The organism is Streptomyces sp. NPDC096323, assembly GCF_040302845.1.
Classification (GTDB): domain Bacteria; phylum Actinomycetota; class Actinomycetes; order Streptomycetales; family Streptomycetaceae; genus Streptomyces.
On the sequence record NZ_JBEOSI010000002.1, the window covers coordinates 397,469 to 490,879 of the forward strand.

General features: G+C 70.6%; 73 protein-coding genes, 3 tRNA genes and 1 pseudogene. 43 read left to right on the forward strand and 34 right to left on the reverse strand.

Translation table 11 applies throughout. The features are described from left to right. The first annotated feature begins 71 nt into the window (after positions 1-71). From ABTX18_RS05755 to ABTX18_RS05770, 4 genes are read left to right on the forward strand one after another with little or no spacing between them, the layout of a single operon-like run. A complete protein-coding gene (locus ABTX18_RS05755) occupies positions 72-1,130 on the forward strand; it encodes a PhoH family protein (RefSeq protein ID WP_352121469.1) in 1,059 nt (352 codons plus the stop codon). Between the two features lie 9 nt (positions 1,131-1,139). Continuing rightward, a complete protein-coding gene (gene ybeY, locus ABTX18_RS05760) occupies positions 1,140-1,637 on the forward strand; it encodes an rRNA maturation RNase YbeY (RefSeq protein ID WP_352121470.1) in 498 nt (165 codons plus the stop codon). After that, positions 1,634-2,926 (forward strand): hemolysin family protein, encoded by a 1,293-nt coding sequence (locus tag ABTX18_RS05765; RefSeq protein WP_352121471.1) that lies wholly within the window; start codon positions 1,634-1,636, stop codon positions 2,924-2,926. The genes ybeY and ABTX18_RS05765 overlap by 4 nt, the downstream gene beginning before the upstream one ends. Further along, positions 2,923-3,276, forward strand: a complete 354-nt coding sequence (locus ABTX18_RS05770) for an MmcQ/YjbR family DNA-binding protein (protein ID WP_352121472.1) — start codon at positions 2,923-2,925, stop codon at positions 3,274-3,276. Before ABTX18_RS05765 ends, ABTX18_RS05770 begins: the two co-directional genes overlap by 4 nt. A gap of 22 nt (positions 3,277-3,298) precedes the next feature. Here ABTX18_RS05770 and ABTX18_RS05775 read toward each other — a convergent pair whose 3' ends face one another. Continuing rightward, positions 3,299-3,949: a dihydrofolate reductase family protein gene (locus tag ABTX18_RS05775; protein ID WP_352121473.1), complete on the reverse strand. Its 651-nt coding sequence runs from the start codon at positions 3,947-3,949 to the stop codon at positions 3,299-3,301. Positions 3,950-4,006: 57 nt separating this feature from the next. Here ABTX18_RS05775 and ABTX18_RS05780 point away from each other — a divergent pair, with 57 nt between their 5' ends. Continuing rightward, positions 4,007-4,540, forward strand: coding sequence for a winged helix-turn-helix transcriptional regulator (locus tag ABTX18_RS05780; RefSeq protein WP_352121474.1), 534 nt, complete (start codon positions 4,007-4,009; stop codon positions 4,538-4,540). Here ABTX18_RS05780 and ABTX18_RS05785 read toward each other — a convergent pair. After that, on the reverse strand, positions 4,537-5,949 hold the full coding sequence (locus ABTX18_RS05785; protein WP_352121475.1) for an MFS transporter: 1,413 nt from the start codon (positions 5,947-5,949) through the stop codon (positions 4,537-4,539). The two genes, ABTX18_RS05780 and ABTX18_RS05785, sit on opposite strands and share 4 nt — an antisense overlap. Positions 5,950-6,046: 97 nt before the next feature. On the opposite strand from ABTX18_RS05785, the gene ABTX18_RS05790 reads away from it, so the two are divergent. The 5 genes from ABTX18_RS05790 to era all read left to right on the forward strand — a co-directional run bounded on the left by ABTX18_RS05790 (position 6,047) and on the right by era (position 11,107). Next, positions 6,047-6,940 (forward strand): helix-turn-helix transcriptional regulator, encoded by an 894-nt coding sequence (locus ABTX18_RS05790; RefSeq protein ID WP_352121476.1) that lies wholly within the window; start codon positions 6,047-6,049, stop codon positions 6,938-6,940. A 54-nt stretch (positions 6,941-6,994) separates the two neighbouring features. Then, positions 6,995-7,348 (forward strand): cytidine deaminase-like protein, encoded by a 354-nt coding sequence (locus ABTX18_RS05795; RefSeq protein ID WP_352121477.1) that lies wholly within the window; start codon positions 6,995-6,997, stop codon positions 7,346-7,348. Between the two features lie 215 nt (positions 7,349-7,563). Beyond that, positions 7,564-8,946, forward strand: coding sequence for a WxL domain-containing protein (locus ABTX18_RS05800; protein ID WP_352121478.1), 1,383 nt, complete (start codon positions 7,564-7,566; stop codon positions 8,944-8,946). Between the two features lie 172 nt (positions 8,947-9,118). Next, positions 9,119-10,081, forward strand: a complete 963-nt coding sequence (locus tag ABTX18_RS05805; RefSeq protein WP_352121479.1) for a WxL protein peptidoglycan domain-containing protein — start codon at positions 9,119-9,121, stop codon at positions 10,079-10,081. 51 nt (positions 10,082-10,132) lie between these two features. Then, positions 10,133-11,107, forward strand: coding sequence for a GTPase Era (gene era / locus ABTX18_RS05810; RefSeq protein ID WP_352121480.1), 975 nt, complete (start codon positions 10,133-10,135; stop codon positions 11,105-11,107). 31 nt (positions 11,108-11,138) lie between these two features. Here the strand turns inward: era and ABTX18_RS05815 are convergent, their stop codons facing one another. Next, entirely contained in the window at positions 11,139-11,405 is a 267-nt protein-coding gene (locus tag ABTX18_RS05815) for a protealysin inhibitor emfourin (protein ID WP_352121481.1), read from the reverse strand. A gap of 47 nt (positions 11,406-11,452) precedes the next feature. Beyond that, complete coding sequence (locus tag ABTX18_RS05820) at positions 11,453-12,529, reverse strand: M4 family metallopeptidase (RefSeq protein WP_352121482.1); 1,077 nt, start codon at positions 12,527-12,529, stop codon at positions 11,453-11,455. A gap of 295 nt (positions 12,530-12,824) precedes the next feature. On the opposite strand from ABTX18_RS05820, the gene leuA reads away from it, so the two are divergent. From leuA to ABTX18_RS05860, 8 genes are all read left to right on the forward strand, one after another. Beyond that, entirely contained in the window at positions 12,825-14,612 is a 1,788-nt protein-coding gene (gene leuA / locus ABTX18_RS05825; protein ID WP_352121483.1) for a 2-isopropylmalate synthase, read from the forward strand. Between the two features lie 213 nt (positions 14,613-14,825). Further along, a complete protein-coding gene (locus tag ABTX18_RS05830; protein ID WP_352121484.1) occupies positions 14,826-15,530 on the forward strand; it encodes a TerB family tellurite resistance protein in 705 nt (234 codons plus the stop codon). Between the two features lie 157 nt (positions 15,531-15,687). Then, positions 15,688-17,787: an MMPL family transporter gene (locus ABTX18_RS05835; protein ID WP_352121485.1), complete on the forward strand. Its 2,100-nt coding sequence runs from the start codon at positions 15,688-15,690 to the stop codon at positions 17,785-17,787. Positions 17,788-17,876: 89 nt separating this feature from the next. After that, a complete protein-coding gene (locus tag ABTX18_RS05840) occupies positions 17,877-19,136 on the forward strand; it encodes a sensor histidine kinase (RefSeq protein WP_352121853.1) in 1,260 nt (419 codons plus the stop codon). After that, entirely contained in the window at positions 19,133-19,816 is a 684-nt protein-coding gene (locus ABTX18_RS05845; protein ID WP_352121486.1) for a response regulator transcription factor, read from the forward strand. Before ABTX18_RS05840 ends, ABTX18_RS05845 begins: the two co-directional genes overlap by 4 nt. Before the next feature lie 125 nt (positions 19,817-19,941). Further along, positions 19,942-20,688: a DNA repair protein RecO gene (gene recO, locus ABTX18_RS05850; protein WP_352121487.1), complete on the forward strand. Its 747-nt coding sequence runs from the start codon at positions 19,942-19,944 to the stop codon at positions 20,686-20,688. Between the two features lie 21 nt (positions 20,689-20,709). Further along, positions 20,710-21,537, forward strand: coding sequence for an isoprenyl transferase (locus tag ABTX18_RS05855; protein WP_352121488.1), 828 nt, complete (start codon positions 20,710-20,712; stop codon positions 21,535-21,537). Positions 21,538-21,582: 45 nt separating this feature from the next. Then, entirely contained in the window at positions 21,583-22,113 is a 531-nt protein-coding gene (locus tag ABTX18_RS05860; protein ID WP_352121489.1) for a hypothetical protein, read from the forward strand. A 60-nt stretch (positions 22,114-22,173) separates the two neighbouring features. On the opposite strand, the gene ABTX18_RS05865 is transcribed toward ABTX18_RS05860, so the two are convergent. From ABTX18_RS05865 to ABTX18_RS05880, 4 genes are all read right to left on the reverse strand, one after another. Beyond that, positions 22,174-22,608, reverse strand: coding sequence for a Fur family transcriptional regulator (locus ABTX18_RS05865; RefSeq protein WP_352121490.1), 435 nt, complete (start codon positions 22,606-22,608; stop codon positions 22,174-22,176). Between the two features lie 65 nt (positions 22,609-22,673). Further along, complete coding sequence (locus ABTX18_RS05870) at positions 22,674-23,576, reverse strand: metal ABC transporter permease (RefSeq protein WP_352121491.1); 903 nt, start codon at positions 23,574-23,576, stop codon at positions 22,674-22,676. A gap of 2 nt (positions 23,577-23,578) precedes the next feature. Further along, positions 23,579-24,361: a metal ABC transporter ATP-binding protein gene (locus tag ABTX18_RS05875; protein ID WP_352121492.1), complete on the reverse strand. Its 783-nt coding sequence runs from the start codon at positions 24,359-24,361 to the stop codon at positions 23,579-23,581. A 98-nt stretch (positions 24,362-24,459) separates the two neighbouring features. Continuing rightward, a complete protein-coding gene (locus ABTX18_RS05880; protein ID WP_352121493.1) occupies positions 24,460-25,413 on the reverse strand; it encodes a metal ABC transporter substrate-binding protein in 954 nt (317 codons plus the stop codon). Positions 25,414-25,620: 207 nt separating this feature from the next. Here ABTX18_RS05880 and ABTX18_RS05885 point away from each other — a divergent pair, with 207 nt between their 5' ends. Beyond that, a complete protein-coding gene (locus tag ABTX18_RS05885) occupies positions 25,621-27,003 on the forward strand; it encodes a glycine--tRNA ligase (protein ID WP_352121494.1) in 1,383 nt (460 codons plus the stop codon). A 100-nt stretch (positions 27,004-27,103) separates the two neighbouring features. Next, positions 27,104-27,310: a hypothetical protein gene (locus ABTX18_RS05890; protein WP_219571183.1), complete on the forward strand. Its 207-nt coding sequence runs from the start codon at positions 27,104-27,106 to the stop codon at positions 27,308-27,310. Between the two features lie 56 nt (positions 27,311-27,366). Here ABTX18_RS05890 and ABTX18_RS05895 read toward each other — a convergent pair whose 3' ends face one another. Together ABTX18_RS05895 and ABTX18_RS05900 are read right to left on the reverse strand one after the other, a co-directional pair. Continuing rightward, the gene (locus ABTX18_RS05895; protein ID WP_352121495.1) at positions 27,367-27,954 is read right to left on the reverse strand and encodes a TetR/AcrR family transcriptional regulator; all 588 of its coding nucleotides are present in this window, start codon (positions 27,952-27,954) and stop codon (positions 27,367-27,369) included. Positions 27,955-28,037: 83 nt separating this feature from the next. Then, positions 28,038-29,060, reverse strand: coding sequence for an aldo/keto reductase (locus ABTX18_RS05900; RefSeq protein ID WP_352121496.1), 1,023 nt, complete (start codon positions 29,058-29,060; stop codon positions 28,038-28,040). 323 nt (positions 29,061-29,383) lie between these two features. Between ABTX18_RS05900 and ABTX18_RS05905 the strand changes: the two genes are divergently transcribed. After that, positions 29,384-29,623: a DUF6243 family protein gene (locus tag ABTX18_RS05905; RefSeq protein WP_352121497.1), complete on the forward strand. Its 240-nt coding sequence runs from the start codon at positions 29,384-29,386 to the stop codon at positions 29,621-29,623. Positions 29,624-29,772: 149 nt separating this feature from the next. On the opposite strand, the gene ABTX18_RS05910 is transcribed toward ABTX18_RS05905, so the two are convergent. After that, a complete protein-coding gene (locus ABTX18_RS05910; protein ID WP_352121498.1) occupies positions 29,773-31,233 on the reverse strand; it encodes an MFS transporter in 1,461 nt (486 codons plus the stop codon). A 116-nt stretch (positions 31,234-31,349) separates the two neighbouring features. Between ABTX18_RS05910 and ABTX18_RS05915 the strand changes: the two genes are divergently transcribed. After that, positions 31,350-32,270 carry an MmyB family transcriptional regulator gene (locus ABTX18_RS05915; protein ID WP_352121499.1) on the forward strand — a complete coding sequence of 307 codons (921 nt, stop codon included), beginning with the start codon at positions 31,350-31,352 and terminating at the stop codon, positions 32,268-32,270. A gap of 21 nt (positions 32,271-32,291) precedes the next feature. On the opposite strand, the gene ABTX18_RS05920 is transcribed toward ABTX18_RS05915, so the two are convergent. Then, on the reverse strand, positions 32,292-33,812 hold the full coding sequence (locus ABTX18_RS05920) for an MFS transporter (protein WP_352121500.1): 1,521 nt from the start codon (positions 33,810-33,812) through the stop codon (positions 32,292-32,294). 124 nt (positions 33,813-33,936) lie between these two features. Between ABTX18_RS05920 and dusB the strand changes: the two genes are divergently transcribed. From dusB to ABTX18_RS05940, 4 genes are all read left to right on the forward strand, one after another. Next, complete coding sequence (dusB, locus tag ABTX18_RS05925) at positions 33,937-35,085, forward strand: tRNA dihydrouridine synthase DusB (RefSeq protein ID WP_352121501.1); 1,149 nt, start codon at positions 33,937-33,939, stop codon at positions 35,083-35,085. A 584-nt stretch (positions 35,086-35,669) separates the two neighbouring features. Further along, a complete protein-coding gene (gene ppdK / locus ABTX18_RS05930) occupies positions 35,670-38,381 on the forward strand; it encodes a pyruvate, phosphate dikinase (RefSeq protein ID WP_352121502.1) in 2,712 nt (903 codons plus the stop codon). A gap of 566 nt (positions 38,382-38,947) precedes the next feature. Next, positions 38,948-39,964 (forward strand): ArsR/SmtB family transcription factor, encoded by a 1,017-nt coding sequence (locus ABTX18_RS05935; protein ID WP_352121503.1) that lies wholly within the window; start codon positions 38,948-38,950, stop codon positions 39,962-39,964. A 138-nt stretch (positions 39,965-40,102) separates the two neighbouring features. Continuing rightward, positions 40,103-40,522 carry a VOC family protein gene (locus ABTX18_RS05940; protein ID WP_352121504.1) on the forward strand — a complete coding sequence of 140 codons (420 nt, stop codon included), beginning with the start codon at positions 40,103-40,105 and terminating at the stop codon, positions 40,520-40,522. 58 nt (positions 40,523-40,580) lie between these two features. Here ABTX18_RS05940 and ABTX18_RS05945 read toward each other — a convergent pair whose 3' ends face one another. The 4 genes from ABTX18_RS05945 to ABTX18_RS05960 all read right to left on the reverse strand — a co-directional run bounded on the left by ABTX18_RS05945 (position 40,581) and on the right by ABTX18_RS05960 (position 46,157). Continuing rightward, positions 40,581-41,747 carry an alkaline phosphatase PhoX gene (locus tag ABTX18_RS05945; protein ID WP_352121505.1) on the reverse strand — a complete coding sequence of 389 codons (1,167 nt, stop codon included), beginning with the start codon at positions 41,745-41,747 and terminating at the stop codon, positions 40,581-40,583. Between the two features lie 228 nt (positions 41,748-41,975). Further along, entirely contained in the window at positions 41,976-42,347 is a 372-nt protein-coding gene (nirD, locus tag ABTX18_RS05950; protein WP_352121506.1) for a nitrite reductase small subunit NirD, read from the reverse strand. After that, positions 42,347-44,941, reverse strand: a complete 2,595-nt coding sequence (gene nirB, locus ABTX18_RS05955; RefSeq protein WP_352121507.1) for a nitrite reductase large subunit NirB — start codon at positions 44,939-44,941, stop codon at positions 42,347-42,349. Before nirB ends, nirD begins: the two co-directional genes overlap by 1 nt. 1 nt (position 44,942) lies before the next feature. Next, positions 44,943-46,157 carry an NAD(P)/FAD-dependent oxidoreductase gene (locus ABTX18_RS05960; RefSeq protein WP_352121508.1) on the reverse strand — a complete coding sequence of 405 codons (1,215 nt, stop codon included), beginning with the start codon at positions 46,155-46,157 and terminating at the stop codon, positions 44,943-44,945. A 182-nt stretch (positions 46,158-46,339) separates the two neighbouring features. On the opposite strand from ABTX18_RS05960, the gene ABTX18_RS05965 reads away from it, so the two are divergent. Beyond that, complete coding sequence (locus ABTX18_RS05965; RefSeq protein WP_352121509.1) at positions 46,340-47,128, forward strand: sulfite exporter TauE/SafE family protein; 789 nt, start codon at positions 46,340-46,342, stop codon at positions 47,126-47,128. Between the two features lie 13 nt (positions 47,129-47,141). Here the strand turns inward: ABTX18_RS05965 and ABTX18_RS05970 are convergent, their stop codons facing one another. From ABTX18_RS05970 to ABTX18_RS05985, 4 genes and pseudogenes are all read right to left on the reverse strand, one after another. Beyond that, a complete protein-coding gene (locus tag ABTX18_RS05970; protein WP_352121510.1) occupies positions 47,142-47,765 on the reverse strand; it encodes a class F sortase in 624 nt (207 codons plus the stop codon). Positions 47,766-47,864: 99 nt separating this feature from the next. Then, a pseudogene (locus ABTX18_RS35825) lies at positions 47,865-48,014 on the reverse strand (GVDTG sorting domain-containing protein); the annotation flags it as partial. A 1,128-nt stretch (positions 48,015-49,142) separates the two neighbouring features. Next, positions 49,143-49,637, reverse strand: coding sequence for a DUF5990 family protein (locus tag ABTX18_RS05980; protein ID WP_352121511.1), 495 nt, complete (start codon positions 49,635-49,637; stop codon positions 49,143-49,145). A gap of 77 nt (positions 49,638-49,714) precedes the next feature. Then, on the reverse strand, positions 49,715-50,515 hold the full coding sequence (locus ABTX18_RS05985) for an aminotransferase class IV family protein (protein ID WP_352121512.1): 801 nt from the start codon (positions 50,513-50,515) through the stop codon (positions 49,715-49,717). Positions 50,516-50,602: 87 nt separating this feature from the next. Here ABTX18_RS05985 and ABTX18_RS05990 point away from each other — a divergent pair, with 87 nt between their 5' ends. Beyond that, a complete protein-coding gene (locus tag ABTX18_RS05990) occupies positions 50,603-51,226 on the forward strand; it encodes an NADPH-dependent FMN reductase (RefSeq protein WP_352121513.1) in 624 nt (207 codons plus the stop codon). Between the two features lie 67 nt (positions 51,227-51,293). Further along, positions 51,294-51,632: a divalent-cation tolerance protein CutA gene (gene cutA / locus ABTX18_RS05995; protein ID WP_352121514.1), complete on the forward strand. Its 339-nt coding sequence runs from the start codon at positions 51,294-51,296 to the stop codon at positions 51,630-51,632. On the opposite strand, the gene ABTX18_RS06000 is transcribed toward cutA, so the two are convergent. Both ABTX18_RS06000 and ABTX18_RS06005 read right to left on the reverse strand, forming a co-directional pair. Then, a complete protein-coding gene (locus ABTX18_RS06000) occupies positions 51,584-53,722 on the reverse strand; it encodes a molybdopterin oxidoreductase family protein (protein ID WP_352121515.1) in 2,139 nt (712 codons plus the stop codon). The genes cutA and ABTX18_RS06000 overlap by 49 nt on opposite strands. A 106-nt stretch (positions 53,723-53,828) precedes the next feature. Beyond that, on the reverse strand, positions 53,829-54,548 hold the full coding sequence (locus ABTX18_RS06005; RefSeq protein ID WP_352121516.1) for a SanA/YdcF family protein: 720 nt from the start codon (positions 54,546-54,548) through the stop codon (positions 53,829-53,831). Positions 54,549-54,666: 118 nt separating this feature from the next. Here ABTX18_RS06005 and ABTX18_RS06010 point away from each other — a divergent pair, with 118 nt between their 5' ends. From ABTX18_RS06010 to ABTX18_RS06035, 6 genes are all read left to right on the forward strand, one after another. Continuing rightward, complete coding sequence (locus ABTX18_RS06010) at positions 54,667-55,509, forward strand: Cof-type HAD-IIB family hydrolase (protein WP_352121854.1); 843 nt, start codon at positions 54,667-54,669, stop codon at positions 55,507-55,509. Positions 55,510-55,598: 89 nt separating this feature from the next. Continuing rightward, on the forward strand, positions 55,599-56,540 hold the full coding sequence (locus ABTX18_RS06015) for a sirohydrochlorin chelatase (protein WP_352121517.1): 942 nt from the start codon (positions 55,599-55,601) through the stop codon (positions 56,538-56,540). Positions 56,541-56,576: 36 nt separating this feature from the next. Continuing rightward, positions 56,577-57,905 (forward strand): deoxyguanosinetriphosphate triphosphohydrolase, encoded by a 1,329-nt coding sequence (locus ABTX18_RS06020; RefSeq protein WP_352121518.1) that lies wholly within the window; start codon positions 56,577-56,579, stop codon positions 57,903-57,905. 168 nt (positions 57,906-58,073) lie between these two features. Continuing rightward, positions 58,074-59,333, forward strand: a complete 1,260-nt coding sequence (locus ABTX18_RS06025) for an NAD(P)/FAD-dependent oxidoreductase (protein ID WP_352121519.1) — start codon at positions 58,074-58,076, stop codon at positions 59,331-59,333. Positions 59,334-59,658: 325 nt separating this feature from the next. Next, entirely contained in the window at positions 59,659-61,560 is a 1,902-nt protein-coding gene (gene dnaG, locus ABTX18_RS06030) for a DNA primase (protein WP_352121520.1), read from the forward strand. 223 nt (positions 61,561-61,783) lie between these two features. After that, the gene (locus ABTX18_RS06035; protein ID WP_352121521.1) at positions 61,784-62,908 is read left to right on the forward strand and encodes an RNA polymerase sigma factor; all 1,125 of its coding nucleotides are present in this window, start codon (positions 61,784-61,786) and stop codon (positions 62,906-62,908) included. Positions 62,909-62,940: 32 nt separating this feature from the next. Here ABTX18_RS06035 and ABTX18_RS06040 read toward each other — a convergent pair whose 3' ends face one another. The 4 genes from ABTX18_RS06040 to ABTX18_RS06055 form a co-directional block, all read right to left on the reverse strand. Beyond that, positions 62,941-64,872 carry an ABC transporter ATP-binding protein gene (locus ABTX18_RS06040; RefSeq protein WP_352121522.1) on the reverse strand — a complete coding sequence of 644 codons (1,932 nt, stop codon included), beginning with the start codon at positions 64,870-64,872 and terminating at the stop codon, positions 62,941-62,943. After that, on the reverse strand, positions 64,872-66,605 hold the full coding sequence (locus ABTX18_RS06045) for an ABC transporter ATP-binding protein (RefSeq protein ID WP_352121523.1): 1,734 nt from the start codon (positions 66,603-66,605) through the stop codon (positions 64,872-64,874). Before ABTX18_RS06045 ends, ABTX18_RS06040 begins: the two co-directional genes overlap by 1 nt. Before the next feature lie 157 nt (positions 66,606-66,762). Continuing rightward, complete coding sequence (locus ABTX18_RS06050; RefSeq protein ID WP_352121524.1) at positions 66,763-68,208, reverse strand: FGGY family carbohydrate kinase; 1,446 nt, start codon at positions 68,206-68,208, stop codon at positions 66,763-66,765. A gap of 69 nt (positions 68,209-68,277) precedes the next feature. Continuing rightward, positions 68,278-68,577: a YtxH domain-containing protein gene (locus ABTX18_RS06055; RefSeq protein ID WP_352121855.1), complete on the reverse strand. Its 300-nt coding sequence runs from the start codon at positions 68,575-68,577 to the stop codon at positions 68,278-68,280. A gap of 180 nt (positions 68,578-68,757) precedes the next feature. Here ABTX18_RS06055 and ABTX18_RS06060 point away from each other — a divergent pair. The 3 genes from ABTX18_RS06060 to ABTX18_RS06070 all read left to right on the forward strand — a co-directional run bounded on the left by ABTX18_RS06060 (position 68,758) and on the right by ABTX18_RS06070 (position 69,230). After that, positions 68,758-68,830 (forward strand) — tRNA-Asn (locus ABTX18_RS06060). Positions 68,831-68,835: 5 nt separating this feature from the next. Beyond that, positions 68,836-68,908 (forward strand) — tRNA-Asn (locus ABTX18_RS06065). Positions 68,909-69,153: 245 nt separating this feature from the next. After that, positions 69,154-69,230 (forward strand) — tRNA-Ile (locus ABTX18_RS06070). A 253-nt stretch (positions 69,231-69,483) separates the two neighbouring features. On the opposite strand, the gene ABTX18_RS06075 is transcribed toward ABTX18_RS06070, so the two are convergent. The 3 genes from ABTX18_RS06075 to ABTX18_RS06085 all read right to left on the reverse strand — a co-directional run bounded on the left by ABTX18_RS06075 (position 69,484) and on the right by ABTX18_RS06085 (position 73,332). Continuing rightward, on the reverse strand, positions 69,484-70,050 hold the full coding sequence (locus tag ABTX18_RS06075) for a DUF305 domain-containing protein (protein WP_352121856.1): 567 nt from the start codon (positions 70,048-70,050) through the stop codon (positions 69,484-69,486). Between the two features lie 20 nt (positions 70,051-70,070). Further along, entirely contained in the window at positions 70,071-71,441 is a 1,371-nt protein-coding gene (locus ABTX18_RS06080; RefSeq protein WP_352121525.1) for a DUF1996 domain-containing protein, read from the reverse strand. A gap of 175 nt (positions 71,442-71,616) precedes the next feature. Continuing rightward, positions 71,617-73,332, reverse strand: coding sequence for a discoidin domain-containing protein (locus ABTX18_RS06085; RefSeq protein WP_352121526.1), 1,716 nt, complete (start codon positions 73,330-73,332; stop codon positions 71,617-71,619). Positions 73,333-73,661: 329 nt separating this feature from the next. Between ABTX18_RS06085 and ABTX18_RS06090 the strand changes: the two genes are divergently transcribed. Further along, complete coding sequence (locus tag ABTX18_RS06090) at positions 73,662-74,654, forward strand: LacI family DNA-binding transcriptional regulator (protein ID WP_352121527.1); 993 nt, start codon at positions 73,662-73,664, stop codon at positions 74,652-74,654. A 312-nt stretch (positions 74,655-74,966) separates the two neighbouring features. On the opposite strand, the gene ABTX18_RS06095 is transcribed toward ABTX18_RS06090, so the two are convergent. From ABTX18_RS06095 to ABTX18_RS06110, 4 genes are all read right to left on the reverse strand, one after another. After that, positions 74,967-75,563, reverse strand: coding sequence for a sugar O-acetyltransferase (locus tag ABTX18_RS06095; protein ID WP_352121528.1), 597 nt, complete (start codon positions 75,561-75,563; stop codon positions 74,967-74,969). 139 nt (positions 75,564-75,702) lie between these two features. After that, complete coding sequence (locus ABTX18_RS06100) at positions 75,703-76,956, reverse strand: RNA polymerase sigma factor (RefSeq protein ID WP_352121529.1); 1,254 nt, start codon at positions 76,954-76,956, stop codon at positions 75,703-75,705. After that, positions 76,953-77,654: a YciI family protein gene (locus ABTX18_RS06105; protein WP_352121530.1), complete on the reverse strand. Its 702-nt coding sequence runs from the start codon at positions 77,652-77,654 to the stop codon at positions 76,953-76,955. The genes ABTX18_RS06100 and ABTX18_RS06105 overlap by 4 nt, the downstream gene beginning before the upstream one ends. Before the next feature lie 442 nt (positions 77,655-78,096). Then, the gene (locus ABTX18_RS06110) at positions 78,097-81,285 is read right to left on the reverse strand and encodes a DNRLRE domain-containing protein (protein ID WP_352121531.1); all 3,189 of its coding nucleotides are present in this window, start codon (positions 81,283-81,285) and stop codon (positions 78,097-78,099) included. A 614-nt stretch (positions 81,286-81,899) separates the two neighbouring features. Between ABTX18_RS06110 and ABTX18_RS06115 the strand changes: the two genes are divergently transcribed. Then, positions 81,900-89,819 (forward strand): ricin-type beta-trefoil lectin domain protein, encoded by a 7,920-nt coding sequence (locus ABTX18_RS06115; RefSeq protein WP_352121857.1) that lies wholly within the window; start codon positions 81,900-81,902, stop codon positions 89,817-89,819. A gap of 75 nt (positions 89,820-89,894) precedes the next feature. Continuing rightward, complete coding sequence (locus ABTX18_RS06120) at positions 89,895-90,644, forward strand: hypothetical protein (RefSeq protein WP_352121532.1); 750 nt, start codon at positions 89,895-89,897, stop codon at positions 90,642-90,644. Positions 90,645-90,668: 24 nt separating this feature from the next. Here ABTX18_RS06120 and ABTX18_RS06125 read toward each other — a convergent pair whose 3' ends face one another. Next, positions 90,669-90,791 carry a hypothetical protein gene (locus tag ABTX18_RS06125; protein WP_352121533.1) on the reverse strand — a complete coding sequence of 41 codons (123 nt, stop codon included), beginning with the start codon at positions 90,789-90,791 and terminating at the stop codon, positions 90,669-90,671. A gap of 231 nt (positions 90,792-91,022) precedes the next feature. Between ABTX18_RS06125 and ABTX18_RS06130 the strand changes: the two genes are divergently transcribed. Together ABTX18_RS06130 and ABTX18_RS06135 are read left to right on the forward strand one after the other, a co-directional pair. Further along, a complete protein-coding gene (locus ABTX18_RS06130; RefSeq protein ID WP_352121534.1) occupies positions 91,023-91,493 on the forward strand; it encodes a MarR family winged helix-turn-helix transcriptional regulator in 471 nt (156 codons plus the stop codon). Between the two features lie 205 nt (positions 91,494-91,698). Beyond that, complete coding sequence (locus ABTX18_RS06135) at positions 91,699-93,294, forward strand: MFS transporter (protein ID WP_352121535.1); 1,596 nt, start codon at positions 91,699-91,701, stop codon at positions 93,292-93,294. Positions 93,295-93,411: the final 117 nt, after the last annotated feature.

A 93,411-nucleotide genomic window follows, 5' to 3' on the forward strand; every position in this document is an offset into this window, starting at 1 on the left:
TGGTGCACACGAGGTTTTCGAGCCGCGAGAACCCTGCAACGGGAGGTATGTGCAGGCCCGAGGGCCGGCCCATGACTCAGACACCTACACAGCCGCAGGCGCGCGCCCACATCAGCATCCCGGCCGCACACCCGATGGTGATGCTGCTGGGAGCGGGCGACTCGCTGCTGCGCGTGATCGAAGCGGCGTTCCCGGCGGCCGACATCCACGTCCGGGGCAATGACATAAGCGCGACGGGCACCACGGCGGACATCGCCCTGATCCAGCGCCTGTTCGACGAGATGGTGCTGGTGCTCCGCACCGGTCTGCCGATGACGGAGGACGCTGTGGAACGTTCGATCGCGATGCTCAAGGCCACCGACAACGGCCAGGCGGACGGCACGGAGACCCCGGCCGAGGTGCTCACGCAGAACATCCTGTCCAGCCGGGGGCGCACGATCCGCCCCAAGACGCTCAACCAGAAGCGGTACGTCGACGCGATCGACCAGCACACGATCGTCTTCGGCATCGGCCCCGCCGGTACGGGCAAGACCTACCTCGCCATGGCCAAGGCGGTCCAGGCCCTGCAGTCCAAGCAGGTCAGCCGGATCATCCTGACCCGCCCGGCGGTCGAGGCCGGTGAGCGGCTCGGCTTCCTGCCCGGCACGCTCTTCGACAAGATCGACCCGTACCTTCGCCCGCTCTACGACGCCCTGCACGACATGCTGGACCCCGACTCGATCCCGCGGCTGATGGCGGCGGGCACGATCGAGGTGGCGCCGCTGGCGTACATGCGGGGTAGAACCCTTAATGATGCATTTATCATCCTGGACGAGGCCCAGAACACCAGCGCCGAGCAGATGAAGATGTTCCTGACCCGGCTCGGCTTCGACTCGAAGATCGTCGTCACCGGTGACGTCACCCAGGTCGACCTGCCGAACGGCACCAAGAGCGGTCTGCGGCAGGTGCAGGACATCCTCGAAGGCATCGACGACGTGCACTTCTCCCGGCTCACGTCCCAGGATGTCGTCCGGCACAAGCTGGTCGGCCGTATCGTCGACGCGTACGAGAAGTACGACAGCCGGGACAACGGGGACAGCCAGGAGGGCCGGGCCGGCAACGGCCGGGGCCGACGCAACGGGAAGCAGTAGCAGCGCACCATGTCGATCGACGTCAACAACGAGTCCGGAACCGAGGTCGACGAGCAGGCGATCCTCGACATCGCCCGCTATGCGCTCGCGCGCATGAGGATCCACCCGCTCTCCGAGCTCTCGGTGATCGTGGTGGACACCGCCGCCATGGAACAGCTCCACATCCAGTGGATGGACCTGCCGGGCCCGACGGACGTCATGTCCTTCCCGATGGACGAGCTGCGCCCGCCGTCCAAGGACGAGGAGGAGCCCCCGCAGGGGCTCCTCGGCGACATCGTGCTCTGCCCCGAGGTCGCGAAGAAGCAGGGCGAGGACGCCGAGACGCAGCACTCCATGGACGAGGAGCTCCAGCTCCTCACCGTCCACGGGGTGCTGCATCTGCTCGGCTACGACCACGAGGAGCCCGACGAGAAGGCCGAGATGTTCGGTCTCCAGGCGGCGATCGTGGACGGCTGGCGCGGCGAGCACGGACTGACCGGTCCGTCCCCCGCACCCACCGTCTCGTGAGCCTGCCTCTCGTCTTCGGGGTCGTCCTGCTGGTCGTCGTCGGCTGGCTCGCGGCCTGCGCCGAGGCCGGTATCGCGCGGACCTCGAGTTTCCGGGCGGCGGAGGCGGTCCGTTCGGGGCGGCGCGGCAGCGACAAGCTGGAACAGGTCGCGGCCGATCCGACGCGCTATCTCAACGTCGCCCTGCTGGTGCGGGTCGCCTGCGAGATGGCGGCCGGGGTGCTCGTCACGTACTCCTGTCTGAAGGAGTTCCCGGAGACCTGGGAGGCGCTCGCCGTCGCCATGGGCGTGATGGTCCTCGTCTCGTACGTCGCCATCGGCGTCTCGCCGCGCACGATCGGCCGCCAGCACCCTCTGAACACGGCCACCGCGGCGGCGTACGTGCTGCTGCCGCTCGCCAGGGTGATGGGACCGATTCCGCAGCTGCTGATCCTCCTCGGCAACGCGCTGACGCCCGGCAAGGGTTTCCGCAAGGGACCGTTCGCCAGCGAGGCCGAGCTGCGGGCGATGGTCGACCTCGCCGAGCAGGAGTCGCTCATCGAGGACGACGAGCGCCGAATGGTGCACTCCGTCTTCGAGCTCGGGGACACCCTCGTGCGTGAGGTGATGGTGCCGCGCACCGACCTGGTCTGCATCGAGCGCTACAAGACGATCCGGCAGGCGCTGACGCTGGCGCTGCGTTCGGGCTTCTCGCGGATCCCCGTCACCGGGGAGAACGAGGACGACATCGTCGGCGTCGTCTACCTCAAGGACCTGGTCCGCAAGACGCACATCAACCGCGACTCCGAGGCCGACCTGGTCTCCACGGCGATGCGCCCGGCGGCGTTCGTGCCCGACACGAAGAACGCCGGTGACCTGCTGCGGGAGATGCAGCAGGAGCGCAGCCACGTCGCCGTCGTCATCGACGAGTACGGCGGCACGGCGGGCATCGTCACCATCGAGGACATCCTGGAGGAGATCGTCGGCGAGATCACCGACGAGTACGACCGCGAGCTGCCGCCGGTCGAGGAGCTGGAGAACGGCTGCTTCCGGGTGACGGCCCGGCTGGACATCGGCGACCTCGGCGAGCTGTTCGGCCTCGACGAGTACGACGACGAGGACGTGGAGACCGTCGGCGGGCTGCTCGCGAAGGCGCTGGGCCGGGTCCCGATCGCGGGCGCCTCGTCCCAGGTCCGGCTCCCCGACGGACGTCGGCTGCGGCTGACCGCGGAGTCCCCGGCGGGCCGGCGGAACAAGATCGTCACGGTGCTGGTGGAGCCGGTGGCTCCCGAGGAGGAGGCGACAGCATGACACCGAAGCAGCTCAGGGAGTTCTGCCTGGGGTTCAACGAAAGCGTCGAGGAGTTCCCGTTCGGGCCGGAGGCGTCCGTCTTCAAGGTGCTCGGCAAGATGTTCGCGCTGAGCGCGCTGGACGCACGGCCCCTGACGGTGAACCTCAAGTGCGACCCCGACGACGCGGTGCGGCTCCGGGAGGAGTACGAGGCCGTGGCGCCGGGGTGGCACATGAACAAGCGGCACTGGAACACCGTGACGGTGTCCGGTCTGCCGGACGCGAAGCTGCGTGAGCTGATCGAGGACAGTTACGACCTCGTGGTGGCGAAGCTGCCGCGGGCGGAGCGGCTGCGGCTCGACCGGGCGTAGGGCCTTTCGTTCGGACGGACGGTCACTTGCGCCAGAGCAGGTGGTGCACGATCTCGCTGCCAGGGCTCGGCACCCGTTCCAGGTGGAAGCGGTCGGTCAGCTCATCGGGGCTCTCCCACAGTCGTTCACCGGCGCCTGCTTCGACGGGCGCGACGGCGACGTGCAGCGAGTCGATGAGATCGGCCTCCAGGAATTGCCGGACGGTGGCGACTCCTCCGCCGATGCGCACGTCCTTGCCCCCGGCGGCATCGAAGGCGCGGTCGAGTGCTTCCTGGGGGGATGCGTCGAGGAAGTGGAACGTGGTCTCGCCCTTGGTGAGCGACGGCCGTTCGTGGTGGGTGAGGACGAACACCGGGGTGTGGAACGGGGGTTCCTCGCCCCACCAGCCCTCCCAGTCGAGGTTCTCCCACGGGCCGCGCTGCGGGCCGAACTTGTTGCGGCCCATGATCTCCGCGCCGATGTTGTTCGTGAAGTCGCGGGTGAAGTAGTCGTCCAGGCCGAGGGTGCCGCCCGGATCGGTCCGGTTCGGCCAGTGGGCGGTGGCCCCCGCCCAGGACATGAGGGTGCCGGGGTCGACGTTGTTGCCGAACGGGCGCTCGAGCGTCTGTCCCTCCCCGGCGCCGTAGCCGTCCCGGGAGACACAGAAGTTCTGGACGCGGACCAGCTGTTTCATCGGAGCCCTTTCCGGTTGCGATCTGCAACCGGTTGTCAAGCTATCTAGACTGCTCCCATGTTGCAACCAGTTCCCGTCGAGAAGCTGCCCGTGTCGCGGGGCCGGTCCGGCTGCCCGATCAACATGACGGTCGAGCTCCTCGGAGACCGCTGGAGCCTGATCGTGCTGCGCGACATCATGTTCGGCGGCCTCACCCACTTCCGTGAGCTGCTCAACGCCTCCATGGAAGGCATCGCGTCGAACATCCTGGCCAACCGGCTCGCGAAACTCGTCGCGGCGGGGCTGCTCACCCGTGACGACGATCCCAGCCACCGCCAGAAGGTCGCCTACCACCTCACCGAGGCCGCCGTTCAACTCGTTCCGGTCATGGCCCAGCTGGGCGCATGGGGCGCCCGCTGGCTGGACACGGCGCCCGAGCTGACGGTGCGGGCCGAGCTGCTGGCCGCCGGCGGCCCTGTGATGTGGGACCGCTTCATGGCGGAACTGCGCGCCACCCATCTGACCGGGGCGCCGGCCCCCACGGACGGCGTGCTGGCGGAACTGACCGCCGCCTACGAGGAGGCCGCGGCCCGCGAGGACCTCATCCTCTAGCCCCGGCGCAGCCCCGCGCCCACCACGGCCGCCGCCACGACCAGCAGCCCCGCAGCCACCGCGACCACCGTCCGCACCCCGTCGAACAGTGAGCCCTGGGTCGTCGCCATCACGCCGAGCAGCGGGATCCCGATCGTGAGACCGACCTGCTGCGTCGTGGTGACCAGACCCGTCGCGAGACCCTGCTCCGCGTTCGGCACCCCCGACGTGACGGTGAGGCCGTACGCGATGATCGCGCCGAGGTGGCACATGCTGGCGAGCGAGACCGCGGCCGTGGCCAGCCAGACGCCCGAACCCGTACCGAGGCCCAGCAGCGCCGCGATGAACAGGCCCTGGCTCAGGAGGGAGGCCGACAGGGTGCGCCGGGCGCCGAATCGGCCGATGACCTTCGAGGCGTACACGCCCGCCACCACCGAGGCGACGCCCTGTACGCCGAAGACCAGCCCGGTCCCGAAGGCCGACAGGTCCAGCACCTCCTGCAGGTACAAGGTCAGGACGAAGACGATGGTGCTCATGACCGAGAAGGTGAGCAGCCCGCCCAGATTGCCGAAGGCGACCGTGCGCCGGCGGAGCATCGGCAGTGAGACCAGCGGGGCGGACGCCCGCGACTCGACCACCACGAAGGCGGCGAGCAGGACGACCCCGGCGGCCAGCGCGGCCTGCACGTCCATACGTCCGAAGCCGTGTTCGGCCGCCGTGGAGAGGGAGTAGATCAGGGCGAGAAGCCCACCGGTGACGGCCACCGCGCCCGGTACGTCGAGCCGCGGCCGGTCGGGCGTACGGGACTCGGTGAGCAGCGCGGGCGCAGCCGCCAGGACGACCACCGCGGCCAGGGTCAGCAGTCCCATGGTCGAGCGCCAGCCGAGGGTGTCGGTGAGGGTGCCGCCGGCCACCATGCCGACGGTGAAGCCGAGGGAGAGCAGGGTGCCGCTGATCCCGAGCGCCCGGTCCCGCTGCGGTCCTTCCGGGAACGTGGTGGTGAGCAGGGACATCCCGGTCGGCACGATGGCCGCGGCGCCGAGTCCCTGGAGCGCCCGCCCGGTGAGGAAGGCGGCAGGGTTCCAGGCGAGCGTGGCGAGCAGCGAGGCCGCGCCGAAGACGGCGAGTCCGGTGAGGAACAGCCGGCGGCGGCCGTAGAGGTCCGCGATCCGCCCGAAGAGGAGAAGGAAGCCGCCGGACGGCAGGGCGAAGGCGGTGACCGCCCACTGGAGGCCGGACCGGCTCAGGCCGAGGTCGTCGCCGAGGACCGGCAGGGCCACGTTCAGTACGGAGAAGTCGAGCGACACCATGAACTGGGCGGCGCACAGGACGAGGAGCACCAGCCGGGCCCGGCCGGAGAGCCGGTCCGGGGCGGGAGGTGCGGGGACGGGAGTGGTGACACCTGCGGAGGAGGGTGAATCGATCGCCATGACATGACCTTGCGGCCGTCGGAATATCCGTGGGGAGCCGGAACTTATCCTGTTGGCCGCACCACCAGGCAGGCGCGGGCGTACACCAGGGGGATACGTGGGCACACCGGCCCGGGCCGCGGCGGACGCGGGCAAGGCGCACCGCCTCGGCGAGCTGCGGGAGTTCCTGATGAGCAGGCGGGCTCGGGTCAGCCCGTCCGAGGCGGGCCTCCCGGACGGCGGGGCCCGGCGGCGCACGCCGGGGCTGCGCCGCGAGGAGGTCGCGGTCCTCGCGGGGGTGGGCGTCTCCTGGTACCAGTGGCTGGAGCAGGGCCGCGACATCACCGTTTCGCCCCAGGTGCTGGACTCCGTGGCCCGGGTTCTGCGGCTGAGCAGCGCCGAACGCCGTCACCTCTACGTACTGGCGGGGCTCAACCCGCCCGCGCCCGAGGTCGATCCGGCGCACACGGACATGTGTGCGGGACTGCAGCGGCTCCTCGACGGCTGGATGCCGTTCCCGGCCCACATCATGGACGCGTACTGGAACATCATCCTGTACAACGAAGCGGCCTCGGCGGTGATGGGGATGGGGCCCGACCGGCCGCAGAACTGCGTGATCGACTTCTTCACCGATCCCGTCCACCGGGTCCGCAACAAGGACTGGCACGAGATCGCCGCCAAGGTCGTCGCCGAGTTCCGGGCCGCGTGCGCTGAATGCCCCGACGACGAGGGGTTCCGGGCGATCGTGGCGGAGGCGGCCGAGCGGAGCCCCGAGTTCGCCGAGCTGTGGGCCCGGCGGGACGTCGCGCCGGGCGGGCAGATGCGCAAGCAGTTGACGCACCCGGTGGTCGGCACGCTGGCCATGGAGGTGACGCAGCTGCGTATTCCGGCCCGCCCCGATCTGGTGGTCGTGCTGCACAACCCGTGGCCGGGCACCGGTACGGAGGAGAAGCTGCGGTGGCTGACCTCGCCGGAGGGCCGGCGGGGCTCGATGCACCAGGTACGGGCATGAGCCGTCCGGACGCCCGCGTGCCGCTCCCGTCGCCGTACTTCGTATGCTCGGCACATGACCGATAGCACCGACCTCGGGGCCGAGGACCGCAAGATCGTCACGCTGGCGCGCAGCGCCCGCGCCCGCAACGGTGTGCCGGAGGGCGCGGCCGTACGGGACGAGACCGGACGCACGTATGTGGCGGGCACCGTGGAGCTGGAGTCGCTGCGGCTCAGCGCGCTGCGGACGGCGGTCGCGATGGCCGTGGCCAGCGGGGCCACGTCACTGGAGGCGGCCGCGGTCGTCTCCGAGGCGCAGACCCCCTCCGACGAGGACCGGGCCGCGGTACGGGACCTGGGCGGGGCCGACACGCCCGTGCTGCTCGCGGGCCCCGACGGGGTGCTGCGGGTCACCGTGACGGCGGGCTGAACCTCCGCGGGACCCCCCTCGTGTGGACGAACGCCCCGCGCCCGCCGGCGCGGGGCGTTCGTACGGGATGCGCGGGAAACACGGATCTTGACACCATCTGATGGCCCATCAGTCAGCGCGTTTCGATCCCATTGACTTCTTCTCGACCGACGTCATCAATGGCTCCCTGCCGACGCGGAAGAGCCGCCGCGCCGGATCCCGCAGGAGGGGGCTCCATGCGCCAAGCCATTCGAAGATCCGACAGCCGAAGATCCTGTCGCCCGGGCCGACCGGACCTCGGCCGCCGCTGGGCCGCCGCGCTGGGCGTCGGCGCCCTCGTCGTCACCGGGGGAGGGCTGCTCGCCGGGCCCGCGCAGGCCAGCGCGACGGCCTCGGTCGCGGTGGACTTCCCGACCCACTGCATCCCGCCCGCCATCGCGGGCCTCCCGCCGATCGACGGAACGACCTCGGCCGAGATCACCGTCGACAACGCCGCCCCGAAGGTCGGCGACACCGTCATCGTCACGTACACCGTCATCAGACCGGCCGCGAGCAACCCGGTCGACCTGGCGCTGCCCGCCGACATCATGACGCCGACCGGCAAGGTCACCGTCGGCGGTGCGCAGTCCGCCGGCCTCACGGTGGCGGGACCGAAGAAGAACGCACCCGTGCCCGGCAAGGGCGATTTCCCGTCGTTCTCCATGACCGGCACCTTCGCCGTCACCGCGCCCGGTGAGATCACCCTCTCGCCCGGCGACTACAACATCCACACCAGCTACCTCATGGAGCTGGACACGCCCTGCACGGTCACCGATCCGCCCGCCCCCGTCTCGCAGACGATCATCGCCACGGACGGCGGCGGCCAGGTCAACGAACGGGCGATCCAGCTCGCTACGGCCTCCGGCGCGGCCGGCGACCCGGTCACCGTGACCGGGTCGAAGTTCACCGCGGGCGCGTCCGTGACGCTCGCCGGCCGGGCCGGTGACGCCCCGACCGGGGACACCGCGACGGTCACGGCGGACGGCTCGGGCTCCTTCACCGGACAGCTCACCGTCAACGCTCCGGCCACCACCGGCATCGTCGCGTACGAGGGCGCCGGCTGGGACGCCGCCAAGGGTGCGGGCCCCCAGGCCTACACCGTCACGGGAGGCGGCGGCGAGATCCCCGAAGGCAGCCAGAAGCTGACGTCCTCCGTCAAGCCGGGGACGCTCTCCATGACCCAGGCCGGGGACTCCGTCGCCCTTTCGGCGGTCGACTTCGGGCAGGGCGGCGCCTCCACCGGCGCCCTGCAGACCGTGACGGTCCAGGACTTCCGCGGCGGCCCCGCGGGCTGGTCCCTGACCGGAAAGGTCACCGATTTCACGGGCCCGGGAGGGGCGACGATCGGCGCGTCCGCACTCGGCTGGAGCCCGGCCTGCGCGACGAAGCCCGGCAGCCCGAGCACCTGCGCGGCCGGGTCCGGGGGAACGGTCGGCAGCGCGGGGGCCACCCTGGCGTCCACGCCGGACGGCGCGTTCACCGGCGGTGCGTTCACCGTCGATGCCCAGCTCTCGCTGGACGTCCCGGCGTACACCGCCCCCGGCGCGTACACCGGGGTCCTCACGCTGACCCTCACCTGAGCGATCGGCACGGAGTACCTGAGCGATCGACACGGAGTACCTGAGCGATCGACACGGAGTACGTGAGCGAGAACTACGGAGCACATGAGCGAGAACCACTGATCAACCGGTGGGCCGGGCGCGCACCCGGCCGGCCCGCCCCCGCCCGAGCGTGCACCTGGGAGCCCGCACCGTGCGCAAACCCTCCGTCATCCCGACGACCCTGACCGCCCTGCTGGCCGGGGCTCTGCTCCTGCTCGGCGCGCCCCCGGCCGGCGCCGCCGACAACGGCAGCTGGTCGGTCTTTCCCGCCACCGCCGACGCGGGCGCGCGGCCGTACTTCTACCTCTCCGCCGACCCAGGCGCCACCCTCACCGACAAGGTCACCGTCACCAACAAGACCGGTGAACCGCTCACCTTCCGGCTGTACGCCGCCGACGCGTACAACACCGCGCGCGACGGCGGATTCGCGGTCCGGGCGCAGAACGAGAAGCAGCGCTCCGTCGGCGCCTGGGCGAAGGCCGGCCGCGACCGGGTCACCGTGAAACCGCACGGCTCGGTCACCGTGCCCGTCACCATCGAGGTGCCCGAGGACGCCGAACCCGGCGACCACCCCGGCGCACTCGTCGCCCTCGACGAGCGCATCGACCCCGCCGACGCGGGCGCCGTCGCCGTCGGCATCCAGAAAGCGGTCGGCGCCCGGATCTACCTCCGGGTCAACGGGCCGACCATGCCCGCGCTCTCCGTCGAGGACCTCACGGTCGAACACACCCAGCCGCTCGTCCCGGGCACGGGGAAGTCCCGGGCCGTCATCTCGTACACGCTCCGCAACCGCGGCAACGTCACCCTGAAGCCCGAGGTCGCCCTCAAGGCCGAGGGCCTGTTCGGCCGCACCCTGCTGGCCCGAGACCTCAAGCACATCCCCTCGGAGCTGCTGCCCCGCCAGGAGGTCCGGCTCACCGAGGAGTGGGCGGGCGCGCCTCAGGTCGAGTGGGGCGAGATCAAGCTGACCGCGAGCGCCCGCGACACCCGCGAGTCCGCCTCCGTCTCGTACTTCGCCCTGCCCTGGCTGGTCGCAGGCGTGCTGCTCGCCGCGCTCGCCGGGGGCGCCGCACTGTGGATCCGGTCACGCCGGAACCGTCGCCGCACGGCCTGAGAAGAGGTAAGAGGCGTCCGTGGTGCCCCGCGGCTGCCGGGATCGGGGACAATGGGCGCCATGAGCGCTCGACCTAACCCAGAAGCTGCTGCGCAGCAGGCTGAGAACACCGCCCCCCACCGGGCCGGTTTCGCCTGCTTCGTGGGCCGTCCCAACGCGGGCAAGTCCACCCTTACGAACGCTCTGGTCGGCCAGAAGGTGGCGATCACGTCCAACCGGCCCCAGACGACCCGGCACACCGTGCGCGGCATCGTGCACCGGCCGGACGCACAGCTGATCCTGGTCGACACCCCCGGCCTCCACAAGCCGCGCACCCTGCTGGGCGAGCGGCTCAACGACGTCGTGCGCACCACCTGGGCCGAGGTCGACGTCATCGGCTTCTGCCTGCCCGCCGACCAGAAGCTCGGCCCCGGCGACAAGTACATCATCAAGGAACTCGCGGGCATCAAGAAGACGCCCAAGATCGCGATCATCACCAAGTCCGACCTGGTCGAGTCCAAGCAGCTCGCCGAACAGCTGCTGGCCGTCTCCCGCCTCGGCGAGGAGCTCGGCTTCGAATGGGCGGAGATCATCCCGGTCTCCGCGGTCAAGGACGACCAGGTCGGCCTGCTGGCCGACCTGATCGCACCCCTGCTTCCGGAGAGCCCGCCGCTCTACCCGGAGGGCGACCTCACCGACGAGCCCGAGATGGTCATGGTCGCGGAACTGATCCGGGAGGCCGCGCTCGAAGGCGTACGGGACGAGCTGCCGCACTCCATCGCGGTGGTCGTCGAGGAGATGCTGCCGCGCGAGGACCGTCCGGCGGACAAGCCGCTGCTCGACATCCACGCCAACGTCTACATCGAGCGGCCCAGCCAGAAGGGCATCATCATCGGCCCGAAGGGCAAGCGGCTGAAGGACGTCGGCACGAAGTCGCGCAAGCACATCGAGGCGCTGCTCGGCACGCCGGTCTTCCTCGACCTGCATGTGAAGGTCGCCAAGGACTGGCAGCGTGATCCCAAGCAGCTGCGCAAACTCGGGTTCTGAGGCCCGCGCCGTCAACCCCGCGCCGCCGGTCTCACGCGCCCTCCTTCAGGACGCGTGAGACCAGGGCGCGCTGGGCGTCGGTCAGCCGCGGGTCCGCGCAGTGCACGGTGCGGTCGTCGACCGTGATGCGGTAGCTGAAGCCGTCCGGAACGCCTTTCGCGGGCGCTTCCCGGCCGTCGGTGAGCGCCGATTCGGCCAGGGCCTCCCATTCGGGCGCGTCGGCCCGTCCCGAGGTGTCGATCTCGCGGTGGCGCGCGATGCCGGCGAAGCCGCCGGTCCTGCTCACCCGAATCCGCATGCGCGGTGTCCTTCCTCGACGGACGGCCCGGGGCCCGGGTCGTGTCCCTACGCGGTCGGTACGCCCACCTCCGACCAGGCCTTGAGGACCGCCTCGACCTCGTCGCCCTCGCCGAAGCGGCTGCGGGCCGCCGCCACGGTCAGCCGGGCGAAGGACGCGAAGTCCGCGTCCACCGCCAGTTCACCACCGGTGAGCACATCGAACCAGAGCTGGCCCGCCCGCTCCCAGGAACTGCCGCCGAGCGCGATGGCCAGCAGGTAGAACGCGCGGTTGGGGATGCCGGAGTTGAGGTGCACCCCGCCGTTGTCCTCGCCCGTGTGGATGTAGTCGTCCATCGAGGCGGGCTGCGGGTCCTTGCCGAGCACGTCGTCGTCGTAAGCGGTACCGGGCGCCTTCATCGAGCGGAGCGCCACCCCCTGGACGCGGGGCGCGAGCAGACCGGCGCCGATCAGCCAGTCGGCCTGTTCGGCGGTCTGCGCGAGTGAGTACTGCTTGACCAGGGAGCCGAACACGTCCGACACCGACTCGTTGAGCGCGCCGGACTGGCCGTAGTAGTTCAGGTTGGCCGTGTACTGGGTGAGCCCGTGCGCCAGCTCATGGGCGATGACGTCGATGGCGACGGTGAAGTCGAGGAAGATCTCCCCGTCCCCGTCGCCGAAGACCATCTGCTCGCCGTCGAAGAAGGCGTTGTTGTACTGCTCGTCGTAGTGCACGGAGCCGATCAGCGGAAGTCCGTTGCCGTCGATCGAGCGGCGGCCGTAGGCGCTGAGCAGCAGGTCGAAAGTGGCGCCGAGGCCCGCGTACGCGCGGTTGACGCTTGCGTCGGACGTGGGGTCCTCGCCCTCGGCGCGGACCTTGGTGCCGGGCAGATCGGTGCCGTGGCGGCAGTCGTAGATCGTGCGGTCGGGTTTGCCGGACCGGTCGCCCTCCGGTGCGGGCGCGACGGTGGTCCGGACGAGGGTGGTGACCTGGCGGCGGGTGCGCCGGGCGGCGTCGGCCTCCAGGGTGCGGCGGGCAGGGGCCGCGAGGACGGGGTCGTCGGACTGCGACAGCTTGTCGAGGATGTGGGGCGGCACGATGGTGCAGAAGACGGGACGGATGTCGTGCTGGGATCGAGGCTGCATACACACGACTGTGGCAGCGCGTGACTGTGATGTCACTGGTTGCAACCAGGAATTGACGAAATAGAGTGATCCCTCACTGTTCGCCGGTTAACGGACGCGATCCCGCATACTGATACGGCACCGACGTCCCGGGCGTCCCTCGGCTAGTCTCTTCGCATCATGCGTTTCGGGCTGCTTCTCCTTAGCTGCCGCGGCGAGGGCCTGTAGTCGTAGGCCGACCCCCTCCCCGCGGAGTCTGGTGTTGCAGGAAACACGGTCGGCCGTCCCCTTGCCGGACCCCGAGGAGCCCTACGCCATGACCGAAGTGAATCCCGCGCAGACGCCCGCCGAGAGCGCCGTGGGCCGCCCCACACCGATCACCAACGCCACGGCCCTGCAGAAGCCGTCCGGGATGCCGATCCACAAGTACGGCCGGTACGAGGCCATCGACATCCCCGACCGCACCTGGCCCGAAAGGCGGATCACCACCGCGCCCCGCTGGCTCTCCACCGACCTGCGCGACGGCAACCAGGCCCTGATCGACCCGATGTCGCCGGCCCGCAAGCGCGAGATGTTCGACCTGCTGGTGCGCATGGGCTACAAGGAGATCGAGGTCGGCTTCCCGTCGTCCGGTGAGACCGACTTCGCCTTCGTCCGCTCCATCATCGAAGAGGGCGCGATCCCCGAGGACGTGACGATCTCCGTCCTGACGCAGGCCCGCGAGGAGCTGATCGAGCGGACGGTCGAATCGCTGCGCGGCGCCCACCGTGCCACCGTGCACCTGTACAACGCGACCGCCCCCACCTTCCGCCGCGTGGTCTTCCGGGGCTCCAAGGAGCAGGTCAAGCAGATCGCGGTGGACGGCACCCGGCTGATCATGGAGTACGCCGAGAAGATCCTGGGCGAGGAGACGATCTTCGGCTACCAGTACAGCCCCGAGATCTTCACCGACACCGAGCTGGACTTCGCCCTGGAGGTCTGCGAGGCGGTCTGTGACGTGTGGCAGCCCGAGGAGGGCCGCGAGATCATCCTCAACCTGCCCGCCACCGTGGAGCGTTCGACGCCGTCCACGCACGCGGACCGGTTCGAGTGGATGTCGCGCAACCTGTCGCGCCGCGAGTACGTCTGCCTGTCCGTCCACCCGCACAACGACCGCGGCACCGCCGTCGCCGCCGCCGAACTGGCACTGATGGCGGGAGCGGACCGGATCGAGGGCTGTCTGTTCGGCCAGGGCGAGCGCACCGGCAACGTCGACCTGGTGACGCTGGGCATGAACCTCTTCTCGCAGGGCGTCGACCCGCAGATCGACTTCTCCCAGATCGACGAGATCCGCCGCACCAGCGAGTACTGCAACCAGACGGAGATCCACCCGCGCCACCCCTACGCGGGCGACCTGGTCTACACCGCCTTCTCCGGCTCCCACCAGGACGCCATCAAGAAGGGCTTCGACGCCATGGAGGCCGACGCGGCCGCCCAGGGCAAGACCGTCGATGATCTCGAGTGGGCCGTTCCGTACCTGCCGATCGACCCGAAGGACGTCGGCCGTTCCTACGAGGCCGTCATCCGGGTCAACTCGCAGTCCGGCAAGGGCGGAATCGCGTACGTCCTGAAGAACGACCACAAGCTGGACCTGCCGCGCCGCATGCAGATCGAGTTCTCCCGGATCATTCAGGCCAAGACCGACGCCGAGGGCGGCGAGGTCACGCCGACGCAGATCTGGACCACGTTCCAGGACGAGTACCTGCCCAACCCGGAGAACGCCTGGGGGCGCGTACAGATCCGCTCCGGCCAGAGCACGACCGGTTCGGACGGCCAGGACACCATCACGGTCGAGGCGACCGTGGACGGCGTCGACACCATGCTCACCGGCACCGGCAACGGCCCGATCTCCGCGTTCTTCGAAGCGCTGCAGGCCATCGGCATCGACGCGCGGCTGCTGGACTACACCGAGCACACGATGAGCGAGGGCGCGAGCGCCCAGGCCGCCTCGTACATCGAGTGCGCCATCGACGGAAAGGTCCTGTGGGGGATCGGCATCGACCCCAACACCACGCGGGCCTCCCTGAAGGCGGTCGTCTCCGCGGTCAACCGCGCCACCCGCTGACCCCGTGCCCGAAAGGGCATGAAGTCGTACGGTCCGTGAGCCCCGCCCACCCCACCGGGAGGGCGGGGTTCGGCCATCTCCGGGCGGTTGTGACGGGCGAGGTGCTGACGCCGCTTTACGGATGTGGTTAACATCACGTTCACACGGCAACGTTGCCGGAGGTGGCACCTCCCGTGCCCTGAGGGCCACGGGGGAGTTACGGAGGTGTTCGACGTGCGGTCAGCCCTGGGACAACGCGCCACAAAGCTGCGTATCTGCGGCATCCGCACCCTGTGGGACGCCATCGGTGACGGTGAGTTCTTCTGCCCCGGCTGCGGAGGCGACCGCAACTACCGCCGCCTGACCGGGCGCCGCCGCTTCGCCGTCCTCGGTGTGCCGCTGCTGCGGCGCGGCACCGTGGGCCCGGTCGTCGAATGCGCGGCCTGTCACGCCCACTTCGACACCGAGGCGCTCGAACACCCCACCACCACGCGGTTCTCCGCGATGCTCAGGGACGCCGTCCACACCGTGACCCTCGGGGTCCTCGCGGCGGGCGGCAGCACCTCCCGCACCGTCCTGGAGACGGCGGTCGAGACCGTGCGCGGCGCCGGCTTCGAGGACTGTACGAAGGAACAGCTCGCCACCGTCGTCGAGATCCTCTCCGCCGACATCGGCCACGGCTCCTCCTTCGACCCCGCGGCCGAGGCCTGCGGCGCGGCCCTCGCCATCGAGCTCCACGAGGCGCTGGAACCCCTCGCCCCCCATCTGGCGCCCGCGGGCCGGGAATCGATTCTGCTCCAGGGCGCCAGGATCGCCCTCGCCGACGGCCCGTACAGCCCGGCCGAGCGCGAGGTGCTGACCACGGTCGGCGGGGCGCTGCGGCTGCGCGCCGAGGACACCGCCCGGCTGCTCGCGGCAGCCGCGCGTACGCCCTCCTGATCCCTCCGCGCACCGGACCGCTACTCCCCGGGGAGTAGCCGCGCCCTCGCGCCCTCCCCGGCAGTAGCGGGGAAGTCGGCCCCCGGTGCGACGCGTCACCCCCGCCCCGACGGAAGTCTGGACCTGACCGGACACCCGTACGGAAAGGGGGCCTCCCATGGGGGCCGCAGGACAGGACAAGGGCGAGCGGACGCGGCCACGGAGCAGGTGGCGCATGCTGCCCTGGGCGATCGTCGCGCTCTGGGTCGCCGTGATCGCGATCGCCGGACCGCTGGCGGGCAGGCTCGGGGACGTACAGGTCAACCGCGCCGTCGACTATCTGCCGGCGAGTGCGGACTCCACCCAGGTGGCGAAGATCCAGGACACGCTGCCCGGAGGTGAGTCGACCGATCTCGTCCTCGTCTACCACCGCGACGGCGGGCTCACCGCCGCCGACCGGGCCGTGGCGGCCCGGCAGACCGCCGGGGTCGCGGGCGCCCACACCCTCACCGCACCGCCGCGCGCGGTGCCGTCAGAGGACGGCACGACTTTGATGTACCCGGTCTCCACGACGGAGCCCGGCCAGGACGACGAGGCGCGGACCGCGTTCGTCGACGAGGTGCGCGAGAGCGTGAAGGGCGGCGGGGGACTGGAAGCAGAGGTCGGCGGCCCCGGGGCGCTCAACGTCGACGCGCAGAAGGTCTACGGCTCGCTCGGCGGACCGCTCCTCTACACGACCGTCGCCGTCGTCGCGATCCTGCTGATCCTCATCTACGGCAGCCCGCTGCTGTGGCTGGTGCCGCTCGTCGTCGCGGGCGTCGCCGACGCCCTGTCCATGGCGGTCGTCTACGGCCTCAACCGCGGCTTCGACGTCACCGTCACCGGCCAGAGCTCCGCGGTGATGACGATCCTCGTCTTCGGCGCGGGCACCGACTACGCCCTGCTGCTGGTCTCCCGCTACCGCGAGGAGCTGACCCGCACCGCCCGGCCGCACGAGGCGATGGCCGCCGCGCTGCGCGGCTGCGGGCCCGCCGTCGTCGCGTCCTCCGCCACCGTCGCGGCGGGCCTGATGTGCCTGCTGGCCGCCGATCTCACCAGCAGCCGCGGCATGGGACCCATCGCCGCCGTCGGGGTGCTGTGCGCCCTCCTGGCGATGCTGACGCTGCTTCCGGCCGTCCTGGTGCTCCTGGGCCGCCGGGTGTTCTGGCCGCTCGTCCCCGTGTACGGCTCCGAGCCGAAGAAGCGCCGCTCGCTGTTCGCCGCCATGGGCGGCACCGCGGGACGCCGGCCCGTCGCCGTGCTCGTCGGCGGCGGAGTGCTGCTGGGCGCCCTGTCGCTCGGCGCGTTCAACCTGCCCGGCGACCTCAAGCAGGAGGATTCCTTCACCAGCAGGCCGGACTCGGTCACCGCCATGACGACCCTCGCCGACGCCTTCCCCGGCCGCTCCACCCAGCCGATCACCGTGCTGACCCCGGACGACCGGGCCGGCGCCGCGCTGGCGAAGGCCCGTACGACCGAAGGCGTCGCCTCAGCCGAACGCGGCCGCAGCGGCGGCGGCTGGACCGAACTGTCCGTCGTCGCCGAGGCCCGGCCCGAGACCGCGGGCGAACGGGACACCATCCGCGCCCTGCGCGACGGCCTGGACGGCAGCCATGTCGGCGGGCCCGGCGCCCAGCAGATGGACCTCGAGACGGCCAGCTCCCGGGACCTCGGCATCGTCGTCCCGCTCGTCCTGCTCTCCGTCCTGCTGATCCTGATCGCCCTGCTGCGCAGCCTCGTTGCCCCCCTGCTGCTCGTCGCCGCCGTCGTCGCCGTCTGGGGCGCCGCGCTCGGCATCGGCGGGCTGGTCTTCGGACCGGTCCTCGGGCTCGAGGGCACCGATCCCGGGCTGCCGCTGCTCACCTTCGTCTTCCTGGTGGCCCTCGGCGTCGACTACGGCATCTTCCTGATGCACCGGGTCCGCGAGGAGGCCCGGCGCGGCGCGGAGCCCACCGAGGCCGCCCTCACCGCGCTGCGCACCACCGGCGGCGTGATCGCCTCGGCGGGACTCGTGCTCGCCGCCACCTTCGCCGTCCTGACGAACATGCCCTTGGTCGGCCTGGTCGAGATGGGCTTCGTCATCGCCGTCGGCGTCCTGCTCGACACCTTCCTCGTCCGCACCTATCTGGTGACCTCGGCGAGTGTGGCCCTGCAGCGGAGGATGTGGTGGCCCGGCGCGCTCAGCCGTACGCCCGCCGCGCCCGACGCCCGCGCGCCCGAACTCGTCGGGACGCCCTGACAGTGCCCCGGCCCGTACCGGAGGATGGCGGTGTGTCCACCACCCCACGCCGCCGCGAGCGCATTCTGGCCGTCGTCAACCGCGATCCCATGCACGCGCCGCACAAGACGCGCACCGACGCCCTCGTAGCCGTGGGCGCCGGTGCGCTCTCCGCCGCCCTCGCCCTGTTCGCCGACGACGCCATGACGCCCGACGCACTCGGCTGGCTCCTGCTGCTGGGCAGCGCCGCACCGCTCGTGTGGCGGCGGCGCAGCCCCGTCCTCGCCCTGCTCGCCATGATCCCGCTGCTGATGCTCTACCACGGCCTCGACAACGCCCACACGGCTCCGATGCCGCAGACCTGGATCGCGCTCTACACCGTGGCCGTGACCGGCCGCCCGCTGCGCACCCTGCTCACCGGCATCGGCGTGACGTCCGTGATGGTGACCGTGGTGCTCACCATCGACGCCCATCAGGGGCTGGAACTGCTGCGCATCTCCGGGTGGGTCATCGCCATCCTGTTCTGCGGCGTCGACGTGCGCATCTACCGCCAGTACGTCGCCTCGATGCTGGAGCGCGCCGAACGCGCCGAACGGACACGGGAGGAGGAGGCCCGGCGCCGGGTCGCCGAGGAACGGCTGCGGATCGCCCGCGACCTGCACGACCTGCTGGCCCACAGCATCACCCTCATCGGCGTGCAGACCTCGGTCGCCTCGCACATCCTGACCGTCGACCCGGAGCGGCTCGACCGGCAGGCGATCGCCGCGTCCTTGGACGACATCGCGGACACCTGCCGCGAAGCCAGGGCGGAACTCCGCACCACCCTCCAGGTGCTGCGCGATACCGGGCAGGGCGGCCGGCACGACACGGACGGCCCGCTGCCCGACCTGGCCGCCCTGCCCGGTCTCGTACGGGCCGCGGAGGCCGGCGGGGCCCGGGTCGACCTCAGGGTGCGCGCGCCGGACGGCCGCCTCGCCCCGGCGACCGGAGCGGCCGCGTACCGCATCGTGCAGGAGTCCCTGACGAACGCGGTACGGCACGCGGGCCCCGGCGTCCGCATCGTCGTCGCCGTCGAACCCGACGGCCCGGCCGCCCTGCGCGTCACGGTCACCGACGACGGCACCGGCCCGGCGGAGGCCGGCTCCGCCCCCGGCTTCGGCATCGTGGGGATGCGGGAACGCGCCCGCAGCACCGGCGGCACCCTGGACGCCGGGCCCCGCCCCGGCGGCGGCTTCGAGGTCTCGGCGCTGCTGCCGTTCCAGAACCAGGACGAGGAACAGACCCGGGCCCCGGGTCCCGTACCGCCTGCGGCCCACGAACGCCTGGCCCACGCGCAGGAACAGGAACAGGAACAGGAGACCGCCTCATGATCCGCGTGCTGCTCGCCGACGACCAGACGCTCGTGCGGGCGGCCTTCGCCATGCTCGTCGGCTCCGACCCGGAGATGGAGGTCGTCGGCGAGGCCGGCACCGGCCTCGAAGCCGTCGCCTTCGCCCGCACCGCCCGCGCCGACCTCGTCGTGATGGACATCCGGATGCCCGAACTCGACGGCATCGAGGCGACCCGCAGGATCGCCGCCGACGAGGACCTGGCCGGAGTGAAGGTCCTGGTCCTGACCACGTACGACACCGACGACCACATCGTCGACGCGCTGCGCGCCGGAGCCTCCGGATTCCTGGTCAAGGACACCAGGCCCGCCGAGCTGCTCGCCGCGATCAGAACGGTGGCCGCGGGCGATGCCCTGCTCTCGCCCGGCCCGACCGCCCGGCTGATCGCCCGGGTCCTCAGCGCACCGCAGCCCCCGGCCGGCACCGGAGCCGGCGGACCCGGGATGCTCTCCGGCCGGGAGCGCCAGGTCCTCGCCCTCGTCGCACGCGGGCTGAACAACACCGAGATCGCCGGGACCCTCGGTCTCAGCCCGCTCACCGCCAAGACCCACGTCAGCCGGATCATGGGCAAGCTGGGCGCACGCGACCGCGCCCAGCTGGTGATCGTCGCCTATGAATCCGGGCTCGTCGTGCCTTCGGGCAGCGGTGCGGACGGGAACTGACCGGACCGGGTCCAGGGAGTGTCGTCAAACTGCCGTCGTCGCCCGAAGCGCGGCAGACGTCAGTTTGACGACACGACCTAGGGGGCGGGGCCCGCTAGGCCGCCCGCGTACCGGACAATGGAGCCATGAGCTTGTTCCGGGACGACGGCGTGGTGCTCCGCACGCAGAAGCTGGGCGAGGCCGACCGGATCATCACGATCCTGACCCGCGGCCACGGCCGGGTACGGGCCGTGGCCCGCGGAGTGCGGCGCACGAAGTCGAAGTTCGGGGCCCGGCTGGAGCCGTTCTCCCATGTGGACGTGCAGTTCTTCGCCCGCGGCAGCGAGCTGATCGGGCGCGGGCTGCCGCTCTGCACCCAGAGCGAGACCATCGCGCCCTACGGCGGCAGCATCGTCACCGACTACGGGCGCTACACCGCCGGCACCGCGATGCTGGAGACCGCCGAACGCTTCACCGACCACGAGGGCGAGCCCGCGGTCCAGCAGTACCTCCTGCTGGTGGGCGGCCTGCGCACCCTGTCCCGCGGCGAGCACGAGCCGAACCTCATCCTCGACGCCTTCCTGCTGCGCTCCCTCGCGGTCAACGGCTACGCCCCCAGCTTCATCGACTGCGCCCGGTGCGGAATGTCCGGTCCGAACCGTTTCTTCTCCGTCGCGGCGGGCGGCGTCATCTGCGGCGACTGCCGGGTGCCCGGCAGCGTCGTACCCTCGACCGAAGCCGTCACCCTGCTGAGCGCACTGCTCTCCGGCGACTGGGAGACGGCGGACGCGTGCGAGGCGCGTCACGTCAGGGAGGGGAGCGGGCTGGTGTCCGCCTATCTGCACTGGCATCTGGAGCGCGGGCTGCGTTCGCTGCGGTATGTGGAAAAGTGACACAGGGAGACTGAAGAGCTCATGGCAGTACGCGGAATCCTCGGCGGCCGTAACCGGCGCGACTACAAGACCCCCGAGCCGCACCCCTCCGGTGCCGTGCCCCCGAAGATCCCCGGTGAACTCGTGCCCAAGCACGTCGCCGTCGTGATGGACGGCAACGGCCGCTGGGCCAAGGAGCGGGGACTTCCGCGCACCGAGGGCCACAAGGTCGGCGAGGGCGTCGTCATGGACGTGCTCAAGGGCTGCATCGAGATGGGCGTCAAGAACCTCTCGCTGTACGCCTTCTCCACGGAGAACTGGAAGCGGTCCCCGGAGGAGGTGAAGTTCCTCATGAACTTCAACCGGGACGTCATCCGCCGCCGCCGCGACGAGATGGACGAACTCGGCATCCGGATCCGCTGGGTCGGCCGCATGCCCAAGCTGTGGAAGTCCGTCGTCCAGGAGCTCCAGGTCGCCCAGGAGCAGACCAAGGACAACGACAAGATGACGCTGTACTTCTGCGTCAACTACGGCGGCCGGGCCGAGATCGCGGACGCCGCGCAGCGGATCGCGCAGGACGTCGCGGCCGGGAAGCTCGACCCGTCGAAGGTCAACGAGAAGACGTTCGCGAAGTACATCTACTACCCGGACATGCCGGACGTCGACCTCTTCGTCCGCCCCAGCGGCGAACAGCGCACGTCCAACTACCTGATCTGGCAGAGCGCGTACGCCGAGATGGTCTTCCAGGACGTGCTGTGGCCGGACTTCGACCGCCGTGACCTGTGGCGCGCCTGCCTGGAGTTCGCCCAGCGCGACCGCCGCTTCGGCGGTGCGGTGGAAGCGGCCCGGAAGGCGGAGCCCACGGCCTGAACCGTTGGCGGTAGCATCACGGCTCTTCACACTTCAGGGGGGGCCATGAGTGAGCAGCAGGAGGCCGTGCACGGTGCGGTCGAGCTGAGGTACGACCCGGAGCTGCGGGACTACACGGCGGCGCTCCGCGCCCGCGGCCGGGTCAGTGCGGCGGCCCGGCGGCAGCGGATTCTGGTGGGGGCCGCGACGGTGTGTCTCGTCGCGGCCACCTTCCTGTCCCTGGCGCGAGGCGCCGACATGCCGGCGGCGCTGCCGGTGGCATTGCTGGTCTGCGGCTCGCTGCTGTTTCTGAGTCCGTGGCTGGTGGCGCGCCAGCTGTTCCGCTTCGTGCGGCGTCAGGGCGAGTTCCGGGTGCGGGTCGAGGAGTCCGGCGTCAGCGTCGACACGCACAACGCCAGCACGGTCATCAGGTGGCAGGCGCAGCCGCGGTACATGGAGACGGCGGATCTCTTCGTGATGCTCAGCGACGACAAGAACGCCACCTCACTGACCGTGATAGCCAAGCGCGGCGCCCGGGACCGGTCCGACGTGGACCGCCTGCGCGAGATCCTCGACCGGCACCTGACCAAGGTCTGACCGCCGGAATACCGGCCCCCGCCCAACGTCTGCGGCCGGCGGGAGCGCCGCCCCGGAAGCTCAGCCCCCGGCGGTCGCGCACTCCGCACACGTACCGAAGACCTCGACCGTGTGCGCCACGTTCACGAAGCCGTGCTGGGCCGCGATGGTCTCGGCCCACTGCTCCACCGCCGGGCCCTCGACCTCGACGGCCTTGCCGCACACGCGGCACACCAGGTGGTGGTGGTGGTCGCCGGTCGAGCACCGGCGGTAGACGGACTCGCCCTCGGTGGTGCGCAGCACATCGACCTCGCCCGCGTCGGCGAGGGACTGCAGGGTGCGGTAGACCGTGGTCAGGCCGACCGAGTCGCCGCGGTGCTTGAGCACGTCGTGCAGCTCCTGGGCGCTGCGGAACTCGTCCACCTCGTCGAGCGCCGCCGCCACCGCCGCCCGCTGCCGGGTCGACCGGCCGCGCACCGGTGCGGCGTTCGTTCCACTGATCGGCGCCGTCGCCACAGGAGCCTCCTCGTGTCGCCCGTACGTATGTCGGGCCATTGTGCCAGTCCGCACCGGCGGCGGGGTCAGGCCGATCGCACAGGTGCGTCGTCCGCGGCCCGGCGGGCGGCCGGTACCTCCAGGGTGCACCGCTCGTCCGCCGTCGCGCGGCGGCGGGAACGGATCCGGGCCAGCGGGGCGGCGAGCAGCGTCAGGGCGATGAACACCCCGATGGCCAGCAGCACGATCGTCGCGCCGGGCGGGACGTCCTGGTAGTACGAGGTGATGGTGCCGGCCAGCGTCACCGCGACCCCGACGGCGACCGAGAGCACGAAGGTCACCTTGAACGACCGCGTGATCTGCTGCGCGGCGGCGACCGGGACCACCATCAGGGCGCTGACCAGCAGCAGGCCGACGACCCGCATCGCGACCGTGACGGTCACCGCGGCGGTGACCGCGATCAGCAGGTTCAGCACGCGCACCGGCAGCCCGGTGACGCGGGCGAACTCCTCGTCCTGGCTGACGGCGAACAGCTGCCGTCGCAGCCCCACCGTCACCAGCAGCACGAAGGCCGCGAGGAGGGCGATCGCGGTGATGTCCTCGGAGGAGACCGTGGACAGCGAGCCGAAGAGGTACGAGGTGAGGTTGGCGTTGGAGCCGGTGTCGGAGAGGTTGATCAGCAGGACACCGCCCGCCATGCCGCCGTAGAACAGCATCGCCAGCGCGATGTCGCCGCGGGTGCGTCCGTACCAGCGGATCAGTTCCATGGTGACCGCGCCCACGACGGCGACGGTCGTGGCCATCCAGACGGGGCTGCTGGAGAGCAGGAAGCCGAGGCCGACGCCGGTCATGGCGATATGGCCGATGCCGTCGCCCATCAGGGCCTGCCGGCGCTGCACCAGGTAGATGCCGACGGCGGGGGCGATGACGCCGACCAGCACGGCGGCGATCAGCGCCCGCTGCATGAAGGGGGGAGTGAGGAATTCCATGATCAGCTCAGCAGTCCCGTCCGGACGGGCTCGGAGGCCGCGTGGGGGTGTACGTGGTCGTGGCCGGGCAGGGCGTGCTGCCCGACGGCCTTCGGGGGCGGGCCGTCGTGCATCACGCAGCCGTCGCGCAGCACGACCGCCCGGTCGATCAGGGGCTCCAGCGGGCCCAGCTCGTGCAGGACGAGGAGCACGGTGGTGCCGGCCGCGACCTGCTCGCGCAGGGTCTCGGCGAGGATCTCCTGGCTGGCCAGGTCGACGCCGGCCATCGGCTCGTCCATGATCAGCAGCTCGGGTTCGGCGGCGAGCGCGCGGGCGATCAGCACGCGCTGGTGCTGGCCGCCGGACAGGGCGTCCACCGAGTCCTTGGCGCGGTCGGCGAGACCGACGAGCGCGATGGCGCGGTCGACGGCGGTCCGGTCCGCCTTGCGGGGCAGGCCCAGCCCGGTGCGCGACAGCCGCCCGGAGGAGACGACCTCGCGGATCGTGGCGGGCACACCGCCGGCGGCCGTGGTGCGCTGCGGTACGTAACCGACCCGGGACCAGTCGCGGAAGCGGCGCAGCGGGGTGCCGAAGAGCTCGACGGCGCCGCCGGTGAGCGGGACCTGGCCGATGACGGAGCGCACGGCGGTCGACTTGCCGGAGCCGTTGGCGCCGAGCAGGGCGACGACCTCGCCGCGGTGCACGGTCAGATCGATGCCGCGGAGCACGGGGCGCGCGCCGAGGGTGGCCGTGGCGTCGCGCACGACGATGACGGGGTCGGGTGTGGTGTGCTGGGGCTCTGGCATGAGCGCCTCCGGTGCTGCCGCACGGTTCGGGCCGGTCGGGTCGGCCGGCCCGGTGAGGCCGGCGGGGTCTGTTGGGTCGGCGGGGTCGGCGGGGCCGCTCACCTCGCGCCGAGCGCCTTCTGCAGCGCGGCGAGGTTGGACTCCATGACCTCGATGTAGTCATCGCCCTTGGACTTGCCGGTGATTCCCTCCAGCGGGTCCAGGACGTCGGTCTTCAGGCCGGTGTCCCGGGCGACGGTCTTCGCCGTCTTGTCGCTGGCGAGCGTCTCGAAGAAGACGGTGGTGACCTTGTTCTTCTGCGCGATCGCGTGCAGGGCGCTGATCCGGGCGGGGCTGGGCTCGGCCTCGGGGTCGATGCCGGCGATGCCCTCCTGGGTGAGGCCGTAGCGCTCGGCCAGGTATCCGAAGGCGGAGTGGGTGGTGATGAACGTCTTGGTCGCGGTGTTCTTCAGCCCGTTCTCGTACGCGGTGTCGAGCGCGTCGAGCTTGGTGACCAGGGCGTCGGTGTTCTTGCGGTAGTCCGCGGCGTGGTCCGGGTCGGTCTTCTCCAGCGACTTTCCGACCCCCTTGGCGACCTCGGCGTACTTCACCGGGTCGAGCCAGATGTGCGGGTCGGCGCCGGCCTCCTCGCCCTCGTGCTCGTGGGCGTGCTCCTCGCCGCCGACCTCGGCGCCGTGGTCCTCCAGTGAAGTGAGCTTCGCGGCGTCGACGGTGTTCTTGGCCCCGGAGAGCTTGATCGCGTCGTCGACGGCGGGCTGGAGGCCCTTGAGGTAGAGGATGTAGTCGGCGTCGCTCAGACCGCCGACCTCCTTCGGGCTGAGCTCCAGGTCGTGCGGCTCGACGCCCGGCTTGGTCAGCGTGGAGACGGAGACGTGGCTTCCGCCGATCTGCTCGGCCAGGAACTGCATCGGGTAGAAGGACGCCACCACGTTCAGCTTGTCGCCGCTCTTGCGGTCGGCGGCGTCGGACGCGGAGCAGGCGGAGAGGGCGGTGAGGCCGAGGACGACTGCTCCGGCGACGGCGGTCGTGGGTATGAGGCGGCGTACGTTCATGACAGTCATTTTCAACAAAAGTGGAAACGATTGTCAACAAGGCGGATGAGATGCCTCCGGAAGCGACTGCGCCGATACCGATTTGATCGAAGGGGCGTGCCCGCCGGTAATCTGAGGCATCCGCGCACCCGTCTCCCGACACCACCCCCCACCGAGGCGCTTCGCGTCAGCCCTGTCCAGTACCGTCGTCGTAATGAAGAGAGCACCGTGGCCGCCGACAAGATCGACACCATCGTCAGCCTGAGCAAGCGCCGTGGCTTCGTCTACCCCTGCAGTGAGATCTACGGTGGTCAGCGTGCCGCCTGGGACTACGGGCCGCTGGGTGTCGAGCTCAAGGAGAACCTCAAGCGTCAGTGGTGGCGCTACATGGTCACCTCGCGCGAGGACGTGGTCGGTCTCGACTCGTCGGTCATCCTGGCCCCCGAGGTGTGGGTGGCCTCCGGTCACGTCGCCACGTTCTCCGACCCGCTGACCGAGTGCACCTCCTGCCACAAGCGCTACCGCGCGGACCACCTGGAGGAGGCGTACGAGCAGAAGCACGGCAAGCCGCCGGTGGGTGGCCTCGCCGACCTCAACTGCCCCAACTGCGGCAACAAGGGCACCTTCACCGAGCCCAAGCAGTTCTCCGGCCTGCTCTCCACGCACCTCGGCCCGACCCAGGACTCCGGCTCGGTCGCCTACCTGCGCCCCGAGACCGCCCAGGGCATCTTCACCAACTTCGGCCAGGTGCAGCAGACCTCGCGCAAGAAGCCGCCCTTCGGCATCGCGCAGATGGGCAAGTCCTTCCGGAACGAGATCACTCCGGGCAACTTCATCTTCCGCACGCGCGAGTTCGAGCAGATGGAGATGGAGTTCTTCGTCAAGCCGGGCGAGGACGAGCAGTGGCAGGAGTACTGGATGCAGCAGCGCTGGAACTGGTACACCGGTCTCGGCATGCGCGAGGAGAACATGCGGTGGTTCGAGCACCCCGCGGAGAAGCTCTCGCACTACTCCAAGCGCACGGCTGACATCGAGTACCGCTTCAGCTTCGGCGGCAGCGAGTGGGGCGAGCTGGAGGGCGTCGCCAACCGCACGGACTACGACCTCAAGGCGCACTCCAAGGCGTCCGGCACCGACCTGCAGTTCTACGACCAGGAGGCCGGCGAGCGCTGGACCCCCTACGTCATCGAGCCGGCGGCCGGTGTCGGCCGGGCGATGCTGGCCTTCCTCCTGGACGCCTACGTCGAGGACGAGGCGCCCAACGCCAAGGGCGTCATGGAGAAGCGCACCGTGATGCGTCTCGACCCGCGCCTGGCGCCGGTCAAGGTCGCGGTCCTGCCGCTGTCCCGCAACCCGCAGCTCTCGCCGAAGGCCAAGGGCCTGGCGGCCGACCTGCGGCAGAACTGGAACATCGAGTTCGACGACGCCGGCGCCATCGGCCGCCGCTACCGTCGCCAGGACGAGATCGGCACGCCGTTCTGCGTCACCGTCGACTTCGACACCCTCGACGACAACGCGGTGACCGTGCGCGAGCGCGACACCATGAAGCAGGAGCGCGTCTCGCTGGACCAGATCCAGGCGTACCTCGGCGCCCGCCTGCTCGGCTGCTGACGCGTCGTACCCGCTTCACCCGCTGGACGAAGCCCCCGGTTCCCCGAACGGAACCGGGGGCTTCGTGCACACTGGTCAAACCCGCTCTCAGGAGGCTCGGATGCCGTCCATGACCACGAGCAAGGTCAGCAGATGGGACCAGCACGGCCGTGAACACGTCGTCCACGTGCGGAAGTCGGGCGTGCAGCGGCAGCTGAGCTGCGACACCTGCGACTGGCGCAGGGCCGTGCAGTTCCTGCCCTGGCTCAAGGCCGAGGAGCACCTCGCCGAGGCGCATCAGGCCACGGTCGACCCGACGGCGACGTAGGGCCTTTCGTTTGGATGAGGCCGCGCTCAGGGCGCAGGCTTTGGACGAGGCCGCGCTCAGGGGCGCAGGCCGCGCAGCAGGAGGTCCGTGACGGCGGTGAACTCGGCGGCGATGGCGGGCTTCTGCCATTCCGCGGCGTACGCGGGGTCGTGGAAACGCGCTGTCGCGTCGAAGACGGCCTGGGCGGCGGCCGCGGGGTCCTCCGCGGTGAACTGCTCCTCACGCACCCCTTCCTCGATGATCTCCCGCAGCTGGCCGACCAGTTCGGTGATGTGGTCCTCGACCACGGTGCTCTCGCCCATCAGCACCTCGTACGTGGCGAACAGCTCGGGATCGTCGCCCGCCTTGTGCCGCTTGGCCTCGAACAGTGTCTCCAGCCACGCCCGCAGCTTCGCCGGAGCGGGCTGGGCGGAGGCGTGCAGGATCTCGGTGAGCGCCAGCTCCGTACGCGTCAGCCAGCGGCCGGTGACGGCCTCGCGCAGGGCGGCCTTGGTGCGGAAATGGCGGTAGACACTGCCGTGGCTGACGCCGAGCGCACGGGCCACGTCGACCACGGTCGCCTTCGCGGGCCCGTAGCGGCGCAGCACGTCCTCGGTGGCTTCGAGGATGCGCTCGGGAGTCAGCGGGCCGGACGGCGGCGTCATGGTGGCGGGCTGCCTTTCGGGGGCGTCGTGCGCGGGAGGGGTGGAAGCGGGGCGGGCCGCACCCCGCTGACCGTACCCGGAGGTCAGCGCTCGCTGTCCAGGTGGGCCATCTGGCTGTCCGGGTAGCGGGCGCCCGCGGCCGCGCCGGCCGGGACGGCCTCCTCGATCGCCGCCAGATCGGCCGCGTCCAGCCGCACGTCCAAGGAGCCGAGGGCCTCGGCGAGCCGGTCGCGGCGACGGGCGCCCACCAGCGGCACGATGTCCTCGCCCTGGGCGAGGACCCAGGCGATGGCGGTCTGCGCGACGGTGACGCCCTTCTGCTCGGCGATTTTGCGCAGCGCGTCGACCAGGTCGAGGTTGCGCTGGAGGTTCCCCTCCTGGAAGCGCGGGCTCATGGACCGGAAGTCGCCGGGGGCGAGCTCGCGGTCGCGGGAGAAGTGGCCGCTGATCAGGCCCCGGGAGAGCACCCCGTAGGCCGTCACGCCGATGCCCAGCTCGCGGCAGACGGGCAGGATCTCCGCTTCGATGGAGCGGGAGATCAGCGAGTACTCGATCTGCAGATCGGAGACCGGGGCCACGGACGCCGCCCGCCGGAGGGTGTCCGCGCCGACCTCGGAGAGTCCGATGTGGCGGACGTGACCGGCCTCGACGAGTTCCGCGATGGCGCCGACGGTCTCCTCGATCGGGACGTCGGGATCGATGCGGGCGATCCGGTAGATGTCGATGTGGTCCGTGCCCAGCCGCTGCAGTGAGTACGCCGCGAAATTCTTCACGGCTGCCGGGCGGCCGTCGTATCCGGTGAAGGCACCTTCCACGGTCCGCAGGGCGCCGAACTTCACGCTGGTCAGGGCCTGTTCGCGGACGGCAGAGGGGGCGGTCCGCAGGGCTTCGTTGATCAGCAGCTCGTTGTGACCCATGCCGTAGAAGTCGCCGGTGTCCAGAAGCGTGACGCCGGCGTCGAGTGCGGCGTGGATGGTGGCAATCGACTCGGCGCGGTCCGTCTCGCCGTACAGCGCCGACATGCCCATGCAGCCGAGGCCGAGCGCGGATACCTGCGGGCCGGTGGAGCCGAGGGCGCGGGTGGGGAGGGCGGAGGGGGCGTTCATGAGGACTCCCGGTGGGTGGACGTGGAACGACTCGGCACGAACAAAGCGGGCGTCGGACGCGGATGGATGCCGCGCCGTGCCACATCTCAACCATGGCATGAGGGATGACAGATTTCAATATCTGTCATCCCGCGTTCCCTCGGGAGGGTGACCGGCCTGGCGAAATTCCGGTGCCGGGGCCGTTCGGGGCGAGGTACCGTTCCCTCATGTCTTCGTTCTTCCAGATCTACGAGTGAGAGCGCGGCGGGCCCGACCACCCGCCGCCCACCGGACCGGTCCAAGGTCTTCTGAGACCTCACTTTCACCATGAATGGGAGAACCCCGTGGCCAAGAGCCGTAACAACCTTCTCGGCGTCGGCGGACAGCGCAAGAAGCTGTCCCGCGCCGAGCAGCAGGGCGCAGGCCCCGAGCGCGACGCCAACCGGCAGACGGCCGCCGAGCAGAAGGCGGAGCTGCTGCGCAAGATGCGCGAGCGCACCGCCGGGACCGAGGCCGAGCCGTCGGACGCCGCCGCCCCCGCCGGGCAGGACGCCCCGGAGCAGGACGCGCCCGCCCAGAGCTGACGCCTCCCCGCGCAGAACGCGCGCCGAGCTCGCGGAGAACGCGCGCCGAGCCCATGGAGCGCCGGTTCACACCACCTGTACGACCGTGGGCCCGGAACACCTCAGGCACCTGAGGTGTTCCGGGCCCACACCCGTATCCCGCCCCGCTCTCACCCCACCGTGCGCGGCAGCCGCAGGCTCAGCAGGGTCGTCAGCGCGACCGCCGCCAGCTGGACCAGCAGCGTCACGATCAGCGCGTCCCTCATGCCCGAGCCCGGTGCCAGGGCCAGGAACAGCGAGCCGAGCGTCGCCACGCCGAGCGCCAGCGCCGCCTGCTGGGTCGTCGTCATGACGCCGCCGCCCACCCCGGCCCGCTCCGGCGGGACGTCGGACAGGACGATGCGGAACAGGACGGGCAGCTGGAGGCCCTGGCCGAGTCCGGCGACCGCCATTCCCGGCATCAGCCCGAGCAGCCCCAGGCCCGACCAGCCCTGCCACACCGTGAGCGCGAGAACGACGACGCCGGCCGCCTGGATCAGCCCGCCGGCCGTCACCACCCGGCTGCCGTAGCGGCGCACCAGCCGCGGCCCGGCCAGCGAGGCCGCGAAGAAGGCCGCCGCCATCGGGGCCATCGACAGCCCCGACTCCGCCGGACCCAGCCGCAGCCCCTGCTGGAGCGCCACCGCGATGACGAACATGAAGCCGCCGAAGCCGATCGAGAACGGCACCACCAGCGCCAGCCCGCGCCGCAGCGAGTCGAGCCGCAGCAGGCTCGGCGGGACCAGCGGCACCAGACCACGCCGGTCCGCCCGCCGCTCGACCCGGTAGAACTCCACTGCGGCGAACGGGAACAGCGCCAGCGACACCCAGGTCCACAGCGGCCAGCCCGCCGCCCGCCCCTCGGTGAGCGGGGCCAGCAGCGTCACCAGCGACGCGGCGAGCAGCAGCGTGCCCGGTACGTCGACGGGTGCCGGCCGCTCCGAACGGGTCTCCGGCACCTTGCGCGCCGCCAGGAACAGCCCGACGGCCGCGACCGGCACGTTGACCAGGAACACCGAGCGCCAGCCCGCGCTCTCGCCGAACACCGACGACAGCGGCGCGGCGGCGACCAGCACCCCGCCCAGGATCTGCCCGGCGACCATGGACAGCCCGGCCGTCGCCCCGTACAGGCTCATCGCCCGGGCCCGCCGGTGGCCCGAGGTGGCCGCCTGGATGGTGGCGAGCACCTGCGGCAGCATCAGCGCCGCCGACGCGCCCTGGGCCACCCGCGCCCCGACCAGCGTCCAGGCGTTCGGCGCCAGTCCGCAGGCCAGCGAGGTCAGCCCGAACGCGGTGATGCCCAGCAGGAAGAGCCGGCGCCGGCCGGCCATGTCCCCGAGCCGGCCACCGAGGACGAGCAGGACGGCGTACGCGAGCCCGTAGCCCGCGACGACCAGTTCCAGCAGCGCGGGTCCCGCTGCCAGGTCGCGGTCGATCGTGGGCAGGGCGACGTTGACGATGAAGAAGTCGATCAGGGGAAGGGCCGCGCCCAGCAGAACGGTGAACAGCCCCAGCGCGCCGAGTACCGGGGCCGGGTGGTCGCGCCGCAGCAGGGGGGCGTTCGCCTTCTGGCGTACAGAGGATTCACTCATGACGGATTCACTCACGACATCGACGATCGCGCTTGCCGGAGCCTGGTACCAGAGTGTCTTTATCCTGGTAGAAGCGGCACCTGGAACGGCCACGCCACGGCCCGCACCCTGGAGGCATGACGACGATGGTGACGGCAGCACGCAGGGACCCGGCTCCGCAGACCCCGGAGGCCCCCGAGGCGGGCATCCCGGCCCCGTCCGAGACCGAGGTCCGGCGCCACGAACTCGCGGACTTCCTGCGCAGCCGACGCGAGCGGATCACGCCCGAACAGGTGGGACTGGTCCGGGGCCGCCGCAGGCGCACTCCGGGGCTGCGCCGCGAGGAGGTCGCCCAGCTCTCCGCCGTCGGCGTCACCTGGTACACCTGGCTCGAACAGGCCCGTGACATCCAGGTCTCGCCCCAGGTACTCGACGCGCTCGCCCGTGCACTGCTGCTCGACCGCAGCGAGCGCACCCATCTGTTCTCCCTCGCGGGAGCGGTCGACCCGGCGCCCGGCACGGAGTGCCCGAGTGTCACCCCCGCGTTGAGCACCATGCTGCGACAGCTGGAGCCGATCCCCGCTTGTGTACAGAACAGCCGGTACGACGTCCTCGCCCACAACCGCACCTACGGCCGGCTGCTCTGCGACATGGACGCCGTCGCGCCAGAGGACCGCAACGTCATGCTGCTCGCCTACACGAACGAGGAGTGGCGCTCCTCGGTCATGGACATCGCCGAGGTGACCCGGCTCCTGACCGCCAAATTCCGGGCCGCGATGGCGGAACACCTCGCCGAGCCCGCCTGGAAGGCGTTGCTGGAGCGGCTGGAGTCGGCCTCGCCGGAATTCCGCGACATCTGGGCGCGCCACGAGGTCGTGGGAACCGGCGGCCGGTCAAAGATCTTCCGCAACGCCCAGGTGGGGCTGCTCCGGGTGGAGACCACCGACCTCTGGCTCGGCCCCTCGGCCGGACCTAGGCTGGTGACGTACGCCCCACGCGACGAGGAGACCCGCGAGCGACTGGAACGGCTGCAGGCCCTCGTGCTCGCGGAAGGCTGACCGCCCAGCGACGGAACGCCCTCAGGCACTCGTGCTCGCGGAAGCCGAGGACTGACCCGCGGGACCCGCGGGCGTGCCCGCCTGCGCCCCCTGGACAGCCCGCGCGGACTCCTCCAGCCGTTCGGCGGTCCGCCGGGCGGTCTCCCGGGCCCAGCGCCCGCTGCTCACCGCCCCGACCAGCAGGACGCTCACCCCGCAGCCGGTGATGATCCACCAGGCGGCCCTGCTCGCCGCGACGAAGTCGCCCGCCGAGCCGTCGCCGTACGAGGAACCGGCGCCGGCCACCCCCGCGGCGAGGACCGCCCCGATCACGGCGACGCCCAGGGTCTGGCCGATCTGGCGGCTGGTCGAGGCGACCGCCGCGGCCACTCCTGCCTGGGCACGCGGCATCCCGGACACGGCGGTGTTGGTGATGGGCGCGTTCACCACTCCGAAGCCCAGGCCGAACACCACGTAGGCGGTGAACATCGAGACCGTGCCGGTCTCCGCGTCGAACGCCGCGAACATCAGCCCGCTCACCGCCATCGCGATTCCCGCGACCAGCAGGGGGATGCGCGGCCCGCGACTGGCGACGAGCCGGCCCGAGAACGGCGACAGGATGCAGACCACGGCCGCCATCGGCAGCATCTGGAGGCCGGCGTCCAGCGCGCTGAGTCCCCGTACGTCCTGCAGATAGAGGGTGTTGAGGAAGAGGAAGCCGCCGAGCGCGGCGAAGGCGCTGACCGCGATGACGGTGGCCCCGCTGAAGGGGGCGCTGCGGAAGAAGCGCAGATCGATCAGAGGGTCGGTGCGCCGGGCCTCGTACACCAGCAGGCCGGTCAGCGAGGCCGCCGCGAGCGCGGCGAAGAGCAGGATCTCCGTCGAGGCCCATCCCTTCTGGGGTGCCTCGATGATCGCGTACGTCACCGAGCCCAGCAGCGTGATCACCAGGAGCTGGCCCACCGGATCAGGGCGGCGCGCCTTCGGGGCGCGGGACTCGGATACGTACCGCCAGGTCAGCAGCAGTGCGGCGATGCCGATCGGCAGGTTGACCCAGAAGATCGACCGCCAGCCGACCGAATCGACCAGGAGGCCGCCGACCACGGGTCCCGCCGCCATGGAGATGCCGACGACGGCGCCCCAGACGCCGATCGCGCGGGCGCGTTCGCGGGGGTCCGTGAAGGTGTTGGTGATGATCGACATCGCGACCGGGTTGAGCATGGATCCGCCGACGGCCTGCACCATCCGGAACGCGATGAGCGCCTCCAGGCTGGGCGCCAGCGAGCAGAGCGCCGACCCGACGGTGAACAGGACGAGGCCGGCCATGAAGACCTTGCGGCGGCCGATCCGGTCGGCGGTGGAACCCGCGAGCATCAGCAGGGAGGCAAGGACGAGCGTGTACGCGTCGATCGTCCACTGCATGCCCGCGACGCTCGCGTCCAGGTCATGACGCATGGCGGGCAGGGCAACGTTGAGGGCGGTGTTGTCGAGGCTGACGATCAGAAGGCTCATGCAGCAGATCGCCAGCACGAGCATCCGTCGCCGGTGGCTGAGCTCGGGCATGTATGGATAGTACGGCTAACTAACGACTTTCGCTGCCCCTATGGCTGCCCGTCGCCGCCCTCCCCACCGGGCCCCGGCAGTCTCCGCCACCGGAGCAGTTCCCGGCGTACGCGACAATGGGGGAATGACCACGCTCGCCCCCTCGCCCCAGCTGCTCCGCATCGGCCCGCACACCGTGCAGCCGCCGGTGGTCCTGGCCCCCATGGCCGGCATCACCAACGCGCCCTTCCGCACCCTGTGCCGGGAGTTCTCGGGCGGCAAGGGGCTGTTCGTCAGCGAGATGATCACGACGCGGGCCCTGGTCGAGCGCAACGAGAAGACCATGCAGCTCATCCGCTTCGACGCGACCGAGACCCCGCGCTCGATCCAGCTCTACGGAGTGGACCCCGTCACGGTCGGCAAGGCCGTCCGCATGATCGTCGACGAGAATCTCGCCGACCACATCGACCTGAACTTCGGCTGCCCGGTCCCCAAGGTCACCCGCAAGGGCGGCGGCTCCGCGCTCCCGTACAAGAGGCCGCTGCTGCGCGCGATCCTCAGCCAGGCCGTGTCGAACGCGGGTGACCTGCCCGTCACCATCAAGATGCGCAAGGGCATCGACGACGACCACATCACCTATCTCGACGCCGGACGGATTGCCGTCGAGGAGGGTGTCACGGCCGTCGCGCTGCACGGCAGGACGGCCGCCCAGCACTACGGCGGCACCGCCGACTGGGACGCCATCGCCCGGCTCAAGGAACACGTCCCCGAGATCCCGGTCCTCGGCAACGGGGACATCTGGTGCGCGGACGACGCCCTGCGGATGATGCGCGAGACCGGCTGCGACGGCGTGGTCGTGGGCCGCGGCTGCCTGGGCCGGCCCTGGCTCTTCGGCGACCTGGTGAGCGCGTTCGAGGGTACGGAGACGAGGCAGGCGCCCACCCTGCGCACCGTCGCCGACGTCATGCTGCGGCACGCGACGCTGCTGGGGGAGTGGATCGGTGACGAGACCCGCGGCGTGATCGACTTCCGCAAGCACGTGGCCTGGTACCTGAAGGGCTTCGCGGTCGGCTCCGAGATGCGCAAGAAGCTGGCGATCACCTCGTCGCTGGAGGAGCTCGGCTCCCAGCTGCACGAGCTGGAGCTGGACCAGCCGTGGCCGGACGGCGCCGACGGCCCGCGCGGGCGCACCTCGGGCAACAACCGGGTGGTCCTGCCGGACGGCTGGCTGAAGGACCCGTACGACTGCGCGGGCGTCAGCGAGGATGCGGAACTGGACACCTCGGGGGGCTGAGGCAGCCTCCGGAGGAGGGCTTCCCGGAGGGGTGGCGAGGGGCACTGGGTGCCCCCGCCGCCCCTCTGCTCATTTGAGCACCGAATAACGTCTGAATCGACGAGATCCGGCGCGATCCGCCGGTCGATGGTGACCCGTGCGTCACCTTCCCCGCCCCGAGGTGGCGTACTGTGACCAAAGAGTCACCAGGAGCTTCCCTTGAGGCGTCCGTATGGTGACATCTGAGCGCTGTTCGCAGAGTGATCCTCGCCACGCCTGATGGGTCACTGGCTCAAATGAGCGGCCCGGAGGGGGTTGCACTTCTCAAATGATGGCACTGGGTGCCAGGCGCCTCTCCTTTGATCGATCGATGCCTCTCCCACGCACAGTGGTGAAGCGTGCCGAAATTGATCGCTTTCCGTGCTCATCCATTCAAGAGATGAACACATGCACTCCATCGGGTGATGCGCCGCTCAACTTTCGATCTGCTGGCGGACGGGTGGTTGCGGCCCCACGACGCGCAAGCGCACGTACCCAGACACCTTCGATCTGGGTATGTTCCTCGCCGTCAGGGCAGCCACCGCGTCGTCGAGGAGTCGAGACCCGTGTCGGAAAACGAAGACCTTCAGAAGTTCGTCTACGACTTCACCGAGGGCAACAAGGAACTGAAGGACCTTCTCGGCGGGAAGGGTGCCAACCTCGCCGAGATGACCAACCTCGGGCTTCCCGTCCCTCCGGGTTTCACGATCACCACCGAGGCCTGCAAGGTCTACCTCGACAGCGGCGACGAGCCGGCCGCCCTGCGCGACGAGGTGAGTGCGCACCTCGACGCCCTCGAGGCGCGGATGGGCAAGAAGCTCGGCCAGGCCGACGATCCGCTGCTGGTCTCCGTCCGCTCCGGCGCCAAGTTCTCGATGCCCGGCATGATGGACACGGTTCTCAACATCGGTCTCTCCGACGCCTCCGTCGTCGGTCTCGTCGCCCAGTCCGGCGACGAGCGGTTCGCGTGGGACTCCTACCGCCGCCTGATCCAGATGTTCGGCAAGACCGTCCTCGGGGTGGACGGCGACCTCTTCGAGGAGGCGCTGGAGGCCGCGAAGGAGGCCAAGGGCGTCACCGTCGACGTGGACCTCGACGCGGGCGACCTGAAGAAGCTGGTCAAGCAGTTCAAGAAGATCGTCACGCGGGACGCCGGACGCGACTTCCCGCAGGACCCGCGCGAGCAGATGGACCTGGCCATAAAGGCGGTCTTCGACTCGTGGAACACCGACCGGGCCAAGCTCTACCGCCGCCAGGAGCGCATCCCCGGCGACCTCGGGACCGCGGTCAACGTCTGCTCCATGGTCTTCGGCAACCTCGGCCCCGACTCCGGCACGGGCGTCGCGTTCACCCGTGACCCCGCCAGCGGCCACCAGGGCGTGTACGGCGACTACCTCCAGAACGCGCAGGGCGAGGACGTCGTCGCGGGCATCCGCAACACCGTGCCGCTCGCCGAGCTGGAGTCCATCGACAAGAAGTCGTACGACCAGCTGATGCAGATCATGGAGACGCTGGAGACCCACTACAAGGACCTCTGCGACATCGAGTTCACCATCGAGCGCGGCCAGCTGTGGATGCTCCAGACCCGGGTCGGCAAGCGCACCGCCGGCGCCGCCTTCCGGATCGCCACCCAGCTCGTCGACCAGGGGCTCATCGACGAGGCGGAGGCGCTCCAGCGCGTCAACGGGGCTCAGCTCGCACAGCTGATGTTCCCGCGCTTCGATGACGAGGCGAAGACCGAGCGGCTGGGCCGAGGCATCGCCGCGTCGCCGGGCGCCGCGGTCGGCAAGGCCGTCTTCGACTCGTACACCGCGGTCAAGTGGTCCCGCTCCGGCGAGAAGGTCATCCTCATCCGCCGTGAGACCAACCCGGACGACCTGGACGGCATGATCGCCGCCGAGGGCATCCTGACCTCGCGCGGCGGCAAGACCTCGCACGCGGCCGTCGTCGCCCGCGGCATGGGCAAGACCTGTGTCTGCGGTGCCGAGGACCTGGAGGTCGACACCAAGCGCCGCCGGATGACGGTGGGCGGGCGGGTCGTCGAGGAGGGCGACGTCGTCTCCATCGACGGCTCGACGGGCAAGGTGTACCTCGGCGAGGTCCCCGTCGTGCCGTCGCCGGTCGTCGAGTACTTCGAGGGCCGGATGCACGCGGGCGCCGACGACGCGGACGAGCTGGTCGCCGCCGTGCACCGGATCATGGCGTACGCGGACCGGGTGCGCCGGCTGCGGGTGCGGGCCAACGCGGACAACGCCGAGGACGCCCTGCGGGCCCGCCGCTTCGGGGCCCAGGGCATCGGGCTGTGCCGCACCGAGCACATGTTCCTCGGTGAGCGCCGCGAGATGGTCGAGAAGCTGATCCTGGCCGACACCGACCAGGAGCGCGAGACGGCCCTGGAGGAGCTGCTGCCGCTCCAGAAGGCCGACTTCATCGAGCTGTTCGAGGCGATGGACGGACTGCCCGTCACCGTACGGCTGCTGGACCCGCCGCTGCACGAGTTCCTGCCCGACATCACCGAGCTCTCCGTCCGGGTGGCGCTCGCCGAGTCCCGCAAGGACGCCAACGAGAACGACCTGCGCCTGCTGCAGGCCGTACACAAGCTGCACGAGCAGAACCCGATGCTCGGTCTGCGCGGGGTCAGGCTCGGCCTGGTCATCCCCGGCCTGTTCGCCATGCAGGTACGGGCGATCGCCGAGGCCGCCGCCGAGCGCAAGAACGCCAAGGGCGACCCGCGCGCGGAGATCATGATCCCGCTCGTCGGCACGGTCCAGGAGCTGGAGATCGTCCGCGAGGAGGCCGACCGCGTCATCGCCGAGGTCCAGGCCGCCACGGGCACGAACCTCAAGCTGAAGATCGGCACGATGATCGAGCTGCCGCGCGCCGCGCTGACCGCCGGCCAGATCGCCGAGGCGGCCGAGTTCTTCTCCTTCGGCACCAACGACCTGACCCAGACGGTGTGGGGCTTCTCCCGCGACGACGTGGAGGCCTCCTTCTTCACCGCGTACCTGGAGAAGGGCATCTTCGGGGTGTCGCCGTTCGAGACGATCGACAAGGACGGCGTGGGCTCGCTGGTACGCAGCGCGGTCGCGGCCGGCAAGGCGACCCGTCCCGACCTGAAGCTCGGCGTCTGCGGTGAGCACGGCGGCGACCCGGAGTCGGTGCACTTCTTCCACGAGGTGGGCCTGGACTACGTCTCCTGCTCACCGTTCCGCATTCCGGTGGCCCGCCTGGAGGCGGGCCGGGCGGCCGCGGAGTCACGGGGCAGCGACAGCCGCTGAGCCGGCAGAGCCACTGATTCCGCCGGCTGCCGCAGGACCGGACGACCCTCATCGGTCCGGCGGCGGCGCGGAATTCCCGGAGGCGGCGGCACCCTGTGCGGGGGTGCCGCCGTCTTGTCATGTGCACGGACTTCTGTGCGGATGAGCGTGGCTACGGATGAGCGTGGCCTCTGTGCGGATGCGGGGCCGCCCGGGCCGGATGCCGGAATGTGAGCGCTTTCTGCGCAAACCGCCGCCCCATTGCTTCGTTTAATGCGCAAAGAAATGGGCCCGGAACGGGACCGGGGTGCGGTCCGTGGATCCCCACCCACAGACCGCACCCGGCTTACCCCCGTCGAGTGCGGAGCCGCACCGTCACCAACCGCCGCCGAACGAGCGAAACCCCCCACGGCCTTCACCCGCTCTTCCGGTGGTTCCGGAATCGCACCCGACGTCGTACAGCCTTTCGGGTGACGGTGGGTCCGGGCGAGACGTTTCACCTCTGGCCGAAACCCCGTGGTGACGTGTAGTTACCCTTCGCATACTCTGGCGTGGGGGCAATTGCAGGTGCAAGGGGTGGGGGTTCGGTGCTGCGTATCCATGTCTCCGGATGGGACCTTTCCAAGGTGCGGATGGCCACCGGGCCGGACGCATTATGGGAGACCATTCTCAGCTTTCACCGGCTGAGAGACCGGCGGGCTTCCACGGTGTTCGGGAAATGGCGCTCCGAAGCGCGACCACGGTTGAATGGTGAAGTACGCCTGCTGTCCGCCGTGGTTCCACCGCGCGGCTATTTCCCCGACTTCCTGACGCCTTCTCAGGAAGGCGCCGAGCCGATGGACTTCGCCACCGGAATGGAGGCCCTGCGCGACACCCCGCCCGACCGCCTGCGGGCCGAACTGGCGGTGCTGGGGGCCCAGGGAGGGTCCGGCGGCCGCGGCGCCGCCCTGCGCGCGGTGCGGCCCGTGGCGCTGGACACGCTGGGCGAAGGGCGCGCCGAGCCCCTGGGCCGGCTCATCGGGGTCCTGCGCGCCTATCACCGGGCCGCCGTCGAGCCGTACTGGCCGCACATCCAGGCCAGCGTCGAGGCCGACCGCGCGATCCGCGGCCGCGCCCTCCTGGACGGGGGCGCGGAGGAACTGCTGGCCTCGCTCCCGCCGGTGATCCGCTGGCGGGCACCCGTGCTGGAGGCCGACTATCCGGTCGACCGCGAACTTCACCTCGACGGCCGCGGCCTGCTCCTCCAGCCGTCGTTCTTCTGCCGCGGCACCCCGGTCGTCTACCGCGATCCGCTGCTCCCGCCGGTGCTCGTCTACCCCCTCACCCACGCCGCCGCCCCGGTCTTCGCCGAACCGGGCCCCTGGCTCGGCCGGCTGCTGGGGAACACCCGGTCGACGGTGCTGCGGGTCATCGGCGACGGGTGCACCACCAGCGAGCTCGCCCGCCGGGCCGGGGTGTCCCTCGCCTCGGCCAGCCAGCACGCCTGTGTGCTGCGCGAGGCCGGCCTGGTGCGCACCCTGCGCCACGGCAGCTCGGTCCTGCACACGCTGACCCCGCTGGGCGGCTCGCTGCTGCGCGGCGGAGCGCCGCTCGCCGTGTCCTGAGCCCCGGGCGCGGGAGCCCGGAAGCCCCGTGGGAGGTCTTTCGTCCGGCACCGATGAGTTCCCGGCGGACCCGGCGTCTACCTCTCGTCACGCATTCGGGAAACGCACCCGGGACACCAGCGAGAGAGCGAGACGGCCATGCCTCAGATGATCTTCGTGAACCTGCCGGTCAAGGACATCCGAACGACGAGGGGCTTCTTCGAGAAGCTGGGCTACTCCTTCAACCCCCAGTTCAGCGACGAGCGCACCGGCTGCCTCGTCATCAGCGACACCATCTTCGCCATGCTCCTCGAGGAACCGCGCTTCAAGGACTTCACCAAGAAGGAGATCGCGGACGCCTCGAAGTCCACCGAGGTGATCCTCGCGCTGAGCGCGGACACCCGCGAGAGGGTGGACGAGCTGGTCGACGCGGCACTCGCCGCCGGCGGGTCGCCCGCCAACGACACCCAGGACCTCGGCTTCATGTACGGCCGCTCGTTCCAGGACCCGGACCACCACATCTGGGAGGTCGTATGGATGGACGCGGCGGCGGTCGAGGCCGGCGGTCAGCCCGCCTGACGGCGGCGGAGACAGCCGTGCGGCGCCGGTACGGGCCGCCGCACGGCCGGGCCGCCGCTCAGCCGCGGAACGGCCCGGTGACCTCGTAGGTGATGCCGCCGGAGGAGCTTCCGCTCGTCCCGCGCTGCGAGGAGAAGTAGAGCCGGGAGCCGTCCGGGGAGAACGCGGGACCGGTGATCTCCGAGCCGGACTGGCCGTTGATCCGCAGGAACGGGGCGACGGTGTCGTCCGGGGTGATCAGGCAGATCTCCATGTTCCCGCCGTCCTCGGCGACGTACAGGTCACCCGAGGCGGACCGGGTGACGTTGTCGACGCCGGTCAGCGGAGCACTGCCGCCGGTGACCAGGGAGTCGTCGTAGACGAGCGAGATGCTGGACGCGTTCGCGTCGTACGCCCAGACCCGGTTGTCGCCCTTGGTGGTGAACCAGCAGGTGCCCGCCGCGTAGAAGCAGCCCTCGCCGCCGTTGAACACCTTGGCGCCGGAGACCTGGTAGCGGGTCTGGGTGGGCGATCCGTCCGGGTCGGGGACCGTCGTCCAGGTCACGGGGCCCGAGGTGCCGGTGCCCGCCACCAGGACCTGCAGGGTGCCGGACGACAGGTTGCCCCAGGTGGTGGGGCGGAAGCGGTAGAAGCGGCCGTCCGTCTCGTCCTCGGTGAGGTAGACGTACCCGTGGTCCGGGTCGGCCGCCGCCGCCTCGTGCTTGAAGCGGCCCAGCGCCGGGCGCTGCACGGCCGCGTTCACGCCCCAGGGGTCCGTCTCGTAGACGAATCCGCGGCTGACCTCCTCGCAGGACAGCCAGGTGTTCCACGGCGTCCTGCCGCCGGCGCAGTTGTTGTTGGTGCCGGACAGGATCCGGAAGGCGGAGGTGACGGTTCCGGAGGCGTTGAAACGCACCGCGCTCGCTCCGCCGCCGCTGCCGGAGGAGACCTCGGCGTTCGAGACGTAGATCCAGCCGCTGCCGTCGGCGAACGTGGCGCCCCCGTCGGGAGCGCTGTGCCAGACGTACGAGGTGCCGGGGACGGTCTGCCCCGAGCGGGCGATGATCCTGCTGGTGAAGCCGCTCGGCAGCAGGATGCCGTTGCCGTTGGCCGCTTGCAGCGCGCCGTACGGGCCGGTGGCCGGCTGGGCGGGGCCGGCGAAGGCGGCGCCCCGCCACAGGGTGCCGCCGAAGGCCGCCGCCGAGCCGCCGATCACCGCTGTGCGCAAGAAGGTCCGACGTTCCACGATCACTCCACGGGTGACGTGAGGGCCCGCCGGTCCGGTCGGCCCGGCGGGTCGAACGTCAGGACAGTAGAGGGACGCAGTTGACGGGGCGTCAACGCCCGGTGAACGGTCCTCGAAGACGGACCTCCATCACTCCGCGCGGACTTCGAAGACCGGTCGCGGTCGGCCCGCGCGGACCTCGGAGGCGTACGTCGATCAGTCCGCGCGGACTTCGAAGACGGATCTCGATCAGTCCGCGCGGACCTCGAAGACCGGCACCGAGACCTCGTCGTCGTCCAGGCACGCGCCCGTCGCCAGGTCGAAGCGCTGCTTCAGGAGCGGGGAGGCGACGAACGGCTGCCCGCCGTCCGAACCGACCAGGCCGCGCGAGAGGACGTACGCGCCGGTGAACGGGTCGCGGTTGTCGATCGCGTACGTACGCCCCGCCCGGTCCACGAACAGCGCGACCTGCCGGCCGTCCGGGAGGAGGGCGGCCACCCCGCGGCCCGGCGTCAGCAGCGAGCGGTCGCAGACGGTCAGCCAGTCGTCTCCGGCAGCGAGCCGGATGACCCGGGTGTCCGGCGCGGTCTCCGTCGTCTCGGTCATCGTCTGCGTCGTCATCAGGAGGCGGTCCCTTCAAGAGTGCGGATGGCGAGAACCGGGCCCGCGAGGATGTCCAGGTCGGGCTTGACCTGGTCGCGTTCCGGGACGAACTTCACCGACGGGTCGGGAGCGTCGGGTGCGTTGACGAAGGTGACGAAGCGGCGCAGCCGCTCCGGGTCGTTGATGGTCTCGGCCCACTCGTCGCGGTAGCCGCGTACGTGGTCGGCCATCAGCCGCTCCAGCTCGTCGCAGAGCCCCAGCGAGTCGTGGACGACGACGTCCCGTACGTGCTCCAGGCCGCCCTCGATCCGGTCCAGCCAGGTCGAGGTGCGCTCCAGCCGGTCCGCCGTGCGGATGTAGAACATCAGGAACCGGTCGATGAGGCGCACCAGTTCGGCGTCCGACAGGTCCTGGGCCAGCAGGTCCGCGTGGCGCGGGGTGGCGCCGCCGTTTCCGCCCACGTAGAGGTTCCAGCCCTGGGCGGTGGCGATGATCCCGAAGTCCTTGCCGCGGGCCTCGGCGCACTCGCGGGCGCAGCCGGACACCGCCGACTTCAGCTTGTGCGGGGAGCGCAGGCCCCGGTAGCGCAGCTCCAGGTCGATCGCCATCTTCACCGAGTCCTGGACGCCGTAGCGGCACCAGGTCTGCCCCACACAGGACTTGACCGTCCGCAGCGACTTCCCGTACGCGTGCCCCGACTCGAAGCCCGCGTCGACGAGTCGCGTCCAGATCAGCGGAAGCTGGTCGACGCGAGCGCCGAACAGGTCGATCCGCTGACCTCCGGTGATCTTGGTGTAGAGGCCGAAGTCCCGGGCCACCTCGCCGATCACGATCAGTTTCTCCGGGGTGATCTCCCCGCCGGGGATGCGCGGCACGATGGAATAGGAGCCGTTGCGCTGGAGGTTGGCCAGGAAGTGGTCGTTGGTGTCCTGGAGGGCCGCCTGCTCGCCGTCCAGGACGTAGCCGCTCGCGCCGACCGTCGGCGCCAGCGAGGCGATGATGGACCCCACCGTGGGCTTGCAGACCTCGCAGCCGTCGCCGCCGCGTGCCTGCTCACGGCCGTGCGAGTCCAGCAGCTCGGCGTAGGAGGTGATCCCCAGGGTGCGGACGATCTCGTACAGTTCGCTGCGGGTGTACGTGAAGCAGCCGCACAGGCCCTTGTCCTGGCTCTGCGGGAGCAGCTGGCCGATGACCTTGACGCAACTTCCGCAGCCCGTGCCCGCCTTGGTGCACTTCTTCACCTCGGGCAGCGTGGTGTGCTCGCAGATCGCGCCCTTGGTGACGTTGTGGCAGGAGCAGATCACGGCCTCGTCGGGCAGTGAGGAGGGGCCGAGGGTGACCGGGCCGCCCGCGCCGGCCGGCAGGACCAGCTGTTCGGGGGCGACCGGCAGGACCGTGCCCGTCATCGGGCGCAGCGTGCCGTACTGGTCGGCGTCCCCGACGAGCACCCCGCCGAGCAGCGTGCCGTCCTGGCCGATCACGAGCTTCTTGTAGACGCCGGAGCGGGAGTCCGCGTACACGACGTCCAGGCATCCCTCGGAGGTGCCGTGGGCGTCACCGAAGGACGCCACGTCCACGCCGAGCAGCTTCAGCTTCGTCGACAGATCCGCGCCGGTGAACGCGGCCTCCTTGCCCGCGATCACCTCGGCGGCCGTCTGCGCCATCTCGTAGCCGGGGGCCACCAGGCCGTACACCCGGCCGTCCGAGGCGAGCGCGCACTCGCCGATCGCGAAGACCGCCGGGTCGGAGGTGCGGCACTCCTCGTCGACGATGATGCCGCCGCGCTGGCCGACCGCGAGACCGGAGTCCCGGGCGAGCTGGTCGCGGGGCCGGACACCGGCCGAGAAGACCACCAGGTCCGTGGCGAGCGACGAGCCGTCGGAGAGCGACATCCCGTTCACCGAGCCGTCCTCGCCCGCGGTGACCTCCTGCGTGCCGACGCCCGTGTGGACCGTCAGGCCCATGTTCTCGATGGTGCGCAGCAGCGCCGCGCCGCCGCCCTCGTCGACCTGGACCGGCATCAGCCGGGGCGCGAACTCCACCACGTGGGTGTCGAGTCCGAGCCCCTTCAGCGCGCCCGCCGCCTCCAGGCCGAGCAGCCCGCCGCCGACGACCGCGCCGGTCGTCGCCGTCTTCGCGTACTCCTCGATCGCGAGCAGGTCCTCGATCGTGCGGTAGACGAAACAGCCCTCGGTGTCCTTGCCCGGGACGGGCGGGACGAACGGGTAGGAGCCGGTGGCCAGCACCAGCGTGTCGTAACGGAAGGTCTCGCCGGAGCGCGCGGTGACCGTGCGCGCCTCGCGGTCCACGGACTCGGCGGGGTCACCGATCCGCAGCTCGAAGCCGTGCTGCTCCATGAAGCCCTGCTCGACCAGCGACAGGTCCTCGGGGGTCTTCCCCGAGAAGTACGAGGTCAGCTGCACCCGGTCGTAGGCGGCGCGGGGCTCCTCGCAGAGGACGACGACCCGGGCCGTGCCGGCGGTGGCCGTCAGCCCACGGTCGGCGAGGGCCTCCAGGAAACGCTGGCCGACCATTCCGTGCCCGACGACCACGATGGTCGGCACGGCTGCTGCGGTGGAGGTGTGGGCGGTCGGGAAAGTGGACACCGGCATCTCAGAAGCCTCCGTCGTTGGTGAGCAGGTGGAGCAGGGACGTTTCGGCGGGGAGCTGGGCGTCGTCCTGCCAGGTGCGGGCCAGGGTGCCGACCGCGGCGAGATCGCCGAGCAGCACACCGCCCGCCAGCCGGTCGCCGCGGACGACGACCGTGCGGTACGCGCCCCGGGTGGCGTCGGCCAGCCGGATCACGTCGTCGCCGGGCAGCGGCCGGGAGTCCCCGAAGGCGGCGAGATCGAGCGATCCCGTGCCGGGCTCGTCCGGGCCGTTCAGCGTCAGCCGGGTGAGCGCCCGGGTGCCGTCGTACCGGGCGGCCCGCCCGGCCAGCACCTCGGCGAGCACATCGGCCTGCTCCAGCGCCGGACCCGCGAGCCCGTACACGGTGGAACGGTGCTCGGCGCAGTCGCCGACGGCGTGGATGTACGGATCGGAGGTGCGCAGCTCGTCGTCGACGACGACGCCCTTGCGGACCTCCAGACCGGCGGCCTGCGCGAGGCCCGTCCGGGGACGTACGCCGCAGGCCAGCACGGTGATCTCGGCCGCCAGCTCGTAACCGTCGGCCATCTCCACCGCACGGACCGCGCCGTCGGCGCAGCGCAGACCGCGGACCCGGCACTCGGTGTGCACCTCGACGCCGAGGGACTCCAGATGGCTCCGCAGCAGTCCGGCCGACTCCGCGTCGAGCTGCCGCTCCATGAGGTGCTCGCCCTGCTGGGCCAGCACCACCTGGGCGCCGCACTCGGCCAGCGCGCGGGCCGCCGACACGCCCAGGAGGCCGCCGCCGATGACGACCGCGTTCACCCCCGGCCGCACCGAGGCGCGCAACGCCAGGCAGTCGTCGAGGGTGCGGAAGGCGTGCACCCCGTCGGGCATCGTGTTCCCGAGCCCGCGTAGCGGCGGGAGCACCGGGTTGGAGCCGGTCGCCAGGACCAGCCGTCCGTAGCGCACGACGCTTCCGTCGTCGCAGTGCACCAGCCGGTCGTCGCGGTCGATCCGCACCACCCGCACCCCGCGCCTGACCTCGGCCGGGGGGAGGGCGATCACGTCCGCCGGATACCGCCCGGCCAGCACCTCGGCCAGCAGCACCCGGTTGTAGGGGGCGTGCGACTCCTCGCCGATGACGGTGACATCGGGCACCCGGGCGGCCAGGCGTGCGCCCGCCATCCCGGCGCCGATCACCACCACCCGCGCCGTGTTCTCCGTCCGTGTACTCATGACAGGAAGCGTGCCCGGGGGGTGTTACCCGTCCGGATCCCCTCTGTTTCCCGGGAGGAACCTTGCGCTCAGCGCCTGCGGGAAGCGCCTGTGAGGGGAGAGGGGGGCGCGGAGCTCAGAATTGGCTCAAGAATCCCGGGGCCGTTGGACGGGGCACGTACCCGCTCCCTAGTGTCGTGATCATGCCTGACATCACCCTCACCACCCTCGTCGTGCTCTGCCTCGCGGCAGCCGCCGCCGGCTGGATCGACGCCGTGGTCGGGGGCGGCGGACTGCTGCTGCTGCCCGCGCTGCTGCTCGGTCTGCCACACGTCCCGGCCGCCCAGATCCTCGGCACGAACAAGGCGGTCGCGATCGTCGGCACCTCGGGCGCCGCCGTCACCTATGCGCGCAAGGCGCCGGTGAACGTCGGCACGGCGGTACGGATCGGGCTGGCGGCACTCGCCGGATCGATGGGCGGCGCCTTCTTCGCCGCCGGGATCAGCAGTGAGGTGCTCCGCCCGGTGATCATGGTCGTGCTGCTGGCCGTCGCCGCGTTCGTGATGCTGCGGCCCCAGTTCGGCCGGGCCGCCGAGGACGGTACGGCGCCCCGGGTCACCCGGGCCCGCACCGTCACCGCCATCGTCCTGGTGGGCGGCGGGATCGGGCTGTACGACGGGCTGTTCGGGCCGGGCACCGGGACCTTCCTCGTGCTGGCGCTCACCGCGGTGCTCCACCTCGACCTGGTGACGGCCTCCGCCACCGCCAAGATCGTCAACGTCTGCACCAATGGCGGGGCCCTGGCGATGTTCGCGTACCAGGGCAACGTGATGTGGCAGCCGGCCGCGCTGATGGCGGTGTTCAACCTGGCGGGCGGCCTCTTCGGGGCGCGCATGGCGCTGCGCAAGGGCAGCGAGTTCGTCCGCGGGGTACTGCTGGTGGTGGTCTTCTCGCTGGTCGCGAAGCTCGCTTTCGACCAGTGGCAGGGCTGACCGGCACGGCCCCTCAGCGCACGCCGGTGAGATGGGCGTACGCCACCACGTTGCCCTGGTAGCCCGTGGACTCGGAGAATCCGCCCCCGCAGGTGATCAGGCGCAGCGAGGCGTGCTCCGAGGCGCCGTACACCCGCCGGTCGGGGAAGTCGTCGTTCTCGTACACCTCGATCGCGTCGACCGAGAAGACGGCGGTGCGGCCGTCCTCGCGGAGCACCTCGACGGTGGTGCCCTTCTTCACCGACCCCAGGTCGTAGAAGACGGACGGGCCCTCGGCGTTGTCGACATGGCCGGCGACGAGCGCGGTTCCCTTGGCGCCGGGCGGCGGGCCGTCCTTGTACCAGCCGACGAGGTCGGTGTTCCCGGCCGGCGGTACGTCGAGGCTGCTGTCCGGTCCGAGTCCGATCCGCATCACCGGGGCGTCCACCCGGATGGCGGGGATCGTGATGCGGACGGGCGCCGAGGGGCGCAGCGGCTGCGCGACCGGTGATCCGGGCAGCAGGTCCGGACCGGCGGCGAAGGCGTCGGCGGAGGCGGGGGCCGGCGGGGTCAGCCGGGTCTCGGCGCCGTTGCGGACGAGCCAGAGTCCGGCCAGCGCCGCGACGACGAGCAGCCAGCCCTTGGCCTTCTGGGACACGGTCGTCCTCCGGATGACGAGAGGCGGATACGGTCCCGTCCCGGTGGCGCGGGGCCACCGGGACGGACACCGGGCGGTACGGAGAGGTGGAAGTCTCCGTCAGCTGCCGTCCTGCGTGCCGCTCGCCCGGCGACGCAGGAGCCAGGCTCCGCCGACGGCGGTCGCGGCGAGTACGCCGGCTCCCGCCGCGATCTGGGTGGTGTCCGGTCCGACGCTGCCGCCGACACCGGTCTTCACATGCCCCGTGGGGGCGGTGGGCGCGGCCGAGGTGCGGTGGCCGGAGGGGATCTCGTGCCCGCCGGACGAGCTGTCGTGCCCGGCGGAACTCTCGTGCGCGGAGGGGGTCGGGCGGGCGGTGGGCGTGGAGCGCCCGGCGAGCGCGGGGGCGTCCGGGACGAGGGCCGAACCGGAGTCCTCGGCGAGCGCGGGGGCGTCCGGGACGAGGGCCGAACCGGAGTCCTCGGCGAGACCTGGCGCGTCCGGCACGAGGGCCGAACCGGATGCCTCGGCCTCGTCGAGACCGGTGGGGTCGTACTCCTCCGAGTCGTACAGGTCCGTGGGCAGACCGGCACCGGTGGGGGAGTCCTCCTCGGCGGACCCGGCGGCGCTGTCCTTGCCCGCGGTGCCCGCCGCCTTCACCTCGATCTCCCCGGTGGCGTGCTTGCCGTTCTCGCAGGCGACGCCGATGCGGTACGGCCCCGGCTCGATGCTGCCCGGCACCCGGAACGAACCGGCCAGGACCTCCTCGAGGGTGGCCGGTGCCAGGGCGAACTCGGAGGCGTTCAGCGCGCTCGCGTCACCGGTGGCGGCGGTGTCGCTGCCGCAGGCGGTGGTGTTCACGGTGACGGTGGCGCCCGGTGAGGCGCTCGTGGGAGTGATCTCCAGTGGCGCCGCCTCGTCCCCGTACGCGAACGGGGCGGCGGCGCTGAGGCCGAGTGCGGCAGCGGCGAGGGCCGCGGCGGCTGTGCCGGTCACGAGGCGGGCAGGACTGCGCATGGGGGGTTCCTCCGAGCGGGATGGCGCGGGCTGGTGTGTCCTGATCCGAGCTAACGGCCGGCTCGCCACCCATGCCTGCTGACACCCAATCAGCTTTCACCCGATCGGACCGGCGCTGCCTCCTTGCCACCGCCCATGCGCGCAGGTCACAGCGGTGATGAGGGGTCACAGGTCCCGCTCTCTCGCATCCGGTGCCGATCGGGTGACACCCCTTCGAGAAAAAGTGGCGCACGTCACACGCATGATCCGGGTGCCCGGGGGCACACGACCGACACCCCCCACGGGACGGAGCGCACAGCTCCCCCCGGCCCCCGCCCTCACCGGGCCCGCCCCCCCTGGCCCCGGTGGGGGCGGTTCGTCTTGTGCCGGGATACGGCGCCGTCAGACGGGCGCGCCCGCGGACCACGTGATGACGGGCGGCCGGACCCTGGCGCACAGCGGCTGCCCCTTGGCGTCGGAGAGAGGGAGCGTCGCGGTGAGGTGCCCGGAGCGTGCGGCCGCTTCGAGGACGTCCCCGCCGATGTCGGCGAACATCAGCTTGGCGCGCCGGAACATGGAGAACAGGCCGTCGCCGTCGACCGTGCCCCACGACAGATAGACGAACCGCCCGCCGAGCCGGTTCTGCACGTACGGCCCGTTCACCTCGACGCCGTCCGGTCCTTCGGTGGCGGTGCAGTCCAGGGTCCAGTGGGCGGCGGGGGCGTCGCCGGGGTGCAGCCCGAGGAGTTCACCGGGCCGGTCCTTGCGCTGCACGCCCACATGGATGTTCTCGCGGCCGGCGAAGTCGCCGCCGGGCCCGCAGACGCGGCCGGGCAGGCGGGAGCCCTCGATGTGGATCTGGATGGGCGACGGCGTTCCTTCGGCGGGGATCTGCATGCGTCCATCGTCCCCCGGGGCGGCAGGCCGGACGCCCCGGGGCCCGACCGGCCGCCTCTCTCCTGTGCCGGTCGCTCTCAGACGGTGTCCCAGGGTGCGGCCTCGTACGCCGCCGCCAGCCGCTTCATCAGCTCCTCGTCGACCGCGAAGGCCGAGTCGTCGATCCGGGCGACCGCGGCCATGCCCTGCGAGTTGGTGACGAACGCGGACCGGTAGGCGCCCAGCCCGTCCTTCGCCACCGTGCGGCGCACCGAGCGCACGCCCGCGCCGGGCAGCTCCCGCTCCAGCAGCGCCATGGTGATGCCCAGTAGCGCGGGCGCCTGGGGCCAGACGACCGAAGTGCCGTCCCAGAAACCGATGTTGGTGATCGCGCCCTCGGTCACCGCGCCGTCCGGCAGGGTCAGCAGCGCGTCGTCGAACCCGGCCCGGCGGGCGAGCTCCCCGTAGTACGTCTGGCCGAAGTCACCGGGGCGCTTGAGGTGCGGCGCGGTGCGCGCGTACGGGACGGACATCAGGCCGACCGGCTCGGGGCTCATCCGGACCGGCCCGCGCACAGTGACCATGACGGTCGTCGCGGCGGCGCCCGGCGGCCGCAGTCCGTGCACCCGCACCGAGGCGTCCGGTGTCCCCCTGCTGTGCAGTGCGTGCCGGATCAGCTCGCGTACCCGGCCGCCGTCCAGGGGGAGTTCGAACAGCTCCCGGTTCGCCGAGTCGAGCCGCTCCAGATGGAGTTCCAGACCGCGTACCCGGCCGCCCCTCACCTGCATGGCCGTGAAATGGCCGTAGTTGAAGAAGGCGGCCCTGCGCAGGTCGTCCTCGGTGGCCGGATGTCCGTCGAACTCGGCGTAGGGAAGGGGTGCGGCTGCGGGAGGCGTCATGCCGCTCACCGTATGCCGACGCGCCGGGTGGGCGGGCCCGCGGCGACCGCTTGACCTCAACCGCGGTTGACGTACGAACCTCTTCGCATGGACCTCACCACAGCCGGAACCACGGCCACCACTCTGCCCACGACCGCCCCGCTCAAGGTCGCCGTCATCGTCGCCAGCAACCGCGAGGGCCGGTTCGCGCCCGTCGTCGCCGCATGGTTCCAGTCCCGTACGGAAGGCCACCCCGGCATCGAAACCGACGTGGTCGACGTGGCCGCGCTCGACCTCCCGACCGCCCTCTCCCACAGCCCCGGACCCGAGGGCGGGGCCCGGCTGGCCGAGATCTCGGGCCGGCTGGCGGCCGCCGACGCCTTCGTCGTCATCACCCCGGAGTACAACCACTCCTACCCGGCCCCGCTCAAGAACCTCATCGACTGGCACTTCACCGAATGGCAGGCCAAGCCCGTCGCCTTCGTCTCGTACGGCGGGGTCTCCGGCGGTCTGCGCGCCGTCGAGCACCTGCGGCAGGTCTTCGCCGAGCTGCACGCCGTCTCGATCCGCGACAGCGTCTCGTTCCACAACGCGGGCGCCCTCTTCGACGACGAGGGGCGGCACCGCGACCCGGTCGGCCCCGACGCCGCGGCGAAGACGCTCCTGGACCAACTGCTCTGGTGGGGCCGGGCGCTGAAGGACGCCCGGGCGGCGCATCCGTACGGAGTCTGACTGCGCCCCGGCCGTGCGGGCCCGACAATCGGGGAAGGAGACCACCACCGATCCGAGGAGCCCCCAGGTGACACCGCCCGCATGGCTGACCGTGCTGACCGCGACGGACAGCGAGGAGAAGGCCAAGCTCCTGGCGCAGGGCGCGGTGGAGGCGCGACTCGCCGCCTGCGTCCAGATCTCCGCGCCCCTCACCTCGGTCTACCGCTGGCAGAACGCCATCGAGACCACCGAGGAGTGGCAGCTGTCCTTCAAGACGACGGCCGAGCGGTACGACGAGCTGGAGGCGTACCTCCAGCAGGCGCACGACTACGACACCCCGGAGATCATCGCCCTGCCGGTGCTCCGGGGCAGCGCCCGCTACCTGGGCTGGGTGTCGGCGGAAACCGCCCCGGTGACCGCGCCCTGAGGGGCGCCCGCAGCCTCCACGCGTACCGCGCACACCTTGAACTCCGGCATCTTCGACACCGGGTCCAGGGCCGGGTTGGTCAGCGTGTTGGCCCGGCCCTCACCCGCCCAGTGGAACGGCATGAACACGGTGTCCTCGCGGATCGCCACGGTGATCCGCGCGGGCGCCACCGCCCGCCCGCGCCGTGAGGTCACCGCCACCGGTCCGCCCTCGGCCACCCCGATCCGCTCGGCGAGCCGCGGATGCAGCTCCACGAAGGGCCCCGGGGCCGCGGCGTTCAGCTCCGCGACCCGGCGGGTCTGCGCCCCCGACTGGTACTGGGCGACGACCCGGCCGGTCGTCAGCACCACCGGATACTCCGCGTCCGTCTCCTCGGCGGACGGGCGGTGCGTGACGGGTACGAACCTGGCCCGCCCGTCGTCCGTCGCGAACCGGTCCAGGAACAGCCGCGGCGTACCGGCGTGGTCCGTGTCCGGGCACGGCCAGAAGACGCCGTCCTCGGCCGCGATCCGCTCGTACGTAATGCCGGCGTAGTCCGCCGGGCCGCCCGCCGAGGCCCGGCGCAGCTCGTCGAACACCTCCTCCGCGTCGGCCGGGAAGCCCTTCCCGTGCCCGAGGAGGCCGGCCAGGCCGTGCAGCACGTCCAGGTCGCTGCGGACGCCCTCGGGCGCGGTCACCGCGCGCCGGCGCAGCAGCACCCTGCCCTCCAGATTGGTCGTCGTCCCGGTCTCCTCGGCCCACTGCGTCACCGGCAGCACCACATCGGCCAGCGCGGCCGTCTCCGAGAGCACCACGTCGGCGACCGCGAGGAAGTCCAGCGACTTCAGCCGCTTCTCCACATGACCCGCGTGCGGCGCGGACACCACCGGGTTCGACCCCATCACCAGCAGCGCCCGCACCTCGCCTCCCAGGGCGTCCAGCAGCTCGTAGGCACTGCGCCCCGGCCCCGGCAGCGAGTCCGGATCGACCCCCCACACGCCCGCGACATGGCGGCGCGCCGCCGGGTCGGTGAGCTTGCGGTATCCGGGCAACTGATCCGCCTTCTGGCCGTGTTCGCGACCGCCTTGGCCGTTGCCCTGCCCGGTCAGGCAGCCGTAGCCGGACAGCGGCCGGCCGGCCCGCCCGGTGGCCAGCGCGAAGTTGATCCAGGCGCCGACGGTGTCCGTGCCCTTCGCCTGCTGCTCGGGGCCGCGCGCGGTCAGCACCATGCCGCTCTCGGCGTCGCAGAACATCTCGACGGCCGCCCGCAGTTGCGGCACCGGGACGCCGGTCAGCCGCTCCACCAGCTCCGGCCAGTGGGCCATCACCCCGGCCCGCGCCTCGTCCCAGCCGCTGGTGCGCTCCCGTACGAACTCCTCGTCCACCCGGCCCTGCGCCACCACGAGGTGGAGCATGCCGAGCGCGAGCGCGAGATCGGTGCCGGGCCGCGGGGCCAGATGGAGGTCCGCCTGCTCGGCGGTCCTGGTGCGGCGCGGATCGATGACGATCAGCCGGCCGCCGTTCTCCCGCAGCTCGGTCAGATAGCGCAGCGCGGGCGGCATCGTCTCCGCGAGGTTGGATCCCACGAGGATCACGCACCCGGTGCGCGGGATGTCCTCCAGCGGGAACGGCAGCCCGCGGTCGAGACCGAAGGCCCGCTGGTGCGCGGCGGCCGCCGACGACATGCAGAACCGTCCGTTGTAGTCGATCTGCGAGGTCCCGAGCACCACCCGGGCGAACTTGCCCAGCGCGTACGCCTTCTCGTTGGTCAGCCCACCGCCGCCGAACACTCCCACGGCGTCGGCCCCGTGCTCCGCACGCGTCCCCCGCAGCCCTTCGGCGATACGGGCCAGCGCCACGTCCCAGCCGGCCGGCTCCAGCTCCCCGCTCACCGCATCGCGTACGAGCGGCCCGGTCAGCCGGACCGCGGAGGACAGGACGGCGGGCGCGGACCGGCCCTTGCCGCACAGGGCGCCCCGGTTCACGGGGAAGGCGGTGCGCTCCTCCACCTCGACGACCGCGTCGCCGGAGACCGGGCGCAGATTCATGCCGCACTGCAGTGCGCAGTACGGGCAGTGGGTCGCGATGGCGGCAGGCGCGGTGCTGGTCATGCCCCCAGACTGCGAGCCGGGTGTTACACAGGTGCCCGCTCCCGGTTACACCGCCGGTACGCGCACCTCAGCCCGCCCGGCACCCCGCGGTGAGGTGCGCGTACCGTCACCGGGCAGCCGCCCCCAGCGCATCCTCCACGCCGCGCTCCTTGGGCCCCAGGAAGTGCGGATCCGGCTCGAACAGGGCGTCCAGCGCGGCCTTGCCCGCCGCGAACACCTCCCGCGTTCCGCCGTAGTACCAGGTCACATCGTGTACGGCGTCGACCCCGACGCCGTACGCGTCGATTCCCGCGGCCCGGCACAGCGCGATCGCCCGCCGTATGTGGAACCCCTGGCTCACCAGCACGGCCCGCTCGACGCCGAAGATCTTCCTGGCCCGCACGCAGGAGTCCCAGGTGTCGAAGCCGGCGAAGTCGCTCACGATCCTGCTGTCCGGCACCCCGTGCGCGACCAGGAACGTGCGCATGGCGTCCGGCTCGTCGTACTCCACCCGGCTGTTGTCACCGGTCACCAGCACGACCTTCACCTTCCCGTCCCGGTACAGCCCCGCCGCCGTCCGGAGCCGGTTGGCGAGGTACGGGGACGGCTTGCCCTGCCACAGCCCCGCGCCGAACACCACCGCGACCTGCTGCGCGGGCACGTCCGCCGCCGTCCTGACCCGGGCATCGGCGACCGTGTGCAGCCAGGTGGCCGGGGCCAGGGCCAGCACACACGCCACCATCACGCCCTGCACGGCCAGGCGCCGCCCCCGCCGGGTCCGCGGCAGCCGGACGGCGGACCGCCGCAGCGCCCGGACCGCACGCCCTCCCCATGTCCTCATCCGCATCCGAGCCCCCACATCCCTGTCGTCGTGCCACACCGTCCCTCTCCCGCTTGACGAGCGGACGGCCGGATCGGTTCTCCGTCGCCACCATCGGTAGCATCGGCCGATGTTGCTCCCACGGCTGATCGCCTCAGATCTCGACGGCACCCTTCTCCGCAACGACGGCACCCTCTCCCCCCGCACCCGGCGCGCCCTGCGCACGGCCGAGGACGCCGGCGCGGAGATCGTCATCGTCACCGCGAGACCGCCCCGGTTCGTCGACCGCCTAGCCGAGGCCACCGGCCTGACCGGCACCGCGGTCTGCAGCAACGGGGCTCTCGTCTACGACATCGCGAGCCGCACCGTCGTCTCCTCCCGCGTCCTGTCCCTGGCCACGGCCCGGCAGGTGGCCACCGCACTGGCGGCCGCGCTGCCCGAGGTGGGCTTCGCCCTGGAGACCGGCAACCAGGTGCTGTACGAACCCGCCTACCGCCTCCGCATGTCCGAAGACGCCGGCGCCGAGCTCCCCGTCCCCTCCCTCGCCGACCTGTGGCTCACCGAGGCCCCCGTCACCAAGCTGCTCGCCTGGTCGGACCGGCTCGACGCCGACACCCTGCTGGCCGCCGCCCGCCAGGGCGCGGGCGACGAGGTGCAGCTCACCCACTCGGGTGGGCGCGGACTGCTGGAGATCAGCGCGCCCGGCGTCACGAAGGCCGGCACCCTGGAGGTGCTGTGCACCGCCCGGGGCATCGACGCGACCGAGGTCATCGCGTTCGGCGACATGCCCAACGACCTCACGGTCCTCTCCTGGGCGGGCACCGGCTACGCGATGGCCAACGCGCACCCCTCCGTGCTGGCCGCCGTGGCGGCGCACACCGCGACCAATGAGCAGGACGGGGTCGCCGCGGTCATCGAGCGGCTGTTCGCCGAGGGCGTGCGGCCGGCGGCCGCGGTCCGGGACGGCCACCTGACGCCGGGCGCCTGACATCGCACACGGGCTTCCCGTGAGGCGGCGGAAAACGGCTGTGACCGGCGCGCAACGACGCGGCAACCTGCGCCCGGCACCATCGGTCCATGACGCAGTCGGCACCGGATCGCCCACAGGAGTCCCTGCCCCTCGACAGCACGGCGCAACTGCTGACCCGTATCACCGCACAGCTCGGCACCCAGCTCAGCCTCGTCTCCCTGAACGGAACCCGACGGCCCATGGACCGCACCCCGCAGCAGCCCCCGCACAGCAACGTGAGCCCCCTGATACCCGCCGCCCCCGCACTCGTCGCCGTCGCCCACGGCAGCCGGGACCCGCGGGCGCTGCACACGGTGACGGAGCTCCTGGACCGGGTACGGGAACTGCGGCCGGGGCTCGACGTCCGGCTCGGCCACATCGAGCTCAACGAACCCCTCCTCCCGCACACCCTGCGCGCCCTGGGGAGCGGCGAGGCGGTCCTCGTACCGCTGCTGCTGGGACGCGGCTACCACGTGAAGCAGGACATCCCCGAGGCCGTCGCCGGCGCCCCCGCCCTGCGCACCCGTACCGCCGGCCCCCTCGGGCCGCACCCGTTCCTGATCGAGGCGCTCCACGGCCGGCTCACCGAGGCGGGCTGGCGGACCGAGGACGACGGCAACCGCGACAGCGCCGTGGTCCTGGCGGCCGCAGGCTCGCGCGACCCCGAATCGGCCGCCGACACCCGCCGCACCGCGCACCTGCTCAGCGAACGGCTCGGCGGGGTGCCCGTCGTGCCCGCGTACGCCTCCGCCGCGACGCCCACCGTCCAGACCGCCCTGCGCGCGCTGGCCGCCCGAGGCCGCCGACGGGTCGCCATCGCCTCGTACTTCACCGCCCCCGGACGCTTCGCCTCGGCCGCTGCGGCACAAGCGCCCTGGATCGCGGCCGCCCCGCTCGGCGCCCACCCGGCCATGGCACGCCTGCTGCTCCACCGCTACGACCAGGCCCGCGCGAGCGGCGCACCCGCGCACGAAACCCTGATGAACACACGTTTCCTCGCCTCCGCCTGAGCCGTCCTGTCAGTCCGGCGGATTAGTGTCGGCACCATGAACGGCACGGACGGCACGGACACCGCGTACGGCACACAGGACCCCGGCACGGCCCCCTACGGCGCCGCCGACGCGGAACGCTGGGACACCGAGCCGGACAAAAGGCCGGGCCGCACCGCCTTCCAGCGCGACCGCGCCCGCGTGCTGCACTCCGCGGCCCTGCGCAGGCTCGCCGGGAAGACCCAGGTCGTCACCCCGGGCACCCGCAGCCACGTCTGGGACGCCAGCCCGCGGACCCGGCTCACGCACTCGCTGGAGTGCGCGCAGGTCGGCCGCGAACTCGGCGCCGCGCTCGGCTGCGACCCCGACCTGGTCGAGACGGCCTGCCTCTCCCACGACATGGGCCACCCGCCCTTCGGGCACAACGGCGAACAGGCGCTCAACGACTTCGCCTCCGACTGCGGCGGCTTCGAGGGCAACGCCCAGTCGTTGCGGCTGCTGACCCGCCTCGAACCCAAGCGGTTCGTGCCCGACACCCGCACCGGCGAACTGGTCAGCGTCGGGCTCAACCTCACCCGCGCCGCGCTCGACGCCGCCACCAAGTACCCCTGGCCCCGCGGCGCCCATCCCACCGACCCCGGATCGCCGAAATTCGGGGTGTACGAGGACGACCTGCCGGTCTTCCACTGGTTCCGCGAGGGCGCCCCGCACGGCCGCAAGTGCTTCGAGGCCCAGGTCATGGACTGGTCCGACGACGTGGCGTACTCGGTCCACGACTTCGAGGACGGGCTGCACGCCGGGCACATCGACCCCAACTGCCTCGAAGCCGAGCCGGAGCGCCAGGACATCGCGTCCGTCGCCATCGGACGGTACGTCCCCGCCGACACCGACCCCCAGGAGCTGTCCGACGCGCTCGACCGGCTGATCGGCCAGGAGTGGTGGCCGCACGGCTACGACGGATCGGCCGTCGCCCAGGCCCGGCTCAAGGACGCCACGAGCCAGCTGATCGGCCGCTTCTGCCTCGCCGCCGAGAGCGCCACCCGCCAGGCCTACGGCACCGGACGCCTCGGCAGATACGGCGCGGAGCTCGTCGTGCCCCGCGAGACACGCAACGAATGCGCGGTCCTCAAGGCGGTCGCCGACCGCTACGTCATGCAGCGCGCCGAGCAGGAAGCGATCCGGGCCGACCAGCGGATCGTCATCGCCGAGCTGGCCGCGGCACTGACCGCCCGCGCCCCCGAAGGGCTGGAGCCCCAGCTGCGCGCGCTCTACGAGACCGCCCCCGACGACCGTGCCCGCAAGCGGGTCCTGGTCGACCAGATCGCCGCCCTGACCGACGCCTCGGCCCGCGCCCTGCACCACTCGCTCACCTCGCCCCGCGGCTGACGTGCTGGGTACACGTACCGTGACGCGCAGGGGCGCCGGCTTCATCCGCGCCAAACCGGCCCATGACCACTCGGTGTGACCTGATCGGGTCACACCCTCTTTCGCCATCACGCTGCGTGCGGGACGCTCGCAGTTGGCGCCGCGCAGCAAGCACCGAGGAGGCATCAAGTGGTCGACGCACATCGGACGTTCGTCATTGTCGGCGGAGGGCTGGCCGGAGCGAAGGCAGCGGAGACGCTCCGCGCGGAAGGATTCAGCGGCCGGGTCATCCTGATCGGCGATGAGCGCGACCATCCGTACGAACGCCCGCCGCTCTCCAAGGGCTACCTCGGCGGGAAGGAGGAACGCGACAGCGTCTTCGTCCACGAGACCGCCTGGTACGCCGGCGCCGACATCGAACTCCACCTCGGCCAGCCCGTCACCGCGCTGAACCGCGAAGCCCGCTCCGTGGAACTCGGCGACGGCACCGTCGTCCACTACGACAAGCTGCTCCTGGCCACCGGCGCCGAACCACGCCGCCTCGACATCCCCGGCACCGGCCTGGCGGGCGTCCACCACCTGCGCCGCCTCGCCCACGCCGACCGGCTGCGCAACGTGCTGGCCGCCCTCGGCCGCGACAACGGCCACCTGGTGATCGCCGGCGCCGGCTGGATCGGCCTGGAGGTCGCCGCGGCGGCCCGCGGATACGGCGCCGAGGTCACCGTCGTCGAACCGGAGGCCACCCCACTGCTCCGGGTCATCGGTCCCGAGCTCGGCCAGCTCTTCACCGACCTGCACAGCGACCACGGCGTCCGCTTCCACTTCGGCGGCCGGCTCACCGAGATCGTCGGCCAGGACGGCATGGTCCTCGCGGTCCGCACCGACGACGGCGAGGAACACCCCGCCCACGACGTCCTCGCCGCGATCGGCGCCGCACCGCGCGCCGCGCTCGCCGAGGCGGCGGGCCTGGACATCGCCCCCCGCGAGCAAGGCGGCGGCATCGCCGTCGACGCCTCGCTGCGCACCAGCGACCCGCACATCTTCGCGGCCGGTGACGTGGCCAACGTGGCCCATCCGCTGCTCGGCGGCCGGCTCCGCGTGGAGCACTGGGCCAATGCGCTGAACACCGGTCCGGCGGCGGCCCGCGCCATGCTCGGCCAGGACGTCGCCTACGACCGGGTCCCGTACTTCTTCTCCGACCAGTACGACCTCGGCCTCGAATACTCGGGCTGGGCGCCGCCGGGCAGCTACGACCAGGTCGTGATCCGCGGCGACGCGGGCAAGCGGGAGTTCATCGCGTTCTGGCTGAAGGACCGCAAGGTGCTGGCCGGCATGAACGTGAACGTGTGGGATGTCACGGAGCCCATCCAGCAACTCATCAAAAACGGCGACCCGATCGACCCGGACGCGCTGGCCGACCCGTCAGTAGGGCTGGCGTCCCTGACCTGAGTTTCCCCCTCCGGTGCGGGCCCCCCGCGGGGCGGCGCGCTACCCCGTTGTGTGTGTGGGGGCCGGGGTCCCTCCGGGGCGTCTCCTCGGACGACGAACGTTCGGTGGGTACGCAGCGGACCCGGGTGAACGCGCCATTTCTGAGGAGACGCCCCGGAGGGACCCCGCCCCCACCCGCCGGACGTGGGCGCACCCGCACCCCGCCGCGCACCCCGCGAGGGCACCCGCACCACAAGCCCGTCCGGCGCTTGAGGACGGAACCGGCCCGCCGGACCGGGGCGACGATGGAGACGGGCTGTCGTACCGCACCCGTAGACTTCACACCGTGGCAGGCAGGATCAACGATGACGACGTGAAGGCGGTCCGGGACGCGGTCCCGATCGACGCCGTCGTTTCGGAGTACCTCCAGCTGCGCAACGCGGGCGGGGGAAACCTCAAGGGCCTGTGCCCCTTCCACGACGAGAAGTCACCGTCGTTCCAGGTCAGTCCGAGCAAGGGTCTTTTCCACTGCTTCGGCTGCCAGGAGGGCGGCGACACGATCGCCTTCGTGCAGAAGATCGACCACCTGACGTTCGCGGAGGTCGTCGAGCGGCTCGCCGCGAAGGCCGGCATCACCCTGCGGTACGAGGAGGGCGGGTACAACCCGTCCCACCAGCGCGGCGAGCGGATCCGGCTGGTCGAGGCGCACAAGGCGGCCGCCCAGTTCTACGTGGAGCAGCTGGACGGCCCCGAGGCGGAGATCGGCCGCAAGTTCCTCGCGGAGCGCGGCTTCGATCAGGCGGCGGCCGCGCACTTCGGCGTGGGCTACAGCCCGGCGGGCTGGGACCACCTCACCCGGTACCTGCGCGGCAAGGGCTTCAGCGACAAGGAACTGATCGCCTCGGGCCTTTCCCAGGACGGCAGGCGCGGCCCCATAGACCGCTTCCGGGGCCGGCTGATGTGGCCGATCCGTGACACCTCGGGCGAGGTCGTCGGCTTCGGCGCCCGCAAGCTGCGCGACGACGACAACGGCCCGAAGTATCTGAACACCCCCGAGACGGCGATCTACAAGAAGTCCCAGGTGCTGTACGGCATCGACCTGGCGAAGAAGGACATCGCGAAGGCCAGCCGGGCCGTCGTCGTCGAGGGTTACACCGACGTGATGGCCTGCCACCTCGCCGGGGTCACCACCGCCATCGCCACGTGCGGCACGGCGTTCGGCGGCGACCACATCAAGATCCTCCGCCGCCTCCTGATGGACAACGGCAGCGCCCGGGTGATCTTCACCTTCGACGGGGACGCGGCCGGTCAGAAGGCCGCCCTGCGCGCCTTCGAGGACGACCAGAAGTTCGCGGCGGAGACGTACATCGCGATCGCTCCCGACAACATGGACCCGTGCGATCTGCGCCTGGCCAAGGGCGACGAGGCCGTCCGCGACCTGGTCGAACCCCGCACCCCGCTGTTCGAGTTCGCGCTCCGCCAGATCGTCGCCCGTTACGACCTGGAGACCCCGGCGGGGCGTGCCGCCGCGCTCGACGAGGCGGCCCCGGTCGTCGCCAAGATCAAGACGGGCAGCGTGCAGCGCGAGGTCGCCGTCCAGCTGGCCGGCTTCGTCGGCATCCTGGACCAGGAGTACGTCGTGCACCGGGTCAACCAGCTCGCCCAGTGGGCCCGGGGCCGGGGCGACCGGGGCCCCGCGCCCGCCGCGCGCGGCGGGTCCCGGCGCCAGGAGATCCAGGCGCCCGCCGCCTCCGCGGGCCCGGCGCTCAATCTCCGCAGCCCGGCCCACCGCACCGAGCGCGAGCTGCTCAAGCTCGCCCTGCAGAAGCCCGCCCTGGTCTCCCCGGCGTTCGACGCGTACGGGATCGACGAGTTCACCGCCCCGCCGTACGCCGCGGTCCGCCAGTGCATCGCGGAGGCGGGCGGAGCGGAGCTCGGCGTGCCCGAGACCCGCGAGTATCTCGTGCAGGTGCTCGACGCGACGCCCAACGACGCGGTGCGCAAGCTGGTCACGGAGCTCGCGGTCGAGGTCTTCCACGGCAAGTCGATCGACGAGGCGTACGCGGGCGAGCACCTGGTCAAGGTCCGTCTGCGCGCCGTCGACCGCCGGATCAACGAGGTCCAGGGCAGCCTGGCCCGTCTCGGCAGCAATGTGTCCCCGGACCACCTGGCCGCCGCGCAGAACGAGGTGTGGGTCCTCCAGCAGTACTCCCAGTCCCTGCGCAACCACGGCGCCGCCGCGCTCTGACGGCGCCCACCCGGCGGCCCGGGCCCGCCAACTCCCCGCGCCCGTACTGGTAATCGCCCGGTCACGGACCGGATCCAGAAAGTCCCCGCACGCCCCTCGTGGCGGCTGTGTGTCGTACCCCACACTGGGTGGCGGTGCCTGAGTCATCGGACGCGCGGCCGGCCCACCGAACGGTGGTCCTCCATTCCCGCGGTCCGGCAGCGATCACCTGGAGGTCGCCCCCGTGCAGACCCGGACCGTGACCGAAACCGAGCGTGTCCCGGCCATCCCCGTGCAGTCCCGGGCCGTTCACCACCCCGAGGCCGCGGCGGACCCGCCGACACCCCCGGCCGCCCCGCAGAATCCGCCCGAAGCACCACCTGACCCGCCCGAGGCCGTCATGGAGGAGTCGGAGCTCCCCGAACCACCGGAGCCGCGCGGCCGCCTCGAGACCGGCGGGCCGTCGTCCGATCTCTTCCGCCAGTATCTGCGCGAGATCGGCCGCATCCCGCTCCTTTCGGCCGCCGACGAGGTGGAACTCGCCCGCCGCGTCGAAGCCGGCCTGTTCGCCGAGGAGCACCTGGCCCGGACCCCGGACCCCGACACCCGGCTGGCCGTCGACCTGGACCGGCTGGTGGTCATGGGGCGGATGGCCAAGCGCCGCCTGATCGAGGCCAACCTCCGTCTCGTCGTCTCCGTGGCCAAGCGCTACGTGGGCCGCGGGCTGACGATGCTGGACCTGGTCCAGGAGGGGAACCTCGGGCTGATCCGGGCGGTGGAGAAGTTCGACTACGCCCGCGGCTACAAGTTCTCGACGTACGCGACCTGGTGGATCCGTCAGGCCATGTCCCGCGCCCTCGCCGACCAGGCGCGGACCATCAGGGTCCCGGTCCATGTCGTCGAGCTGATCAACCGCGTGGTCCGGGTCCAGCGCCGGATGCTCCAGGAGCGCGGCTACGAGCCGACGCCCGAGGAGGTCGCCGAGCAGCTGGATCTGACACCGGAACGGGTCGGGGAGGTCCTGCGCCTGGCCCAGGAACCGGTGTCCCTGCACGCCCCGGTCGGCGAGGAGGACGACGTCTCGCTCGGTGACCTCATCGAGGACGGGGACGCCGCGTCCCCGGTGGAGTCCGCGGCCTTCCTGCTGCTGCGCGAACACCTGGAGGCGGTGCTCTCCACGCTCAACGAGCGCGAGCGCAAAGTGGTCCAGCTGCGCTACGGACTGGCCGACGGGCGGCCGCGCACGCTGGAGGAGATAGGGCGGATCTTCGGCGTGACCCGCGAACGCATCCGGCAGATCGAGTCCAAGACCCTCAGCAAGCTGCGGGACCACGCCTTCGCCGACCAGCTCCGCGGCTACCTGGACTGAAAAGCGGTCCGGGCAGCCGCGGGGGCGGTCCGCTAGTCGACCTCGGCGACCGCCTGCGCGAACTGTGCCGCGTACAGCCGGGCGTACGCGCCCTTCGCGTCCAGCAGTTCGTCGTGCGTGCCCTGTTCGACGATGGAACCGTTCTCCATCACCAGGATGACGTCGGCGTCCCGGATGGTGGAGAGCCGGTGCGCGATCACGAAGCTCGTACGACCGTGGGCCAGGCCCGCCATCGCCTTCTGGATCAGCACCTCGGTACGGGTGTCGACGGAGCTGGTCGCCTCGTCGAGCACCAGTATCACCGGGTCGGACAGGAACGCCCGGGCGATGGTGATCAGCTGCTTCTCGCCCGCGCTGACGCCCGAGCCCTCGTCGTCGATGCGGGTGTCGTAGCCGTCGGGCAGGGTGCGGATGAACCGGTCGGCGTGGGCCGCCCGCGCCGCTTCCTCGATCTGCTCCCGGGTGACGTCGCCCGACGCCCCGTAGGCGATGTTCTCCGCGATGGTCCCGCCGAACAGCCAGGTGTCCTGGAGGACCATGCCGATGCCCGAGCGCAGGTCGTCGCGCGACATCTTCGCGATGTCGACCCCGTCGAGAGCGATCCGGCCGCCGGTCACCTCGTAGAACCGCATCAGCAGGTTGACCAGCGTCGTCTTGCCGGCGCCGGTCGGACCGACGATCGCCACCGTGTGGCCCGGCTCGACGCTCAGCGACAGATCCTCGATGAGCGGCTTCTCCGGGTCGTAACGGAACGAGACGTTCTCCAGGGACACGCTGCCGCGCAGCTCCCCGGGGTACTCCGCCTCGGCCTTCGCCGGGTCGGCGTCCTGCTCCTCGGCGTCCAGCAGCTCGAAGATCCGCTCGGCCGAAGCCACCCCGGACTGCACCAGGTTCGCCATCGAGGCGACCTGGGTCAGCGGCATGGAGAACTGCCGCGAGTACTGGATGAAGGCCTGCACATCACCGATCGACAGGGCGCCCGAGGCGACCCGGAGCCCGCCGACGACGGCGATCAGCACATAGTTGAGGTTCGACACGAACATCATCAGCGGCTGCATGATGCCGCTGTTGAACTGCGCCTTGAACCCGGCCTCGTACAGCGCGTCGTTCTGCTCGGCGAAGTCACGCGCCGACTCCTCCTGCCGCCCGAAGACCTTCACCAGGGTGTGGCCGGTGTACATCTCCTCGATGTGGGCGTTGAGCTTGCCCGTCACCTTCCACTGCTGGACGAACTGCGGCTGGGAGCGCTTGCCGACCCGTGTGGCCACGACCACCGACAGCGGCACCGTCACCAGCGCGATCAGCGCCAGCAGCGGCGAGATCCAGAACATCATCACGAGTACGCCGACGATGGTGAGCAGCGAGTTGATCAGCTGCCCCATCGTCTGCTGCAGCGTCTGCGAGATGTTGTCGATGTCGTTCGTCGCCCGGCTCAGCACCTCGCCGCGCTTGGCCCGGTCGAAGTACGACAGCGGCAGCCGCGACAGCTTCGTCTGGAGGTCCTCGCGGAGCTGGAACACGACCCGGTTGATCACCCGGATCGACAGCCGCGTCGATACGAGCATCAGCAGCCCGGCTCCGACGTACACGGTCAGCGCCATGAGCAGCACCTGGCCGATCGCGTCGAAGTCCATGCCCTGCCCCGGGGTGAAGTCCACCTTGGAGAGCATGTCGGCCAGGCCGTTGTTGCTGTGCCGCAGGCCCTCGACGGCCTGCTCCTTCGTCGTCCCGGCGTCCATGCCCCGGCCGACGACACCGGCGAACACCAGGTCGGTGGCCTTGCCGAGGATCTTCGGGCCGACCACCGACAGCGCCACACTCAGCGCCACGGCCACCAGCATCACGTACAGGGTGGCCTTCTCGGCCGCGAAGCGCTTCAGCAGCCGCTTCGTGGAGCCCTTGAAGTCCATGGACCGCTCGGTCGGCGCCCCGCCCGCCATCATGCGTCCGCCAGGCCCGGCCATTACGCGGCCTCCGCTTCCGTCAGCTGCGAGAGAACGATCTCCCGGTAGGTCTCATTGCCGTCCATCAGCTCGTGGTGGCTGCCGGAGCCGACGACGCGGCCCTCGTCCAGCACCAGGATCCGGTCCGCGTCGCGGATGGTGGACACCCGCTGCGCGACGATCACCACCGTCGCCCCCTGTGTCTCCCGCAACAGCGCCGCGCGCAGCGCCGCGTCCGTGGCGTAGTCCAGCGCCGAGAAGGAGTCGTCGAAGAGGTAGATCTCCGGCCGCTGCACCAGCGTCCGGGCGATCGAGAGCCGCTGCCGCTGTCCGCCGGAGACATTGGTGCCGCCCTGCGCGATCGGTGCGTCGAGGCCGTGCTCCAGTTGCTCGACGAACTCCTTGGCCTGCGCGATCTCCAGCGCGTGCCACAGCTCCTCGTCGGTCGCGTCCGGATTCCCGTACCGCAGATTCGTCGCGACCGTCCCGGAGAACAGGTACGGCTTCTGCGGGACGAGACTCACGGTCTTCGCCAGCAGCGCCGGATCCACCGTCCGTACGTCCGTCCCGTCGACCAGCACCTGGCCGTCCGTCACATCGAACAGCCGGGGTACGAGACCGAGCAGCGTCGACTTCCCGCTGCCCGTCGACCCGATGATCGCGGTCGTCTCACCGGCCCGCGCGACCAGGTCCACCGAGCGCAGCACCGGCTCCTCGGCGCCGGGGTAGCGGAAGTGCGCACCGCGCACCTCCAGATGCCCCCGGACCGTGAGCTCGCGCACCGGGTTCACCGGCGGCACCACGGAGGAATCGGTCTCCAGGACCTCCTGGATGCGCTCGGCGCAGACCTCGGCGCGCGGCACCATCATGAACATGAAGGTGGCCATCATCACCGACATGACGATCTGCATCAGATAGGAGAGGAACGCGGTCAGCGCGCCGATCTCCATCCCGCCGCTGTCGATCCGGTGCGCGCCGAACCAGACGACGGCGATCGACGACACGTTCACGACCGTCATCACGGTCGGGAACATCAGCGCCATCAGCCGGCCCGTGGACAGGGCCACGTCCGTCAGTTCGGTGTTGGCGCCCCGGAAGCGTTCCTCCTCGTAGTCGTCGCGGACGAAGGCGCGGATGACCCGGTTGCCGGTGATCTGCTCGCGCAGCACCCGGTTCACGGTGTCGAGCCGCTCCTGCATCGTCCGGAACAGCGGACGCATCCTCCGCACGATGAGGCTCACCGCGATGCCGAGGACCGGCACCACCGCGAGCAGCACCGCGGACAGCGGGACGTCCTGGCCGAGCGCCATGATGATGCCGCCGACGCACATGATCGGCGCCGACACCATCAGCGTGAACGTCATCAGGACCAGCATCTGGACCTGCTGCACGTCATTGGTCGTACGGGTGATCAGCGAAGGTGCGCCGAAGCGGCCGACCTCCCGCGCCGAGAACGACTGCACCCGGTCGAAGACCGAGGCCCGGATGTCGCGGCCCAGCGCGGACGCGGTACGGGCGCCGATGTAGACGGCCCCGATGTTGCACACCACCTGGGCGATACTGACGACGATCATGACGCCGCCGTACTGGACGATGTAGCCCGTGTCACCGCGGACGACACCGTTGTCAATGATGTCCGCGTTGAGGGTGGGCAGATAGAGCGTGGCGCAGGTCTGCAGCAGCTGGAAGACGACCAGCAGTGCGATCGGTTTCTTGTACGGACCGAGACAGGCCCGCAGGAGTTTTATGAGCACGCGTGTCTCTCGGGGTCGACGAGGTCGGGAGTCGACCCATTTTCGGGTACCGCGCACCGGGACAGCGAACGTTTTTATTCAAGTCCAGGTCAAAAAACAGACCCGGTCCACAATTTCCGGACCCGGTCGCGGCCGACCGTCACCGAGGGCAGTCGCCTCACCGCACCCTGTCGAAGGCCCCCGGGTGGATCTGGTCCCGCGTCGCCACGTACTGCTGGCGCACCGCCTTCCCGACCGGCAGCTCCTCGCCCGGCTCCAGCACCTGTGCGGCGGCCCCCTGCCACGCCGGGGGAGTGCGCCCGTCCAGCGTCCCCTTCGAGACGCCCAGCGCCCAGGCCGCCTGCCGGGCCGCACCCAGCGCCGCGTACTGGGCCGGCTGCGGCACGACCACCTGGGTGCCCAGCAGCGCCGGCGCCAGCCCCTGCACGGCCGGCAGTTCGGCGGCGGCGCCCAGCAGGAACACCCGCCGCACCTCCACCCCGCGGCCGCGCAGCACGTCCAGCGCGTCGGCCAGCGAGCACAGCATCCCCTCGAAGGCGGCCCGCGCCAGGTGCTCCGGCTTCATCGACTCACGCCGCAGCCCGCTCAGCGTTCCGGCGGTGTGCGGCAGATCCGGGGTGCGCTCACCCTCCAGATACGGCAGCAGTACGAGCCCCGAGGAGCCCGGCGTCGATTTCAGCGCCAGCGCCGACAGCTCCTCCAGCCCGTCAAGACCCAGCATCTCGGCAGTCCCGCGCAGGGCGCGTACCGCGTTCGACGTGTGGACCACCGGCAGATGCATCCCGGTCGCGTCGGCGAACGACGTGATCATCCCGGTCGGGTCCGCCAGCGCCTCGTGGTGCACCGCCATCACCGAACCCGAGGCCCCCAGCGACACCACCGCGTCACCGACCGCGACCCCGAGCCCGAACGCCGCCGCCATCGTCTCGCCCGTCCCCGCGGAGATCAGCAGCCCCTCGGGCGTCGTCCCCGCCGCGTCGGACGGACCGAGAACCTCCGGCAGCGCCGCCTGGCGTCCGAGCGCGAGCTCCACCAGGTCGGGCCGGTAGGACTCGCTGCCCGCCGACCAGTAACCCGTCCCGGAGGCGGCCCCGCGGTCGGTGGTCCGCCGGGCCGGCCGGCCCAGCAGCTGCCACACCAGCCAGTCGTGCGGCTGCAGCACCGCGGCGACCCGCTGCGCCATGTCCGGCTCGGTCCGGGCCAGCCAGCGCAGCTTCGACACGGGCTGAGCGGCCTGCGGCACCGACCCGACCGCCTCCGCCCAGGCCTGCCGCCCGCCGAGCCCGTCGATCAGATCGGCCGCGGCGACCTGCGCCCGCCGGTCGTTGCCGAGCAGTGCGGGACGTACGAGGTTGCCCTGGTGGTCCAGCGGCACGAGCCCGTGCTGCTGCGCCGACACACCGATGGCCTGCACCCCCTCGAGCAGCCCGCCGGCGGCGGCCTCACCGAGGGAGAGCAGCCACGCCTGAGGATCGACCTCGGTGGCCTTCGCGTCGACGGGATGTGCGGCGTATCCCTGGCGCAGTACGGCACCCGTGTCCGTATCGCAGACCACGATGTGCGTGAAGGCGGAAGAACTGTCCAAGCCGGCGACTATGCCCATACACAGATTCTGCCGCACCCCCGGAGGTTTCCCGACCGGTGGTGCGGCAGACGTGCGATGCGTGCTGACTCAGGTGTTGGTGGTCCCCCAGTCGTCCTCGCCGTTCGCCCCGCGCCCGCGCTTGGACCGCATCCGGTCCGCCACCGACGCCGGCACCTTGTCGCCGACCTTCTCCTCGACCGCGTGGTACGCCTTCCCGGCGAACTGGCGGCCGCTCTGGGCCGCCGTCTCGCAGGTGTTGCGCACGGCCGGGTTCTGGGCGAACTGGCGTGCGGACTTCTTCAGCTGCTCGTAACGCTCGCGCCCGGCACGCGTGCCGAGCACGTAACCGAGGGCCACTCCGGCGATGAACGTGAGCCGGTACCGCATGGCTGCCACCCTTCCTTCGCTCCGTGCGACGTGTGCTGCCCGCCTACCCGCGGACGCCCGAGATCACCCCGGGCGATACCGATTGGCAAAGCACCCCCCTGCTTGCGCTAATGTATGTGTCGCAGCGAACGCGCGCCGCCCGGCAGCAGCCAGGCAGGTACGTTCGAGGCAACGCCACAATCCCCTGTAGCTCAATTGGCAGAGCAGCCGGCTGTTAACCGGCAGGTTACTGGTTCGAGTCCAGTCGGGGGAGCGCGATCCCCTGTAGCTCAATTGGCAGAGCATTCGGCTGTTAACCGGAGGGTTACTGGTTCGAGTCCAGTCGGGGGAGCGAGACGGAAGAGGACCCTGCGGGGTCCTTTTTCGTATGCCCGGAGCCGGCCCGTGAGGCGCCTGTCACGGTGGTGCCGGTGGGGCCGGAGTGACTCTTTCGCGTCAACTTGCCTCCGCCCGGAACCGGGCAGCGGGCAGCGCGGTCTTCATGGTCATGAGTAGCCGGGCAGTCGGAGCGAGAGATCGTATGACCGGCTATGCTGCGGCAGACGGCGCGTACACATGTACGCGCCACGCCGAAACGGGGCGGTAGCTCAGCCGGTTAGAGCAGCGGACTCATAATCCGTCGGCCGTGGGTTCGAGTCCCACCCGCCCCACCAGTTTTGTCCTGCGGAAACGTTCTGCCCTGCGGAAACGTTTCGCGGCTGTCTTCCACGGTGAGCCCGAGCGTCTCCCCCTGGCAACCGTGGGGAATACCTTGTCCGCCTGAACCGCGCATGTGCGCGGATGGCTGCGTACAAGGCGAAACCACGCCGGGTCCACCCGGAGCACGTCAGCCAGGACTCCGGACCTTCGGAACAGGAGGCCCGGCCCTCCGCACCCCGGTGGTCCGCGAGGCGATGGACGTCCTGGTCACGCGCCCGGCCCGGGCGCCACCGCTGTCTTCTCGCCGGACGTCGCAGGCTGTGCTGCTCGCAGCTTGTCCAGCCGGGTGGTCTGCTCGGCCGTGGTCCTCGCGATGGCTGCGGCCAGTTCCGTCGCCTCGTCGGCCTGGCCATGGGTCTGCTCGCCGGCGCAGAGCAACCGGGACTGCTTGAAGCCGGCGCGCAGCGCGTCCGTGAGAATCCGGTCGAACGCCTGGCCGTTCGCGGCAGCCGCCTTTTCGAGGGTGCCGAGGCTCACCATGCCCGGCATGTCGTGCCCCTCGTGGGGGTGGGTATCGGGGACGCCTGAGAGACGCAGCACCGCGCGCAGTCGGCGCAGGTCTCCGCGCAGCGTCGATCCGGTCTTCGCCGCCAGCTCGGCCAGGCTCGGGTCCGTCGTGCGGGAGGGTGCCAGATCGGTCAGGAGTTGTGCGCGCTCGGTCATGGGGATCATCAACAGGATCCAAGCGGTGTCGGTAGCGTTGAAGGCCGGTCCCGGCGACGCGCCGGCCGTCGGCTGCGAGGTGCACCCGACGGCCGGCAGCGCCACCACCATGGCGCTTGCCGCCCACAGGGTCAGAATGTGCCGGCGGAGTTGCACTTGGCCTTCTGGGTGATGCAGTCCTTCACGCGGTGCCCGAGACCGGCGTTGTCCCAGGCGTTGAAGAAGTCGCCGTGGATGGACGATGCCATGCCCGAGGCCAGCCGGAAGCCCGCGGTGCTGCCGCTGGTCGGATAGCTGACGACGAAGGAGAGGTTGGGGATGGCGACGGGATAGGCGCCACTGCACTTGCCGTCGTAGGTGGTCGCCACGTGCGACTTGTGGTCGGGACTGTCGAGGTTCTTGCCGTCCCAGCAGTCGGGGAAGACGAGTTGGTGGGTGAGATGGGCCGTCGGGGCGCAGCGCGGCCAGTTGCCGTCGGCGCTGCGGCCGATCTCACCGCCCTCGCCGGCGCACCAGTACTGGCCCGGCGAGCCCGCCGGGGTAGGCGTCTGGGTCTTGGCGTTGCCCGCGATCATGCGGAACCCCTGCGGGAAGGGCACGGTCGCCGAGGGGTCGGCGAGCCGGGAGCCGTAGTACACGATCATGCCCTCGGCTTCGACGGCCTTGTCGCCTTCGTACAGGGTCGGGATCCAGTACGCCGAGAGGTCGTTGGCAGGGGTGCAGCTGGTGGGTGCGTTGGTCAGCAGCGACTGGGTCGTGGAGAACGCGTCGGTGCTCCTGTTGCCGAAGAAGCTGTGCATGTGGGACGCACCGGGCAGGCCCGGCAGGACGATGGGGTCGTCCGGCTTGGAGTGGCTGTAGGAGCAGGTGGCGTTGAACTCCGGGACCCGGACGATACCGGCGGGCACGGCGGCGGGCGTCATCGCACGGAACTGCGCCAACTGGGCGTCCCACTTGGCCTGGTCGATGGGGACCCATCCGGCCGCCGGGCTGTCGGCCGCGCCGACGAAGGAGAACCAGTTGATGTTGACGAAGTCACCGGACGTCGTGCTGCGCAGCACGGCGAACACCGTCTGCGAACCGGTGGGATGGGTGGTTACGTCGGTGGCCTGGGTCGCCCAGGTCTGCCAACCGCCGGTCGGGGAGACCGGTATGACGGCGAGCAGTGGTCCGGTCAGGCTGCCGGTCCGGAACTCCACCGTGCCCGAGCCGACGGCGGACGCGATCCGGGCCGACACCGTCAGCCGGCCGGCCGCGCCGAGGTCGACGTTGTCGAAGCGCATCCAGTCACCGTTGGCGAGGAACGCGGCGTTCTGCCCGCCCCCGATGTCCCCGGTCGCCTCCGACACGACACCCGACTGGGCCGCGTAGGACTCGGCCTGGACGGTGACCGTCGCGGCCTGGGCCTGCTGGGTCGATACGGTCAAGCTCAGGGCGGCGGCCAGCACGACCGCCAGAGCGCTCACCAACAGTGTGTACAGATGGGCGGGATATCCGCGCATTTCACTTCCTTACGGGCATCAGGGGTGACAGGTCTGCTCGCCGAAGTGCAGCGATGGGGGAGCGGGAGGCGGACAGTGACGTCTGCCCGCAGGGGGATTCGGGTGTCTCGGACCGCCGCCCACAGGGGGCGGGCGGAGCCGCCCGGGACCTTCGCGGTCACCGGGCGGCCAGGGGTCACTGATAGACCCGCACGTGGTCGACGAGCATTTTGGCGGGGAAGGGGGTGCCGGCGTCTGTCGGGCCCGGCCAGTCACCTCCGACCGCCAGGTTGAGGATCAGGTAGTGAGGGTGGTCGAAGATCCACGGTCCGCGTGTCTGCTCCACCTGCTCTTTGCTGAGAGTCAGAACGGTCCGGCCGTCCACGCTGTAGGTGATGCCCTTGCTGTTCCAGTCGGCGACCCAGGTGTGGAAGTCGTCGGAGAAGTCGGCGTTCCCGGGCAGTGTGTACGGCGCGCCGATTCCACCCCCGCCGTTGTAGGCGGGCGCGTGGACGGTCGAGTAAGCGGTCTTCACGTCCTTGCCGAGGATCTCCATGATGTCGATCTCGCCGTTGTACGGCCACGGCCGGCCCGTCAGGAAGTCGCCGCCCATCATCCAGAACGCGGGCCACAGACCGTTGCCCTTGGGCACCTTGATGCGTGCCTCGACGCGCCCGTAGGTGAACTGGAACGTCGCGCCGGTGTTCATCCGCGCCGAGGTGTACTGACACGTGGTGCTGCCGCTCAGCGGGTCGGGCGGGCACGACGATCCGGCGGTGGCCTCCTTGCGTGCTTCCATCACCAGGTGTCCCGCCCCGTCCAGTGCGGCGTTGCGGTGGTCGGTGTAGTACTCCAGCTCGTTGTTCGGCCCGGTGCCCGGATCGGCCCTCCACTTCGATGAGTCGGGCTTGCCGCCTGCGGCGCCGTCGAAATCGTCGCTCCACACCAGCCGCGGAGGGTTCGCGGGGTCACTCGGCAGCGGCGGAGCCTGTATCGGAGCGCCGCCGGTGCCGTACACCTGGAACTCCCACAGCGAGTAGCCGTAAGGGGTGGCGCGCTGCGTCCCGTACATGCGCACATAGCGGCCGGTGCCGGAGACGGTCAGCGTCTGCTTGAAGCCCGTGCCGGACGTCGTCGAATAGATCGGTGTCCAGTCGGCTCCGTTCGAGGAGACCTGGATCTGGAACGACTTGGCGTAGGCGGGATCCCACTGCAGGACAACCTTGTCGATCTGCGCCGACGCACCGAGATCGACGGAGATCCAGCCCGGATCGGTCCACCCCGTGGTGGAGCTTGTGGACCAGCGGGAGGCCGGATCCCGGTCGAAGGCCCTGGCCGGCGTGCATTCCCAGCAGTTCTGGTCACTCTGGGAAGAGGAAGCCGCGCCCGGCCTGCCGTAGGAGAGCAGTTGGCCGGCGTCACCGCCGGTACCCGCAGTGCCGTACACCTGGAACTCCCACAGCGAGTAGCCGTAACCGGTGGCACGCTGCGTCCCGTACATGCGCACATAGCGGCCGGTGCCGGAAACGGCCAGGTTCTGGGTGCCGCCCGTGCCCGCGGCTGTCTGGTGGACGACGGTCCAGTTCTGCGCGTCGCTCGATACCTCGATCCTGAACGCCTTGCCGTACGCGGCTTCCCAGTTGAGGACGACGCGGCTGATCCCGGCACTCGCCCCGAGGTCGATCTGAAGCCACTGCGGGTCGGCGAAGGCGCTGGACCAGCGCGTGCCCGGGTCGCCGTCGACGGCGCTACGAGCGCTGAAGTTTCCCTCGGTACTTGAGGAGGTGGCGGGCTTTCCCTGGGAGAGCAGCACCTCCGCCGCCTGCGCGGAAGGGGTGGGGAGAGCGATGAAAGCGAGCAGTGCGGCCGCGAGGGCCAAAAATAAGCTGAAGCGACGCAGCGGCGCTTGCATGGGCGACTCCTCAAGTGGGGGGAGGTCAGGGAGCGCTCCCTGAGAGGGAGGATGGAGGGACCGGGAAAGGCTGTCAAGGCCTCTCCCACCTCGAATAAACAGCGACGTAACATCTGCGACGTAAGCCAGGGAGCGGTCTCTCAAGGGCTGCACGGCGCGCCGACAACCACGGGGGTGGCGTTGAGGGAGACGTCTTTCCGGGCACGCTCATGTCCCCCCGGCCTGCGGATACGCTGCTCGCATCGCCATGACGCAGAGTCGGAGGTCGCCCTGATGAGAGAACCCGCCCCGCGCACGAACCCGGGCGGCGGCACAGGGGACGGACGGGTATGAAACGCCCCACTCTCGATGTGGTGGCCGCCCGAGCGGGCGTGTCCAAATCGAGCGTCTCCCGGGTCATCAACGGCGAGACGACGGTCGCCCCGCAGATCCGGGACGTCGTCATGCGCGCCGTGAACGAATTGGGCTACGTGCCCAACGGTGCGGCACGCAATCTCGTCACCCGCCGCACAGACACCGTCGCCGTGGTGGTATCCGACCCGCCCCAGGGAGTCGTCTCCGACGACCCCCTCTTCTCCGCCGTGGTCCGCGCCGTCAGCAGAGAGCTCGAGACGGCGGGCAAACGGCTCGTGCTCATGCTCGCGGAATCGGACCGGAGCCGGACCAGAGTCGTGGAGTACATCGCCGGCGGGCATGTGGACGGCGTGCTCCTGGTCGCCTTGCACGGTACGGATCCGCTGCCGGCCGCACTGGCCCGGCAGGGCCTGCCTGTCGTGTCCTTCAACCGCACCTCCGCCCAGGACGTCCCGTACGTCGCGCTGGACAACGCCGGCGGAGCGGCGCTGGCCGTGCGTCATCTCCTCGAGCGCGGTCGGCGCCGGATCGCCACCATCACAGGGCCGCTCGAACTGTACGAGGCGCGTGAGCGCCTCGATGGGTATCGTCAGACGCTGCGTGACACCGGCCGTCGCTCCATCGTGGCGCTGGGCGACTTCACCAGAGTCTCCGGCGCCGAAGCCATGCGGCAGCTCCTGGAGGACGATCCCGACCTCGACGCGGTGTTCGCAGCCAACGACCTGATGGCGATCGGAGCCCTGCGCGCCCTCCATCAAGCGGGCCGACGCGTCCCCGAGGACGTGGCGGTCATCGGCTTCGACGACATAGAGGCCGCGTCCTACACCAGTCCCGCGCTCACCTCGGTCCGCAGCCCGATGGCCGACCAGGCGACCGCCGCCGTCCACCTGCTCCTCGGCCTGATCGACGGCGGCCCCACAGGGCCGGTGATCATGCCGAACGAACTCGTCGTGCGCGAGTCGACCTGATCTTCCGTCAGCACGCCTCACCCCGCGAGCGGAGCACCGGCGCCGACGGTGCTCCGCTCGCGCCGGAGCTGCTCAGCCTTCCCCGGCGCTCTTTTGACGGGACGTCGGGTGCGGGGAGTGGCCGCCCGCGCCTCGACTCGATCGCATACGGACGACGATCGGTCAGCCCAGGAAGTCCGGCACGCGGCGTCAGGTCAGCCCGGCAGCAGCCGGGTCATGGTCGGGATGCTCAGGGCCGGTGTAGAAGTGACCGGCGCCCGGAACAACGCGATGTGCATGAGGCTCCCGCGCGGCATCGAGACGGGGGACGACCTACGCGGTACGTGTGGTGAGGTCTTCGTCCGTGATGGGGCGGACCACACGGCAAGGCGTCCCGAGCGCGACGCTCATCGGGGGAATGCTGCGGCTGACGACGCTGCCGGCGCCGATGACCGACCCGTAGCCGATCCGGACGCCGGGCAGGATCACCACGTTGCTGCCGATCCACACCTTGTCCTCGATCACGATCGGCTCGGAGAACCGCCCGAAGTCAGCTCGTCGCGCAGGATGCACCGGGTGTCCCGTCGTGGTCAGGGTCACGCTGGGCGCGATCATGACTCCGTCGCCTATGCGGATGTCCACGTCATCGACGAACGTCAGGTTCACGTTTCCGAAGAAGTCGTCGCCGATGTGGACGTTGCTGCCGAACCCGGCGTGGAACGGCGGCAACAGCACCGTGCGCTCTCCGACGGAGCCGAAGATCGCGACGAGCAGCGACCGACGCCTCCCACTTTCGCTCGGGGGCGTTCGGTTGTACTCGAAAATCTGGTCCGCGCGGCGGCGGGGCGCCTGGAATGCCGCTTCGGACTCCGTGTAGACGAGCCCCTTGGCGATCCGGTCGAGGACTTCTTCGTGGTGAGTATCGGCCACAGCGGGACGTTCCCCTCATCTGATTCTTCGGATCGGCCTGGAAGATGTTGGCCACTGCTTGCGGCTGTTGCTGTCGTTACGCTGCCTCGCGAGACCAAAGTGTCTCCGTCAGGTCCCGCGCTGTCACTCCCTTCCTGGTTCACGAACCCGCTCGCGTGTCTGCCTCCGCCCCTGGTCCCAACTCGGCCAGGCGCTTGGCGAATTCCTGGACGATCGCGTCGTTCGGGGCGGCGCTCTTCGCCGCCCGGTACGCCTCCGCTGCCTCGTGGGTTTGACCTAGGCGGCGCAGTGCGTCCGCGCGGACGGCGGGCAGGGCGTGGTGTCCGGTCAGTTCCTTGGGGGTTCCCAGGGCATCGACGGCGTCCAACTGCGCCTGTGGACCGTCGCGCATCCCCAGGGCGACCGCGCGGTTGAGTGCCACCACCGGGTTCGCGCGCAGGGTGAGGAGGCGGTCGTACAACGACACGACGGCCGCCCAGTCGGTCGCGGCGGCCGTCGGGGCGAGGGCGTGTTGCGCGGCGATGGCCGCCTGGAGCGCGTAGGGGCCACCCGAGGCGACCGCCTCGCGGGCGAGGCCCACGCCCTCGGATATGAGCGAGCGGTCCCAACACCCGCGGTCCTGGTGCTCCAGGGTGATCAGGCCGCCGTCCGCGTCGAGCCGGGCGGCGCGCCTCGAGTGCTGGAGCAGGAGCAGCGCGAGCAACCCCCGTGCCTCCGGCTCGTCCGGTACTTCGGCGGCGACGAGCCGGGCGAGCCGGATGGCCTCCTCGGCGAGCGGGTCGCGGATGGTGCTCCCGTCGCTGGGCGCGTATCCCTCGGTGAACACGAGGTATATGACGGCGAGAACTCCGTCCAGCCGCTCGGCGCGCGCCCCGGGCAGCGGCACCCGGTAGGGGATTCCGGCGGCCGCGATCTTGCGCTTGGCCCGCAGGATCCGCTGCGACACGGTGTCTTCACCGACCAGGAAGGCACGGGCGATCTCGCGCGTGGTGAGGCCGCCGACCGCCCGGAGGGTCAGTGCCACCCGGGATTCGAGGGGGAGCGCCGGGTGGCAGCAGGTGAACACCAGCCGCAGCCTCTCGTCTCCGGGCGGCGGTGGTTCGTGCACCGCCTCGATCGCGGCGACCTCGACAAGTTTGCCGCGCTCGGTCGTCCGGCGGCGCAGCACGTCCAGGGCGCGGTGCCGGGCGGCGGTCACCAGCCACGCTCCCGGTCTGCGCGGCACCCCGTCACGTTCCCAGGCCGGCAGGGCGCGGACGAACGCCTCCTGCGCGCAGTCCTCGGCCAACTCCCAGTCGCCGGTGAGGCGCACGATCGTGCCGAAGACAACGCCCCACTCGCCGCGGTACGCCTCGGCGAGAGCCGCCCGCACCTCCGCCGGCCCGTTTCTCACGAGAAGTCCGTCCAGAACTCGCGCAGCTCGACGATCCCGGACCGCGCCATGGGGCAGCGGGAGAGGTAATCGATCGATTCCTCCCATCCACCGTCGATGAACACGATTCCGGTCACCCGCTCCGGCAGGTCCGCGTACGCGCCGTCGGTGATCAGCAGTTTCCCTCCGCGGCGGCGCACGAGAGTGGCGTCCTGGACAGGACGCAGGTGCTCGCCGCCGAGGTAACGGCCGGAGGCGAGACCTTCGCGGACCCACTCGGCCACCGAGGCGGGATCAGGACTGAAGGCCGGCGCACTCGGGTCCGTCCTGAAAATCCCGAGGAAGCGGGAGACCGGCGCGTCGCCCTCGTGCGGGACGTTCCCGGTACCCGGTCCGAGATCGAGCGGTTCGACCGGCCGGATCTCGATGCGTCCGCCGGTCGCCATCGGGTGCGAGGCGGCGACCTCGATCGCCTCGTCGAGGTCGGCGGCCTCGACGAGGTCGTACCCGGCGATCCACTCGGTCGTCTCGGCGAACGGGCCGTCGGTGACCAGCACCCGGTCTTCGCGGACGCGGACGGTTCTGGTCTCGGCGACCGGCCTGAGCGGCATCCCCTCCACACGGACTCCGCGCTCGCTCCACTTCTCGACCCATGCCTCCGGGTTCTCGTCGGTCGACTCCCCGGCGGGGTCGGTGGCGACGAACAACACGTACTTCATGACCGTTCTCCTTCCGAACGTTTCACGAGGACGACGAACGGCCATCGTCGAATCCGACAGAACGGCGAGGATTCCGTCGACGACAGCTCCCTCTCGGCTCGCGGGAGACAAGAAGGGAGTCGGCGTGCCGGTCGTCATCATGCTCTTCTCCGTGGCGCCGCTGGTGCTGGGTATCGCGACGGTCCGAGGCGGTGCACGGCACCCCCGGGACGTGTCCGGCTCCGGCCGGGCTCCCTCGTGTGCAGACGTTCTCCGGGCGTGGGTCCGACCTGCCGCTGAGCGGGAACGGGAGGAGGTACCTCCTACCGCCCCACCACAGCACTACGCCCCGCCGAACTCGTGCTCGGCGGGGCGTAGCGGGATCAGCCCGTGCGGTGACCGGCAGCATCCTCGCGGGTGCCCGGGCTCACTGGTGAGGGCGGGCCCGGTCGGACGGGCCGGATCACCCGAAGGCCCGCTTGTCGCCCCAGCCGGACCCGATGACGGTTTTCACCGGCGGGTTGGTGTTGGTGGTGGACGGGTGGTAGATGGCCATGTGGCCGTCCGACGCGAAGCGGGCCCAGATGTCCGGGATGCCGTCGTCGTTGATGTCGGGGATGCCGATCGCCACATCGACGTTGGCCTCGGTCCAGCTGGTGCCGAACGGGACGTCGCCGTTCAAGGAGTTGGCCGCCAGCATCAGGGAGTTCAGGTCGACGCTGCCGGTGACGGAGCCCGGCTTGCCGTGCCGGGCGTACATGTTGCCGTTGTCCAGGTTGCGCCAGAGCAGGTCGGGCGTGCCGTCCTTGTTCATGTCGGCGACGTTGACGATGTCACGGCGTGCCCAGGCGTCGGAGTTCATCAGGGTCGCGCTCCGGAAGGTGGCGCCGCTGTAGCCGGAGAGCGCCCAGAAGCCCATGTCGGTGCGCAGGACCAGGTCGGGCAGTTTGTCGCCGGTGATGTCACCGACGGCCTTGAGCTGGGTCCAGGTGGACGGCGCGGGTGTGTTCGACGGGACACGGATCTTCAGGCGTTTGCCGATGTCGAACGAGCCGTAGCCGTCGCCCGGGTAGAGCCAGAATCCGCCGTCCGGTGTGACGGCGAAGAGGTCCGTGGTGCCGTCGCCCGGATAGGCGTCCTGGTAGTGCGCGATCAGCGCGGCCTTGCCGGTCGTCGCGTTGTACCAGTGACTGGCCGGGGCCAATACCGGCTTGCCGTCGGCGCCCATGGCGTACGAGGAGGTCAGCTGTCCGTACAGTTCGCCGCCGGGCTGGCCCGGATACGTCCGCAGGAGACCGGTGTTCTCGATGATGAGCAGGTCAGGGGTGCCGTCGCCACCGGTGTCACCCGGGGCGTCGGCATTGTCCCTCGGCGGGACGTAGGTCGTGTGGTCCGTCCGCGCGCTCGCGTTGCCGACGTTGTCGTAGGCGTAGACCTGGAGCGTGTTGGGGCCGGCGTTCGGCGGCTGCAGGGCGGGGACGGTGGCGAGGCCGTCGGCGTCGGCGTTGACCGAGACCGGGCTGACTCCGCCCCAGGCGTAGGTGAACCTCACGGCCCCCGGCGATTCGAAGGTGATCGGTCCGGTCCGGCCGAAGTCGACCGTCGCCCACGTGGCGCCGTCCGCGGTGGCCTTGAGGAAGACGTCGCTGGTGACGACGGGCTGGGACGGTCCGCTCGGGTCCACCGTGATGCGGCAGGGCTCCGTGCCCGGCGGGTAGTTGGTGGACACCGCACCGGCCGAGTCCTTGCCCATGGCGTCCCAGGAGAAGGTGGTGTTGGTGGTGATGTCCTTCAGCAGCGGGTCGCTGGACGGGATGGTGTACGTGGCGGTGCCGCCGGCGCCGCCGATCGGGATCTCCACACCGGCCGGGACCGTTCCGCCGGTCTTCCAGAACCGGAAGCGGACCTTGCTCATGTTGTTGTCGGGGTCCTTGGCGGTCACCGACAGGGTGATGTTGGTCTTGCCGACCGTCACGCCCGCGCCGGGTGCGGGGGTGCAGGGGCCGCCGGGCTTCGAGGCGCCGTTGGTGGGCTCGTACGGGTTGCGGTTGTAGACGGCTTCGATGGTCGCGGAGGTGGCCTTGAACTTGCGCCAGGTCTGGGTGTCCGACTCGCTCGAGGCCCGCATGCCCAGGGTGACGGTCGAATCGCCCCTGTCGGTGGCGTACTGGGCGGCGTCCTTGACGTTGAAGGCCTCGTAGGCGTCCGGGCAGGAGGTCGACCAGCCGTGCGCGAATGACTTGCGCTGGATCTCGTCGGACCAGCTCGGCTGCGCGTTCCACGTCGTGCCGGACGAGATGGCGCCGGTGCGCCACAGCTGGAACTCGCGGTCCGTGCAGGACCAGGAGTGGTTGTTGAGCACCTTGAAGGTCGCGGAGGTGATCGTCGCCCCCTTGATGCTCTTCGACCAGTCCATCCGCCAGAAGGAGCGGGCGGTGCCGCCGGTGTCGGACTCGTGGCCCACGCGGGCGTCGGAGGTACCGGAGGAGAAGTTGGTGCCGTTGAAGAAGCTGGTGCTCGGGTACGGCTTGTAGGCCACCGTCCACGCGTCCCAGCCGGGGTTCAGCGGCGGGTCGACGAACAGGGGGTACGTGACGTCCTTGCGCGCCGCCAGACCGGTGGCGGCGAAGCCGAGGCCGAGCCGGGCGGCGTGGGTGTTCGCGCCGTCCAGGGTGATCGGCAGCGGCGTCGACTGCGCACCGGGCTCGATGCCGGTCAGGCCCGACAGCTTCAGCACGTCGGCCGGGGTGGCGACGGAGTTGCGGTTCGGGGCGCCCGGGGGCAGTTCGGGGTCACGGCCGCTGGAGTCCCACGCGAACGGCGTCGGGATCGAACCGACCTCCTTGCCGGCGCCGTTGAGGACCTGGACCCTGCTGGCCTTGCGGTCCTGCCGGAACACGGCCGTGGCGGAGCGCAGGCCGTACGAGACGGTCCTGAGCGCTTCCTGCCGCGCGGCCTCGGCGGTTTTGACGATCAGAACTTGCGCCATACCGCCCTCCTCCCGGGCGACGAGCAGCAGGTCGACTCCCGGGAGGACCTCGGAGTACAGGGCGCGCGGCCCGTCGAGGACCGGCTCGGGCAGCGCGCCCGGCCAGGTGTACGCCACGGTGTGGCCGTCGAGTTCGACCTCGGCGAGCACCGTCTCACCCGGCGTTGCGGTGCGGGTGAACGAGCGGTCGGAGCGCGCCTTCCCGGCCTCGCCGCTCGCGAAGCGGACGGGCACGGCCGGGTTCGCGGGCGCGATGCCGAGGCCCTTGGAGGCCTTCGCCGTTCGCTTCAGGGTGTTGTCGATCGGGGCCCACTCGCCCCGGGCGTTCTTCGCCCGGGTGGGTGCGGCCGTGATCCGGGTCTTGAAGTGGCCGTCGGGCAGCGCCCAGGTCAGCGTTGTGCCGCTGGTCGCCGTGTCGACGAGTACCTGCGCGTGGGTACGCAGCGCTTGGGCCATGGCGGTGGCCTCGTCGCGCGGACCGGTGGAAGCGGGGGCGGCGTCGGTGGCTCCGGTGGAGCCGTCGGCGGTGGTCGGGGAAGAGCCGCCGGGCTGCCACCACGGCAGCAGGGCGGCGGTCAGGGCGGCCAGCACGAGGCCGAGGGTCAGGGCCAGCCGCGTGCGCGTGCGCACGAAGGGGCTGAGAAAACGAGGCGGCGCGGTCACGGCGGTCTACTCCGGTGGGAACCATGCGGATTGAGGACAGCACAGACAGCCCCAGTCGGCAGGCCGCGGGGGCAGAAGGCGGGCACACAGTCACACATGTGAAGCATTGACGTCTACGCGTGAAGAATTTATGAATCCGTTACGTGCCCATGGGGCCGTCTTGACCGGCAGTCAACTCGTGCGGATTCAGGGCTTTTCCGGGGGCGTATAGGCGGTGACCGCCCGTATGTCCCGTTCTCCTGATTGGCCGTCAATGGCACTCCGTGCCCCGCTTCACTCCATGACGCAGATCACTTCAGGGGCCTCTCATCACCTTTTGCCGATCTTGAAATTCGTGGCGGACATGCCAGAGAGTGCGCACGCACGCGTCTGAGGCAGAGGTGTGCCATCTGGTGTTTTCCGCACCTCGACCATCGTTTGAACCGCCAGGGTGGGAGTCGACGCGTATGCGTGCTTCAGGTCCGCTGTCATGGCTGGGGCGGGGACGCCTAGCCATGACGGACTCACAACGACGGCACCGGCGGCGAAGCCGCACGGCGATCGTCCTTCTGTTGTCCTCGACACTGACCGTGACCACCCTGGGCAGCCAGGCGCTCGCGGTCCCCGGTCCCGGCATGAGCCGCGAGGAGTCGATCGCCCAGGTCGGCCTCCCGGACCTGCCGGAGGCCACCACCGTCGAGGGCGACGCGGCCGCCGACAAGAAACTGACCCTGGCCCCGGAGAATCCGGTCGCCCCGTACACCCCCACCGCCACCGAGACGTGGGTCTCCGGCAGTGGTCATGCCACGCTCGACACCGACAGCGCGCCCGGCACCACCAAGCCGGTCAGCAACGACCTGCCGGTCGCGATCGGCGTCCCCGAGGGCGGCGACCCCGCCGCCCTGGCCGGCGAGTGGACCGTGGGTGTGGCCCCGCAGACGACCTCGCAGGAAGCGGGCGTCTCCGGCATCGTCATGAAGCTCACCCCGCCGGCCACGGTCGACCCTGACGCCGAAGTGGCGATCAGCATCGACACCACGGGCTTCGCCGACCTCTACGGACCGCAGGCCGCAGACCGCTTCGGTCTGATGCTGCTGCCCGAATGCGTCTACTCCACCCCGAACTTGGGCGACTGCGCCGACGGCGGCGGCACGAGCACGATGTCCCTCTCCGACGGGGAGAAGGACGTCAAGAACGGCAAGAAGGACTTCCAGCGCCTGCGCAGCACGGTGAAGACCGTGTCCGCCAAGAACGCGCCGACCAGGACCAAGACGGCCAAGAACGCCCCCACTCGCAAGATCCTCACCGGCAGCATCCCGGTCTCCAGCCTCGTCGGCGAGGGCTTCGTCCCCTCCCGGGCGACCAAGGCGTCCTACCAGGACGGCGTCCAGCCCGCGGTCTCCGCGAACGGCGGCGCCGCCGTCGGCGGCCTCGACACCGGCTCGTCCGTGTCCGGTGACTTCACGGCCTCGCCGCTGCTGTCCTCGGGCTCCTGGTCGTCGGGCTCCTCCTCGGGCGCCTTCACCTACTCGTACGACATCCAGGTCCCGGAGACCGCCGGCGGCCTGATGCCGAAGGTCAACCTGGCGTACTCCTCGCAGTCCGTCGACGGCCGCACGTCCTCGACGAACAACCAGGCCTCCTGGATCGGCGACGGCTGGGACTACAACGCGGGCTCCATCACCCGTACGTACGCCAACTGCCGCCAGGACTCCAAGAAGGCCGGCTCCAACAACGCCACGCACCGCACCGCGGACCTGTGCTGGGGTTCGGAGAACGCCACCCTCTCCCTCGGCGGCATGACCACCGAACTGGTCTGGGACGCGACGAAGAGCAAGTGGTTCACGGCCAACGGCGACGGCTCCACCGTCCAGGTGATCAAGGGCGAGGCCACCGGCAACGGCGCCAAGGACGGTGAGTACTGGATCGTCACCACCAAGGACGGCACGAAGTACCACTTCGGCAAGAACAAGCTCCCCGGCTGGTCCAACCACGGCGACGCCGCCGACGACCCGACCACCGACTCGGTGCTCACGGTCCCGGTCTACGGCAACCACTCGGGCGAGGACTGCTACAAGGGCCCCACGACCACCGACTGGACCAACTCCTGGTGCACGCAGGGCTGGCGCTGGGGCCTCGACTACGTCGAGGACGTCCACGGCAACGCCATGTCGATGTGGTGGGAGAAGGACGACCCGAACTACTACGCCCGTAACTTCAACTTCAAGGCACCGGTCGCATACGACCGTGACGGCTGGCTGAACCACATCGACTACGGCCAGCGCAAGGACACCATCTTCACCCAAACCGCCCCGGCCCGGGTCGGCTTCAAGGTGGCGGAGCGCTGCTACACCGTCGACGACGTCACGTGCTCCGACACCAACTTCACCTCCAAGGACCCGCGTAACTACCGGCCCTGGTTCGACACCCCGGTCGACATGCGCTGCGCGTCCGGCAAGAAGTGCTGGAACGCCGGCCCGTCCTTCTGGTCCCGCAAGCGCCTCGACAGGATCACGACCTCGGCACAGCGGCGCACCGACACCGATGTCCGCCAGGTCGTCGACGAGTACCAGCTGCAGCAGAGCTTCGCCAAGCTGCTGACCGGCCCGAACACCGCCCTGTGGCTGGAGTCGATCCAGCGCACCGGCTACGCCCGCAAGGGCACCACCGACGCGAGCGTGCAGCTCAACACGGTGCGGTTCGAGCCCAACACCGAGGACATGCCGAACCGCGTCAAGGCGGTCCACCCCTCGCGGCCCGGCTTCTCCCGGCTGCGCGTCGGCCGCGTCGTCAACGAGTACGGCGGCGAGACCATCGTCACGTACAAGCCGGTCGAGGGCGACTGCCTCACCGGTGACCTCCCCCTGTTCGACCAGAAGCCCGGCGAGGACCGTGCCACGGCCATGGCCAGGCTGCAGGCCGAGCTGAAGGGGAACGACCGGCTCTGCTACCCGTCGTTCTGGAACCCCGACCCCGAGGTCGAGGACATCGACTGGTTCCACAAGTACGCCGTGGACACCGTCGAGGAACTGCCCAACATCGACGGCAACTTCACCACCAGGACCGAGTACCGGTACAAGAGCCCGGCCTGGAAGCTCGCCGAGTCCGAGTTCACCAAGAAGTCCCAGCGCACCTACTCGCAGTTCGCGGGCTTCGAGCAGACCACGGTCCTGACGGGTCCGGTCGTCGAAGGCGCCGCGGACACCGCCGGACAGCGCTCCAAGTCGGTCACCCGCTTCTTCCGGGGTCTCGGCGACACCGTGTCCGTGAAGGACATCACCGGCGCCGAGATCGCCAAGGACCAGGAGCCGTTCGCCGGCCGGATCGCCGAGGAGCTCACGTACACCGACTCCACCAAGGCCGACTCCGACTGGCTGTCCCGCTCGGTCACCAAGCCCGAGGCCACCGAACTCGCCAAGCGGAACCGCGACGACGGCCTGAGCCCGCTGCGCGCCTGGCGGGTCACGGAGCCGGAGGAGATCGCGTACACCAAGTCGTCCGGCGACAACACGGACGACCCGCGCACCCTGCGCACGGTCAGGACGACGTCGAAGTACGACGCCACCTACGGTCTGCCGACCGAGGTCGAGTCGCTGGGCGACGCCGACCCCACCAAGACCGGCGACGAGTCCTGCACCAAGCTGGAGTACCTGCACCGGCCCGACAAGAACATGATCGGTCTGTCCAAGCAGGTCCTGGTCTCGCCGACGACCTGTGCGAACGCCGTCTGGTCCGACCTCGGCTCGCTGAGCGGCGCCACGCGCACGGCCTACGACGGCACGGCCTACGGCACCGCGCTCGGCTCCACTACCCGCGGCCTGGCCACCGAGTCGTGGACGCTCAACGGCGCCGGCACCGGCTTCCAGACCACCGGTACCAGTGAGTTCGACGCCGTCGGACGCGTGGTCAAGGAGACCTCGGCCGAACAGCTGAAGCAGCTGGTCCCGAAATCCTCCACGATCGCCTACGACTCCATCGGGCCGGCCACGGGCCAGGTCTTCAAGGTGACCACGACCAACATCCTCGGGCAGCGCCAGATACAGGAGCTGGAGCCCGGCCGCTCGGTCACCGTCAAGACGACCGACGCCAACAACCTGGTCAGCGAGGCCGTGTACGACCCGCTCGGCCGGCTCGCCGAGGCCTGGGCCCCGGGCCGTACCCCCGGCACCGGCGTGGCGGACTTCCGCGCGGTCTACACGGTCCCGAAGGAAGAGACCGACCCCACCGACTCGAAGATCAAGATTCGCAAGCCTCCCTACGTCACCACGTACGCGCGTGGCTACGAGGACCGGATCGAGACCTCCGTCACCCTCTACGACGGCCTCGGCCGCGAGCGGCAGACGCAGGAAGAGGCCGACGGCGACGCCGGCTGGCTGATCACCGACACGCTGTACAACAACTCCGGTGAGGTCTACCAGACCAACAACGCCTACCTCACCGACGAGGCGAAGCCGGGCGAGCTGTTCAGCCCGCTCGCCGACACGACCGTCCCCAACATCACGCGCTACACCTACGACGGCCTGGGCCGCGTGCTGAAGGAGACGCCGTACCTCAAGTGGATCGACCCGGACACCAAGGAGTCCTTCTCCAAGCCGTACGAGGACCGGGCGATCCGTTACGAGTACGGTGAGGACTGGTCGAAGGTCATCCAGCCGGAGGGCGACTCGTCCTACCGCGTCTGGACCGACGCGACGGGCCGCACCGTGCGCACGGACACCTTCAACCCGGCCGCCCCCGGCGGCTTCACGTCGACGCGCTACCGGTTCGACGCGCACGGCCAGGTCCAGGCGGCGACCGCTTCGGCGGACACGACGCACCCGTGGTCGTGGACGTACGACCACAACGGCCGGATGGAGTCGGCGACCGACCCCGACTCGGGCACGACCCGCACGGCCTACGACGCCTTCGGCCGGCTCGAGACGACCACGAACGCCCGTGGCGTCACGGTCTGGAACGGCTACGACGAGCTGTCGCGCCCGAAGGAGGTGCGCGAGAACACGGCCACCGGCAAGCTGCTGTCCTCGTTCACGTACGACACGGCTCCGGGCGGCGTGGGCATGCCCGCCACCGCCACCCGATACACCGACCTCCAGGCGTACACCCAGAAGGTGAACGGCTACACCAAGGAGTACCAGCCGACCTCGACCACCCTGTCCCTGCCGCAGTCCATCGTCGACACCTGGGGTCTGAAGAAGGACTACACGTACGACTACACGTACAACGAGCGCGGCATGCTGGACGAGACCACCCTTCCGGCGGTGGGCAAGTTCGACGCCGAGAAGCTGGTCGTCCGCTACAACAAGGACGGCAAGCCGCTCTCCATCTCCGGCAAGGACTGGTACGGCTCCGAGACCACGTACGACGCCTACGGCCAGGTGCTCCGCTCCACGCTCGGCGCCCAGCCGTACCGCGTGTGGACGCAGAACGCCTTCGACGAGGGCAGCGGCGAGCTCACCGAGCAGTCGGTCTACCGCGAGAAGGGTGATGCCACCGCGGACAAGAGCGTCGTCGGCGGCACCCTCGTCTCGAACCGGGGTTACACCTACGACCCGGCCGGAAACGTCACCTCGATCGAGGAGAAGTCCACCGGGATCGCGGAGCGCCAGTGCTTCGTCTACGACCCGCTGGGCCAGCTCAAGTCGGCCTGGACGTCCAAGGACCGGACGAGCTGCGTCAACCCGCGGAACCCGGACGGCTCGCTCAACAAGAACGCGGACGGCACGCTCCGGGCCGCTTCGGGCACGGACGGCTCCGGCTACTGGCAGGAGTACGAGTACGACCTGCTCGGCAACCGCACGAAGCTGACCGAGAACGACCTCTCCGGCAACACCGCCAAGAACGCGGTCTCCACGTACGCGTACGGCAAGAACGCCGCCAAGGACCAGCCGCACACGCTGACCAAGGTGTCGAAGAGCTACACGACCCCCGCGGGGGCGCAGATCAAGGCCGAGGCGACCCGGCTGTACGAGCTGACCGGCGAGACCAGCTCGGTCACCTCGGTCGAGAACGGTGACAAGCAGGACCTGACCTGGACCTACGACGGCCAGGTCGACCGGATCACCGGTGCGGGCACCGGCGGCAAGACCCCGTACGTGGGGCTCGGCCAGAAGTGCCTGGACCTGAAGTCGGGCACGGCCGCGGCCGGCCAGCCGATCCAGCTCTCCGCCTGCAACGCCTCGGCGGCGCAGAACTTCAAGTTCACGCCCGCCCCCGGCACGGCGTCGGCGCCGCAGACGGACCCCGACAAGGGCACGCTCTCGGTGTACGGCACCTGGTGCCTCCAGCCCGCCGCCAACACGGCCGGGTCGGCGCTCCGGATCCAGAAGTGCGACGGTTCGGCCGCGCAGGAGCTGAAGCGCAACAGCACCGGTCAGCTGATCCACTCGGCCTCCGGCCTCTGCCTCGCGGTGCAGGGCGCGGCGAACGTGAACGGCACGCCGATCGTGCTCACCACCTGTGCCGCGGCCCAGACCGCCCAGCAGTGGCTGCCGCAGAACGACACCCGTCACATCTACGGCCCCGACGGCGCCCGGCTGCTCACCATCCAGGGCAAGCAGGCGACCCTCCACCTGGGCGATGCCGAGGTGACCGTCCAGCAGGGCGGCGCCCTGGTCAACACCCAGCGCACCTACGGGGTTCCGGGTGGCGCGGTCATGCGCTACGCCTACGGCACCGGGGCGGAGACCCTGGTCGCCCAGACCACGGACCACCAGGGCAGCGCGTACACGGAGGTCGGTCTCTACGGCGGCATGCCGGTCCGCATCCGCAAGCAGGACCCCTTCGGCAACGAGCGCGGTACCGCCGGTACCGACCTCAAGAACCACAAGGGATTCCTCGGTCAGACCGAGGACGACTCCTCAGGCTTCCAGCCGCTGGGTGTCCGGCTGTACGACCCGGTGGTCGGACGCTTCCTGTCCGTCGACCCGATGCTCGACCTGAACGACCCGTTGCAGTCCAACGGGTACGCGTACGCGCAGAACAACCCGGTCACCTACTCCGACCCGACCGGTCTGTCGATCGTCCTGAGCGCTTCGGAGAAGGCGGCGGCCCTCGCAGGCGCGGGTCTGTCCGCGGCGCAGGTCGCGCAGGCGCAGGCGATGCAGGGCAAGTCCCTCACCTCCGTCATCCTGGCGGTCGCGTGGGAGACGCTGAAGGACTTCATCGGCATCAACGACGCCATGGCCTGCTTCGGCGGGGACATGTGGTCCTGCGTCAGCATCGCGGTGGACGCCATCCCGTGGTCCAAGCTCGGGAAGATCCCCTCGGTGATCAAGGCGGTCAACCGCACCATCGAGGCCATCAAGGCGTTCAAGGTGGCCAAACGGGCGGCCGAGGTGGTCCTCAAGGCGGCCAAGGCCGCCGAGGCGGCCGCACTACGGGCCAAGAAGCTGGCCATCGAGAAGGCCAAGAAGGAAGCCGCGCAGAGGGCCAAGAAGAAAGCCGCCGAAGCCGCCAAGAGAAAGGCCGACGAAGCGGCCGCCGCGAAGCGGAAGACGGGTAACCCCGTCCACAAGCAGGCCCAGGCCAAGGCCGCGCCCAAGTCCTCCTCCCACCCGAGTGCGGGCAAGGGCGGCGGCAGCAAGAGTTCCGGGGGCGGTGGTGGCGGCAAGTCCGGCGGCTCCTCCCGCAGCAAGGGCGGCACCAGCGGCGGCGGCGGCTCCGGCAAGGCCGACGGCGGCGGTTCCTGCTCGGCCGCCAACAGCTTCGTGCCCGGCACGAAGGTGCTGATGGCGGACGGTTCCACCAAGCCGATCGAGAAGGTGAAGGCCGGCGACAAGGTCGTCGCGACCGACCCGGAGTCCGGCGAGAGCATCGTCGAGACGGTCACCGCCGAGATCAAGGGCCAGGGCCTCAAGCATCTGGTCCAGGTCACGATCGACCTCGACGGCGGGAGCGGTTCGAAGACGGCCAGGATCACCGCGACCGACGGTCACCCATTCTGGGTCGCGGAGCTCGGTGAGTGGGTCGACGCCACCGACCTCGAGTCCGGCGAATGGCTCCGGACCAGCGCGGGCACGTACGTCCAGATCGCCGCGCTCCAGCGGTGGACCGGACAGGACGCCACGGTTCACAACCTGACCGTGTCCGACCTGCATACGTACTATGTGGTCGCAGGCGGGACCTCAGCACTCGTTCACAACTGCTCCACTGCGGATGAACGGGCGCATGCCAGAGCATCGGAGAATGCTGCATATTCCAGCAGGCCGGACGTTGCTACCGGCGGGTACCTCTGGGTTCAGGGGCACGGAGAGTTTGACCTGGCTTCCGATCGACTCCATCCGTTGATCAGAGCCAACATGGGCGAGATTCCTGCTGCGGCGAGCCCCGGCGGCGGTAAGTTCTTTGGCTCGCATGTCGAGGTTCAGGCGGCCACTATCATGAGGATTCTGGCCAAACAGTCGGGATCCGGGGGTTTGACCGGCCGACTGATGGTTTCAAAGCCTGGCGGGCCATGCGGTTTCTGCACGCCAAACGTGGCAGGAATGTTGCCGGGGAGCTCATCGCTAGCGGTTCGGTCTCAGCGCGGGCAAGTTTTCAGTGAGGTACCCTTCTGATGCATTCGCCAAGGCGCGGCCCGGTGGCCGCGCCTTGGCTGCTTTCCTGCAGGCCGCTATGCTGGCCTTATAGACATGAACGGCGATAAGTTGAATCCATGCGCGATCATCGATCTCACCGACTGGGCTGAGCTCGAGAATGCCGACGGGTCGGCCTTCCCGGTTACTCCGACCAAGCTGCGCGACTTGGCGTCGGCTGACTTTTCCGCAGTAACGAGTTCACTCAACCACCTGTATGACGCTCTCCTCAACGACGGAGTCGTCTACTCTGCGACCGCGCAGGCTTTCAGGTATGTCGCCGCACTTTTGGGCGACCGCGAAAGTCGAGCCGCACTCACTCCTTCATGGGATGGGGCAAAATTCCCACTTCGAGGCAAGCTCCTTTCATGGCTGGCCGACGTGGCTTTCGATGTCAGCATTGAACAGGAGCGGCGCATTCGAGAGTGGGGGGGGTATTCGCCGACCGAGCCATTTCCCGATTTCCTGAACATCAGGAGTATTTACCCGGAAGCTTTTCCGAGCATCGCCTCCTACTTTGATGACTCTGATCCGAGAGTGGTTGAGGCGGCCCTTGTTGCGGCTGTTCGATTTCTGGAGTCCCCGGAATTGGCGATGCATCGCAGGGGGTTGACTCCTTTGGTGGAGAACGTTCTAGCGCAAAGCTCCAGCGAACAGCGTAGAAGTTTGGCCTCCGAGGCATTGGCGTCTTGGGAGCAAGGGCGCATGTTGATGGAACCCCCTACCGATCCACTCCCCTCCGACGGGCGCGGGAAGGATCACAATTCGCATGACAAACGGGGATCAGTTGACGAGCCGCCGTTTTAGTGGGCGTGCCAGGACTCGGTCGGCTCAGCCCACGAAGTCCCGTACCCCTTGGGGCGCCGCGTCGTCCCCGAGGAAGTCGTTGTGTTCCAGGCATCCCGTCGACACGGACGGACCTGCGGGCTCGGCCACGTCCGAGATCACGGCCACGGAAGGCCACCCCTCTATACCGTGTCCTTCGAAGCGATTGCGCGCTCGCCTGACATGGGAACGCCCGGCCGAGAGAACTCGGCCGGGCGTTCCGGCGTAAACGGTGCTCAGGGGGAGTGGGTGCCCGATTCCGCCGGCCATGGCTCGGAGCCGGTCGGGGCTGCTGCGCTGCCGCTGTCGCGCAACATGGGTAGCTTGACATAGGTATCTGTTCATATCTAGATTGACGGCATGCCCGAGCCCGCTGCGTCCGCCCAGGACATCGACCACGTGGCGGCACGCCTCGTGGCATGCCTGCCGGAGCTGGCTCGGGATCTCGAGCGGCAGGTCGCGCGTGACTACGCACCCCCCAAGCCCTCTGAGGCGCAGCTCGCGCTGCTCCGTCACGTCGAGGACAACGACGGGGTCACCGTGCGTGCGGCGGCCCAGGCGCTGCTGATGAAGCCGAACAACGTCAGCGCCCTGGTCACTCAGCTGACCGAGCAGGGGCTGCTGGAGCGTCGGCAGGACCTGGCCGACAAGAGGGTCGCCCACCTGCACCTCACCCCGCTCGCCCGGCAGCAGGTCGCCGACGTCGAGCAGCTGTTGAGCGCCCACCTCACCCAGGCGCTGCGTGCTCTGACGGACGGCGAGCTGGACGCCATCGGCTCCGCGCTGGGCGCGCTCGCGGCACTCAACCAGCACGTCCGAGCCCGCAACTGATCACAGGCTCCGGTCCTTCCACGGCCCGGAGCGCCTCGGCGTGATGCGTCGGGCGCGCCCCCGCCCTGCACTCCCGTAGCCGGTCGCCGCCGCCCGTACGCCTGTGCCCGTTGCCGGTCCCGTACGTCCGCCGTCCGCGGCCCTGTCCACACCGGCAGCGGCCGCGTCGTCTCCAGAACCAACCCCTCAAGGAACAGGCACAGCCATGCCCTCCGTCATCACCGACCCCTCGGTCCCGCCGGCGCAGGCCCCACCCGTGGATCCGCCTCGTGGCCGGCGCGCCAACCCGTGGCTGACCCTGATCGCCGTCGCCTTCGGCCTGTTCATGGTCGGTCTCGACGGATCGGTCGTCTCGATCGCCAATCCCGAGATCGGCCGGGACCTGAACGCCTCCACCTCCGATCTCCAATGGGTCACCAACTCCTACCTGCTGGCCCTCGCCGCCGCGCTCATCCTCGGCGGCAAGCTGGGAGACCGGTTCGGACGCCGCACCTTCTACCTCGTCGGCGTCGCGGGCTTCACCCTCTCGTCCGTCGCCATCGGCCTCTCGGGCTCCATCGAGGGCGTCATAGCCTTCCGCGCGGTGCAGGGCTTCTTCGGCGCCCTGCTGATGCCCAACACGCTCGGCATGCTCCGGGCCGTCTTCCCGCCGAAGAAGTTCGGCATGGCCGTCGGGATCTGGGCGATGGTGTCCTCGGTCTCCACGGCCCTCGGCCCCATCGTCGGCGGGCTGCTGGTGCAGCACGTCAACTGGGAGTCCGTCTTCTACATCAACGCCCCGATCGGCGTCCTCGCCCTGGTCTTCAGCGCCATCGTGCTGCCGCAGAGCAAGAATCACGCCGCCGCGAGCGAGAAGTTCGACATCCTCGGCGTCGTCCTGCTGGCGCTCGGTCTGCTCGCCGTCGTGTTCGGGGTCGTCAAGGGCGAGAGCTGGGGCTGGATCTCGGGCGGCACCCTCGGCGCCATCGGCGCCGGCCTGGTGGTCCTGCTCGCCTTCGGTCTCTACGAGACCCGGGTGGCGTCGGCCCCGTTGCTGCCCATGCGCCTGTTCCGCAACCCCACGCTCACCATCGGCACGGTCATCACCGCGCTGAACTTCTTCGTCCTGCTCGGCGTGATCTTCTTCGTCATGCTGTACCTCCAGAACGTCCGGGGCTTCACGCCCGTCGAGGCCGGCGTGCGCACCCTGCCGCTGAGCCTGGCCTCGGTCGTCGCCTCCCCGCTCGGGGCCGCGCTCACCGGCCGGTTCGGGCCGCGGCTGACCATGCCGCTGGGCATGGCCCTGCAGGCGGTCGCCGCTCTGGCCATGCTCGGCTGGAGCGTCGACTCGTCGTACGCCACGATGTGGCCGCCGTTCATCGCGCTCGGCCTGGGCGTGGGCATGGTGATGTCGTCCTCCTCCGACGCCATCGTCGGCAACGCGCCGGTCAAGGACGGCGGCGTGGCGGGCGGCCTGCAGGCGACCGCCCTGCAGATCGGCGGCGCCCTCGGCACCTCCGTACTCATCTCGCTCATCAGCAGCCGGGTCGGCTCCACACTCACCGGCGAACTGACCTCCGCCGGTGCGCCCGCCCAGGCCGCCGCCGGTCTGAGCGGGGCGAAGGACGCCGTGGCGATGGGCGTCGCACCCGTATCCGACTCGATGCCCGCGCAGCTCAGGGCCGCCGTCGTGGACGGCAGCCACCAGGCGTTCATGAACGGCGTGCACACGGCCGCCCTGGTCGCCGCAGTGCTGTGCGTCCTCGGCGCGGTCGTGGCCGCCGCCGGAGTACGCCGTAGTCCCGAGGCGGCCCGCCACTGAAAGAGGGCCGGCAGGGGAGCAGCCCCGCCCCTGCCCGGCGACACCACCGCCGACGTCTGCATCATCGGCGGCGGATACACCGGACACTGGACGGCGAACTACCTCAAGAATGCCGTC

Coding starts and splice junctions, on each gene's coding strand:
- ABTX18_RS06040 (WP_352121522.1), bottom strand. CDS start 64,872: ATGGCCGGGCCTGGCGGACGCATGATGGCGGGCGGGGCGCCGACCGAG.
- ABTX18_RS06075 (WP_352121856.1), bottom strand. CDS start 70,050: ATGGTGGTGGCGCTGCCGGCCGTCGGGTGCACCTCGCAGCCGACGGCC.
- ABTX18_RS06085 (WP_352121526.1), bottom strand. CDS start 73,332: ATGCAAGCGCCGCTGCGTCGCTTCAGCTTATTTTTGGCCCTCGCGGCC.
- ABTX18_RS05890 (WP_219571183.1), top strand. CDS start 27,104: ATGCCGTCCATGACCACGAGCAAGGTCAGCAGATGGGACCAGCACGGC.
- ABTX18_RS06090 (WP_352121527.1), top strand. CDS start 73,662: ATGAAACGCCCCACTCTCGATGTGGTGGCCGCCCGAGCGGGCGTGTCC.
- ABTX18_RS06020 (WP_352121518.1), top strand. CDS start 56,577: ATGAACGGCACGGACGGCACGGACACCGCGTACGGCACACAGGACCCC.
- ABTX18_RS05980 (WP_352121511.1), bottom strand. CDS start 49,637: ATGCAGATCCCCGCCGAAGGAACGCCGTCGCCCATCCAGATCCACATC.
- ABTX18_RS06005 (WP_352121516.1), bottom strand. CDS start 54,548: ATGCGGATGAGGACATGGGGAGGGCGTGCGGTCCGGGCGCTGCGGCGG.
- ABTX18_RS05860 (WP_352121489.1), top strand. CDS start 21,583: ATGAGTGAGCAGCAGGAGGCCGTGCACGGTGCGGTCGAGCTGAGGTAC.
- ABTX18_RS06135 (WP_352121535.1), top strand. CDS start 91,699: ATGCCCTCCGTCATCACCGACCCCTCGGTCCCGCCGGCGCAGGCCCCA.
- ABTX18_RS05755 (WP_352121469.1), top strand. CDS start 72: ATGACTCAGACACCTACACAGCCGCAGGCGCGCGCCCACATCAGCATC.
- ABTX18_RS06120 (WP_352121532.1), top strand. CDS start 89,895: ATGAACGGCGATAAGTTGAATCCATGCGCGATCATCGATCTCACCGAC.
- ABTX18_RS05965 (WP_352121509.1), top strand. CDS start 46,340: ATGCCTGACATCACCCTCACCACCCTCGTCGTGCTCTGCCTCGCGGCA.
- nirD (WP_352121506.1), bottom strand. CDS start 42,347: ATGACGACGCAGACGATGACCGAGACGACGGAGACCGCGCCGGACACC.
- ABTX18_RS05880 (WP_352121493.1), bottom strand. CDS start 25,413: ATGAACGTACGCCGCCTCATACCCACGACCGCCGTCGCCGGAGCAGTC.
- ABTX18_RS05990 (WP_352121513.1), top strand. CDS start 50,603: ATGGACCTCACCACAGCCGGAACCACGGCCACCACTCTGCCCACGACC.
- ABTX18_RS06055 (WP_352121855.1), bottom strand. CDS start 68,577: ATGCGGTACCGGCTCACGTTCATCGCCGGAGTGGCCCTCGGTTACGTG.
- era (WP_352121480.1), top strand. CDS start 10,133: ATGGGCGCCATGAGCGCTCGACCTAACCCAGAAGCTGCTGCGCAGCAG.
- ABTX18_RS05840 (WP_352121853.1), top strand. CDS start 17,877: ATGCACGCGCCGCACAAGACGCGCACCGACGCCCTCGTAGCCGTGGGC.
- nirB (WP_352121507.1), bottom strand. CDS start 44,941: ATGCCGGTGTCCACTTTCCCGACCGCCCACACCTCCACCGCAGCAGCC.
- ABTX18_RS05985 (WP_352121512.1), bottom strand. CDS start 50,515: ATGACGCCTCCCGCAGCCGCACCCCTTCCCTACGCCGAGTTCGACGGA.
- dusB (WP_352121501.1), top strand. CDS start 33,937: ATGACCACGCTCGCCCCCTCGCCCCAGCTGCTCCGCATCGGCCCGCAC.
- ABTX18_RS05900 (WP_352121496.1), bottom strand. CDS start 29,060: ATGAACGCCCCCTCCGCCCTCCCCACCCGCGCCCTCGGCTCCACCGGC.
- ybeY (WP_352121470.1), top strand. CDS start 1,140: ATGTCGATCGACGTCAACAACGAGTCCGGAACCGAGGTCGACGAGCAG.
- ABTX18_RS05815 (WP_352121481.1), bottom strand. CDS start 11,405: ATGCGGATTCGGGTGAGCAGGACCGGCGGCTTCGCCGGCATCGCGCGC.
- ABTX18_RS05875 (WP_352121492.1), bottom strand. CDS start 24,361: ATGCCAGAGCCCCAGCACACCACACCCGACCCCGTCATCGTCGTGCGC.
- ABTX18_RS05820 (WP_352121482.1), bottom strand. CDS start 12,529: ATGCAGCCTCGATCCCAGCACGACATCCGTCCCGTCTTCTGCACCATC.
- ABTX18_RS06015 (WP_352121517.1), top strand. CDS start 55,599: ATGACGCAGTCGGCACCGGATCGCCCACAGGAGTCCCTGCCCCTCGAC.
- ABTX18_RS06115 (WP_352121857.1), top strand. CDS start 81,900: ATGAGCCGCGAGGAGTCGATCGCCCAGGTCGGCCTCCCGGACCTGCCG.
- ABTX18_RS05940 (WP_352121504.1), top strand. CDS start 40,103: ATGCCTCAGATGATCTTCGTGAACCTGCCGGTCAAGGACATCCGAACG.
- ABTX18_RS05910 (WP_352121498.1), bottom strand. CDS start 31,233: ATGAGTGAATCCTCTGTACGCCAGAAGGCGAACGCCCCCCTGCTGCGG.
- ABTX18_RS05770 (WP_352121472.1), top strand. CDS start 2,923: ATGACACCGAAGCAGCTCAGGGAGTTCTGCCTGGGGTTCAACGAAAGC.
- ABTX18_RS05870 (WP_352121491.1), bottom strand. CDS start 23,576: ATGGAATTCCTCACTCCCCCCTTCATGCAGCGGGCGCTGATCGCCGCC.
- recO (WP_352121487.1), top strand. CDS start 19,942: ATGAGCTTGTTCCGGGACGACGGCGTGGTGCTCCGCACGCAGAAGCTG.
- ABTX18_RS06130 (WP_352121534.1), top strand. CDS start 91,023: ATGCCCGAGCCCGCTGCGTCCGCCCAGGACATCGACCACGTGGCGGCA.
- ABTX18_RS05780 (WP_352121474.1), top strand. CDS start 4,007: ATGTTGCAACCAGTTCCCGTCGAGAAGCTGCCCGTGTCGCGGGGCCGG.
- ABTX18_RS06000 (WP_352121515.1), bottom strand. CDS start 53,722: ATGACCAGCACCGCGCCTGCCGCCATCGCGACCCACTGCCCGTACTGC.
- ABTX18_RS05895 (WP_352121495.1), bottom strand. CDS start 27,954: ATGACGCCGCCGTCCGGCCCGCTGACTCCCGAGCGCATCCTCGAAGCC.
- ABTX18_RS06050 (WP_352121524.1), bottom strand. CDS start 68,208: ATGGGCATAGTCGCCGGCTTGGACAGTTCTTCCGCCTTCACGCACATC.
- ABTX18_RS05835 (WP_352121485.1), top strand. CDS start 15,688: ATGGGGGCCGCAGGACAGGACAAGGGCGAGCGGACGCGGCCACGGAGC.
- ABTX18_RS05845 (WP_352121486.1), top strand. CDS start 19,133: ATGATCCGCGTGCTGCTCGCCGACGACCAGACGCTCGTGCGGGCGGCC.
- ABTX18_RS05800 (WP_352121478.1), top strand. CDS start 7,564: ATGCGCCAAGCCATTCGAAGATCCGACAGCCGAAGATCCTGTCGCCCG.
- ABTX18_RS05960 (WP_352121508.1), bottom strand. CDS start 46,157: ATGAGTACACGGACGGAGAACACGGCGCGGGTGGTGGTGATCGGCGCC.
- leuA (WP_352121483.1), top strand. CDS start 12,825: ATGACCGAAGTGAATCCCGCGCAGACGCCCGCCGAGAGCGCCGTGGGC.
- ABTX18_RS06105 (WP_352121530.1), bottom strand. CDS start 77,654: ATGAAGTACGTGTTGTTCGTCGCCACCGACCCCGCCGGGGAGTCGACC.
- ABTX18_RS05920 (WP_352121500.1), bottom strand. CDS start 33,812: ATGCCCGAGCTCAGCCACCGGCGACGGATGCTCGTGCTGGCGATCTGC.
- ABTX18_RS05915 (WP_352121499.1), top strand. CDS start 31,350: ATGACGACGATGGTGACGGCAGCACGCAGGGACCCGGCTCCGCAGACC.
- ABTX18_RS06080 (WP_352121525.1), bottom strand. CDS start 71,441: ATGCGCGGATATCCCGCCCATCTGTACACACTGTTGGTGAGCGCTCTG.
- ABTX18_RS05795 (WP_352121477.1), top strand. CDS start 6,995: ATGACCGATAGCACCGACCTCGGGGCCGAGGACCGCAAGATCGTCACG.
- ABTX18_RS05785 (WP_352121475.1), bottom strand. CDS start 5,949: ATGGCGATCGATTCACCCTCCTCCGCAGGTGTCACCACTCCCGTCCCC.
- ABTX18_RS05775 (WP_352121473.1), bottom strand. CDS start 3,949: ATGAAACAGCTGGTCCGCGTCCAGAACTTCTGTGTCTCCCGGGACGGC.
- ABTX18_RS05855 (WP_352121488.1), top strand. CDS start 20,710: ATGGCAGTACGCGGAATCCTCGGCGGCCGTAACCGGCGCGACTACAAG.